Below are 115,343 nucleotides of genomic sequence, written 5' to 3'. Positions count from 1 at the left end.
CAGCCACCGCGATGGTCGGCGCGCCCGCCGCGAGCGCGGTCTCGTGCGCCACCGTGTCGATGCCGATCGCCCCGCCAGAGACAACGGTGTAGCGCTGCTTGGCCACCGAGCCCACGAGGTCTTGCGTGGCTTGATGCCCATAGCTACTCGACGCTCGCGTGCCCACAAAGGCCACCGACTGCGCGACCAGCGCCGCCAGGTCGGTCGCACCGCGCACCCACAGAGCGTGCGGGGCCGACCCGTCTGCGATGGCGAAGTCCATGTTTTCCCGGCTGTGCAATGCCCCCGCGACAAAGGACTCCTCGATGCGCTCGCTCGGCCACCCCGCGTGTTCCGGGGTGAGCAAGCGGTAGCCGTGCTCGTGCGCTGTCTCCAGGTCCGCGACCGGGCGGTCCCAGTCGTACCGGCGCTCCGTCGTGCCAGCCAGTGGGCCGAGCCAGCTCGCCCGGGTGCGGATGCCGCGGGCGATCTCGTCGGCATCGCGGCCGGCGCGCAGCATCTCCTGGAGGTGGCGGGAGGGGCCCTCAATTACTCGGGAGAGGTAGGCCCAGGACTCAAGGTTGCTGGGTGTCATGCTGCCTCCTCCTCTGGCGCGGGCGCGTGCATCTCCGCCGCCCGCGCGACGTGGTCGATGTCAGGGGTGTCGGCAGCCTCGAGGTCGGCGAGCGTCCACGCCAGCTTGAGCACCTTGTCCACGCCACGCTGCGTCAGCTCGCCGTGCCCGAGTTTGTTGGAGAGGAAGATCATGCCGGTCTCATCGGCCGGGTAGTGCCTCCGGATCAGTGTCGACGCCACCGCGCCATTGGTCGCGGCCTCCTCCCCACCGACCCCAGCCTGAGCCCAGCGGCTGGCTGCGCGTTCCCGCGCCGCGGCGACGCGGTCGGCGATAACGGCGGACGGCTCGGCGTCCTCCGGGCTGAGCACCGCCGATTGCGCTGTCGTGCGCACGTACAGGTCCAGCCTGTCGCGCAGCGGGCCGGAGATGTTGGCGAGGTGCCGCGCCCGCTCCCCCGGTGTGCAGCGGCACTGCGTTGCCTCCCCGCCGCAGGGGCACGGGTTCGCAGCCAGGATCAGCTGGAAAGCGGCCGGGTACCGCACGGTCCGGCGCCCGCGCTGGAGCTGCACCTCCCGCTGCTCCAGCGGAATGCGCAGCGCGTCCAGAACGCGGGCGGGGATCTCGGAGGCTTCGTCGAGGAAAAGCACGCCGCGGTGAGCCTGGCTCACCGCTCCCGGCAGCGGGATGTGCGCCCCGCCGCCCAGCAACGCCGCCTTGGTCAACGACGGGTGCGGCGCGATAAACGGCCGCTCCTGCACAAGCGCGCCTTTGGCGATACCCGCGGCCTGGTGCAGCGCCGTGCATTCGATCCGTTCGGCGTCGGTGAGCGGGGGCATAATCGACGGCAGCCGCTCCGCCAGCATCGACTTCCCGGACCCGGGCGGGCCCACCATCATCAGGTGGTGGCCACCGGCGGCGGCGACTTCCATCGCCCGCCGCTCAAGGACCTGGCCGGCGATGTCCGCGAAGTCGAGCGCAGCCGCCCCGCTCCCCGAGCGCGCTGAGGTGCCGGGGGCAACGGGGTGGAGCGGCGTGGCGTCGAGAAGCCAGCTCCACACGTGCGTGAGCGAATCGGCGGTGAACGTGCGGGGATCGGCGATGAGTGCCGCCTCATCGGCGTTGGCCGTGGGGACGACGATCGTGTCGATGTCGGTGCGGCTGCGTGCTTGCAGGAGCATCGGCAGGATCGCTTCGACCCGGCGCAAGGTGCCGTCGAGGGCGAGCTCACCGAGGAAGAGGGTGCGTCCGATGGTGCGCTGGGTGCGCGGGTCCATACTGCCCAGTACCGCCAGGGCGACGGGCAGGTCGAAATGCGATCCGGCTTTGGGCAGGTGCGCGGGCGAGAGCGAGACCATGATCTTGGTGCGCGGCCACGGCAGCGAGGCGTTGGCTACAGCGGTGCGGATGCGCTCGCGGGATTCTTTCACGGCGGCGTCGCCAAGTCCGACCATGTGGACGCCGGGTAGACCGGGGCCGACGTTGGCCTCCACGGTGACAGGGTGGGCGACGACGCCCTCAACCGTCGCGGTTTGGGTGCTAGCAAGCGCCATCTTCGACCCCCTCGAAGCGGTGGAAGTGCAGCTGGGTGCCGTCAAAGACCGCCTCAACCACGTCGAAGCGCGCCCACCGTGCCTCGGGCAGGTGGTGCTGGCTCAGCCACTGCCCGGCGCAGCCCCGCATCGTGGCGAGCTTGCGGGGTGTGACCGACTCCGCCGCGCCGAACGCTGTGCCGCGGCGCGTTTTGACCTCAAGGAACACGATGGTCCCGTCCTGCGCGCGAAGCACCGCGTCAATCTCACCTGCCTTCACGCGGGCGCGGTGCGCGAGCAGCTGGTAGCCCAGCTCCTCGTACCACGCGATCGCGCCCGCCTCCCCCGCATATCCCAGCTCGTACTGGTCATTCAGGCCGATCGGCGGCCCGGATCGCTGGTGCGGGTCGTGGTGTGATGTGTGATGGTGCATGGCCCCTCCTGAGAGTCCGTGTCTTACTGTGTCTGAACGTTCGTTGCTTTCAGTGCGGGTGTAAAACCCCGTACTTAGTTAGACTCCGGAAAAGGGGCCGCGGTTCCATCACAAACGAAAAAAGTGGCGCAGGATACTGCGCCACAGGTGTTGCTTCGCGGTCGTCGCGCCCCGATGAGGGAAGCGAGCAACGGTGGTGTTTAGCGGTCTGGGAAGGTCAGGTCGGGCTTGTCCAGCTCCTCAATGTTGACGTCCTTGTAGGTGATGACGCGGACGTAGCGCACGAAACGCACGGCACGGTACATGTCCCACACCCAGCAGTCGGACATGCGGACCTCGTAGTACACGTCTTTGCCCTCGGTGTGTGGGATCAGCTCGACCGCGTTGGCCAGGTAGAAACGGCGGTCCGTTTCCACCACGTAGGAGAACTGGCTGGCTACGTCGCGGTACTCCCGGTACAGCGACAGCTCCACCTCAGACTCGTAGTTGTCCAGTTCCTCAGCGCTCATGCAAGCACCCCTTTTTCGTAACACTCGATCGCCTGCTTGACGTTTGCATAACTATAGCGGTGTTCCGGGGTCGCGCCGTGGCGGCGCACCGCATCCATGTGCGCCTTCGTGCCGTAGCCCTTGTGTCCCTCCAGCCCGTAGCCGGGGTACTGCTGCGCCATTTGCGTAATGAGCCGATCGCGACTCACCTTGGCCAGGATGCTCGCCGCCGCAATGCACCGCGCCGCGGCGTCCCCTCCGATCACGGGAAGTTGCGCGGCCGGCATACCGGGCACGCGGAAGCCGTCCATGAGCACGTAGCCAGGCTGGATCTCTAGTTGGGCTACGGCGCGGCGCGCGCCGTCCAGGTTGGCGGCCTGGATGCCGCGGTGGTCAATCTCCTTAGCCGAGATATGCACGATCCCGTACGCCAAGCTGCACTCTCGAATGGGGTCGAAGAGCAACTCGCGGCGGCGCGCCGTGAGCTGCTTCGAGTCGGTCAGGCCCTCGAGCTCCTTTACCGGGCGCGTCGGGAGCACGCACGCGGCGATCGTAATCGGGCCAAAGCAGGCACCCCGCCCTGCTTCGTCCACGCCGGCTACCGGGCCGAGCCCGGCGTTGTCCAGCGCTACCTCGTAGGTGCGCAGCTGTTTGAGCCTGCGGACACGAGCCATCGACAGCGGACCAGCCTACTGCTGGATGTCCGGGCTCTCCACGCCGCCGAAACGGTTCAGCGGGAAGACGATGCCGAGGACCTTGCCGCGGATGTTCTCACGCGGAATCGTCCCCTCTTCGCCGTCGCCCATGTGGTAGCGGGAGTCGGAGGAGTTCGTGCGGTTGTCGCCCATCATGAAGTAGTGGTCTTCCGGCACTTCGAGCGGGCCAAAGTACTGTCCCCCGCACGCGTCGGAGCCGGTCGACGGGTCCACCGGGTAGTACGAGGGTGTCATAATGTAGTCCTGCTGAATCGGCTGGCCATCCACCATGACGGCCGGGTCGCCCTCCTGGCAGGACACGGTCTGCCCGCCCTCGGCGATGATTCGCTTGACCAGAGTGTTCTCGTCCTTAGGCACGAGGCCCACCCACGAGCCAACTTCCTGCACGCCGCGGATCACCGGGTTGTCGGAGCGGTTGGTCTCAAACCCGGTGTTCCACGAGTCCGTGCCCTTGAAGACGATCACGTCGCCGGGCTCCGGGTCATCAAAGGCGTAGGTGAGCTTCTCCACGAAGATGCGGTCCCCCGACCCGTTCTCGCCGTGCAGGGTGGGCTCCATCGACCCGGACGGGATCACGTACAGGCGCCCGATGAAGGTCTGGATGAGGAAGATGAACACGAGCGTCAGCACGATGACCATGGGGATTTCCACGTACCACGGCATCTCCTTGGACTCCGAAGATTCCGAGGATTCCGACGAGCCAGACTTCCCCGGCTTGCCCGCCTTCCCCTGAGCGACACGGTCTTCCGCCCCGGCGCGCGCGCCGGAACCGGCCGGTACAGAGGGCACCGTCGTGTCACGCGGGTACTCCGACTCTCCCCTGCCTGGGTTTGAGCCGCTTACTGGTCCATTCACGTTCGTCACCTCGCATACTCTAGCAGCGCCGGTCCCCCGGACATACAAAAACGCCCCGCCCACCGAATCGAGTCAGTGAGCGGGGCGCCGGTGCCGCAGACTAGCGACGCTCCTTAATGCGGGCTGCCTTACCGCGCAGATCGCGCATGTAGTACAGCTTCGCGCGACGGACGTCACCCTTGCGAACAACCTCGATCTTCTCGATGTTCGGGGAGTGCACCGGGAAGGTACGCTCAACGCCGATACCGAAGGAGACCTTACGCACGGTGAAGGTCTCGCGGATGCCGCCACCCTGGCGACGCACAACGAAGCCAGTGAAGACCTGGGTACGGGTCACCGAACCCTCGATCACCTTCACGTGCACGTCAAGCGTGTCGCCGGCGCGGAAGTCCGGGATGTCATCGCGCAGCTGACCTGCGTCTACAAGATCAATAATGCCGTTGCTCATATGAAGCAATCCTTTACGTTTAAGGACAGAGGACCCTAGCGGCTTCTCCCAAACGGGCGCTCGGCTGGTTCATGTCGCCTACAACAACTCGAGAAAGCTTACATAAGCCCGGGTCATTTACCAAATCCCGCTCGCTTCAGCGCGTCCGCCATCGACCCGCCTTGGGCCCGCTTATCGACGCCACCGCGCCCCCTCCCACCGCGACGCTGCTTCCCGCCCCGCTGCTGCTTGCCGCCGGGCTTTCCGGCGGGCTTGCCGCCGCCGCGCTTGGGGTCCTGCCCGGGTTCGTCGTCAAGCCTCAAGCTCAGGCCGATGCGCTGACGCTCAACGTCGACCTCCATGACCTTCACCTTGACCACCTCGCCGGAGCGCACCACGTCGTGCGGGTCCGAGACGAACTGCTTGCTCATCGCGGAGACGTGGACCAGGCCGTCCTGGTGCACCCCGACGTCAACGAACGCGCCAAACGCGGCGACGTTGGTCACGGTGCCCTCGAGGATCATGCCCGGGGTCAAGTCGCTGACCTTGTTCACGCCTTCCTTAAACGTGGCCGTCTTGAACTCCGGGCGCGGGTCGCGGCCCGGCTTATCCAGCTCGGCGATGATGTCGGTCACGGTGGGCACGCCGAAGGTCTCGTCGGCGAAGTCGGCGGGCTTGAGCTTGGTCAGCACGGCACTGTTGCCGATGAGCCCCTTGGTGTCCAGCCCAGTCGCCGCGGCAATCCGCTCGACCACCGGGTACGCCTCGGGGTGCACCGCCGACGCGTCGAGGGGGTTCGCGGCGCCCTGCACGCGCAAAAAGCCAGCGGACTGCTCGAACGCCTTCGGGCCCAGGCGCGGCACCTTGCCGAGCTCCTTGCGCGAGGTGAAGGAGCCGTGCTCGTCGCGGTAGGCCACGATGTTCTTCGCAATGGTGGCGCTCACCCCCGCCACGCGCTCGAGCAGCGGTGCGGATGCCGTGTTGAGATCCACGCCGACCGAGTTCACCGCGTCCTCGACCACCGCGTCCAGCGTGCGGGCGAGCGCAGCCTGGTTCACGTCGTGCTGGTACTGGCCCACGCCGATGGACTTCGGGTCGACCTTCACCAGCTCCGCGAGCGGGTCCTGCAGGCGCCGCGCGATGGAGACGGCAGAGCGCAGGGAAACGTCCGTGTCCGGGAACTCCTCGGCCGCAATCGGGCTCGCAGAGTAGACGGACGCGCCGGACTCGGAGACCACGACCGGGGTCGGGCGCTGCCCGCCTGCCTGGGCGATAAGATCCGCGACCTCGCCGGCGAGCTTTTCGGACTCGCGGCTCGCGGTACCGTTGCCCACCGCGATGAGCTCCACACCGTGTTGCGCACACAGCGTGGACAGGGTCTGCACCGCCTGCTGCCACTGGTTCTGCGGCTGGTGCGGGTAGACGATCGTCGTGTCGAGGACCTTGCCGGTGCCGTCGATGACCGCGCACTTCACGCCGTTGCGATACCCCGGGTCCAGGGCGAGGGTGGACCGCTGGCCCGCCGGGGCGGCCAGCAGCACGTCGCGCAGGTTCGTCTTGAAGATCTCGAGGGCACCCTCTTCCGCTTTCTCCTTCAAACGCACGCGGGTATCCAGGTTTGCGGAGACCTGCAGTTTCGTGCGCCACCCCCACTTCACTGCCTTGGCCAGCCACTCGCTGTCTTTCACCGGCAGGTCGAAGCGCTCGGCGATCATGCCCTCGTAGACGGACTCGTCGCCCGCATCCAGATCCAGTGTGAGCACGCCTTCGTTCTCGCCGCGCAGCAGCGCCAGGATGCGGTGCGACGGCAGGGATTCGAACGGCTCGTTGAAGTCGAAGTAGTCCTTAAACTTAGCGCCTTCGGCTTCTTTGCCTTCCACGACGCCAGAGCGCATCGTGCCTGTGGTGTAGAGGCGCTCGCGGACCTCGCCGACCAGGTCGGCGTCGGTAGCAAACCTGTCCACCAGGATGGCGCGGGCCCCGTCGAGCGCCGACTTGGTGTCCTCGAAGCCCTCGCAGAGGAACTTTTCGGCCAGGATTGCGGGGTCGGACGTGGGAGCGTCGATAAGCAACTGCTCGAGCTCCTCAAGGCCTGCCTCGCGCGCAATATCCGCCTTGGTCTTGCGGCGCTTCTTGTACGGGAGGTAGAGGTCCTCCACGCGGGCCTTCGTATCGGCGTCGAGGATCGCGCGCTTGAGCTCGTCGGTGAGCTTGCCCTGCTCCTCGATCGCCTCGATGACCGCCTGCTTGCGCTCCTCGAGCTCCACGAGGTAGGTGTGGCGCTCCTCGATGTGGCGCAGCTGCGCGTCGTCGAGGCCGCCCGTGGCCTCCTTGCGGTAGCGGGCAATGAACGGGACCGTGTTGCCCTCGGCGAGCAGCTTCAGCGCCGCCTCGACCTGGGATGGTTGTACGTTGAGTTCTGTCGCGATGGTCGCTGCGAGAGATGTCATTCGTGTGAGTCTAGCGACCGCGTCGTGCCCACCCACTGGGTACCCCGCGGCAGCGCGGCTACCACAGCCTTGGTCGCCTCGGCGTTGCTCAGCGTGGTGCGGCCGGTGATCTCGAGCTGGCACAGCGGCTCTGCGGGCGCGCGCCCGTGCTCCTGCTCGTAGACCTGCTCGAGCATCGACGGCTCGAAGCAGGCGGGGCCCGAGCGCTCGGTGAGCGTGGCGTCGTCAATGCGGTAACCGGCTTTGGCGAGCTCGCGGCGCAAACGCTTTCGCACCTTGGACCAGCTGCGGGGGTCGAGGAGGACATCGAGGCCGGTGATCACTGGGCGGGAATCGAGGTAAAAGGTGTCCTCGTCGGTGAGCTCGTCGCGCGCGCGGGCTTGGGCGACAAGGTCCGGGCGTATCGCCTGCGTGCGGGCGAGCGATGCTTGCCGACGCCACCGCTCCACCTTGCCGTGATCGCCGGAAAAGAGCACCTCTGGGGCATCGATCCCGCGCCAGCTGCGCGGCTTGGTATAGCTGGGGGCCTCGAGCAGCCCGTCGGAGAAGCTGTCGTCCTCGTGGCTCTGGGTGTTGCCCAGCACGCCCGGGATGAGCCGGGTGACCGCTTCCGCGATCACAAGCGTGGCGACCTCGCCACCGATGAGCACGTAGTCTCCGATGGACACCTCTCGCACGCGGTAGCGCTGCGCCGCGTCCTCAAAGACGCGCTGGTCTATCCCCTCGTAGCGCCCGCACGCGACAACGATGTGGCGCTCGCGCGACCACGCCTGCGCGTCCGCTTGTGTAAAGGGCGCACCCGCCGGGGTGGGCACGAGCAGCAGCGGGGCGTCCGGGTCCTCGCCGTCGCGGACGTCGCGCGCGTCGTACGGCCGCGGGGCGACGTCGTTTCGCTGGTCGTGGCGCACCTTATCGTTCCTGTGCGCCGCCGCGGTCGTGAGCTCATCCGTATTGGAGGTGCCCGCGGCGACCGCGTCTAGCGCCGGGCCCCACACGTCCGGCTTCATCACCATGCCGGGGCCACCGCCAAGTGGCGGGGCGTCCACGGACTTGTGATTTCCCTGCCCCCAGTCGCGCAGATTGTGCACGCCGACCTGCAGGATTCCTTGCTCGATGGCCTTGCCCAACAGCGCGTGGCGCAGCGGTTCCAGGTATTCGGGGAAGATGGTGACGACGTCGAGGCGGAGCTGGGGTGTGCTAAACATCGAGCAGCCCCTCCGGCGGGGTGATAGTCAGGTAGCCCTGCTCCAGGTCCACCTCCGGGACGATGTCCATGACGAAGGGAATGAGCACTTCCCTGCCCTGGTAGTCCACTTCGAGGATCTTGCGGTTCGGGGTGTCCATGACACCGGTGACCTCGCCAATGCGTGCCTTATCCATGCGCACTTCGAGGCCTATGAGCTCGTAGTCGTAGTAGCCGTCCTCCTCCGCGTCGTGCTCGAGTGGTTCGGCGTAAAACTTCATGCCGCGAAGGCTGTCGGCGGCAGTGCGGTCGGGGACCTCCTCAAAGCTAACCAAGAGGCGCTTTTGATGTGGACGCACCGTCTTCACTGTCAGCCGCTGCTCTTTACCAGCTTGGCGGCCTGTGAGCACTGCCCCGGCAACAATGTGGTCTTCGGATTCCTCCGTCAATAACTCCACGGCAACCTCACCCCGAATACCGTGGGATTTCACTACGCGACCGATAAGCATTTCCATGAAGCACAAGGCTACCAGCGGCGAATGGGGCGACTCCGCCGAGATCAAGCAACGTGGGCTGCCTCTTGTGGCTCCAGGATGTGCGACATAGCGAAGCCATTGAAGGTATACGTAATCTGTGTCACGATGCCGGGCAAGAAGCTGCCGCCGCACCAACCTCGACCGCTTAAGGACGCAACGTGAACTACTTTGAGCAACTCTCCAAAGAGCAAGCCGACAAAGATCATTGGATGACCGTCAAGTGGTGGTGCCCCGGCATGACCTTGGAAGAAGCCTACGAGACGATTCGCACCCTTCCGATCGACCCTAATTATCTCATCGAGAACCCAACGCAGCCCGAGCAAGAGGGGTGGAACCAATTCAGAGGTGACACATTCATCCAGATTCGCCTGCGCGAGCTGTTTGAGGGCTACACGATCGAGCACGGCGACCCATACTTTATTGGGTTGATGGGGCAGGCCGGCTTCGAGCGCGACTTTCTCCTCTGGCACGACGCCGAGCTCCGGGAAGCACTCATTTGGCCCCTCTTTTCCCTCGGCGGCACCCAGGAAGTCAGCTTCACCACCATGGAGAAGAAATACTGGCCCGGCTGGGCAAAATCGCTTGCTGCGCTGGTAAGCGAAGGAATGCTGGACCGCGACCGGTTGCTCGATGAGATGCTCAAAGCACTGAACCGAGGGTTTCCCGCCCACCGCGTTCGCTGGTTTACCCAGCATTACGAGGATTTCGCACCGAGCGAGGAGGAAACCACGAAGCGCCAACACCTGCTGATCGCTGCGATGGGTTCGGGCGTGGGCTCTACAACTACGTTTGCAGTCAAACAGCTCTCTCACCTATCGGAGTTGGATGCAGACGGGTTTGTTGCCGCCGCTGCCCACGCCCTGAGTGGTTCAAAGGCGACTGCCATCACGGCGCTGAAAATGCTGGAGAAGATCTCGGCCGAGCGTGAAGACCTGGCCGCGGGGATCGCCATCGCTGCGCAAACCGGCCTCTACCATGCGAAGGACGAGGTCGTACGCCGCAGCGCCGCACTCCTTCGCACGCTGAACAGGGCCGAGCTTATCGACGCCGCCCGTGACACCCTGTCCCCAGTTATGGCACTCGAATTGTTCGGGCCCCAAGATCTCAGCAGCACAACAGCCCCCGAAGTGCCTTCCGCATCGTTAGCGCAGCGCGTTGAGGCACAGCCTGTCACCCCGTGGACGGACGAGGACGCCCTGTTTCGCACCCGCGAGTTGCTCGCCACGCCCGACGCGGTGGGCTTTGCGCTACTCCTTGCCTGGCTGGCTGAAACCGGGCCGCGGGCGTTGGAGATTCTCAAACCGGTGCTGCCGAACGACGGCCCCGCGTCTTTTGTCACCGATGCGCGATGGCTGTTGGCACAATGCCGCTGCTCTCCTGCCGAGGTGAAAGAAGCCAACGCGTTTAGGCTGAAAACTGATCTGAGTAGGGAATCGCTGTTGCGAGTCGTTGCCATCGTGCATGGGCTCCAGCCCACGCGCACGTTGCTCTCGACGCCGACGGACACTTTCGGTCGCGTAGACAACACGGAATTCGCCCGCCGACTTGCCACATACCCAAACCGCGATGACATCTGGCACGACGATGCGCTCCTCGCTCACTTGCGGTTGGTGGACTACCAGGACGACAACATCGGTTACGTGCCTGTGCAGGGAGTGCGAGCTGGCTGTGACTGCATCCTGTGGACTCCGCCTGAAGACCGATGCACCCAGTGCGGCGCAAGCCGCGTGTGGGTACGCACCGAACAAGGGTGGAAAGACCGGAGCGCAAAGCGCGAGGAGGCGCTGCCGTTTCTGGTTTCCAGCCCGTACAGCGCAACCCACTTACCGGCCGAACGCGCAATCGTCGCCCCGAGCTGTGTGGATGCCTACACCCACGACATGGAGGAAGACCTTGATGGAGGGTTGTCGAGCCACCCAGAGAAGCAAGACCCCGGCATCGTTGACGTACTGACCTGGCACCCAGGCACATGGTCTCGGCACACCGCCAGGTTCCTGGGCAAGGCCATGGCGAATGTTGATCCCGAAATGCGCGCAATCGCTGCGGAGCTTGTGGCAACGAGGCTCCCGGAAGCCATCGAGGCGGACACCACTGCGCGCGAATGGGCACAGATAGACAACGTCATCCTTGGCCGTTGGGCGGCCTCGCTTGCCGACGCTGCAACGCTCAACCCAACCTACGTCCGTGGCGTCCTTGCACACCTCCTGCCCCAGCTGGACCATAAGACACGCGACCTCAGCAAGCTCATCGAGCTTTTCCGTAACGTGCGACTCGACACCGGCCCGCGAGAACTCGACGCTGCGCTGTGCGAATGGCTTGACGCCTTCAGCGGCAAATCAAAGGCAGCGCAGGCAGCGGCGGCGCTGCGCAAGGAGGCATAGATGCACTACACGTACACCCGCCCATCCGCCATGACTGACCAGGGCCTCGAGCTTGCCACCAGTGGCGGCACGCGTTTCCACGCAGACGAGCCGCACTTCTTCAGCGGGTTCGTGGAAAACCCGCATATCGTCGCCCGCGGGGTGCTTACCGTCGCAGACTACGCCGCAAAACGCTTCTACACGCCCGTGAATACCGCGGCGGTCGCCGCACTTGACCCGGTGGTCACCTCCACCCCAGAAGGTCTGCGGTTCGAATCTTTCTCCGGCTGCTGCAGCGCTTATGCCCGCTTGGATGTCACAGATCTTGACGCACAGTCCCACCAGTCGGGCGTGACCAACGTGGACATCAACACCCCGCTGCGCGAAGCGCTTGCGACTGTCACACCGGGCTCGCCACTCCACCTCACCATTGCCGATGACGCGCTGCACGTCACGACGATGGACAACGCCCTGGAGGAGAAAAAGGTCAACCTACCGTTGCGGTGGGTGAAAGGGCTTGCAGAATCGCAGCGTCTGAGCTCCACCATGACGTTGCAGCAGGAGCTTACGGGACCGGAGGCAACAAAGTTCATCGCCTCACTGCCGGGGACATCTACACCGAAGTCCGTGCCGTGGGCTACACCAGCCTTACGGGGCTTGCGCCTGGCATCGAGGCCGTCGAAGGGTGCGGTGTGTTTGCCCGGACCGGAACGTTTGAAACCACTCGTCCCCATTCTGCCGTATGTGACCAAACTGTCGGCATACAGCACGGAGCGTGACGGCTCTTCGCAGCCGAGGTCTTCCGCATGGGTTGTTGAGCTGCCCGGTGCGCGGTTCACAGTCGTGCTCAGCCCGATGAAGACCCGCGGCTTTTCCGGTGAGGGCTCATTACTGATGTCCCTGAGCAGCCGACGCGCAGCCGATGATGCTGACCTTATTTCCGCGGTTCTGGCGTTCGATCCCCACATTGACATCTCCCACCTCGCGGCGGAAACCGGACTCACCCCAGACCGAATTGAAGACGCACTCCAAGTCCTTGCATCAACCGGTCAGGTTGGCTACGACCTCAGCCTGGGCGCATATTTTCACCGCCCGCTGCCGCTTGACCCGAATGTGGTAGGTAAGCTCAACACTCGCCTTAGCCATGCCGAGGAGCTCTTGGCCGGCAACGCAGTTACCCCTCTCGGCGGGCACAACGACGAATTCGCGGTGTGCTCCGGACCCAATACATACACGGTGAGGCTCGATGACGACGCCTCTGCGTTTGCGTGCACCTGTTTCTGGTTTGCGAAGCACAAAGACAGCCGCGGCCCGTGCAAACACGTGCTGGCCGCGCGGGCGTTTCGTGATAGTGCTCGTGAGTAACCATAGATAAGCAAGTTGTCCTGGAGCACCGCAGCTGTCAGTGTGATTTCGGCTGCGATTTCGTGCCCCTTGTCAAACACCCGAGAGTAGAGGCGCATACTGCGACGCAGTTGGTTGGAAAAGAGTGTTGCCCCGCATCTGTTGCGACCGGCTATTTGGTAGCAGTGTCGTGACTATCCGGTAGCGCTTCAGTGAGTATCCGGTAGCAGCTCAGCGCGCTCGGGATGATACTTCCGGTAGCCGCACCACTCGGGTGCGGCGCGTACTGGAAGGAGTCCGCTAATGACGGATTACCGTGCGGTGATGACGCTGCTTTTAGGGAAGCGTTCTTACCGCCAGATTGAAGACCAGCTCGGGTGCTCGCACCGCGCGATTTCCCGAGCAAACCAAGCGCTGCGAACCCTTGGCCTGACCACTGCCCAGCAGGTCGCGGCGCTGACGAATGACGAGCTGGACGAGATATTCGTTGATAAACGCACCAGCGGGCAAGGCGAATTCGTCCCGATTGACTTTGACGCGGTCGTCAAAGCCCGCACAGGGCGTACGAAGCAAACACTGCAAGTATTGTGGGCTCGCTACACCACCACCCCCGCCCAGCCGGGCCAGCGGCACTACAGCTACGACCGGTTCCGCCAGCTGGTTGCCTCCCATGTCGATGCGGCCGGGCTTACCGCCCGGATCACCCATGCGCCAGGGCATACGATGCAGGTGGATTGGGCAGGGACCAAGATGCGCCTGTACGACCCTGCGGGCACACAGGGTGAAAAAATCAGCATTTTCGTCGCCTCGCTGCCGTATTCAGGGATGCTGTTTGCCTGTGCATGTGTTGACCAGCGGCAACAGTCCTGGCTTGATGCCCACCGTCAAGCGTTTGACTACTTCGGCGGGGTCTGCCAGGTTGTTGTCCCCGATAACGCGTCGACGGCGTCGAACGCGATCAGCACTGCAGATAGGAACCGGAACGTCAACGACACCTACCAGCAGTTCTTAGAGCACTACAACACAGCAGCACTTCCCACACGCGCGCGTCGGCCGAAGGACAAAGCGAATGTAGAAGCTGCGGTAAAAATCGTCACGCACAAAATCATCCACGCACTCGAAGGCCACCAGTGTGTTGACTTAGACGAGCTCAACGGAAAGATTGTGGGCGTAGTCGACGCGATCAACACCTCCGTGCCGTTTCGCAGTCAGCAGTCAAGCCGCAGAGACCTCTTTGAAACACACGAACAGCATCTCCTTGCTGACCTGCCGACAACCCCGTGGCAACACACCGAGTGGAAGCGCGCGAAAGTGGCCCCAGATTTCCATATCACGGTTGCAACCGTGCGCTACTCCGTCCCACACCAGCTTGTTGGCCGCACTGTCGATGTACGCATCACCGGGCAAGTCTTAACCGTCTTTGACCAGGGGACAACCGTGGCAACCCACCAGGTTTCGCATAAGCGTGGGGCCTATGTCACCGACTGCGAGCACATTCCATCTGGAATGGACTCAACCCGTGGACTGTGGACAAGCGACTACTTTTATCGCGAAGCCAGCAAAACCGGCCCGGCAACACGCAAGGTCATCGGAAGAAGAGAGTGTCTGATGCAGCGGCTGAAGAAGTGGTTGCATTCTCTAGCCACTCGCAGACGACCAGCCGAAGAGAAACATGCTTCACTTAGTTCCTCGATCGGTGGTCAGCGATGTACTTGTGGTGAAGGAACTTCCAAAGGGAGTAAAAGAGCCCGAACAGGATGAAAGATAAATAGAGTGCCCCGGCTAATAATAGCGAGACCATCATTGACAGCCCGGCGATTGCAAATTTTATCGACGAACCAAGAACTATCACATGAATGATCGAGCTGACCAGTGCGAATATAGCTGCAATTCCGAGGCTGACGCACATAAACAGAAATGGTAGACCTGCGAATCTGACAAGATAGATCACCGAGACAGGAAACCCAACTTTATTAAGTCGGTCAGTTGTAATCGTGACCTGATCTACAGCCATCAGAAATGATGCGATCGACAATATTCCTACAAAGAACAGGGGCAAACCAAGCATGACAAGAAAATCCCAGTTCTGGATTCCCCCACCCACTTGATTCAATGCGTCAGCCTCTGTGTGTGAAACTGAAAGGACAATAGCTGGAATGCCCAGTACGTAGGACAACGGCAAGACGATAGACTTCGTCATATTATGAAGCTCTGCAGAGAATGCGCCCAGTACAGCTATCCCGGGAATGACACCAGCCAATCGGGTTGTACCTTTCTCTATCGCTCTGACGATGTGCAGAATAAAACGGTTACATAGCCAAAACAAGGCAGATACCATAGCTAGAATGACAAAAAGTCCTGCTTGAGCACCAGCCTGGACCGCTATTACAAGAAAGACGACGGGCAGCGTGGCGGCCAAGTCTCCCCATCGCAGCCTATTGAGCCCGTCAATTGAAACACGTACAGGCTTCGCTCCCGATGCCTGAGTCTTCTGCTTCAAGGCGTAACCAATGAACGTGATAATGCCGACAATGATAACGCTAACAGTGATTATGAGCGTAGCCATCAAAATTGAATTCAGCGATATCGGCTCAAAAAGCTGACCAGGGTACAACAAATCGTCAGAGTCCCGACGGGAAATCAGCATCACTAACCGCTGAAAGAGTACAGCTACAGGATAAGAAAGTAAGATAGCCAAGACTTCGATGAATAGGAGCTGTGCGATGAGCATGACAAGGTACCGTCGAGCCGGCCATCCCACAATTTGTAGACAACCGATGAAATAGTCAAGTTTGGTAAACGCTCGACTCACTATCTGCGGAATGCAGAAAATCGAAGCAATCGTCCAGGAGATAGCAACATTTGTCGCCACATTCACCGTGACAGCCTCACCCACTGCCGTACCTTCAGTCGCGGCTCGGGTATTAAGAACAGCTGCAAGTACGCCGATTGAAAAACCGATAGCTACCGCAGCTGCAACATTGGGACCTAACGACGCTCGAAAATACGATTTTGTAACTTTAAGCGAGATTGCTTGATCGCGATTGGGATTATCCATTGATTGTCCCGCCGTCCAAACGAACAATACGATCACATAGCTTTGCAATGACCGGATCATGGGTAACGATTAGACCGTGTCCCCCCTGTGAACCGCACCAATTTTTGATTTCACCAAAAGCCCGATGTGCGTTCTTTTCGTCCAAGCTCCCTGTCGGCTCATCGGCGAATAACAACTTTGGGCCACTAGCCAAGGCCCGCGCGATTGCTGCCCGCTGTGCTTGTCCACCTGAGACTTCTTCAGGCAGAGAGTTCCTTTCTGTTCCAATAGCCAAGCTGTCTAAAACTGTTTTGGGGGAGATCCCCTTCGGCTTACCCGACAAGGCCCAAGACAACTCCGCGTTCTCAAGCAGGTTTAATCCCGGAATCAATAGGTGGTCTTGGAAAACTATTGATACAGAATCCCTTAGATGTTTGCGCACCTTTCGTTTTGGCAGGCCCGATATCTGGATTCCATCAAGCACGCTCTTACCTTCGGATAACCGCCCAATGCCAGCGAGTCCATTAAGCAAAGTGGTCTTGCCTGACCCAGATGGCCCCATGAGGGCTACCACTTCGCCATTCGCAATCGAGAAGTTCACATTCCGGAATAGCCAATCCTTCCTGTTCTGCACCGTGAATTGAAATCCAGCGTCAATAACCTCAAACATCTACCGGTCCTTTATTTTAGGAATAAAATTTATCAAGAATGCCATGCCAATGATTCTCTTAAACCGATCAACATCTGAAGCGTCCTGGGGTTAATTCCGCTTCCTTTACGGCCCCGTACTGACGGGCTGCGTGAGATAGTACTCGGTTTCTACTTCCTGTGGGGTGGCGTAGCCCAATGCTTCGTGAAGTCGCTTAGTGTTCCACCAATGCACCCACCGCAAGGTGGCCAGTTCAACTTCCCCGACCGACGTCCACGGACCTTGAGCATGAATCAGTTCCGCCTTGTAGAGACCGTTGACGGTCTCCGCCAATGCGTTGTCATAGGAGTCGCCGACTGTTCCGACACTCGGGCGGATTCCGGATTCAGCTAGTGCGGTGGAATACTTCAGTGACACATACTGGCTGCCCCGATCGCTGTGGTGAATGAGCTGGTTTCCATGAATTCGCCCTGCAGTCGTTAACGCATGCTCCAAAGCCTCCATCGTCAGCGCGTCGGTGCGCATTGTCGAGCGTGTAGCGACACCAACAATTTTTTCGGCTGAAGACATCCACGACAAACGCGGTGTAGGCGAATCCTGACAGGGTGCGAACGTAGGTAATGTCGGCAACCCAAAGCCTGCCTGGCGCTTGTGCACGAAAGTCTCGCTGCACTAGGTCCGGGCGATGATCCGGTGTCTTCGGGCTAATCGTTGTCACAGGGGTTCGTCCACGTCGGCGGCCGGAAACACCTGCGAGTTTCATCAACCGGGCAGTCTTATCGCGGCCAATATGAAAGCCTTCACGGTTCATCGCGTGCCACATTTTGCGGATGCCGTAGACCGAGAAATTCTCCGCATGCACACGCTGTATCTCTTCGGATGAGCAGGCTATCGCTTAAGGCCCTTGCACTGGGAACACGTGTGGTGGCTTTCCGGTAGCCGCGTGAAGTAATGAATCCACGATCTGCTTGTTTAAGGACTCGGCAGATGGCCCAGGCCCCAAATTGATCTTTGTACGCGTCGATGTAGGAGATCATTTGGTCGTGGGTCGGTCGAGTTCCGCTGCGAAAAAAGCCGAAGCAGTCTTGAGGATTCCGTTTGCTCGTTTCAGCTCACGGTTTTCGCGGCGCAGACGCCCCAAGCTCTTCTTCCATTGTTTCGCCGCCTGAAGCGTCAGAATTATCGCGTACTGAAGCGCTGTCACGGTACCAAGCCCGCAACGTGTGGTGGGATACTCCAAGCAGCTCACCGACCTCCGTGTAGGCGCGTTGCAGTGAGCAAGACTCCAGGCGGACCATTCCGATGATCTGATGGACCGCCTTCTCCTTGAACTCGACGGAATACTTTCTGGGCATAGTGCCAATCCTTCCTTAGCAGAGGTAGGAACTAAACCCAGGACGCTTCAATCCCATGGCGTATTGGCATGTCCCCCGGAAACATGTAGTTGGATAGGGTCTTCGCGCAGATTCAAGCCGAAGCGGAGCTGGTCCCTGTTACTAATACGTGAATCGTACATAGATGAAAATGGCAAGATTGGTAGGTCTTTTTGAGCGACTTCGAAGCCTTTTCTGAGCAAACGTCGGGAAGAGAATGGCAACCTTTGTAAAATATGTTGATTATCAAGGTCTGACAAATATGAGGAACCCTTTGCTGAGATGCATCGATCAAATATCAGGCCCGAATAGGCGGTTCGCTCCTTAGCGATCGACAGAATAAGGGGCACCGAACCAGCAGAGTCGGTGCTAGCAACCACCCGACCTTTGGTCGCAAAATGTTTTGAAATGCAGCTCAAATCATCGGCATAGTCTGCGAGACAGTCTCGTGGCTGAGGCAAAAGCAGCTCCCGAACCCTAAGTAGATTCGAGCCTTCAAACGTAGTTGTGGCGTCTGCAACTCGTTGGCCATAAACCCCATACGAGTGCACTAAGTACGTGTCACAATCATTGTTGACAGAATCTGCTGTGAAAATCTCAACATCACAGATGCTAGATGAGTGTGCCGCATCCCCTGAGGCGGGGCAACGTCGGGCTCATGATGAGCCCCTAGTTAGGCCGCAAGGATTGGCTTACTTCTTTTCAGAGGAGCCTTCCTGCTGCTTCGAGGAGCTGTCCCCCTTCGAGGAACCAGCCTTATCCTGCTCCTTGTTCGAAGAACCAGCGTAGGTATTACCAGAAGATCCTTTCAGCTCCAAATCCTTGACAGAGCTACCACCATCAGGCGAGCAGTTGTCGTAAATCAGCGTACCGGCCAGGATGCCAGCGGCAATCAGCGCCAGACCACCAGCAACAGTAGCCAGATCAGCACCAAACTTACCCAGCTGCTGATTGACAGCATCAACCTGCGCAGCCAACTGCGGGTTGAACAGACCAGCTTGCTGCTGGATCTGCGTATTGGCAGCCTGGATCTGGGCATTCGCCTGAGCAATAAGGTCAGACAAGCCCGGGATCTGCATCTGAGTAGCCCAACAAATTGGGATCAGCGCCAGCAGCGGCAGGCTAAAGCCACAGCCGTCGCAGCACGCCTACCAGCATTAATACCAATCTTCGCGGTCGCCTCGTTACCAGCACCATCAGTTGCAGTCACCGCATCACCCGGATACATCACATACAGCGCATGAGAAACCCCGCTGCATCAGCATTTATGCCAGTACAGCGGGGTTTGCTCGCGGTAGAGGAAAGTTTAGTTCTCCTCGGACTCCTCAGCCTTCTCCTCGGAGGACTCGGAAGCTTCCTCGGACTCAGCCTTCTCGGCAGCCTCGGCGGCGGCAGCGGCCTCAGCCTCGGCAGCAGCCTTGGCTTCCTCCTCTTCCTTCGCCTTCTTGCGCTTCTCTGTGATGGCCTCGGCGGTCGGGCCGTTGTTGGCTTCCTCGAGCGCTTCGTTGAACAGCTCGAGCTTGGACTTCTTCTCCGGAGCGACCTTCAGGGTGCCCTCGGCGCCCTCTTCACCCTTGTGCTTCTGCCAGTCACCGGTGACCTTCAGCAGAGCGAGGACCGGCTCGGTCGGCTGCGCGCCAACGCCCAGCCAGTACTGAGCGCGCTCGGAGTCGATGCGGATGAGCGACGGCTCTTCCTTCGGGTGGTAGATGCCAATGTTCTCGATGACGCGCCCGTCACGACGGGTGCGGGAGTCAGCGATGACAACACGGTACTGTGCGTTGCGGATCTTACCCACACGCTGCAGCTTGATCTTGACAGCCATGAAAAACTTCCTTTTCGGTCACTGGGCAGTGCAGACACCCGCCACTTGTCGGCGAGCCGGTTCAACCCTTCTTCTTTACCCTGCGCGTGACTGGCCGGCCGACCGCCGCGCTCCCGACCTTCCGGGGCGCGGACCAGACGGGTCCGGCGCGTACGCAGATTGTGCTGTCCCCTGGGGCGGCAAACCACCAGGCAACCCCACTTACATTACCCGGTTGAGTCACATACACCAAAACGAAGTACCACGCCCAACGGGGCCAAGTTTTTTCAAATCGGGCAGTTGAGCCGGTAATGTCTTCAGCGAATTGAACCGAATAGTACCAAAATTTTCATGATGTTGTAGGGGTTTTACGGGCTTATGGGCGAAGGAACGGCGCAGCAGTCACTTACGGCGCGGCAGGCGCAGCAGTCTCCTGGCGCGCACCCCCGCCCGCGCCCCTCGTCCTACCGCGTGGACATCGACGGCCTTCGCGGATACGCAATTGCGCTCGTCGTGCTCTTCCACGTCTTCGTCGGCCGCGTATCCGGCGGCGTGGACGTGTTCCTCCTGCTCTCCGGCTACTTCTTCTTGGGCGGCCAGCTGCGCTACGCGCTGCGTCCGAACCCCAACCTCAATCCTTGGTGGCCGCTCTGGCGCACCATTCGTAGGTTGATCCCCGCGCTCGTCGTCGTCATCCTGGCGGTTCTCATCGCGGTGCATTACCTCACCCCGGAGCTCATGAGCGACGAGCTCGCGGCCCAGTTCACCGCGTCGATGCTCTACTACCAGAACTGGGAGCTTATGGCGCAGGACGCGGACTACGCGGCCGCCAGCCAGGACACGTCGCCGCTGCAGCATTTGTGGTCAATGGCAGTCCAGGGGCAGTTCTATCTCTTTGGCATCCTGTTCGGCACGCTCATCGCTGTCTTGATTACCAAGTGCAAGCTGCCACGCACGCTCGCCCGCCGCGGCGCAGTGATCGTACTCGCACTCATCACCGTCGCCTCCTTCGCGTGGGCGTCCCGCTTCGGGTTTATCGGCACCGGCGCGAACTACTACTCCACGTTCTCCCGCGCCTGGGAGCTCTCGCTCGGCGCGCTCCTCGCGTTCGTCCCGCGCTCGCGCTTCTTCCCGCAGCGCTTTGCCTGGTTGACGTCGGCGCTTGGCGTCGTGTGCATCACGATTACGGGCGCCGTGGTTGCCAATTCGCTCGCGTTCCCGGGCCCAGTCGCGCTGCTCCCCCTCGTGGGCGCCGCGCTGGTGATCCTCAGCGGCAATGACAACCCGATTTCCGCGGTCCTCGCGTCCAAGCCGATGACCTGGCTGGGCGGCATCGCCTACTCGCTGTATCTCTGGCACTGGCCGCTGCTCATCATCGTCACCGTCATCGGCGGCTTTGGCACCCCGCCGGCCTGGGTGGGCACGATTGTCATCATCGTCTCTCTCGCCCTCGCACACGTCACCCACGAGCTGCTTGAGGAGCCCCTCCGTCAGCACCGGAAGCGCCCGACCGCCACGGACACGCCGCTTCTCGACGCCCGCAGGTCACTCCGCACCCCCGCCGGTGCAGCCCGCGCCGTCGGTGGCGTGATTGTCACCTGCTTGGTCGCCGCTACCTTTACGATTCAACCGCTGTGGAACCAGAAGGTCCAGGAGGCGGAAAAGCCGCTCAATGACACCTTCTACCCCGGCGCCTTGGCGCTGGCGGGGGCGAACGTTCCTGACGTGCCCCCACAGCCGGACCCGAACCTCATCTCCGGTGTCTACCCGCCCGCCGGTACCGACGGCTGCATGGTGTTCCAGAACCAGGACGCCGACACCATGCCGCGCCCCGACTGCGTGTACGGCAACCCAGAGGCGAACACGACGGTAGTCATGGTGGGCGGCTCCCACATCGAGCCGTACGTGATCCCCTTTGACCGCCTGGGCAAGGAACACGGATTCAAGGTGATCCCGTACGTCCGTCAGACGTGCCCGCTCATCCTGGACGCCGCGGAGAGCGGCGAGCTCGTCTCCCAGGTCTGCCAGGAGTGGAGCGTCAACGCGTTCAACGAGATCGTCAACCTGGACCCGGATCTGGTGGTCTCCACCTCCACGCGCCCGGAAGGCCACGCGGGAGACGTGACGGTGTCCGTGGACCATGTCCCGGACTCGTACCTCAACCTGTGGGACGAGCTCGCCGCCAATGACCTGCCCTTCTTGGGATTCCGCGACAACCCGTGGATCTTTGACATCTTCGGGGAGATCATGGACCCGAACATCTGCGTCGTCGGCGGCCACACCGAGGAGGAGTGCTCCATGGCCACCAAGGACGTCTACGCCCACGTCGACCCGGCCGCCGAGTACCTCGACGGCTCGCGTAACCAGTTCAGCGTGGACACCGCCGGGTGGTTCTGCGACGCCGAACTGTGCCGCCCCCAGATCGGCAACGTGTACGTCTACCGCGACCAGAACCATATCTCGAACGCGTACATGGCCACGCTGACGCCGCTGGTGTGGCAGGAGCTGCGCCGGGTCTTTGACACGCTGGACATCGCCTACACGCAACCCGAGCCGGGGCAAGACGGCGAGGGCGCAGCAGGCGCGCCACCCACGGAGTACGTCATCCCGCCGCTGTTCCCCGACCCAAACGCGCACGTCCCCGTCGGCGACGGGGAGGCACCGGAGGTGCCGATGGTGGGGCGCGAGTAGGCGTCGATAAGCAGCCCGCTCGGGGCGTTAGCGCGCTTTACGACGCTTCCACCCCAGCGCCACAAACGCCTGGCGATCGCCCGCAACGTAGTGCTCGGCGAGCGCGAGGGCCTCGGCGAGGCTGCTCGTCTTGCGCTGGAAATTCTCAATCTGCCCGAAGTCGTGGCCCCACCCGACCACGAACCGGCTGCGAAGCGCGCCGCTGTCATTGATCACCAAGACGTAGTCGCCCTCCACAACGGAATCCATCACTTGGATGAAGTCGCCCTTTGTGGGCAACTCCACCCGGCGCAGCGCGTCCAGGTTCTCCGGGTCGAGCGGCACGGGTTCGAAGAGGTTTGACTGCATCTGGAAGCGGGAAGGCGCACCCGGCGCCCGCGTGGCGCTGTGCCACTGGGCCGCTTCGACCACCGCAGCCGGCGACCGCGCCATTGTGGCGTAGAGGTGCAGCACATCCGGTTCAGCGAGTCCCTCGACCGAGTACACAATGCTGCCTGGGATTTCGTACGTGGCGGAATAGCCGCCCGGGGCCTCACGGATGGTGAGCCAGTAGTACTGCAGGTCCGGCTCCGAACGGCCCGAGTCGAGCGTAATGCTGGCCGCGACCACGAGCTCGTCCGCGCGGGACAAAAGCTGCAACCCCTGCGCGAACGCGGGAACGGTGGCGTCGACCCAGAACTGGACGATCGTGTTGTTCGCACCGAGCGTCAATCCGCTGAGCGGCGTCTCCTCGCCTCCGGTGGCGTTGTAGAAGACGTGCGCCCCGTTGAGCACGACCGAGACCGCGTACTGGGGCGCAAGGCGCACGATGTCCGCGAGGACTCCGTCGAGCGCGGCCTTGGGCACCCACGCACGCGTCATCGCGCGAAGCCCGACCTCGTTGCCGGCGCGCCCGCGGATCGCACCGGGTGCCGGCTGCGCTTGCAGCAGCTCGGTGAAGAAGGCCTTGAGCTCGGCGGGTGCGTCCTCGGCGGTGTCCGCGTGCATCCGGTGGAAGTGCCGGACCGATGCATCGGTCCATGCCTGGGCTCGCTGCGGGAGGATCATGGCAGAGATCTCCGTGAGCTCGTTGTCCCACAGCGACCGTGTTCGAACCGGGGCGTCCTGGCCGAAGAGCGCTTCTGCCTGCGCGTCGTCCGCCGTCAGGTAGGTGTGGACGAACGCCACCAGGTCGGCGCCGCTGGAAAACTCACGGGTCACAGTTGAAAACGGTGCGGTTTCCAGCGTGGCTACCCATCGGCCGTTGCCGGCGCGCCCGTATTCCAGGGCGCCACCTGGGCCGTCGTGGAGCCGCACGAGTGTGCCTTCCGGCAGATTGAGCACCGCGTCGAGCCGACGCAGAGGGAGCTCGCTGCGCTCCCCAGCGCTCGTGGCAAAGTGGGCGTCTGTCGGCGCGGCCTCGCTCCATTTAAGGCGGCCGAGCAGCGGACTCCGGTCCGCAAACGCCAGGAGCAGCTCGCGCGCCTGGGCGTAGCCTGCCACCTGGCGGGTGAGGAAGCGGTACTCGCCGGAGTCTCCTCCGTTCACGTGGCGCCAGCGGAGGGTCCACGTGCCGTCGGCGTCGAGGCGTGCGGCCATCGCTTCCGGGCCCTCGGCGTACACCTCGACCCACGCGCCGATGGGGTCGGGCACGCGCAGCGCGTCCTCAAAGGCCACATCAATAGTGCGCTCGCACACCTGCTGCCACAGGGTGCCGATGCTATTGCGAAGCCCCGCGAAGCCGACCTCGTGCATTTCCACCCCGGTTCCGTTGACCAGCAACCCGGAGTCTGCCTGAAACACCAGGGCGCGGAGCTGAAATGCAAGGTCGACGACACGGTTAAACACCTGGGGATCGTCCATCTGCGCATCGATGGTGAGCACGCGCTGCGCCTTCACGTCGTGCCCCAGCAGGTGCGCAAGCGCACCCGCGAGACCCTCCATCGATGCGTCCTGTTCCTCGAACTGCTCCTGGTCCGCGAAAAACTCCTGCACGTGCCGATGGTGGTGTGCGAGCACGCTGGTCGATGGACGGAGCACGTACAGGCGCTCCGGCGCCCCGTACCGTTGCCCGCCTGGCGCCCCTTCGTCCCCCACGATCCAGTCAAGTGCGCGCATGAGCTCCCGGTTATCCTCCACGTACATCCGGAAGACTTCGTACGCTCGGTTGATGTCGCGGGTGAGCACGTGCCCGCGCTCGACGGCGCCATTGTTATACCCCCACTCCACTCGGTACCATCCATGGGCATCGTGGCGGAACACGCGGCAATAGTCTTCGGGGCTACGGTTGTCAGTCACTCCGATCCAGTCGCCGACGCCCGCTGTGGCAAACGCCTCCTGGTAGGTGGCCAACGCCTCGTCGCTGTACAACGTCGTCGAGTCACCGGAGTTGGAGCCGAGCATGTACGGACGCCGCGGCAAGGCCAGGTCCGCGGTCCGCACCGATTCCCAGTGCACTGAGTCAATAATGTCGTGTGGAGACTCCGCGGCGTTCAAGAACACGACCGCGACTTCGTATTGCGAAAGCCCTGCGACGGCCCGCATGCTCCAACCGGGCCCGTAGGCCTTCAGCAGAAACGAGCCATGATCCGCGTCCTGAGGGATCGCGAGGAGCACCAGCCGCTGGTCGGGACGCTCGAGCGACTCGACGGTCAGTCGCAGCTGCCAATGGCTGAAGTGCACCATCGACGCTTCCATGAAGGCAGCCGGTGACACCGATACCCACCGATGCACGCACTTGTCGCCGTCAAACAGCTCAAGGGTGCACCGCACGTCGCCTCCAGCTGCGGCGCCTGAGGGGTTGACCAACACTTGTACACCGTCAAGCACCAGCGACACCCCGTAGCGCTGCGCGAGGTTGCCCAGCCGGTCGAGGGTCCGCACCGAGCCACGCCGGCGGACAGAAATCGTCGATACGGCATGCGCTTCCACGCTGTTTTGCTCAAGCGCGAGCGTATGCGGTGCCTGCTGATTCACCTGCGCAATGAATGCCGCCATCGCCCCCTCTGCCACACCGTTGTGTGTGTCCCGCACGCGGTGCATCTCGCGTATCGACGAATTCGCCCACCTCGCCGCGCGTTCCGGAAGCACCATCGCCGTCACAGTGAGAGCGGCGGGCAATGCCATTTCAGACGACTCCGGGAAGTACTCGAGCAACGCCCCGAGCTCGTTGTTGACATAGGCTTCCGCAACCTCGAGGAGCTCGCCGGCGGTGTCGAAGGTGCGGCTCATACCGCCGTTCAAGGCGTGGCGCATCGTCGCGCGCCACTGCCCGTCGTGGTCCCGCCCAAATTCCAAAGAGAAATTGAGCCGGTCGTGCAGGCGCACCATGACGCCCGCCGGCAGGTCGCGGATCGCCCCGAACCGGCGCAACCTGTACTGGGAGCGTTGCACGAGGTCGCAGGTAGAGAGACGCGGGACGAAGTCGACGTTGGTCCACTCGTACTCACTGAGGGTCGGGCAATGATCCGCAAACGCGAGCAGGACGGCGCGGGCTTCCTCGTAAGTCGCAACCGTCAGGGTCCGTAGGTCGGAGTTGTCCTCGCGAACGGTCCACACGATTGTGAAACGGCCGTCGTCCAGGAGGTGCATGCGCATCCGGATACCAAACTCGGCAGTGCTATCGCCGAAGTTGTGCACTTGCACCCAGGTGTCCATGTCGGACGGCGCTCGAAGTGCATCCTCAAAAGCGCGGTCCAGAGTGCGCTCGCTCACCTGGCACCAGACTGTTGCGAGCGAGTTTGTCACCGCCGAAAATTCGGCGGTCGCACCATCGACGCCAGTGGCGTCGATGTACAGATCCGATTCCCCGATAAACGCCGAGACGCGATGCTTCAAGCACACGACAAAGAGGAAATTCAGCGAGTGGGCATCGAGACCGTTCACCGAGGCCGTTATGAGACGAGTCGGCGCGAACTCCTGCCGCAGCCCACGCGAAAGATCACGCGCAAACGCCTCCATCTCTGGATCGGGGAGCCGGCGCAGCGCGTCAACATCCGCACCCCTGAGAACCTTCGCCAATTGGTCGAAGCGAGACGTGACGACGCTATTTGTTCGCAGGAAGTGGAATGGGAACTCCATACCGCACAACCTACAGTGATATAGCGCACACCGCAGGGGGCGAGTGTTACTTCTTCTTCCCCATGCGCTTCATCGCTTCGCCGAAGTCGAGGTTGTCCAGGTCCATGCCGTCCATCCCCGGAGGAAGCTGCTCCTGCAGCTTCTTCAGCTCCTTCATGTCCGGCATGCCGCCGCCCATACCTGGCATCCCGGGCATGCCCGGCATCCCTGGCATCCCGCCGCCACCACCGCGTCGCTTCGGCGGCTTACGCTTGCCGTTCTTGCCCTTGCGGCCCTTCGGCTTCTTCTTGGTTGCCGAGCGGCCACCCGGCATCCCCGGCATACCCGGCATGCCACCGCCCATGCCGAACTGACCGGCCATTTTGCCCATCATCTTCTTCGCTTCAAAGAAGCGCTCCACCAGCTGGTTCACGTCGGAGACCTCGACGCCGGAGCCCTTGGCGATGCGCTTGCGTCGTGAAGCATTGAGGATCTTCGGATCCTCTCGCTCCGCCGGAGTCATGCCGCGGATGATGGCCTGGATGCGGTCGAGCTGCTTCTCGTCCACCATGTCGGCCATCTGGTTCATCTGCTTGCCGCCCGGCATCATCTTCAGCAGGTTGCCAATCGGCCCCATGCGCCGGATCATGAGCAGCTGGTTGAGGAAGTCCTCGAGTGTGAGCTCGCCGGAAGCCAACTTGGACGCCGCTTCCTCGGCGTCTTGCTCGTTATAGGTCTGCTCGGCCTGCTCGATCAGCGAGAGCAGGTCACCCATGCCGAGGATCCGGCTGGACATGCGGTCCGGGTGGAATACGTCAAAGTCGTCGAGCTTTTCGCCTGTCGACGCGAACAGGATCGGCTTGCCAGTCACCTCGCGGATCGAGAGCGCGGCACCGCCACGCGCGTCGCCGTCCAGCTTGGTCAGGACTACGCCGGTGAAATCGACGCCGTCGGCGAAGGCCTGCGCGGTGCTCACCGCGTCCTGGCCGATCATCGCGTCGATGACGAAAAGGACTTCGTCCGGGTTCACGGCGTCGCGAATGTTGCGCGCCTGCGTCATCAAGGTCTCGTCGATACCCAGGCGACCCGCGGTATCGATGATGACTACGTCGTGCTTCGTCTGCTTCGCGTGCTCGATACCCTGCTGCGCCACCGCGACCGGGTCGCCGTGGGAGGAACCCATCTCGTGCTCGTAGGAGTCGATGGACGTACCCGGGTCCGGCGCGAAGGTCTGCACGCCGGCGCGCTCGCCGACGATCTGCAGCTGCTGGACAGCGCCCGGGCGCTGCAGGTCACACGCCACCAGCATTGGGGTGTGCCCCTGCTTCGAAAGGTGGTTGGCCAGCTTACCGGCGAGCGTGGTCTTACCAGCGCCCTGCAGGCCCGCGAGCATGATGACGGTCGGCGGGTTCTTCGCCAGGTTCAGGCGACGGGTCTCCCCGCCCAGGATCGAGGTGAGCTCCTCGTCAACGATCTTGACAACCTGCTGCGCGGGGTTGAGCGCCTCGGACACGTCCGCACCGAGCGCGCGCTCCTTCACCCGCTTGATAAAGGCCTTGACGACGGTCAGGGAGACGTCCGCCTCGAGCAGGGCGAGGCGAATCTCACGCGTAGTCGCCTTGATGTCGTCCTCGGTGAGCTTGCCTTTTCCGCGCAAGCCACCGAGGGCATCTTGGAGGCGGTCGGACAGTGACTCGAACACGTCAGTACTCCTGTTCGCTTCGTCGATAAGCGTGCTAAAAGCGCTTGCTAAAAATGAACTCGTTCTAGCCTAGTGCCTGGGCGCGAAAGCCCAGAACTCAGCCGGTCTAGCCCAGCAGCGCGTCGACGAAGCTTTCCACCTCGAACGGCGCGAGGTCGTCCGCGCCCTCGCCCAGGCCGACGAGTTTGACGGGCACGCCGAGCTCCTCCTGGACCTGGAAGACGATGCCGCCCTTCGCCGTGCCGTCGAGCTTGGTCAAGACGACGCCGGTGATGTCGACGACCTCACGGAACACGCGCGCCTGTGCGATACCGTTTTGGCCGACGGTGGCGTCGAGCACGAGCAGCACCTCGTCGACGTTGCTCTTCTTCTCCACCACGCGCTTGACCTTGCCCAGCTGGTCCATGAGGTCGGTGGAGGTGTGCAGGCGTCCGGCGGTGTCAATGAGCACCACGTCCGCGCCCTCCTGCACGCCGGTCGCGACCGCGTCGAAGGCGACGGACGCTGGATCCGCGCCCTCCTTGCCGCGCACGGTGGAGGCGCCGACGCGGCGGCCCCAGGTTTCCAGCTGGTCGGCTGCGGCGGCGCGGAAGGTATCGGCGGCACCGAGGACCACGGAGTGGCCCATGGACACGAGCACGCGCGCGAGCTTGCCGGTGGTGGTGGTCTTGCCGGTGCCGTTCACGCCCGCAACCAGGATGACGGCGGGCTTGCCCTCGTTCGGCATCGCCTTGATGGAGCGGTCCATGTCCGGACGCGCGGCCTCGATGAGCGTCTCGCGCAGCATCGCGCGGGCCTCGGCCTCCGTGGACACGCCACGCTCCGCGATCTTTTCGCGCAGGTTCTCGGTGACCTTCATGGTCAGGTTCGCGCCGAGGTCCGCCATGATCAGCGTGTCCTCGATCTCCTCCCATGCGTCCTCGTCCAGGTCGCCCGCGGTGAGAATTCCCAGCAGACCCTGGCCGATCGCGTTCTGCGAACGCGACAGGCGCCCGCGCAGCTTGCCAATGCGCCCGGTCGCCGGCTCGATCTCGTCGAGCTCTTCCGCGGGGGCATCATGCTTCTCGACGACCACGTCATCACTCGGCTCAGCGCCCGCTTCACGAGCAGCGTCGGCGCTCTCGGCGGTCACAGCAGCGGCTTCGGCTGCCTCGGTGGCTTCGGTTTCTTGCTCGGTGGGTTCAGTCGGCTCGGTCGGCGCGACGTCCTCCGGGGCCACGACGGTCTCGGAGGTCTCCGGCTCGTCAGTATTCAGCACGACCGTCTCGTCGGTGTCGCTGGAGTCGCTGGGGTCGCTGGGATTGCTGGTGTCGCGGTCGGCGGCTTCCACCGGCGCCTCATTCTGTGCGGGCTCCTCCACCGGCTCCGCAACCGGCTCCTCCACCGGCTCCGCGACAGGCTCCGGGGTGGGAGCCGCTGCAGCCTTCGGCTCTTCCTTGGCTACTGGGGCCGCGGGTTCGTCGCGAAGCACTGGCTCCTTGACCGGCTCCTTCGCGGGCGCGTCGGGGGCGGCGGCGGGGGCAAAATTGAAACCACCCTTGGCCTGGTAATTGCCGGATTTCTCCTGCTGGGTGAGCTCCTTCGGCTCCTCCGTCTTTTCAAAGGAGACAGTCTTTTCTTCTTTCCTGCGGCGCCCGACCACGACGATGCCCACGATGATGAGGACAACGACGATGATCGCGACGATGATCCACAGTAGTGGCGAGTTCATTGCTAGTTCCATATCCATGGCACCCATAGTGCCAGGCGCGGCGGAGCTAGTCAGCCGCAGGCTGCATTCGCTGCGACAGGACGCGCGTCACGCCGTCGCCGCGCATGGTCACGCCGTAGAGCACGTTCGCCACATCCATGGTCGGCTTCTGGTGCGTGATCACGATCAGCTGCGAGTCCTCCCGCAGCTCCTTGAGCAGGGCGATGAGGCGGCGAAGGTTGACGTCATCAAGCGCTGCCTCGACCTCATCCAGCACGTAGAACGGGCTGGGGCGGGCGCGGAAGATGGCCACCAAGAACGCGAGCGCGGTGAGCGACTTCTCGCCGCCGGAGAGCAAGGACAGGCGCTTAACCTTCTTGCCCGGCGGGCGCGCCTCGATCTCAATTCCGGTGGCGAGCATGTCGTCAGGCTCGGTGAGCACGAGCCGCGCCTCGCCGCCCGGGAACAGGGTGTGGAAGACGCGCGGGAACTCGTCCTCGACGTCTTTCCACGCATCGGTGAAAAGTTGCAGGATCTGCGCGTCGACGTCGTTGATCACGCCGGTGAGATCCTCGCGCGCCTTGATCACGTCATCCAGCTGCGTGGACAGGAACGAGTAGCGCTCCTCGAGCGCCTTGAACTCCTCGAGCGCCAACGGGTTCACCTTGCCCAGCGCGCGCAGATCCTTCTCGGCTTGCTTCAGCCGCGCCTGTTCGGCGGCCTCATCGAAATCCTCTCCCGGGGTGTAATCGCGCAGGAGGTCCGGGATGGCAACGCCGAGGGACTCGGTGATCTTCTTCTCGGCTTCGTCGATACGCACCTGCGCCTGCGACTGCGCAATCTCCGAATTGTGCGCGCTGTCGGTGAGCCGCTTGAGCTGCTGCCGGGCCGCCGAGACCTGGCTGCGGGCCTGCTGCAGTCGCGCCTGCAGCTTGACGACGCTCCCCTGCCACCGGTCGCGCTCCTCCGCCGCACGGGACAACGCGTCCTGGATCCGGGCGATCAGGTCGCGGCCCTGCTCGGAGACGGTGCGGGCGAGCTCCGCCTGCGCGCGACGCTTCTGCATCGCCGCGTCGTGGCGTGCCTTCGCCTGCTTCTCGTGCTCCGCCTGCCGGCGCAGGGCGTCGCCGCGCCCCGCGCGCTGCTCCGCCGCGGCCTGCGCGGACCGGGAGGCGAGCGTGGCCTCCATCTCCATCGCCTTGACCTGGTTCAGTTCCTGCTGCGCCGCGTCGCGCTGGGCGGACGACGGCTCCTCGCTGGGCGTGTCCTCATCGTTGACGCGGGCAAGTCGGTCACGAGTCTGCGCCAAGTCCTCGCGGCGGGCGGCGAGCCGGGCCTCTGCCTCCGTGGCGCGCTGCGCAGCACGCTCATGTTCGTGTTTGTTGGCCTGCCACTGCTTTTCCAGCCGCTCGTGGTCGCGCTGCTGGCGCTCAGACTCCGCGTCGTATTCGCGCAGCGCCGCCTTCGCGCTCGCGGCGGTCACGCGCGCGTCCTCCGCGGCCAGCTTCGCGCCCTCCAGCGTGCCCGAGAGCTCCTCGAGTTGGGCCTGGGCCACGTCGAGTTCCTCGCGGGCGCGTTCGATCTGGGCGCTCACTTCCACCGAGGTGGTGGCACCGGTGCCGGCCGCGACCCAGCCCTCGCCCACGACGACGCCGTCGCGCGTAACGGCGCGAAGCCGGGGGTCGTCGTCCACCAGCTGGCGGGCGGTGGGGAGGTCGTCGGTGAGCGCGACGTCGACAAGCAAACGCGTCACCGGCCCCAGCACCGACACGTCGATGCGCAGGTGGTCAAGCAGCCAGTCCACCGGGGATTCCGCGTCGAGGCGCCACGCGCTGCCGCCGCTGCGGTCGATCACCACGGTGCGGGCCGCATCCGCGAGGAGCTCGACCGTTTCCGCGGTGACGTCTCCGGCCAATGCCTCCGCGTACTGGCCGAGCGCGGCGGACAGTGCCCGGTCCACGCCCGGTTCCGCGGCGACCAGCTCCGCGAGCGGGGCCGCCTCGCTGATGACCTCCGCCGCCGGTTGCTTCGGCGCCTGTTCCTGCAGCGTGGAGATGCGCGACTCCAGGGTGAACACGGCCCGCTCGCGCTCGCGCTGCTGGGCGCGCAGTTGCTCGAGGCGCTTGTCGGCGGCGTCCGACTCCGTGTAGGCGCGCACATGGGCCTCGTCCAGGGGCGCGCGCTGCGTATCCACGTTGGCCACCTGCTCGGCGGCCTCGCGTGCCTCCTTCTCCGCCGCGCGGGCGCGGGTGCGCGTCTCGTCGAGCAGCTCGGTCAGGCGCGCCACGTCCTCCTCGGCCGCGGTGATCGCGCTCTGCTGCGATTCCTCCTGCGCGAGGAGCCGCACCACACCTTCGCGCCGGTCAGCGAGCGCGCGCACCTGCGCCATGTGCTCGCGCTCGGCGGCGTCGAACGCTTCCTGTTTCTCCGCGACCTCCTCGCGCAGCGTCTCGAGCCTCTCGGCGGCCTCTTCTGCAGCTTCAAGCGCCTCGGCGTAGTCCTCGTCGGCGAATGCTGCGCGGCGCAGCAGCTCCTCCGGGTCTTGGCCCGCGTAGGGCACCTGCGCGCCCGCGTTCTGTGCGCGCTCGGTGGCGATGCGGACTGTCGCATTGGCACGCTCCGCCAGGGTGGACAGCGTGAACCACACCTGCTGGGCCTGCTCCGCCTGCGGCTGCGCCTCCTCCTGCTCGAACTCGATCTCCGCCTGCGTCTGCTCCGCTTCTTCCAGTGCGGCAGTCGCGGTCTCGACCTGCTCGGCGAGGAGTTCGGCGGCGCGGGTGGCGTCGAGAAGTGTGCTGCGCAGCGTCACCACCTGGTGGCCAGCGAGCGACATGCGGGCCTCGCGCAACGTGGACTGCACGGTGGCGGCACGCTTCGCGGCCTCAGCCTGGCGGGCCAGCGGCTTGAGCTGTTTGCCCAGCTCCTCGGTCAGGTCGGTGAGGCGGTCGAGGTTCGCCTGCATGCCGGTGAGCTTGCGCTGCGCCTTCTCCTTGCGGCGCCGGTGCTTGAGCACCCCCGCCGCTTCCTCGATATAGGCGCGGCGCTCCTCGGGGCGCGACTCCAGGATTTCGGAGAGCTTGCCCTGGCCGACGATGATGTGCATCTCGCGGCCGATGCCGGAATCCGACAGCAGCTCCTGGATGTCCATCAGCCGGGCCTTGGACCCGTTGATCTCGTACTCGGACGCGCCGTCGCGGAACATGCGGCGCGTAATCGCCACCTCGGTGTACTCGATGGGCAGGTGCTTGTCCGAGTTATCAAAGGTGAGGGTGACTTCCGCGCGGCCGAGCGGCTTGCGGTCACCGGCGCCGGCGAAGATCACATCCTGCATCTTCCCGCCACGCAGGTTCTTCGCGCCCTGCTCCCCCATCACCCACGCGAGCGCGTCCACGACGTTCGACTTGCCGGAGCCGTTCGGCCCCACCACGGCGCAAATTCCGGGCTCGAACTTCATCGTGGTCGCTGAAGCGAAGGACTTGAATCCTTTGAGCGTCAGCGATTTCAGGTGCATTGGCGTCAGTGTACCTGCCCGGGCCGCAGCCCGTCCTTAGCGTTCCTCAAAGCCGGAAAGCCCCTTCGGCTCGCCGTACTGCACGCCGACAAACTCCACGCGCCCCGGGCGCTTCGCCGTCGACGATTCCTCGTTCAGCAGCGCAAAAAGCTTCTCGACGCTCCCTCGCTCCCCCTCCGCAACAACCTCGACACGCCCGTCGGCGAGGTTCTTCGCGTACCCGCGCAGCCCCAGCTCCAGGGCGCGGGACCGGGTCCACCAACGAAAACCCACGCCCTGGACGTGTCCATGGACGTGGGCTGTCATTCTCACAAGCTGTTCAGTCATGCCACCACACTAGCCGCGGCTACTGATCCGGATGATCCGCCACCTTCAGGTCCTCCGCGCTGCGGCGGGTGACCGGGTCGGAGCCGTCCCAGTACTCCACGTTTTTCAGCCCCGGGACCATGTCCCGGTGGAAGACCGGGTCGACGCCCTTGGCGCGCTGCTCGTTGTAGTTCTTCAGCAGCTTGAAGGCCACCCCGCCGAGCGGGACGATGGCGATGATGTTGATGATTGCCATGGTGCCCGCCATGGTGTCGCCCAGCGCCCACACGAGCGGCAGCGAGCCGAAGGCACCGAAGATGACAAAGCCGATCACGCCGAGGCGGAAGAGCAGCATGACGAGCTTCGAGTCGGTGAGGTACTCCACGTTGGCCTGCGCCAAGTAGTAATTGCCAATCACGGAGGAGAAGGCGAGGAAGAACAGGATGAAGGTGACGGCGTGGGTGCCCCACGCGCCGACGCTGTCCGCCAGCGCGGACTGGGTCAGCGACGCGCCCTGGATGTCATCGTTGCCGTAGGAAACAGCTGGGCCGAGCAGCACGATAAAGGCGGTGATGGTGCAGACCACGAGGGTGTCAAAGTACACGCCGAGGGTTTGCACCAGGCCCTGCTTGACCGGGTGCGACACCGTCGCGGTCGCCGCCGCGTTCGGCGCGGAGCCCTGGCCGGCCTCGTTGGAGAACAAACCGCGGCGCATGCCCTGGGCGAACGCGACGCCCAGCCCGGCGCCGGCGACCTGCTTGAGGCCGAGGGCGTGTCCGACGATGAGGGCGAACATCCCGGGCACCTCGGTGATATTCATGATGATCACGAGCAGGCCGATCAGGATGTACGCGATGGCCATGAACGGCACGATGATCTGCGTCACGCTCGCGATGCGGGTCACGCCACCGAAGATGATCATCGCCGTCAGCGCCGCAACCGCCGCGGCGACGATGCACTTCATGGCGACGGAGTCGGTGTTGAACGAGCCGCCGACTGCCTCCACGATTGAGTTTGTCTGAATGGCGTTGTACACAAAACCGTAGGTCAGCGACAGCGCGACGGCGAAGATGACGGCCAGCGGCTTCCAGTTCAGCCCGCGCGTCATGTAGTAGGCCGGGCCGCCGTGGTAGTTCCCGTCCTCGTCCTTGGTCTTCCACAGCTGCGCGAGCGTGGACTCGACGAACGCGGTAGCGCCGCCGACCAGGGCGATGATCCACATCCAGAACACGGCGCCCGGGCCGCCGACGGAGATGGCCAGCGCAACGCCGGCGATGTTGCCGGTGCCCACGCGGGACGCTGCGGAGATAGTGAAGGCCTTGAACGCGGAGATGCCACCGTATTCCTCATCAAGGTCGCGGCCCTCGCGGTCCTTGCCCTTTGGTGTCTCGGTGACCGCCTTGAGCATTTCAGGCAGGAGCCGGATCTGCACAAAGATGGTGCGGAGGCCGAAGTAGATACCGGCTGCCAGGAGCAGCCAAGGAACGACGTTCCAGATGATGCCATTGAGCGAGTCGTTCACAAACGACGTTGCGGATTCCATGGCGGGAATCTTAATGGGTGATATGAGGAAACTCGCAACGACGATGTACGCTTCCCCAAATTCGTGGGCGGGCAGTTAGCCGCGTTGGCACTGGGGGCAGTAGAAGCTGGAGCGCCCGCCCACCACCATCCGTTCGATGGGGGTCCCGCAACGGGCGCACGGTGCGCCCGCTTGCCCGTATGCGTTTAACGAGCGCGAGAAGTACCCCGAGGCGCCGTTGACGTTGACGTAGAGGGAATCGAAACTGGTGCCGCCCTGCTCGAGGGCGCGTGCCATCACGTCCCGCGCGTGGTCCAACAGCGCGATGGTGTCGCGTTGGCGCAGCGAGCGGGCGCTTTTCGACGGCCTCACGCCCGCCGCCCACATCGCCTCATCGGCATAAATCGACCCGATCCCGCTCACCACCTCTTGGTTGAGCAACACCGTCTTAATCGCCGAGCGTTTCGTGCGAATCAGGCGCGCCGTTGCGACCGCGTCAAAGTCGTCCTCGAACGGGTCCGGGGCAATGTGCGCGACTGGTTCGGGCACATCGCCGGAAAACGGGGCGTACTGCCACAGCCCGAAGGTGCGCTGGTCCACGAAGTCCAGCTCGAGCGGCTCCCCTGCCACTGCGCTATCGCGGCCGGAACCGCCAAGCAGGGCCCGAATGCGCAGGTGCGGGCTGTCAACGCTGCCCGGAGCGCCGACGAGCATCTGCCCGCTCATACGGAGGTGGATGACAAGGGCGTCGGCGCAATCCAGCGTGAACCACATGAACTTGCCGCGCCGCCCGGTGCCGGTAATGGTTGTTCCGGGCAGGACAGCTGCGAGGTCGTGGGTGTTCCCGCGGACCGCGCGGGGGTGCAGCACCGCGACCGCGGTGAACGTGCGGCCGACCACGTGGCGATCGAGCCCGCGGCGGACCACCTCCACCTCTGGCAGTTCGGGCACTTAGTGCTCCTTGGCGGTGCCCGCCACGGCCTCGGGGTGGTCGCGGAGGAACCGGACCGCGTTGCGCGCCGCTTCTTGCTCCGCCAGCTTCTTGCTCGGGCCGACACCGCGGCCACGGGACTCCTCGCCGACGAAGACGTCGGAAGTAAAGGTCTTGTCGTGGTCGGGGCCCACCGAGGTGGCGCGGTACTCCGCCAACGGGGCCTTCAGCTCTGCGAGGCGCTCCTGCAGTTCGGTCTTCCAGTCCTTGTGCTTGCCGGAGACGGTGGCGTGCTGCAGCTTGTCGTCGAACAACCGGAGCACGACGTCCCGTGCCGCGGTGAAGCCGTGCTGCCGGTAGATCGCGCCAAACAGGGCCTCGGTCGTATCGGCCAAGATCGAGTCCTTCTTCCGGCCGCCCGTGGCCTCTTCGCCTTTGCCCAACAGGATGTGCGGGCCCAGGTCAATCTCGCGGGCGATGTCCGCCAGCCCGTAGCGCGACACGATGGCCGCACGCATCGGAGACAGATCGGACTCCGGCCGTGACGGATAGAGCTCGAACAGTTTCGTGGCCACCGACAGCCCCAGCACGGCGTCGCCGAGGAACTCAAGGCGCTCGTTGTTTGGGAGGTGACCGTGCTCGTTGGCAAAGGAGCGGTGCGTCAGGGCGAGGCGCAGGTAATCGTCGTCAAGCTGCACGCCGATGCGCTCGAGCAGCGGCGAGTGGTCCACTGCGGCGAAGGCTTGCGCAAGGGCTTCCTCGCCGGAGAGTTTGTGTTTGCGGGAACGGCTCACAGGAACTTCTCCAAACCGGCCCAACGCGGGTCGACCAGGTTGTTTTCCTCCCCTGACACGCCGTCCGGGTCGGGGACCTCGGTGTCGCCGTCGCACTCTGGCTCGCAAACCGGGTTGAACGGCAGGGTCAGGCCCGCCTCGTCCACAAACGCCTGCTCAAGGTCAACCGTTTCGTCCTCAATCCGGCGGATCTCATCGCCCGAGCCCTGGTCCTCCTCGGCCTCAGCATCGCCGACGATGAAGCCGTCGTCGCCTTCAAACACCTGCGAGATCTGCAGTGTCTTCGTGGGCGTCAGCGTCTTCAAGCAGCGGACGCACTCGCCCTTGAACTGAGCGGTCAGGCTGGCGTCCACAAGCACGCCCGAGCCGAGCGGGGTGATGGTCGCATCCACGTCCACTTCCTGGCCCTCCGGGAGGGCAATCATCTCCGGCCCCACCCTCGACGGGCTCGGGCCGGACAGGTGGACGGTGACTGGCATTCCGTCGCCGTGGAGTGCGTCGGCGACATCAACAATGAAAGGATTCTTAGCCATAACAGCCAGTATCCTACTCACGGTTTCCGCGGTCAGCTCGCTGGCTCCGGCCGCTGCGCGGGTAGCCGCGAGGCTCGTAATGGTCCGTCCTTACGTCTCCCCTGCTGTCACCGCGGTCGCGCGACGTACCGGCTGCACCGGCGCCACGGCGCAGCGCGGAACGGTCCGAGGACACAGTGCGCAGGACGGAGGACAACGACTCCTCGAACTCCGCCAGCTTGGAATCCACGTAGTCGTCGCACTCGCCGCGCAGTCGGGACGACTCGGAGTGCGCCTGCTCGACCAAGCGGTGCGCCTCCTCGTCGGCGCGGCGCATGACCTCGGACTCGGAGATGAGGTGCTCCTGCTGCGCAAGGCCCTCGTCGATGGAGCGCTGGTACTGCTGCTTCCCGTCCTCAACGAGGCGCTCGGCCTCGGTGTGGGCGCTGTCGAGCGCGTAGTCCGCTTCCTCCTGAGCGCGCGAGGTGATGCTCTCCGCGTCCTGCTCGGCACGGGCGACCAGCGAGGTGGCCTGCGCCTGCGCGTCGCTCAACATGGATTCGGACTGGGACTGTGCGTCCCCGAGGATGTGGTCTGCCTCCGCCTTCGCGTCGCCCACGAGCTGGTCCGCGCGGTTTTCGGCACCAATAAGGATCTCGTCCTGCTTATCCAGGACGTCCTGCGCATCATCGATCTCCTTGGGGAGGGACTCACGGATGTCGTCGAGAAGCGTGAGCATCTCGTTGCGCGGAACCATGCAGTTGGCGGTCATTGGCACGCCGTATGCACCCTCAACAGTCTTGACAAGCTCGTCCAGTGCTTCAAATACGCGATACATAGCTCAATAGCCTACTGGAATCCGCCCCGCGCGAAGCGAAGGCGGAACCAGTGTCCAACAACAACTACAACGACTGCGGCGGTTAGATGACGCCCTGCGCCAGCATCGCGTCTGCGACCTTCTTAAAGCCCGCGATGTTCGCACCGATGACGTAGTCGCCAGCATGGTCGTACTCCTCCGCGGTGTTCGCCGTGACGTTGAAGATGCCGGACATGATCTGGTGCAGGCGGCCGTCGGTGTAGTCGAAGGTCCAGGAGTCACGCGACGCGTTCTGCTGCATCTCCAGTGCCGAGGTCGCCACGCCACCGGCGTTGGCGGCCTTGCCCGGGCCGAAAGAGAGCTTCTTTGCGCGGAAGACCTCCACTGCCTCTGCGGTGGACGGCATGTTTGCGCCCTCCGCCACGTACTTCACGCCGTTGGAGATGAGCTTCTTCGCGTGCTCACCGTCCAGCTCGTTCTGGGTCGCGCACGGCAGGGCAACATCCGCCTTGAGGTCCCAGATGGAGCCGTCCTCGTGGTAGGTCGCGCCCTCCGTCTCCTTTGCGTAGTCACTGATGCGTGCGCGGCGAACCTCCTTGACATCACGCAGCAGCTCAACGTCGACGCCGTTCGGGGTCTCGACCCAGCCGGAGGAGTCGGACATACCGACGACCGTGGCGCCGAGCTCCTGCGCCTTCTGCGCTGCGTAGATGGCCACGTTGCCGGAGCCGGAGACGATGACCTTCGCGCCGTCGAGGGACTCGCCCTTTGCCTTCATCATCTCCTGCGTGAAGTACACGCAGCCGTAACCGGTTGCCTCGGTGCGGACGAGGGAGCCGCCCCAGGTCAGACCCTTGCCGGTCAGGACACCAGACTCGTGCTGGTTTGCCAGGCGGCGGTATTGGCCGAAGAGGAATCCGATCTCGCGGCCGCCCACGCCAATGTCGCCGGCGGGGACGTCGCGGTACTCGCCGATGTGGCGCCACAGCTCAGTCATAAAGGACTGGCAGAAGCGCATGACCTCGCCCTCTGACTTGCCCTTCGGGTCAAAGTCGGAGCCGCCCTTGCCGCCGCCGATGGGCAGGCCAGTCAGGGAGTTCTTGAAGATCTGCTCGAAGCCAAGGAACTTGATGATGCCCAGGTTCACGGACGGGTGGAAGCGCAGGCCGCCCTTGTAGGGGCCAAGTGCCGAGTTGAACTGGACGCGGAAGCCGCGGTTGACGCGGATTTCATTGTTGTCGTCCATCCAGGGGACACGGAAGATGATCTGGCGCTCCGGCTCACACAGACGCTCAATGAGCCCGTAGTCCGCGTAGTGCGGGTCCTTGCCCAGGACGATCTTCAGCGAGTCGAGCACCTCGGCGACGGCCTGGTGGAATTCCGGCTCACCGGCGTTGCGCTGGAGCAGCTTGTCGTAGTAGCCAGCGACCTCTTGTTCGATCGAGCTCATGAGCTTTCCTTTCAATACCTGTTAGGCAGTAGGTTTCAGGATCGCGGTTCAGCCTACAGCAGGTTTCGGTCTCGCGATAGAAAACTGCCGAATTTTCATTCTTGGCAGCCAGCTACAATGCCCTCAACACCCCAGCACGCACGGAAAAAGGGAAATTATGAGCTTGATCACAAATGACGTCGACGGTGTTGAAGCACCCTCCGCGCGCATCGTTATTGCACCAGACTCGTTCAAGGGCACCGCCACTGCGGAACAAGCCGCACAGTGGCTCGGCGAGGGCGTCCGCAGCGTCATCCGCGACGCCGACATCACCCTCGCACCCATGGCCGATGGCGGCGAGGGCACCTCCTCCCTTTTTGCTGGTGAGCGCATCACTCTCCCCACCACGGACGCCGCCGGGCGTCTCACCGAGGCGACCTACACCTACGACGCGGCCACCGAGACCGCCTACATCGACGTCGCCGCAGCCTCCGGCCTCCCCGCCGTCGCTGACCACCCGGTACCGCTCACCGGCGACACCTATGGCACCGGCGTGCTCATCGCGGATGCGGAAACGCGCGGCGCGAAGTGTATCGTCCTGGGCCTCGGCGGCACCGCCACGATCGACGGCGGCACCGGCATCCTCGTCGCGCTCGGCGCGAACCCCATCGACCAGGCCGGCTACCAGCTCAAACCGGGCGGTGGCTCCCTCACACAGCTCGCCGACCTGGACACCGCCAAAGTCAATGTCCCCGCCGGCGCGCTCGAGTGGCTGTTGCTTACCGACGTCACCTCGCCGGCCACCGGCCCCTCCGGTGCAGCCGCAGTGTTCGGCCCGCAGAAGGGCGCGTCTGCCGAGGACGTCGAGCTCCTCGACGCGGGCCTGACCCGTCTGTGCGAGGTGGCTGGGATCGACCCCGCCACGCCGGGGATGGGCGCCGCGGGCGGCCTGGGCATCGGCATCACGTGGCTCTCCACGCTGCTGCACGGCGACGCCAGCCACGTCCACATCACGCCCGGCGCGCGAGCCGTCGCCGACGCGAACGGCGTAGCGGACCTGATCGGAGCTGCCTCCCTTGTGATCACCGGAGAGGGCCGCTTCGACTCGCAGACCGCGAGCGGCAAGGTCGTCGGCGCGATCTGTGAGATGGCTCGCGAGGCAGGAGCAGGCTCCCCCACCGTCGCAGTGGCGGCGGGAAGCTTTGAGGGCGAGCCCGACGGGGGCGTGCTGGCTGTGCAGCTGGAGGATATTGCCGATATCCACGAGCAGCTCGTCCGCGCGGGCGCGCAGATCGCGGTCGCGTACCTCAACGACGGCGCTACTGGCGCCGAGTAGCCGAGGCATCAGCGAGGGGGCGGCGAAGGGTCAGCGCAGGATCGTGACCATCCACGGGAAGAGCGCGGGCACCTCGAAGCGGTCCTGCTGCTCAAGCGCGACCGGGTCGCGCGGCAGGTCCGCCTTCGGGGTAAGGATGCGCGAGAGGCCCATGGCCAGGCGGTTGTAGCTGTCCACGCCCTCGGCGCTGATGAGGTACCGGTGCACCTCGGCCCCGTCGGCGGCGGGGTCGGTGCCGCGCTCTTCTTCGTAGGCGCGCGTGAAAACGGCGAGCACGGGGGCGTCGAGAAGCACTAGGCCCTGGGCCTCGAGCGAGGCGGCGCTGAGCTTGCCGCGACGAACGAGAATGTCCAGCGCGCGCTGGAACGCATCGCCGATTTCGCCAGCGTGGGCGGACGGGACAAGGACATCGAACTGGATGTGAGGCATGCGACAAGCCTAACCAAGGGGTTACGCTGGGTCGCATGAGCTTTCCGCTGCCCTTGCACCGCGACGCACTGTCCACCATGGCCGACGGGACGATCAAGCAGGTCAACCCGTTTTCCGGTACTCAAGTGTGGACCGTGCCGGGGCGCGGGAACCGGCCGCTATCCACACCCGCGGCCGACCCGAAGCCGCTCTCCGGGGACGACTTCACCCACGCGTGCAACTTCTGCGAGGCGAAGCAACTGGCCACGCCACCGGAGAAGTCCCGGATGGTGCGCAACGGCGAGGAGTGGCGCATCCTGCGTAACCAAATGCCGCACGAGCTGGAGCAAACACGTGCCGAATTCAGGCGCGTACCCAACCTCTTCGAAATCGTCTCCTACCAGTACTGGAAGGAGAACTACGGCTACGAGATCACCGAGGCCCAGCGCTCGCGTATGGATGGCTACCTGGCAGACCACGAGGGCCGCGAGCACATCTACAACATTGTCCGCACGCGGCTGAAGGCCTCCGGGCACCAGGGCGAGCCGGACGAGGCGACCCTCATGTCATACGTGCCCGCGTATTTTGCGGGCGGGCATGACGTGATCATCGGGCGCAGGCACTACGTTGACGGCGCGGAGAATGACTCACAGCTCGCTGGCTCGGGCACGCTCACGCCGGAGGAACACTTCGGCTTCATCACCTTCACCATCGACGCGCTCGCGGACCTGCTCGACCAGAACCGCTACGCGCCCTACGTGGTGGTGTTTCAAAACTGGCTTGCCCCCGCGGGCGCGTCGTTCAATCACCTGCACAAGCAGCTGGTGGCTATCGACGAGCGCGGGGTCCAAGCCGAGCTGGAGATCAGCAAGTTGCGCCAGAACGTGAACATGTACAACGAGTGGGGCGCGAACTACGCCAGCTACCACAACCTCGTCATCGCGGAGAACGAGCACGCCATTGTGCTCGTCGGCATCGGGCACCGCTACCCCACCGTGAGCGTCTACTCCAAGTCCCCGACTTGCGAGCCGTGGAAGCAGACCCCGGACGAGGTCCGCGGCATGTCCAACCTGCTGCACGCGGTCCACGCAGCGACGGGACCGGAGGTGTCGACGAACGAGGAGTGGCACTACAAGCCGGTGGACCTGGACCTGCCTATGCCGTGGCGGATCAACATCAAGTGGCGTATCTCCACGCTCGCGGGGTTCGAGGGCGGTACGAAGATCTACGTCAACACGCTCTCCCCGTTTGATATTCGCGACCGTGTGGTGACCAACATGTACCGGCTGCGCGAGGAAGGCGCGATCGACCCGGGCATCCGGATTGCGACGGAGTGCGCACCGGCGCGCAACGCGCTGCGCTACAACCCCGCGGTTGGGTGAACGCGGGGCGCACGCGATCGCTCGAGCGCCGCGCAAGGTGGTAAACAGGTAAATACACCCAAACCATCGAGCGTGTGGGTTGACCACACGGAGGAGCAACCTTGAGCGACACGAGCAATATCGCGTCCATAATTGAATCCTACGAGATCGATCCGGCCTGGCAGCGCAGGCTCTACGAGCTGCTGCACGCTAACCCGGAACTCTCGCTGCAGGAGGAGGAAACGCACCAGCGCCTCCTGTTGGAACTGAGCTTCCTTGACTGCGAGGTCATCGCGCCGATTGGCAAGTACGGCATCTGCGCTATCTTCCGCAACGGCGAAGGCAGCACGGTCTTGCACCGTGCGGACTTCGACGGCCTGCCCGTGACCGAGCAGACCGGCGTCCCCTACGCGTCGCACAAGCGCGTCACCACGAAGGACGGCGAAGTAGTAGGGACCATGCACGCCTGCGGCCACGACATTCATACCGCCGCACTGATGGGCATGTGCCACTTCCTGGACAACACGCGCGACAAGTGGTCGGGCACGTTTATCGCCCTGTTCCAGCCTGGTGAGGAGATCGGCGCAGGCGCGGAAGCGATGGTGGACGATGGATTGGTGGACCGTATCCCCTTCCCCGAAGTCTGCTTCGGCCAGCACGTCATGCCCGGGCGCGCGGGGCAGGTCATGTCCAAGTCCGGCCCGCAGTTTGCTGCCTGCGACTCCATCCGCATCCGCATCCCCGGCCGCAGCGCGCACGGCTCGATGCCGCACAACTCCATCGACCCCACCTACACTGCCGCGATGATCATCTCCCGCATGCAGGCACTGGTGGGCCGCGAGGTAGATCCGAACGACTTCGCCGTGGTCACCGTGGCCAGCATGCACGCGGGCACGACCAACAACATTATCCCGGGCCACGCGGAACTGGTGTTGAACTGCCGCTTCTACAGCGAGCGCACCAAGGCCCGCATCTACGCCTCGATCGAGCGCGTCGTCCACGCCGAGGTGCTCGCCTCCGGCTCCACCGAGGCGCCCACGATCGAGTACTTCGCGCACGGCGAGCTGATGAGCAACGACGCGGTGGTGTACAACAAGGTCCGCGCCACGTTTAATGATGTCTTTGGCACCGATTCCGTCAACGCCGCGCGCAAGACCGTTTCCGAGGACTTCCCGGTGCTGCCGCAGGCCTTCGGCGTGCCGTACTTCTTCTGGCTCATCGGCTGCACCCCGCGCGAGCAGTGGGACAAGGCCGTCGCGGCGGACCGCGTGGAACAAGACGTACCTGTCAACCACATGGCCACGTTCCTCCCCGAATACGAGCCCACGATCAAGGCGGCAACCAACGCCGGTTTGGCCGCGGTGCTGACCTATCTGGCCACTGACGCGCCCGCGAAGAGCCGGTAGGCTCGGGCAACGGAAACTCATTTTGCAAAATTCCTGGAAGGCAGAGCATGAATAACCCCGCACACGCCCCGTCGCTCGAGGCCGCGCTCGGCGGCCACGTCCGCGCGTTTTCCGGTAGCACGCCGGAAAACGCCACGAACAAGAAGTTCTGGACCGGCTTGTCCTCCGCCGTGATGGAGCAGCTGGCGGACAACTGGAATGCCACCCGTTCCAAGTACGCCGCGGGCCGCCAGGCCGCATACTTTTCCGCCGAGTTCCTGCAGGGCCGCGCACTGCTCAACAACCTGACCAACCTGGGTCTGGTCGACGAGGCACAGCGCGTGGCGCGTGAGTACGGCCACGAGCTGTCGGACGTGCTCGAGGCTGAGCACGACGCGGCACTGGGCAACGGCGGCCTTGGCCGCCTCGCCGCCTGCTTCCTCGACTCTGCAGTCACCCAGGACTACCCGCTGACCGGCTACGGCCTGCTCTACCGCTACGGTCTGTTCCGCCAGGAGTTCGTCGACGGGTTCCAGAAGGAGCACCCGGACGCTTGGAAGGAGTCCTTCTACCCGTTCATCGTGCGACGCGGCTCGGAGCAGCGCATCATCAAGTTTGAGGACATGCACGTGCGCGCCATCCCGTTCGACATGCCGATCACCGGATACGGCACCGACAACGTGGGCACCCTGCGTCTGTGGGACGCGTCGCCGATGCACGAGTTCGACTACGACGCCTTCAACCACCAGCGCTTCACCGACGCAATCATGGAGCGCGAGGCGGTCCACGACATCACCCGCGTGCTCTACCCCAACGACTCCAGCTACGCGGGCAAGGTGCTGCGCGTGCGTCAGCAGTACTTCTTCGTCTCCGCGTCCCTGCAGGAGCTGGTAGACAACTACGTCGAGCACCACGGCGAGGACCTCAGCGACTTCCACAAGTACAACTCCATTCAGCTGAATGACACCCACCCGGTCCTGGGCATCCCCGAGCTGATGCGCCTGCTTATGGACGAGCACGGCATGGGCTGGGAGGACGCATGGGAGGTCACCTCCAACACCTTCGCCTACACCAACCACACCGTGCTGCAAGAAGCGCTGGAAACCTGGGAAGAGTCCATCTTCAAGCAGCTGTTCTGGCGCATCTGGGAGATCGTGCAGGAGATTGACCGCCGCTACCGCATCGAGATGGAGCAGCGCGGCATCGGCCCGGAGGAAGCGCACCACTACTCCCCCGTGCACGACGGCTCCATCCACATGGCGTGGATCGCCTGCTACGCGTCGTACTCCGTCAACGGCGTGGCCGCGCTGCACACCGAGATTCTCAAGCGTGACACGCTCGCCTACTGGTACGACATGAACCCGGAGCGGTTCAACAACAAGACCAACGGTGTGACCCCGCGCCGCTGGCTGCGCATGTGCAACCCGCGCCTGTCCGCGCTGCTGGACCGCCTTGCAGGCAGCGACGCCTGGGTGACCGACCTGTCCAAGCTGCAGGAACTGAGCCGCTACGCCGACGACCCGGCCGTGCTCAAGGAGCTGCGCGAGATCAAGGTCGACAACAAGCGCGACTTCGCCGAGTGGATCGCGGAGCGCCAAGGCGCCGAGATCGACCCGGACTCCGTCTTTGATACCCAGATCAAGCGCCTCCACGAGTACAAGCGCCAGCTGATGAACGCGCTGTACATCCTGGACCTGTACTTCCGCATCACGCAGGACGGCGAGCGTGACATCCCGAAGCGCACCTTCATCTTCGGCGCCAAGGCGGCTCCGGGCTACACCATGGCCAAGGGCATTATCAAGCTCATCAACACCATTGCCGAGCTGGTGAACAATGACCCGGAGGCCTCGAAGTACATCACGGTCGTGTTCGTGGAGAACTACAACGTCTCCCCCGCCGAGCACATCATCCCGGCGACCGACGTGTCCGAGCAGATTTCCACGGCCGGCAAGGAGGCCTCGGGCACCTCGAACATGAAGTTCATGATGAATGGCGCGCTGACCCTGGGCACCATGGACGGCGCCAACGTGGAGATTGCCGAGGCAGTGGGCGAGGAGAACGCCTACATCTTCGGCGCCCGCGAGGAGCAGCTTCCCGAGCTGAAGCGCAACCACGACCCGAAGCAGGTCGCTGCCGACACCCCGGGGTTGATGCGCGTGCTCGATGCGCTTGTCGACGGCACCCTGGACGACAACGGCAGCGGAGCCTTCCACGACATTCGCACCTCCCTGCTCGACGGCTTCGGCTTCGACGACCCGGACGTCTACTACACGCTCGGCGACTTCGCGGACTACCGCGACACCCGCGACCGCATGGCCGCCGAGTACTACGCAGACCCGGATCACTGGGCGAAGATGTGCTGGATCAACATCTGCGCGTCCGGCCGCTTCTCCTCCGACCGCACCATCCGCGACTACGCGGAGGAAGTCTGGAAGATCGAGCCGTGCCCGGTCAACGCGGAGCACAACGCGTCCACCGCAAACTAGGAGGCGCACACCCCAGCGGTAAGATCATCCGCACCATGATCTTGCTGCTGGACAACCGCGATTCCTACACCTACAACCTCGCCCACCTCGTGGCGAAGGTGACCGGCAGCGAACCCCTGGTGGTCCGCTGCGACGCCCCAGAGGCACCGGAACTCCCCGCGCGCATCCGCGCCGGGGAGTTCTCCCATATCATCATCTCCCCCGGCCCCGGCACCCCGGAGAGCGACGAGGATTTCGGGGCCTCCCGGCGCGCCATCGAGGCCGCAGCGGAGGCCAAACTTCCGCTGCTCGGGGTGTGCCTCGGACACCAGGGACTCGGGCTTTTCGCCGGTGCGCCGATCCACCGCGCCGCACCTCAGCACGGCATGCTGTCCACCCTCACCCATTCCGGCGAGGGCATCTTCGCGGGCCTCCCGCAGGGCATGCACGTGGTGCGCTACCACTCGCTGTGCGTCGTTGATCCCGCAGCCAGCAACCCGCGTTTGGAAGTCCACGCCCGCGCTGAGGACGGCACGGTCCAAGCGCTCAAGGTCGCGGGCCTGAACCACTGGGGTGTGCAATTCCACCCCGAATCGATCCTCACCGAGCACGGCGAGGCGCTCATGCGTAACTTCCTTGGCCTGCCCGGTCCGTGGCGCGTAGCGCGCACACGGCTCGAGGGCGCGCTCGACACCGAGGCGCTCTTCCGCGCGCTGCGCTCCACCCTGCCTGCGACGGAGGCGTTTTGGCTCGACTCCGCTACCGGCGACGGCACCACCATCATGGGTACTTCGGCCGGGAGCCTCGCTGCGGTGTTTGGCGGTGCGGGAAGCGTCGATAAGCTCTCTGCCCAGCTGCAACGCGGGGCGGTCGGGCCGATCCCTGGCGGGCTCGTGGGCTACTGCGCCTACGCGCGCACGCCCGGCGAGGGATGGTGGCTGCGCCCGCACGCGTTTGTGGTCTACCACCACGATGGTGCCGTGGCGGAGTGCTGCGTGCTCGTTGACGAGCACGAGACACCCGAGACCGAGCGCTTGATGCAGCAGCTTATCCACGCCGTCCGCACCGCCCAGGCGACCGCCACCCCGCGCCCGCACGAGGCGGTGCCAATCGAACTTGGGACCGGGGCGTGGCGGATGGACAAAGACACGTACCTCGGGTGCATCGGGGACATCAAGGAGGCGCTCGCACGCGGCGACTCTTACGAGGTCTGCCTCACCGACACGTGGGAAACCACAATCACCGGGAGCGGTCTCGACGCGTACTGCCGGCTGCGCCGCGCCAACCCCGCGCCGTACGCTGCGTACCTGGACACGGGCACGGAGGAGATCCTCTGTTCCTCTCCCGAGCGGTTCCTCCGCGTCCGCGGGGGCATCGTGTCCTCCAAGCCGATCAAGGGCACGATCGCACGCGAGGAAGACCCGGCATTCCTGCGACAGGACGCGAAGACGCGGGCGGAAAACCTCATGATCGTGGACCTGCTGCGCAACGACCTGTCCCGGGTGTGCGAGCCCGGGTCGGTCGAGGTACCCAGCCTGATGGCCGTGGAGACGTACGCGACGGTCCACCAGTTGGTCTCTACGGTGACGGGGCGGCTGCGCCCCGGCGTCACCGCGGCGGAGCTATTGCGGGCCACGTTCCCCGGGGGATCGATGACGGGCGCGCCGAAGGAGCGCACCCTAGAGATCATCGACAGCCTGGAGGCCGGCGAGCGCGGCATCTATTCCGGCACGATCGGGTACTTTGCGTTCGACGGGACGGCGGACCTGAACATTGTGATCCGCACCGCGGTCAAGCGTGGCGAGCAGCTCACTGTGGGCGCCGGAGGGGCAATCGTCTGGGATTCTGATCCCGTGGCAGAGTGGGATGAAAAGCAGTTGAAGGCCGATGCAGTAGTGGAGGCGTTGCAGTGCCCGAAAAGTTCGCGGAGTTCCCGTTAACGGAATACGTCTGGGAGGACGGTTTCCGCCCTCGCCGCTGGCACCCCGGCTCCTACGTGGACAGGTACACCGTCGCTGACTCGTGGCGCCATTCTCGTGGCCGTGCGAACCGCCTTGACCTCCACCTCAGCCGATTCGAGGAGACCGCGGGACCGCTCCCGGAAGGGTTCGTGGAGGAGATGGTCGCCATGGCCTCCGAGGGCGAGCTGTTCCCCCGCATCGCCTTGTACAAGGGTGAACTCATTTTGCAGCTCCGGTTCGCGCCGCTGCCGCGCGACACCACGAGTCTCACCTACGCAGCCGCGCCGGACCCGCGGAAGCACCCGCTAGTGAAGGGCCCCGACTTCATCCCGCTTCGCTTGCACCGGCGCGAGTACATGGATACACAAACCGATGACATCGCTATCACCGACAGCTCCGGCGCGATGGTTGAAGCGTCAAACGGCGCGCTCGTCGCGTGGGACGGTGAAACGCTTGTCACCCCAGAGGGTGTCTACCTCCCCAGCATCACGCTGCGGCAGGTGACGGAGCGCGCCCGCTGGTTGGGCGTTCCCGTGCGGAGGGAGGCGCTCACCGTGGAGTCGTGCTGCGACCGCCCGCTGTGGTACCTCAATTCACTCCACGGGATTAGCCCGGTGAGCGAGATCCGGACAGCGCAGGGCACGATCATCCCGCCCGCGCACGCGGCGACTGAGCAATGGCGGGAGTGGTGGTGGTCCGGCTTTACGCCCGCGACCGCAGTGCTTCACCGGTAGGCGTATCCAGGCCTGCGAGCTTAGCGGGCGTTGCATCCGCGACGATTTGGCCGCCCTCGGCACCTGCGCCCGGCCCCATCTCCACGATGCGGTCCACCTGGGCCATCATCGCCAGATCGTGCTCGACCACCACGACGGTCTGCCCGGCGTCAACCAGCTTGTGCAGCTCCGCGTTGAGCAGTGCGATGTCGGCCGGGTGCAGGCCGGTAGTCGGCTCGTCCAGGATGTAAACCGTGTGGCCGCGGCGCGAATTGCGGGATCGCTGCAGCTCGGTGGCGAGCTTAATGCGCTGGGCCTCGCCGCCGGAGAGCTCCGGCGCGCCCTGCCCCAGCCGCAGGTAGCCAAGGCCGACGGCCTGGAGCGTTTCCACCGCGCGCAGGATCTTCGGCTCGTCGGCGAAGACCGTGGCGGCGTCGTCGACAGTCAGCTCCAGCACCTCTGCGATCGTGCGGCCCTCCCACTGGACCTCGAGCGTCTCGTCGTTGTAGCGGGCACCGCCGCAGTCCGGGCAGGTGGTGTACGAACCCGGCAGGAACACGAGCTCCACCTCGATCTTGCCAGCGCCGCCGCAGGTCGGGCACTGGCCTTGCTTCACGTTGTAGGAGAAGCGGGAGACGGTCCACTTGCGGTGCTTCGCCTCGTCGGTGGAGGCGTAGAGCTTGCGCACGTTGTCGAAGAGGCCGGTGTAGGTGGCCAGCGTGGAGCGCGGTGTGCGCCCGATCGGCTTCTGCGTAATTTGCACGACGCGGCTGACGCGCTCGAGGCCTTCCGCATGGTCGACGGACCACCCACGCTCCTCGGCAGGGCTGTCCTCGTCGGCCACCATCGTCGCGTTGCGGCGCAGCAACCCCGCGAGCACGGTGCTGATCAGCGTGGATTTGCCGGATCCGGAGACGCCAGCCACCGCGGTGAACTGGCCAAGGTGCAAGGTGAAGTCCAACGCGTCGATGCTGCGGGCGCGAACACCGGAGAGCACGAGGTCGCCGGCAGGCTCGGTCGGCTCCACCTTCAGCTCAAGTGTCCTATTGCGCAGGGCGCGCGCGGTGGGGGTGTCAGCGTCGTAGTCCGCAACCGGGCCAGAGTAGACCACGTCGCCGCCGCGCTGTCCGGCGAGCGGGCCGACGTCTACAAGCCAATCGGCCTGCGCAACCAGGTCCATGTCGTGCTCGACCAGGAGGACGGAGTTGCCAGCGTCGATGAAGCGACGGCAGATGTCCAACACCGCTCCCCGCTCGGCCGGGTGGAGGCCGGCGGACGGCTCGTCGAGCACGTACGCCACGCCGAACAGGCCGGAGCGCAGTTGCGCCGCCAGGCGGATACGCTGCAGCTCGCCGCCGGAAAGCGTCTGCGCCGGTCGGTCCAAGCTGAGGTGCCCCAGCCCGAGCTCCAGGGCGGAGGTCAGCGAGGGCAGAATCTGCTTGAGCAGGAGCGCCTCTGCGGAGCTGGGGTCCTCCGGATGCTGCTGCGCCAACAGCTCGTGGGCGCGGTCGAGCGGGAGGGCGCCGAGCTCGTCGATAGGCAACCCTGCGTAGGTGACCTCGAGGGCGCGCTGGTTCAGTCGGCGGCCGTTGCAGGTTCCGCACGTCCGCGACTCCATGAAGGACAGGGTGCGCTTGCGCAGCGAGTCGGACTGCGTCTCCGCGAGCGTCTTGCGCAGGTAGCTCGCCACCGAGCGCCAGGTGCCCTCGTAGTTGCGCTGGATCTGGTCCTTGCCGCGCAGGGGTTTGACGGTGACCACCGGGCGCTCGTCCGTAAACAGGATCCACTCGCGGTCCTCCTGTGGCAGGTCCTCCCACGGTGAGTCCAGGTCGTAGCCGAGTGCCTGGAGGATGTCGTGGAAGTTCTTGCCTGCCCACGCGCCGGGCCACGCCTTGATCGCGCCGTCCTCAATGGACAGCGACGGGTCTGGGACCATCGTTGCCTCCGTCGGCTCGTGGACCACGCCCGTGCCGTGACAGGTGGGGCACATGCCCTCCGGCGTATTCGGGGAGAAAGAGTCGGAGTACAGGCCGTGCGGGTTGTCGCCCGCGCGGGAGTACAGGAGGCGGATGCTGTTGGACAGCGCGGAGATCGTGCCCACGGTCGAGCGCGTGCCGCCGGAGGTGGTGGACTGCTGCAGTGCGACAGTGGGCGGCAGGCCCTCGACCTGGCTCACTTGGGGGTCCACGGCGGAGCCGATGAGGCGGCGCGCGAAGGGTGCGACTGACTCGAGGTAGCGGCGCTGGCCCTCGCCGTGGATGGTGCCGAATGCGAGCGAGGACTTGCCCGACCCGGACACGCCCGTGACCGCCACGAGCTTTCCCCGCGGCATGTCGACGTCGACATTGTTGAGGTTGTGCAGGTGGGCGTCGCGGACAGAGATACTAGACATGCTGCCACCATACGTCCGTCCCCGGAAACGCGACATCGCCCCCGGCTAAACGCACGTTTAGGTGCGTCAGCCGGGGGCGATGTGGCAGCAGTTCGCGCGGAAGTCTTAGCGCGGGCTGCGGGTATCCTCGCCCAGCTGGTGGACGTGGATGGTGTTAGTGTTGCCGGAGATTCCCGGCGGGGTACCAGCGACAACCACCATGGTGTCGCCTTCGTCGTAGCGGTCCATGCCCAGCAGGATCTCGTCGACGACCTCGATCATCTCGTCCGTGGAGTGGACGTCGCGGCAGAGGAAGGTCTCCGCGCCCCAGGACACGGCGAGCTGCGAGCGCACCTGCGGGTGCGGCGTGAACACCAGAATGGGCAGGTCCGGGCGCAGGCGGGCCACGCGGCGGGCGGTGTCGCCGGAGGTGGTGAAGGTGACAATCGCGCGGGCGTGCAGGTTCTGAGCAATGTCCTTGGCCGAGTACGCCACCACGCCGCGCTTGGTGCGCGGGACGTGCTGGAGCTTCGGCACCTCGCCGGTGCCCTCTGCGGAGCGGACGATGCGGCTCATGGTGCGGACCACGTTGTGTGGGTCGACGCCGACGGAGGTCTCGCCGGAGAGCATGACCGCATCCGCGCCGTCCAGCACGGCGTTTGCAACGTCGGAAGCCTCTGCACGGGTCGGGCGGGAGTTCTCAATCATGGAGTCCAGCATCTGGGTTGCCACGATGACCGGCTTCGCGTTCTCGCGGGCGATCTGGACCACGCGCTTCTGCACGGCCGGGACCTCCTCGAGCGGGATCTCCACGCCGAGGTCGCCACGGGCAACCATGACGGCGTCGAATGCGAGGATGATCGACTCAATGGCGTCAACCGCTTCCGGCTTCTCCAGCTTTGCAATCACCGGGACGCGGCGGCCGACCTCGTCCATGATCTCGTGGACCAGGTCGACGTCCGCCGGGGAGCGAACGAAGGACAGGGCGATCATGTCCACGCCCATGTTCAGGGCGAAGCGCAGGTCGGCCTTGTCCTTCTCGCTCAGGGCCGGCACGGAGATGTTCATACCGGGCAGCGACACACCCTTGTTGTTGGACACCGGGCCACCCTCTGTCACGCGGCACACGACGTCGTTGCCGTCGACCTCGACGCACACCAGGCCGACCTTGCCGTCGTCCACAAGCAGGCGGTCGCCCGGCTGCGCGTCGTTGGCCAGGCCCTTGTAGGTGGTAGAGACGCGGTCGTGCGTACCCTGCACATCATCGATCGTGATGCGGACGGTCTCGCCGGTCTCCCAGTAGGTCTTTTCGTCCTTGAAGCGGCCCAGGCGGATCTTCGGGCCCTGCAGGTCGGCCAGGATGCCGACGGCGTGACCGGTCTCGTCGGTCGCCTCGCGGACCCAGTCGTAGTTCTTCTGGTGATCAGGGTAATCACCGTGCGAGAAATTCAGGCGGGCGACGTCCATGCCGTCCTTGACCAGCCCGAGGATGCCCTCCTTGGAAGCCACAGCCGGACCCAGCGTACAAACGATCTTTGTTCTTCTATCCACGATCTCCAACCTATCTGGATGTTGACGAACTCTTCAGGGCGACGACCCCGCCTCAGCCTTCATGACCGGGGCGATTGCCGGGCCCTGCTTCCGGTTTCCAACGGTACTCCTTTTCGCCTTCCGATGACCGTTCGGACACAATCGGACATTCCGCCATATCTTCCTGCGGTTCCCCACCGACCGGGCCAGACCCCCCGAGCGACCGCACCTGAGCTGCGGTTTCACGCCCCTTGGGCAAGCGTAGGAACAGGATAACCGCGATCAAAAACACAATTGCAGAAACCCAGGTGTTGACTCTCTGCCCGAAAATCATGGTCGCCTCGTCGCTTCGCATGAGCTCTACAAAGAAGCGACCGAACGTGTACCCCGCCACGTAGAGCCAGAACACGCGGCCGTGCCCGAGGCGGAACCGGCGGTCCGCCCACAGCAGCAGCGCGCAGACGAGCAGGTTCCAGACCAGCTCGTAGAGGAACGTCGGGTGCACACTGGTCAAGACCTCGCCGGTCGAATGCCCGGTCAGTGGCGCGAACTTCCCGGACTCGTCGACCCGGTAGTAGATGTCCAGCGCCCACGGCACATCCGTTTCCGCGCCGTAGAGCTCCTGGTTGAACCAGTTCCCCAGTCGTCCGATGCCCTGTGCGAGCACAACGCCGGGTGCGAGGGCGTCGGCAAGCGGTGCAAACGGCACCTTGCGGTACCGCATGAGGGCCCACACCGCGAGCGTGCCGAGCGCGACCGCGCCCCAAATACCCAGGCCACCGGCGGTAATGTTGAGCGCCTGCAGAGGGTCCTTGCCGGGGCCGAAGTATTTCTCATGGTCCGTAATGACGTGGTAGAGACGGCCGCCGACGATACCCGCCGGGATCGCCACGATGGCCGCGTCCCACACCACGTCCGGGTCGCCGCCGCGCGCCTTGTAGCGCCGCACGCCGAGCCACATTGCTGCGAGGATGCCGGTGATGATGCACAGGGCGTAGGCGCGGATCGGCACCGGCCCGAGGTGCCACACGCCTTGCGGCGGCGACGGAATATTTGCCAAATAAAAGGTTTCCACGACACACAGTGTGCCTGAGAGTGCCCCGAATCTCGAACAGGGCCTCGTGCTTATCGACGCTACCTCCGCGACGGGCAGGCCGGGTGCTGCCCAGCTGCCGCAAGCTTCCTGGTTGCCGCCAAGATGTCTCCCCCGTTCATGATCGCCTCGGCGGCCAGCACCGCGTCCGCCCCGCACGCGGCAGCCGCCATCAAGTCCTTCGCGGTCGCGACGCCGCCGAGGCTGATCTTGATCACCTCGCTGGGCAGACCCGGCGCGATTTCCGCAAACGCGTCGCGGTTGAGCGAGTTGGTCTCAAACGACCACGAGTTCACCGCGATGACGCTCGCCCCGGCCTGAAGCGCGCGGTCCGCTTCCTCTGGGGTGCGCACCTCCGCCATGACCACCATGCCGAGCGACTCCGCGCGGTCCAGCAGCGCGGCGAGCCTCGCCTGCTCCAGGATCTCCACCTGGAGGGGAAGCACGTCCGCGCCGTAGCAGCGCGCCTCGTGGATCTGGTAGGGGTCAACTATCACGTCCCTGCACACCATGGGCAGCTCCACCGCTTCCCTGGCGGCCGCCATGTCCGCCAGGGAACCGTCGAAACGCAGGCGCTCCGTCTGGCACGCGATGAGGTGCGCCCCGCCCTGCTCGATGGCGTGCGCCACCTCCTCGATGGACTGGTAGGTGGCGGCGGTCGGTCCGAACACCGGAGAGTTGCGCTTAATCTCCGCAACCACCCCGCACCCGTGGCGCAGCAGCGCGGCTTTGGCGTCCCGAGTTGGCGCCATTGCGCGGGAGCGGGCCTTAATGTCCTGGAAGGAAACGACAGATTCGCGCTTGGCAACGTCGCGCAGGACGCTGGCGACAACGGTGTTGACCTTGTCGGGCGCGTCAGCCGTGTGCGGTGCCAACATGACTACCTCCAGGAGTCTTGACTGTTGTCCATAGAATAGACGGGTTGGCCGCTGCGCACGAAATCTCCCCTGGTTACTGGTCCCGTCGGCGCACGGAGTGCTCCGGGCGCTCCGGGCGCTCCGGGTGCTCCGGCTGGCCCAACTGCTCAGTCGGATCGATGTCTGCGTCCAGCGCGTCCCACAGGACGCGACCCGAGTCCGGACGTGCTTCGAGGTCCTCATGGATCTTCTCGCGGCGCACCGTCTCCTGCTCGTACTTGTTCAGCTTCGCAGAGTCCTGTCCCGGCTTGGCCGCCAGCAGCACGCCGCCGACCACCGCAACGAGGCAACCGAGCAGCGCGCCGATCGGCCCGAGCGGTGCCACCGTCGTGGCAGTAATGTCGGCCCATTCCGCAATCACAGCTCCTGATGACTGGGATTGTTGCGCGGTCTGCGCGGTGTCGGACCCCACGCTGAGCAGCGTGTGCACCCGCTCGGGGTCGATCGTGCCGAGCAGCGTCGTCGCCGGCGAAATCGCGCCGCCGACGCCCGCGAGCGCGCCAACGATGCCCACCGCGCGCCGACCCCAGCGCCGCAGGGCAACGCCTGCGATCATGCCGACGATGAGCAGCAACGCGACCGCCGTCGTCTCCGTGGACCACTCCGCCCCGCGGATGGCCACGCTGCCTCCGCCGGAGAGGTCGTCCTGGTAGTCCACCTGGATCCATTCCATGCGTGCGAAGGCCCACAGCGCGGCGCCGCCCACGCCGAGCGCGATCGCGCCCGCGCGGGACCAGCCCTTCGACGGTTGGCTCATGTTGTGCTCCTTTGTAGTCGTGCGCGTCAGAGTAGCTGGTCCGCGTCAAAGCAAGTGCGATCGCCCGTGTGGCAGGCCCCACCGGTCTGTTCCACCGAGACAAGGAGGGTGTCGCCGTCGCAGTCCAGACGCACCCCCGTCACGCGCTGCACGTTCCCACTGGTCAGTCCCTTAATCCAGTAGTCTTGGCGGGAGCGCGAGTAGTAGGTCCCGCGCCGCGTGGCCAGCGTGTAGGCCAGCGCGTGGTCATCCATCCACGCCATCATAAGCACCTCGCGGGTGTCCGCCGCCTGCACCACTGCCGGAACGAGCCCCGCATCGTTGCGCTTCAAGCGCTGCGCGATCTCCGGATCGAGCGCATAGTTGGCGGGATTATCGCTGTGCTGGGTGTCCACTTACCGGACCTCCTTGCCGGCATCCCGCAGCGCGTCCTTCACCGCGGCGATGGAGACCTCGCCAAAGTGGAAGATCGATGCGGCAAGCACCGCGTCGGCACCTGCATCGACCGCGGGCGGGAAGTGCTCCGCTTTACCGGCGCCGCCGGAGGCGATCACCGGGATCGTCACGGACTCTCGCACCGCGCGCAGCAGGTCCAGGTCGAACCCCTCCTTCGTGCCGTCACCGTCCATGGAGTTCAAGAGGATTTCACCCACGCCCAGGTCCTGGCCGGTGCGGGCCCACTCCACGGCGTCGATACCTGCTGAGCGCGTGCCGCCATGGGTGGTGACCTCGAACCCGGACGGCTGTTCCGCGCCGCCTTCGGGGACGCGCCGCGCATCGACGGACAGCACGATGCACTGGGCGCCGAACTCCTCGCTGAGTTCACGCAGCAGCGACGGGTTCGCGATGGCTGCGGTATTCACGCTCACCTTGTCCGCTCCCGCGCGGAGGAGCTCGCGGACGTCGTCAGCAGAGCGCACTCCCCCGCCGACGGTGAGGGGAATGAACACCTGCTCCGCGGTGCGGCGCACGACATCCAACATGGTGCCGCGGCCCTCCTTCGACGCGGAGACGTCGAGGAACGTCAGCTCGTCGGCGCCTGCCTCCCCGTACTTCTTGGCCAGTTCGACCGGATCGCCGGCGTCGCGGAGGTTGGCAAAGTTGACCCCCTTGACCACCCGACCCTCGTCCACGTCGAGGCACGGGATCACACGAATTGCAACGGGCATGGGCGGGCACGTCCTTTCGGGCAGGGCTACAGGGCTACAGGGCTATCTACACAACGGACTTCATCGTACTCAGGGTCCGAGCGTGCGCCTCTGGGGTGCCGAGCAGGGCGCCGACGGAACGCATGTGCCAGGGCTTGCCCACGGCGTCGGTCACGCGCGCGCCGGCGCAGCGCGCTAGGCACACGCCCGCCGCGTTGTCCCAGATGTGCGGCGAGAAGCTCACGGCCGCCTGGTAGATGCCCTGCGCCACGAACGCCAGGTCCACCCCGACGGAGCCGGAAATGCGGGGGCGCAGCTCCGTTTCCGCAAGCGCCCCGACAAGTCCCAGGCGCATCCGGGCGGGGAACCGCTGCCGGTCGTCCGAGCCGACGGAGCCCACGCCGACCTGCCACGCGGAGGCCGTCCGGCTGTTCACCGGTGGCAACGCGTCCCCGTTGAGCATGACCGGGCCGCCCGCGACGGCGCTCAGCTGCATGTCCATCAGCGGGATGTCTGTCAGCGCGAGGACCGGCTCGCCGCGCACCACCAGCGAGACCAGAATCGCGCAGTTGGGGTTGCCGGTCGAGTAGTTCGACGTGCCGTCGATGGGGTCCACGACCCAGCACGCGTGCTCGTTGAGCTCCCCGCCCTGCTCCTCCCCAAAGACGGGCACGCCGGTTTCTGACTCGAGGCGGCGCCGCAGGAGCGCCTCGATGGCTAGGTCCGCTTCGGTGGCGAAGTCCCCCTTCCCCTTATCCAACGCCGGCGCCGCCCCGAGGTGCGCGGTGAAGAGCTCGCGAGCTTGCGCTACCACGTCGCGCGCGGCGTCCATGCACCCGGGAAGGTCGACGCCTGTCCCCGCCGCATCGGTGTTGGAATCGGGCTGGTGCAACTCGCTCACGTGCGGTGCCCCTTCTCCTTCGTCTCGCAATTAGTCCTGGGCCGCGGGCGTGGCGAGTGCCACCGCGTCGAGCGCTTCGGTCAGCGTGAACTTCCGCTCGTAGAGCGCCTTGCCAATGATGGCCGAGTCGATGCCTTCCTCCGCGTAGCTGGCCAGCTCCCGCACGTGGTCGAGTGTGGCGATACCACCGGAGGCGGTCACCGCAGCGTCGCTCGCCGCCGAGACCTCCCGCAGCAGTTCGATGTTCGGACCGGTCAGGGTGCCGTCCTTGCTGACGTCGGTAAGCACAACGCGCGCGCACCCCGCCGCATCGAAGTACTCCAGGACCTCCCAGAGATCGCCCCCGTCCGAGGTCCAGCCGTTGCCCTTCGTGCGCCACTCGCCGGCTTCCTCGCGCACCGCCAGATCCACCGCGATCTTGTCACCAAAACGCGCGATGACATCGGCCGCCCACTGCGGGTTCTCCAGCGCTGCGGTACCGATGTTCACGCGACGCGCACCGGTGGCCAGGGCGCGCTCAAGCGAAGCGTCGTCCCGAATCCCCCCGGTCAGCTCCACCTGCACATCAAGCTTGCCGACGATGTCCGCCATCATCTCGTGATTCGACCCCCGCCCAAAGGCGGCGTCCAGGTCAACGAAGTGGAGCCACTGCGCCCCCTGCTCCTGCCAGCGAAGGGCAGCCTCCAACGGGTCGCCGTAGCTCTTCTCCGTCCCGGCCTCGCCCTGCTCGAGGCGGACGGCCTGGCCATCAACAACGTCTACGGCGGGCAGCAGTGTGAAATCCATGCACACATGGTAGCAGCGCCGCAAAGCGTTTATCGCAGCGTGTTCACCCAGTTCTCCAGCAGCGCCAGGCCCGCGTCTCCGGACTTCTCGGGGTGGAACTGCGTGGCCCACAGCGGGCCGTTCTCCATCGCAGCGACGAACCGGCAGTCGCCGTGCGTTGCCCAGGTGACCTTGGGGTACGCGATGTAGTCGTCGGCGGACAGCGCGAAGTCGCGCACCCCGTAGGAGTGCACGAAGTAGAAGCGCGTCTGCGGGTCCAGGCCGGCGAACATCTCACTGTTGTCCGCGATCTCGACGGTGTTCCAGCCCATGTGCGGCAGCACCGGCGCCTCGAGCTTCTCCACCACCCCGGGCCACTCGCCGAGCCCCTTGGTGTCCACGCCGTGCTCCACGCCGCGGTCAAACAGCACCTGCAGGCCGACGCAGATCCCCAACACCGGGCGCGAACCGGCGAGGCGCTGACCAATGACGCGGCCGCCGTTGACCCGGTTGATGCCGCGCATGCACGCATCGAACGCGCCCACCCCGGGAACGAGCAGGCCGTCAGCCTCCACCGCCACGTGCGGGTCTTGCGTGACGGTCACCTGCGCGCCGACGTGCTCGAGGGCGCGCTGCGCGGAGCGGATATTGCCCGCCCCGTAATCAAGCAGGGCGACGCTGGGGGCACTGCGCGGCGTCGTCGCGTGGTCCGGGCGCTCAGGGGTGGCGTTCATGGTGGCTCATCTTACCGGTCGCGGCGGCGGTGGCGGCGCGGTGCCTGCACCGACTGGAGCCGGGCGGCGAGGTTGTTCACCTCAACCACGCGGTGGCGGCCCAGCTGGCGGTCCAGCAACGTCACCACCAGGCCGATCATGATGACCGCCGCGGAAATACCGAACATGGGCGAAAACGCCATCGTGGTCAGCAGCATGCCGTAGAAGGTTGAGCCGAGCCCGGTGCCGCCGTCGTAGGCCACGTTCCAAATCGCCGCGGCTTCTGAGGTCTTGGACCGGGGCAGCCGGTAGAACATCATGGTCAGCGCCTCGTTCTGCACGGCGCCGAAGCCGAGTCCGTACAGCAGCGCCGCGAGCACCATCCACCACACAGACAGCTGGAACACCAGAATCGCGGCGATGAGGAAGACGCCGAGGGCGGCGGTGATCTGGAAACGAATCATCACGGTACCCGGATAGCCCACGCGGTCCATGACGCGGCCCGCGTAGTAGCGCGAAAGCATGGAGGCGAAGTTCATGAACCCCAGCATGAGCCCGCCCAGGGTTGCGCCGGCGACGGGGTCGAGCTCGCGCATCGACGCCGGCAGGAAGTTCGTAATCGCACCGTATGCGGTGGTGACGAACATGAGCGCGAGCGCAGGGACGAGCACCAACCGCCAGATCGGCACGTAAATGTGGTCCGTCTCTGACGTTTCCTTCTCTGGCGGCGGGATGGGCGGGATGCCCTGGCAGGCCACGAGCGCGAGCAGGCCGACGCCGCCCGCGATCAGGTAGACAGCGTCGTACCCGATGCGCTGGACCAGGGCCATGCCAGTGGGCAGCGCGATCATCTGTGCCAGGCCAATCATGATGCCCACCACGCCGGTCGCGCGGCCCAGCAGGCTGATGGGTACCAGCTCCGCGACGATCGCCGCCTCCGCCACCGTCAGCGCACCGAATCCCACGCCGCGGATCGCGGAAATGGTGAGCACCTCGGGCGCCCCCATCCCGAGAAGGTACCCCACCGCGGGGAAGCCCAGGAGGAACGCGGAGACCGACATCACGGTGGTGTAGCCGAACTTTCGCAGCAGCCGCGGAGTAAATACCTGCGTGGTGACGGTAAAGAGCATGAACACACCGGTCGTGGTGCCGGCGAGTGTCTCGCCCCCGCCAGCGTCAAGGACGGCGGTGGGAACGACGGGCAGGAGCAGGGCCCACGCGCCGAACGCGCACGCCATGGCTACGAAGACCGCTTTGAGACCGCGTGCCTGCCACACGCTTGTTAGGGAATTGATCTCTTCCGTAGTCACAGGACGACGGGAAAAGAAGGACACCTCACACCACCTTTGCCATGTTGAACAGCGCGAACACGAATGCCAGCGCAGCGAGTAGAGCTAATACAATTGTGACGGCCTTTGAGCCGTGTTGATACGCCGACCACACTCCCCCGGCGAGCAGCCCGGCAAGCAGGAAGAGGACGACAACCCACATTCCGGCAGCGACGTTAAACACCTACAGCGCCCCTTTCGTCGACGGTACCCCCGAGATACGGGGGTCGCGTTCCACCGCCTGGCGCAGGCTGCGGGCCACCGCCTTGTACTCCGCCTCCGTGATGTGGTGCGGGTCGCGCCCGTAGCGCACGTTGAGGTGGAGCGTGAGGCGCGCGTTGTACGCCAGCGTCTCGAAGAAGTGGCGGTTGATCACGGTGGCGTAGTGCCCGCCGATGACCTGCCAGTCCATGTGCTCGGGCTCGCCGTGCATGACAAAGTAGGGCCGCCCGGAAAGGTCGACGACACCTTCCACCAAGGTCTCGTCCATGGGCAGCAGCATCGATCCGAACCGGCGGATGCCGCGCTTGTCACCGATGGCGTCGATAAGCGCCCAGCCCAGTGTGATGGCGGTGTCCTCGACGGTGTGGTGGGCGTCGATGTGCGTATCGCCCTGGGCACGCACGGAGAGGTCGAACGCGCCGTGGGTGCCAAACGCGGTGAGCATGTGGTCAAAAAACGGCAGGCCGGTGTCAACCTCGACCTGGCCCGTGCCGTCAAGGTTGATCTGCACCGTAATGTCGGACTCGCTGGTCGTGCGGGTCGCGGTGCCGATGCGCTGCGTGGCTGGAACCGGGGACTCAGCCATGGGAAACCTCCTTCGCTGCGGTGAGAAATGCGTCGTTTTCGTGCGGTAGGCCGATGGTCGCGCGGAGGTGGCCGGCCACCCCGACGTCGCGAATCAGCACGCCGCAATCGAGGAACTCCTGCCACGCGGCGGGCGCGTTGGCAAACGGCCCGAAGAAGACGAAGTTCGACTCGCTCGGCACGACATCGTAGCCCATCTCCTCCAGCCCCGCCTGGACTCGGTCGCGCTCCTGCGCGAGCTTCTCCACGGTTTCCAGGGTCTGCCCCGCGTACCGAAGCGCCACGCGCGCGGCCGCCTGCGCAAGCACCGAGAGGTGGTACGGCAGCCGCACGAGCATCACTGCCTGGATAAACGCCGGCGCCGCCACGAAGTAGCCGAGCCGCCCGCCCGCAAAATCGAAGGCCTTGGACATGGTCCGCGACACCACGAGCTTCTCCGGGTACCGCTCCAGCAGCGTCACCGCCGAAGCGCTCGGCGAGAACTCGGCGTACGCCTCGTCCACGATCACGATGCCCGGCGCAGCTTGGATGAGCCGCTCGATGTCGTCCAGGCTCGTTACGTCGCCAGTCGGGTTGTTCGGCGTGGTCACAAAGATGACGTCGGGCGCATGCTTATCGACGCCCATCAGCGCCGCCTGAAGATCAATCCGGAAGTCCTCCCCGCGCGGGACCGCAATGAACTCCGTTTGCGTGCCCGCAGACAGAATCGGGTGCATGGAGTAGCTGGGGATAAACCCCATCGCGCTGCGGCCGGGGCCGGCGAAGGCCTGCAGCAGCTGCTGGAGGATTTCGTTCGAGCCGTTGGCCGCCCAGACGTTGTCGCGGGTGACGCGGACGCCGGTTTGGCCGCTGACGTAGGCGGCGAGGTCGTCGCGAAGCGCTAGCGCGTCGCGGTCCGGGTAGCGGTTGAGGTTGCCGGCGACGGCGGCAACTTCCTGCACGAGGGCGTCGATAAGCTCCTGCGATGGCGGGTACGGGTTCTCATTGGTATTCAGCGCGACCGGGACCTTGAGCTGCGGCGCGCCGTACGCGGACTTGCCGCGCAGTTCATCGCGCAGCGGCAGCCCGGCGAGCTCGGTGGACGCGGCGAGTGTGCCGTCCTGAAACTGCATGGTTAGCGGCCTCCTTCGAGTCGTGCGCGGATGGATTCGCCGTGGGCGGGCAGCTGCTCCTCGGCGGCCAGGGTGATGATCGCCTCGCCGATCTCCGCCAGCGCGGCCTGGTCGTACTCGATGAGGTTGACCGGCTTGAGAAAGGTGTGGGTGGACAGTCCTGCGGAGAAGCGCGCGGTGCCGGACGTGGGCAGGACGTGGTTGGATCCGGCGGCGTAGTCGCCAAGCGGCACCGGCGAGTACGGGCCGACGAAAATCGCGCCGGCGTTGGTCACGCGCTCCGCGAGTTCCCGGGCGTTGGCGGTGTGGACCTCGAGGTGCTCCGGGGCGTAGGCGTCGGCCACGGCGACCGCGGCGTCCAGGTCGCCCACCAGCACGATGCCGGATTGCGCCCCGCCCAGCGCGCTGCGGGCACGCTCGGCATTGAGCGTGGACGTGGAGTGCTGCTCCACCAGCTCGTCGACGCGGCGCGCGAACGCTTCCGAGTCAGTGATGAGGACACTGGCCGCCTGCTCGTCGTGCTCCGCCTGGGAAATAAGGTCCAGCGCGACGTACTCGGCGTTGGCGTGCTCGTCCGCGATCACCGCGATCTCGCTGGGGCCCGCCTCTGCGTCGATGCCAACCACGCCGTTGACCAGGCGTTTGGCGGCGGCGACGAAAATGTTGCCGGGCCCGGTGACCATGTCCACCGGCTCGAGCTCGACTGCGTCGTCGCCGAACGCCATGAGCGCCACGGCCTGTGCGCCACCGACCGCCCAGACCTCGGTGATGCCGAGCAAGGAGCAGGCGGCGAGCGTGGTCGGGTGCGGCCAGCCGCCGAACTCCTCCTGGGGCGGTGTGCACACCACCATGGAGGTGGCACCCGCCTCCTGCGCCGGGATGACGTTCATGAGCACGCTCGACGGGTAGACCGCCTTGCCCCCGGGGACGTAGAGGCCCACGCGGTTGATGGGAACGAACTTTTCGGTGACGTGCGCCGACGCCGCCAGGCGCGTCGTGTGCGCCGCTGGCTTCTGCTCCGCGTGGACGCGGCGGATGCGCTGGATGGCCAGCTCAAGCGCGTCACGCACCGCGGGGTCAAGGTCGGCGACGGCCCGCTCAATGACCTCGGCGGGCACGCGCACCGACGCGGGGCGGATCCGGTCGAACTGTTCGCCGTATTCCAGGGCTTTCGCAGCTCCTCCGGTGCGCACGGCCTCCACCATCGGCGCCACGGTGGGCAGGACCGCGTTCACGTCCGTCCCGCCGCGCGGTAGTGCGCGACGGAGCTCGGATGTCGTCGGCGTGGTGTCCCGGAGGTCGGTGACGTGCAGCATGGAAACTCCCAACATCGCTCGCGTTGCTTTGAGGTACGGGGCGCGGCCTTAGCGTGGCTGCGCCCCAGGACGTTTCCAGTGTAGGGGCCGGGACCGCTGCGCGCGGCAAGTTCATCAGTCAGTTGGCAGCTCGTCCCGCTCCACCACGAGGGACATCGCATTGAAGGCCCAATAGATCAGGGAGGAGACAAACGGGCCGACCAACCATGCAGCGCCGAGTTTGGCGGGAGGCACCATCTCGACCTGCTGGCCGTCGGCCAGGTTCGCGTGGTCCAGCGGGTGCAGCGCCGCGGCGAGCACGTCGCCGGTAACGGCCACCGTCAGGACCGCGGAGACCGCGCAGGCGATGAGCCAACATAGCGAGCCGAGGCCTCCACGGGTGCGTCGAGTAGCGAACTGGCGCAACGCGACGACGGCCAGGACGACGCCGATGGCCAGAGTGATCAGGCTGAACCAGCCGGTCGCGGCGAACTCCACGTTTTCCGGACTGGCCACCTGGTCGATGGCGAGCCTCCCGTCATCCGCCGTGCCCACGTACGCCGGGCGCAGCCAGCCCCACACGAGGCCGCCGCCGATACCGAGCAGCAGCGCGCACACTACAAGGCCCGCGTCCGCCCCGATCCGGGCTGGGAACCTCGGGATGCGGGGCCGCGACGCGGGCTGGGTTGTTTCTAATGCGGTACTCAACGAGGGGCGCTGACTAGTTGCAGAGCTTCCAGCGGCCATCCTCGCGCTGGAAGAGCTGGGTCTGGGTATCCTCGCCGGAATCATTCTTGGCCGTCACGGACGCGGAGGCGCGGTCGCCGTCAACGCGCACGTCCGCCAGGGAGATCTCGGACTTCGGCAGGTCCATGGTCATGCCGGCATCTTCCTGCATTCGCGCCGCTTCCTCGACGGAGTCCAGGGTCATGCCCTGACGCTCAAGCTCCTCCATGGCAGGGTCGCGCACGGCCTTGCAGGAGTTATCCAGGATGGTGCGGGTCCAGGTGGCGAGCGACTCCGGGTTGGAGACGGCCTCGACGACCTTGGTCATCTCATCGATGTCGCCCTGCGACGCATCCTGGCCACCGGCGATCGGCTCGTGGGTGACCTGCTCGTACTCACCGTCCGCAAACGGGTTAGCAATGGTGGGCACATCGCCGTTCTCGCCCTGGTTGTCGGAGCCAGAACCCTTCTCGCCGGAGTCCTTGGCGTCCTTCTCCGAGGTCTTCTTCGCGGCATCCCCGCCCTTGGAGTCCTGGTCCTTCTGTCCGTCCTTCTGGTCCTTGTCGTCCCCGGACTTCTTTTCCGATTCCTTCGCGGCGCCGTCGACGGACTCGGTGTTGTCGGCCCCGTTGCCCCCGGCGGCCTCAGCTGCCGTGGACAGACCGCCGCCGTTGGTTTCCTCCCCTGAGCCACACGCAGACAGTGTCAAGGTCAGGGCGATTGCCGTGACGCCTGCTGCAGCAGCTTTCGTCGTCTTGGTGGAAAACCTCACGAATTACCTCTCTTCATCTCCCGGGAAGTCGGACCGCCCGGGTTCGTATCACTCTTGGACGCGCGAACGCACGCTCGAGATACTTGTAAGTTGTCTCGACCATCCTAACAACACCCAGCTGGGGCAATCGTCGAGTTGAGGTGACAACATTCTGGGCGCTTCCTGTGAGCAATCGGGGCAATGAACCTCCCGTGCCCTGACTGCACCACAGTTACGATGGAGCATTATGCAGTTGACCCGGGACACCATTACCGCATCCGCGCTGCGCATTTTGGCAGAGTACGGGCTGGCGGACGTCTCAATGCGCCGCGTGGCCACCTCACTCGGCGTTGCCCCGGGGGCATTGTATTGGCACATCGAGAACAAACAGGAGCTCATCTCCTGCATTGCCGCGGAGATTGTGCGACCAGTTGCAGCCGACGCCGCGGGGGAGGCGACCGCGCCGGAACAGCTCGCGCGCGCCCTCCGGGAGGCCGTCCTGGGCATCCGCGATGGCGCCGAGGTCGTGCTCGCGGCAATGAGCCAGCCGGGAGCGCGCATCCGCGGGGAGCTTTCCACCGTCTTTGAGGAGGCAGTGCGGGAAGTCGCGAACGAGGGCGCTCCGGCAAGTGTCCTTCGCTCAGCGGCGGCGGGCCTGGTCACCATGACGCTTGGCGCGGCGACGGTGTACCAATCGGGCGCGCAGCTGGCGGAAGCCACCGGGGAGCGGCCGGTGGTGGGCGCCGAGGAAGCGACGCGCGAGCACGAGGAAGGCGTCGCGCTCCTCATGGCGGGGTTGCGCGCGGGAGGCACGGCGGGCGAGGCGGGCGCGTAGCCGGGACCGGGCGCGCAAATTTGGCTAGGATCGGGCGACATGACTGAACCTTCTGCACCTTCTGATGCACCCACCACCTCCGAGGCACCGATCGTGTGGCCAGGATCCGCATACCCGCTTGGCTCCACCTACGACGGAGCCGGCACGAACTTCGCGCTGTTCTCCGGTGTCGCCGATGCCGTCGAGCTGTGCCTGATCGACGACGACGGAGCCGAAACGCGCGTCCCACTGGAAGAGATGGACAACCACATCTGGCACGGCTACCTCCCCGGCATCGCCCCCGGCCAGCGCTATGGCTACCGCGTCCACGGGCCGTGGGACCCGGCTGACGGCAAGCGCTGCGACCCGAGCAAGCTGCTCATCGACCCCTACGCGCGCGCATTCGACGGCTCCTTTGACACCCACTCCGCGCTGTTTTCCTACGACCCGGACGCTGAGGAACCCGGCACCGGCCGCAATGAGGAAGACTCCTTGGGTCACACCATGCTTTCGGTCGTGATCAACCCGTTCTTCGATTGGGGCGACGACCGCAGCCCGCGCATCCCCGACGAGGAAACGGTGATTTACGAGTGCCACGTCAAGGGCATGACGCAGTCGCACCCGGACATCCCGGAAAACCTGCGCGGCACCTACGCCGGTATGGCACACCCCGCAATGGTGGAATACCTCAAGGACCTCGGCGTCACCTCCGTCGAGCTGCTGCCGATCCACCAGTTCTTCCAGGACGACCGCCTGAAAGAAATGGGGCTGCGCAACTACTGGGGCTACAACACCTTCGGCTTCTTCGCCCCGGAGCACGACTACGCCTCCACCTCCAACCCCGGCGACGCCGTGGCCGAGTTCAAGCACCTGGTGCGCGCCTACCACGAGGCGGGCATGGAGATCATCCTGGACGTGGTGTACAACCACACCGCGGAGGGCAACCACATGGGCCCGACGATTGCGTTCCGCGGCATTGATAATGAGGCGTACTACCGCCTGGTGGACGATGACAAGTACCACTACATGGACTACACGGGGACGGGCAACTCCTTTAACGTGCGCGACCCGCACTCGCTGCAGCTGATTATGGACAGCCTCCGCTACTGGGTCACTGAGATGCACGTCGACGGTTTCCGCTTCGACCTCGCCTCCACCCTTGCCCGCGAGTTCTCCGATGTGGACCGCCTGGCCACCTTCTTCGACCTCGTGCAGCAGGACCCGGTTGTCAGCCAGGTCAAGCTCATCGCGGAGCCGTGGGACGTCGGCGAGGGCGGCTACCAGGTGGGCAACTTCCCGTCGCTGTGGAGCGAGTGGAACGGCAAGTACCGCGACACCATGCGCGACTTCTGGCGCGGCGAGGGCTCCACCCTGGGCGAGTTCGCGTCCCGCCTCACCGGCTCCTCGGACCTGTACCAACACAACGATCGCCGCCCGACCGCGTCGATCAACTTCATCACCGCGCACGACGGCTTCACGCTCAATGACCTGGTGAGCTACAACGAGAAGCACAACGACGCGAACGGCGAGGACAACCGCGACGGCGAGAGCCACAACCGCTCCTGGAACTGTGGCGTGGAGGGCCCGACGGACGATCCGGAGGTGCGCCAGCTCCGCGCCCAGCAGCGCCGCAACTTCCTCACCACGCTCCTGTTGTCCCAGGGCACGCCCATGATCGCCCACGGCGACGAGTTTGCGCGCACCCAAGGCGGCAACAACAACGTCTACTGCCAGGACAACGAGATCGCCTGGATGAACTGGGACCACCTGGACGAGGCGAACGAGCTCCACGACTTCACCAAACGCCTCATTGCCATCCGCAAGGCCCACCCCGTCTTCCGCCGCCGTCGCTTCCTCTCCGGTGGTGCGTTGGGTGAGGACGTGCTGGACCGCGAGATCGCCTGGCTCGTCCCGGACGGGCAGCAAATGGAGCAGAAGGACTGGGACTTCGCCTTTGGCAAGGCGCTGATGGTCTACCTCAACGGCGACGCGATCTCCGAACCCGATTCGCGCGGCCGCCGCATCACGGACGATTCTTTCGTGCTCATGTTCAACGCCCACTACGAGGACATCGAGTTCCGCATCCCGCCGCAGAAGTTCGGCGCGAAGTGGGAGGTGCTCATCGACACGACCGAGCCCCTGGGCTACCCCGTCGGCTTCGATCCCGCCGACGCTGAGGGCACCCTGACCGTGCCTGCCCGCTCCACCATGGTGCTCAAGCAGATCGAGCCGCCGGTGATGCCGGAGGACTAAGGGGCAGGTGCTTATCGACGCCCCACCGCCCCGGTAGACTAGTGCGAACCCGCATTTGCCTGTGATTGGAGAGTAGTTCACGTGATTTCCGCCCACGGCGCCCTGGTAACGGTGACCAACTCGAAGGTGGTGTGGCGCCCCTCGCCGCTCGCCGCCGCCCTCGCGGGCAAGTCCGACGAGCACAGCGTGGACGTCGCGGACATCACCGAGGTGACCACCGAGCCCGGGGACGGGTGGCAAGAAGGCCGCCTCTCCATCACGCTCGGGGCCGGGGACACCAAGGTGGTGCGCTTCGCGCCCGGCGAGGCGTCGCAGGTAGAAGCGCTCGCGTCGCTCGTGGCTGCGGCGCGCCGGGGCGAAGCCCCGGACGTCGATAATGCGGAAGCCTCTGGCGCGATCCCCGGCTTCGATTTCGTGGGGTTCGACGTGGAGACCGCCAACCCCAACTGGGGCTCCATCTGCCAGATTGGGCTGGTCAAGTTTGTGGACGGCGAAGAGGTCGACCGCGTGTCGTGGCTGTGCCAGCCCCCGGAGAGCTGCAACCAGTTCGAGCCGGGCAACGTGGCCATCCACGGGATTACCGCCGATGATGTGGCTGACGCGCCCGGCGTGGCTGATCGCATCGACGCGATGATTGACTTCGTCGGCGAGCTGCCGTTGGTCGCGCACAACGCGCAGTTTGACGCCTCGGCGCTGCACAGCGCGTGCGTGGCTACGGGGCACCCGGTTCCGCCCATGCTGTTCGCGTGCACGCTCGCGCAGTCGCGCGCGGAGCGCCTTGACGTGCGCAACCACCGCCTGCCCACGCTTTCGGAGTATTTCGGTGTGGGCCTGGACAACCACCACGACGCGTGCGCCGACGCTGCCGCGTGCGCCGGCATCATGCTCGGCCTGGCGCGCCGGGCGCACCACACAGGCTCCCTGGCCAGCTTCGTGCACAGCAGCAGCTTTGTGCTGGGCACCATCGAGCAGGCGAAGGTCACGCCGGTGACGCGGGACCGCTCGGGGACGCGGAGCGCCGCACAGGCGGAGCTGCTCGCCGCTGGCGGCGTGCAGGCCGTCGTGGAGGCTGCCGCCGCGCCGCGCGGCAGTAACCAGGCCGGGCCGAAGCGCGGTGGGCAATCCGGCTCGGGCAAGGGGGCGGGGGTCTCGAGCGGCGGCCAGCGCAGCCCGGCTCCCTGGCAGTCTGTGGCCACGCCCGACAAGGTCCCCGAGCCGAACCTGGACGCCAGCCCGGATTCGCCGCTGTACGGCCAGCACGTCACGCTTACCGGCGAATTCGAGCCCTTTGACAAGGGCACGCTCTGGAACGGCATCGCCGAGCACGGCGGCCAGGTGGGCAAGAACGTGACCAAGAAGACGACGATCCTGGTGGTCGGCGCCTGGAACAGCGTCACCTCGAAGGAAAAGCGCGCCAAGGAACTGCAGGAAAAGGGCCAGGAGATCCAGATCTGGCAGGCGGATCGCCTGCTTTCGGTGCTCGAGCTTGACGACGAACCACCGTTCTGACCTGCCAACTCCCCCCTCCGTCAAAAAACTTTCAGCTTTTTTGGCAACGCATGGAACCGGGGCGGCACTTTTTGCGTCTAATAGTGCATGACGCATTTTTCTGACACCCTAGCTCCCCGCGCCCCGGAGCTGCCCGCCTTGCTCATCCCCCGCCTCGCCCGGCGCGACGAGCGTTATTCCACCGGCCCGTACGCGTGGCTCACGCCCGGGCTGAGCTCATCAACTGCGTACATCGGCCTGTCGCCCGGCCTGGCGTGCGTGTTTGACACCCCGGCAACGGCAGCGCTCACGCACCAGCAAGTGGGCATGTTGGGCTTTTCTGAGCACCAAGCGTGGAAGCACGCTGCCGCGCGCCTGCTCCGCTTCGCCGAGGAGCGCGGCCCGGAGGAGGCCTTTTGGGTCCGGGACGCGTCCATCGCGCTCGGTGGTGCCCCGGGCTCGCTCCCGCGCGGCGTTGAGGTCCAAGCGCTTGGGTGGACGGCCGCGGGGTGGGTGACGCACCCGACAACCTTCGACGCGCTGCACTCGCATTTCACGGAAGTGCTGCGCCCGGAGCACGAATTGCTGTACTACGTTGCTGATGACAACAAGTTGTTCGTCTTCGACGCACCACCGAGGGACGTCGCCGGTGTCGTCGGTTGGGAGCGCCTGATGCGGTACTCGCTCGGCTTCCCGCTCCTCCTGTGCCGTCCGCGCAAGATTCGCCGCTTTTACTAGCCACCTCGCTATGGTGAATGGGGTGTCCCTGTGTCCCCGTTCATTCCAGCTCAAGGAGCAGCACGACCATGCGTCGACCCATCACTTCCACCTACCGCCTCCAGCTGCGCGGCCCGGGGGCCGACCCGGCGGGGCGGGCGTTCGGATTTGCTGAGGCGCAGGCGCAGATCCCCTACCTGCGCGACCTAGGGGTATCGCACCTCTATCTCTCCCCCATCTTCACCGCCATGCCGGAGTCCAATCACGGCTACGACGTCCTCGATCCGACCGAGGTCAACCCCGAGCTGGGTGGCATCGAGGGTCTGCGCGAGCTCGCCCGGGCAGCACACGACGCCGGACTCGGCATCGTGCTGGACATCGTGCCAAACCACGTGGGCGTGGAGGTCCCGCATCGCAACCGCTGGTGGTGGGACGTGCTCAAGCTTGGCGCGGACTCCGAGTTTGCCACCTACTTTGATATTGATTGGCACGAGGACAACGGCGCCGGCGGTAAGCTCGGGCTCCCGGTGCTTGGCAAGGAGGGCGACGAGGAGCAGCTCCGCCTCACTCACCTGGCCGAGGATGAATTCCCCGCAGGCACTGCCCCGGGCGGGGAGGATGTCCTGGCCTACTACGACAACTACTTTCCCCTCGCGCCGGGGTCGTACGGCGGTCTCGACGACGACCCGCTCGAGGTCTACCAGCGCCAGCCGTACAAGCTGATGTACTGGCGCGACGGCGTAATCTCGTACCGCCGCTTCTTCTCCGTCGATGGGCTCGCAGGGGTGCGCCAGGAAGATCCACTCGTCTTCGAGCACACGCACCGGCTCCTTCGCCAGTTGATCGCAGAAGAGCTTATCGACGGCGTACGCGTCGACCACCCCGACGGGTTGACCAACCCCTTCGCGTACCTCTCCCGCCTGCGGGACCTCGTCGGGCACGACCGGTGGCTCGTGGTGGAAAAGATCCTTGGCGTCAACGAGCCGCTCGACCCGCGCCTGCATGTGGACGGCACCACCGGGTACGACGCGCTGCGGGAACTCGACGGCATCTTTCTCAACCGCTCGGCCGAGGACACGTTGAGCATGCTCGCCCTGCAGCAATCCGGCTCGACCTGGGACGAGGAAGCCATCGCGGCGAGCGAGCAGCAGCTCAAGCACGACGTCGCCTCCTCCGAGCTGGGCGCCGAGGTACGCAGGCTCGTCCGCGCCATCCGCCGCGACAACTTCTCCGCGGTGACCGCGGAAGTCTCGGATGAGCAATTGGCGTCGACAGTGATCGAGCTGGTCGCGGCGATGCCCGTCTACCGCGCCGACTACCGGTCGCTCTCGCGCATCACGTCCAGCGTCATCTCGGACATGGCCAAGCGCTTCCCCTCTCGTCGCAACGCGCTCGACCTCATCGCGGCTGCCTTCCTCGCGTCCGGCGAGGCGAAGAACCGCTTCGCCCAAGTCTGCGGTGCCGTCATGGCCAAGGGCGTCGAGGACACGCTGTTCTACCGCGCGAGCAGGCTCGTGGCGCTGCAGGAAGTCGGCGGAGCGCCGGGGCGCTTCGGCGTCGGGGCGGCGGAGTTCCACTTGCTGCAGGACGAGCGCGCCGGGCTGTGGCCGCACGCGATGACATCGCTGTCCACGCACGACACAAAACGCAGCGAGGACACCCGTGCACGGATCATCGAGCTCACCGAGGTGCCGAACGACTTCGCCGAGCTGGTGCGGCAGGTTGTTGCGCTGGTGCCGCCGCCGGACAGCGCGACCGGCCACTTCCTCCTGCAGAACATCATCGGCGTCTGGCCGGAGGACGGAGCAGTGACGGACGCACTGCGGGAGCGCCTGCACGGTTATGCCACGAAGGCGGTGCGCGAGGCAGCACTCCACACCACCTGGGTGGACCCGGATGCGCGCTACGAACAGCGGGTGCTGGACTGGGTGGACGCTGTCCTGTACGGACCGGCCGCCGCGCGGGTGAGCGCGTTCGTCCGGCAGCTGCACATCGGGGCGGTCCAGGTGTCGCTGGGCCGCAAGCTGCTCCAGCTGGTCGGGCCGGGCATTCCGGATACGTACCAAGGGCAGGAGTTCGTAGAACTTGCGCTCGTGGACCCGGACAACAGGGCGTTCGTAGACTACACTGCGCGCGCGCAAACGCTCGCGCAGTACGACGCCGCCCGCGACGGCGAGTCGTTCGACATTGCTTCGTTCCTGTATGACGAGGTCCCGCCGACCCCCGAGGCGCTGGCGGAGCGCGGCAACCGCGCGAAGCAGGCGGTTACGGCGGAGGCGCTGCGGCTGCGCCGCCAGCGGCCGGAGGTGTTTACGGAGGGCTCGTACCGGGCCGTGTTCGCGCTGGGTCCCGCGCAGCACCACCTCGTCGGCATGGCGCGCGGTATGCAGGGCGAGGACGCGCAGGTGATTGGGCTCGCCACCCGGGAGCCGCTCAAGCTGGCCAGGACCGGCGGCTGGGGCGAAACGACGGTGGACCTGCCGGAGGGTACGTGGGTCGAGCGCCTGAGCGGACGGGAGTTTCACGGGACTGTGCAGGTCGCCGACGTGTTCTCCGCGCTGCCGGTGGCGCTGTTCGTGCGTGCGGGGGCGTGAGGATGGGACTGTGGGGGCGTCGATAAGCGTGCAGCGGGGTATGCTGTAGCTCCTGATGAGCAACGAGCAGGAGAAGCGCGCCCGGGCGGGCAAGGGGGCGCGGAAGGCTGAGGCGAGGGTTCCCGACGCGACCATCGCCCGGCTCGGCTCTACCTATTTCAACTGGCTCAATGCGCACGAGGACCCGGCGACGGCGTTCCGCCACGCGCTGCACGAGCTGATGCGCGATGCCGCCGTGAACTTCGACCGGGTGGACGTGCGGATCAAGACGTGGCCCTCGCTGAAGGAAAAGGCGCGCAAGATGCGCGACGGCGAACCCGTCTACCCGGAACCGTGGACGGACATTAAGGACATCATCGGGGCGCGCATTACGGTGCTGCACTCCACTGAGATCCCCGCTGTGCAGACGCTGCTTGCGGAGGAGTTTGAGGTCCTGCGCAGCGTGGATAAGGCGGAGGAGACGCGCGTGGCCGGCGGATTCGGCTACGGCTCGCACCACCTGGTGCTGCGGGTGCAGGAGAGGTCCGAGGGGCTCGAGGAGTATGTGGGGACGGCCTTCGAGGTGCAGATCCGCACGGTGCTCCAGCACGCTTGGGCCGAGTTCGAGCACGATGTGCGCTACAAGCGGGCCGTTGAGGACGTCGACCCGCAGGTGGACCGTGCGTTCACGCTCGCGGCCGGGCTCATCGAGTTGGCCGATCAGCAGTTTGACCAGATCGCCGGAATCACGGATGTGAAACCTGCGGAGGGGGCGGACGTGGAGGCGCAGATCGCGCCGGAGACCCTGCCGGGCATCCTCACGGTGCTGCTCGGTTCGCGCTACCCACTCTCGCGGGCGGCGGACTACCGGTTCCTCAACGAGTTGCTGCGCGCGCACGGCCTCGAGCGGGTCTCGCAGGTCGCGGAGCTACTCAACCCGGCGGACCTTGAGGCGGTAACCAACGGCCTGCGCTACTCATTCGTGCCCGGGCAAGTCAGGCTTGTCGACGACCTCCTGCTCAATCGCTACGGCACCGACCACATCGAGCGCACGTGGGACGCCGGCAACCGGCCAAAGGTGCGCCGGGCGCGGCTGACCAAGCGTCTGGCGCAGCTCCGGGCGGCGAACTAACGGCGCCGACCCAGCAGGCGGTCGGTCTCGCGCCGCTCCTTCTTCGTCGGACGCCCCGCCCCCCGCTCGCGCTTGGGCATCGTGGCGAAAATGTCCATCGGAGGCGGTGGCGGCGAGTGGTCGAGGTAGCACTGCTTGGCCACGGGCGCCCCGACGCGCTTGCGCACGGTTGCCGTGACCTCCAGGTCGCGGTAGCGGTGGTCCTTCCACACGCGCACCGCGTCGCCGGGTACGACCTGCGCGGCGGGTTTTACCGATTGCTCGTTCAGTTTGACGTGCCCGGCGCGCACGGCCTCCGCGGCCTGGGTGCGGGTCTTGAAGATGCGGACGGCCCACAGCCAGGCGTCGATCCGCACTGCCTTTCCGTCGGGTTGGGTCATTCGCCCGCGCCTTTAGTACTCGTCTTTATGGTTCACGATCTTCTGCACCTTCATCCAGTTGGCCACGCCGCCGACCACGGCGACGACGAAACCGAGGATAAGCAGCGACCATGAGCCCGCGATGAGGCCGAGGGCGACACCGCCGACCACTCCGCCGCCGGCCCAGAGGACGGCGTTCCGGCTGTACTTGCGCACAGCTTCCTTGCGGCGCGCGATGGGGTTATTGAGGCGAGGCTTCATCGTCATGCTGCACAGTCTATCGCGGGATCACGCGCAGCCGGCGTTTGCCGCGGATCAGTCGGTCGTTTCCACCCACCGGTGCCCGGCTTCCTTCGACTCGACGGTGCCTTGGGTGGACGCTGCCAGGTGGGCGTCGACAAGCTCACGCTCCCCCGGGGCGAACCCGAGCGTGTACGTGGCCAGTGACCCGTAGGCAATGTCGACGACCTCGATGCCCGCGTTGCGCAGTTCCGACTCGATCCGGCCGGCCTCGGCGTGCGGCAGGTTGACGGTGATGAGCTCGCGGAGGTTGCGGGTGGCGCGCGGCAGGTTCTCGAGCGCGCCGGTCACCGCGTGCGTGTACGCGCTGACGAGCCCGCCGGTGCCCAGCTTGGTGCCGCCGAAGTAGCGGATGACCACTGCGCATACGTTGACCAGGCCTGAGCCTTTGAGCACTTCGAGCATGGGTGTGCCCGCAGTGCCGGACGGCTCGCCGTCGTCGGACGAGCGCTCGATGGGCTGCGCGCCGTCGACGTGGACGATGAACGCCGAGCAGTGGTGGCGCGCATCCGGGAACGCCTCTCGCGCTGCGTGGATGAACTCGCGCGCCTCGTCCTCCGATTCGACGCGACCCACCCAGGTGATGAACCGGGAACGTTTAATTTCAAGTTCGTGGGTGGTCGGCGCGCCCGGGGCGGGCAGCTCGTAGGTGGTCAGCATAGGGGTGCAGTCTACCGGGGGACGACGTCATTGCGGTGCTCGAGCCGCCTCCTTAGGCTGGGGACATGAGCGAATCGCACAGCACAAACGCTGCCAATAATGCTGCGTCCCACACCGCCCCGGCCCAGTTTGAGGTATGGGCCCCGAAGGGCCAGCAGGTGCGCGTGACCGTCGACGGCGAAGACCACGACATGCAGCTCGACGCGGAGCGCGCAGGCTGGTGGGCGCTCGACCCCGCCACCGTCGCCCCGCAGCCGGGTCAGCACTACACCTTCTCGCTCTTCGACGGCACCCAGTGGTCCATCCCCATGCCGGATCCGCGCACGCGCCTCCAGCCCGAGGGCGTGCACGGCCCGTCCGAGGTCGTGAGCACCGACTTCGCGTGGAACGATGACAACTGGTCCGGCATCCCCACCAAGGACATGGTGATTTACGAGCTCCACGTGGGCACCTTCTCCCCCTCCGGCACCTTCGCCGGCGTGATTGAAAAGCTGGACTACCTCGCCGAGCTGGGCGTCAACACCATCGAACTTATGCCGCTGCAGCCCTTCGCCGGAACCCGAAACTGGGGCTACGACGGCGTCGACTGGTTTGCCATCCATGAGACGTACGGCGGCCCGCAGGGGCTCAAGGAGCTTATCGACGCCGCGCATACCCGCGGCATCGCCGTCCTCCTCGACGTCGTGTACAACCACTTCGGCCCGGAGGGCAACTACAACGACGAGTTCGGTCCGTACCTGACGGACGGGCTCACCGCCTGGGGCGAGGTCATCAACATCTCCGGCCCCGGCTCCGACGAGGTCCGCGCCTACATCCTGGATGCGGTGCGCCAGTGGCTCGGCGAGTTCCACGCTGACGGGCTGCGCCTGGACGCGGTGCAGACCTACGACGACCGCCTCGCCTTCTCCATCATGGAAGAAATCGCCCGCATCGGCGACGACCTCGCTGCGGACACCGGCGTGCCTCGCACCGTGATCGGCGAGTCCGACCAGAACGACCCGCGCCTGATCAGCGCCCCCGAGCGCGGCGGCTACGGGCTCGAGGGGCACTGGCTCGACGACCTCCACCACGGGATCCACACGCTGCTGACCGGAGAGAAGCAGGGCTACTACGCGGACTACGGCACCACCGAGATCCTCGCGGATACGCTGCGAAACGGCTACCGGTTCCGCAACTCCTTCTCGCAGTACCGCGCCCGCACGCACGGCCGCGAGCTGGACCTCTCCCACGTCGCTCCGTGGCACCTGGTGTCCTACACCACCAACCACGACCAGACCGGCAACCGCGCTGCGGGCGACCGCCCGAGCCAAAACCTCACCCCGACCCAGCAGGTGCTCAAGGCTGCGGTGCTGCTGCACTCCCCGTTTACCCCGATGCTGTTCATGGGCGAAGAGTTCAGCGCGGACACCCCGTTCCCCTTCTTCGTCTCCCACTCCAATGAGCAGATTTTGGAGGGCACCCGCCAGGGTCGCCTCCACGAGTTCTCCCGCCAGGGCTGGGACCACGACGAAGTGCCGGACCCGGGCAACGAGGAGACCTACACGTCCGCGAAGCTGAACTGGACCTTTACCGACGAGCAGCAGCAGGTCCACGACGCCTACAAGCGCCTGATCCAGCTGCGCCGCGAGCACGGCTGCAACCGCGAGGACCTGCGCACGCTGCAGGTGGACAACGGCGAGAAGTGGCTGACCATGGCGGACGGTAGCGCTGACGGAACGGTCGTGCTGGCTGCGAACTTCAGCGACGAGCCGGTCACCGCGCCGGTCGGCGGTACCCTGCTGTACTCGTTCACCCACCCGCAGGTCGGCGATGACGAGACGGTGCTGGACCCCTGGGGCATCGCCTACATCCAGCGCTAGGCAGCGCCCGCTTGGCCCGCTGGGCTAGCTCGGCCCACTGGGCTTGCTCGGCTAGCTGGAGACGATGAACTCGTACTCAGGCGTGCCGGGCGTGAGCTGGCGGCACTCGATGACGGAGTCATCCATGCGCTCCAGCAGCGACTCCAGGTCGCTCGCGCGGGTGAGCTCCAGGCCGACCAGCGCCGCGCCGGTCTCGCGGTTGTTCTTCTTCAGGTACTCGAACAGGACGATGTCATCGTCCGGGCCGAGGATGTCGGTGAGGAAGGTACGCAGCTGTCCCGGCTCCTGCGGGAAGTTCACCAGGAAGTAGTGCTTGAGCCCGCGGTGCACCAGGGAGCGCTCCATGACCTCCGCGTAACGCAGCACGTCGTTGTTGCCGCCGGAGATGACGCATACGACGGTGGACCCCGGCTGGACCTTCATCCCGGCCAGTCCCGCCACCGACAGCGCGCCCGCGGGCTCGGCGATGATGCCCTCGTTTTGATACAGCGCCAGCATCTCGGTGCACACCGCGCCCTCGTCCGCGCGCAAAAGGTGCGTGCGCCCTTGGTTGTGCTCGATCACCTCGAACGGGAACGCGCCGATGCGCTTGACCGCCGCACCGTCGACGAACGGGTCAATGTCCGTCAGCGTCACCGGACCCCCGTGCTCGAGCGCTGCGGCGAGCGACGCCGCGCCGCGCGGTTCCACCCCCACCACGGCCGTGCGCGGCGACATGTCTGCCACGTACGACACGATCCCGCCGAGCAGGCCGCCGCCGCCGACGGGCACCATGATGGTGTCCAGCTCCCGGCCAAGCCCCGTCAGCTGAGCGAGGATCTCGGCGGCAACCGTGCCCTGCCCGATGACGGTATCGCGGGCGTCGAAAGGCTCGATGATTGTTGCCCCGCGCTCGCGGGCGTCGGCACGAGCCGCCTCCGCCGCCTCGTCGAACGTATTGCCCGTCACGACGAGCTCGACGTTGTCGCCGCCGTGGACCATAATCCGATCGCGCTTCTGCTTCGGTGTGGGCTTGGGCACGAAGATCTTGCCCTGGATCCCTAGCGCACGGCAGGCGTACGCGACGCCCTGCGCATGATTGCCAGCCGACGCCGCGACCACCCCCGCTGCGCGCTGCTCAGCGGACAGGCGAGAGATGTTGTAGTAAGCGCCGCGAATCTTGTAGGAGCGCACGTCCTGCAAATCCTCACGCTTGAGGTACACATCTGCGCCGTACTGCTGCGACAGCCGCGGGCAGTACTGCAGCGGGGTCGGCTCAATCACCGAGGAAATTTTCGCCTGAGCAGCTTGAATGTCGGCAGCGTGGACCGGTTGGTAGTTGCTCGTTGACTGTTCATTGTGCTCGGTGGCTGCGTTCATGGTGGACAAGTCTATCCGTGAACAGGTATTCGCGCGGGCTATCGCCGCCAGTTTTCATTCACCCGCACGGTTCACCAAGTGTTCACCACGCGTTCTCCTTGGAACTACCTGCCCACTTTAGGATGCCCATTACGTTGTTAGCAGTTCCACCCCAGGGCACCGAAGATTCATAACCTGTCCGCCCGATTGGGCGGGCTATGTTTACTTCCGTTCCCTCCGTCTGAAAGGACAGGGGAACTAGTCACTGGCTTCGGTATGGCTTATTCCTGTCCCTGTCTGAAAATGATCCGGGGGGTGATGTCGCCGAAGACAGTGACATACTCAAACTGCTAATAGGAACCTGACCCAGCCCAGGTGGTATGAGGTCTCACAGTAATGTGGGTGCCAGTCCAAGTATGTCCGACCAACCCCAGTGATGAAGCTTAAATAGTCCAACTTCTCATTCATCGCTAGGAGGCACACACCCATGGCCTATGACTTCGTCATTGGCGTAGACGTCGGCAAATACTTCCACCACGCCTGCGTCCTCGATCCCCAAGGCAGGCAAGTCCTATCCAAACGCATCAACCAGCATGAAGGCTCACTACGCAAGCTCTTCGGCAAATTCCTCACCGACAACGCCTCGGTCCTGGTCATTGTCGATCAACCCAACAACATCGGCCGATTAACCGTCGCAGTCGCCCAAGACATGGGGGCAGATGTTCGCTATCTACCAGGGCTTGCGATGCGACAGCTCTCTCGCATCCACGTCGGCAACTCCAAAACCGATGTACGCGACGCCTACGTCATCGCCCATGCCGGTCTTAACCTTCCAGATTCCTTGCGCAGTGTCGACCGCGTTGAGGAAGTCTTTATCCAGCTGAAAGTACTCAACGGTATTGACGAAGATCTCGCCCGGGCCTACACACGCCTGATTAACCAGATGCGATCCGCGCTCGTAGGAACCTATCCTGCATTCGAACATGTTCTGCGCGGACAGATGATTCACCGAAAATGGATCCTCCACCTACTTGCGAAATACGGTGACCCCACCAAGATTCGACGCATCGGTAAAACACGCCTAGCAGCCTTTGCGCGCAGTCACAAAGCGCGCAATCCCGAGCCTGTCATCGATGCCATGCTTGCTGCCATCCACGGACAGACCGTGTCCATTGCCGGCGCAGAATACGCCGAACTTGGCGTAGCAATGTCCGCCAAAGACGCACTGGCCAAACTAGAGCATCGCAAGGAAATAGAAGCACAGGTACTCAAGCTCATTCAAGACATTCCTCAAACCGAGATTCTTTTATCCATGCCCGACATCGGCCCACGTAGCGCAGCACAGATCCTCATGACCGTTGGCGATATGTCCGACTTCCCCGATGCAGCGCACCTAGCGTCCTATGCAGGCCTATCACCACGGACAAATCAATCAGGAACGTCCATTATGTCGAATTCGCCCAACCGCGCTGGCAACAAAAATTAAAGAACGCCCTATGGCAATCGTCTTTTGCATCGATCAGATTCCACGAGCGTTCCCGGCAATTCTATGAACGAAAACGCAAAGAAGGCAAAAGACACAACGCCGCAGTCGTCGCACTCGCACGCCGACGCCTCAACGTCCTCTTCGCCATGATGCGAAACGGCGAGCTCTACCGAGACATCCCCACAATCCAGGAGGCCGCAGCAGCCTAAAGCCACCAGACCCCCATCCAAGCCGATTGCACAGCAAGCCCAATCGGCTCCTCAAGGTACCCAAAACAACATCTACGAGACGAAGCAGAAGCCGTTCACACCCCCAACAAGCCCACCCGCGGAGTTGACAACCTATATAGGAACACCCCCCAACCGCAGACCACGCTTTTGACAGGCGAACCCAAAGCCGGTCCGAAGCCAGCTCCAAGAAAGGCCTACGCATGTTCCCTTCGCTCCGCCGTCCCCGCTCCCGCGCCCTGCTCGCGTTGCCGGCTACTGCCGCGCTCTCCGCATCGCTGATTGCTGTTGCCCCGGCGGGCGCGGTGGTCGTCGATAAGCCTGTGTACGACCAGGCCAAGGATGCTTCCGCTAAGATCGCTCCGATCGGCTCGTACGACGCTGGCGTCTTCGACGAGTCCGGCGCGGAGATCGTGGCCTACCACAAAGCCTCGAAGCGCGTGCTCACCGTGAATGCGAACTCGGGCAAAATCGACGTGCTCGACGTCTCCGACCCGACGGCACCGACCAAGGTGGGCGAAGTTCACGGCGGCGACGACACCACGATCAACTCCGTCGCCGTGCGCGAGGACGGCCTGGCGGTCGCGACCGTGGAGCCGGACGAGGACAAGACGAAGCCCGGCGAAGTCATCTTCTTCGACGCCGGCGCGGACACGCCGGGCGAAGTGCTCGGCCGCGTGGGCGTGGGCTCCCTGCCGGATATGGTGACCCTGACCCCCAACGGCCGCTACGCCCTGGTGGCAAACGAAGGCGAGCCGGCCGAGGACTACTCGGTTGACCCGGAGGGTTCCATCTCCCTCATCCGCCTCGAGCACGACGTTGCCGCACCAACGCAGGACAAGGTCCGTACCGCCGACTTTTCGGCGTTCGAGGGCACGTTGGCGGACAAGGGCGTGCGCATCTTTGGCCAGGTCGGCGCCTCTCAGACTGAGGCGCAGAACCTGGAGCCGGAGTACATCGCCGTCGACGGCAACAAGGCGTACGTGACCCTGCAGGAGAACAACGCGATCGCTGTCGTGGACATCACCTCCGGCAAGGTCGAGGACATCTGGCCGCTCGGTGTCACCGACCGCCGCGAGGTGCCTTTCGACGCCTCCGACAAGGACGGCACGACCAACACCTCCAAGTGGCCGGTGAAGTCCCTCCTGCAGCCAGACTCCATTGCCGCCTACAACGTCGACGGCGAAACTTACCTGGTCCTGGCCAACGAGGGCGACTCGCGCGACTGGGACGGCTACTCCGAAGAGGCGCGCCTGAAGAAGTTTGGCAAAAAGGACGTCGCTCCGATCTGCGAGGGCTACGCCGGTCTCTCCGCGGACCAGCTCGAGGAGCTGCAGTCCGACGAGCAGCTGGGGCGCCTGAACATGACCACCTCCATGGGCCTCAACGAGGAGAAGGGCTGCTACGACGACCTGTACAACCTGGGCGGGCGCAGCTTCTCCATCTTCACCGCGGATGGCAAGCGCGTCTTCGACTCCGGCTCGCAGTTCGAGGAAATCACCTCCCGCATCCTGCCCGAGTACTTCAACTCGAACCACACCGAAACCTCCTTTGACACCCGCTCCGACGACAAGGGCCCGGAGCCGGAGGGCGTCACCGTCGGCGAGGTCAACGGCCGCACCTACGCGTTCATCGGCTTTGAGCGCCTCGGCGGCGTGATGGTTTACGACATCACCGACCCGAGCGCTCCGAAGTACCAGGCCTACGTGAACAACCGCGACTTCTCGATCAACATGGAGGCGCTTGCCGACGAGGGCGAAAAGCAGCTTCGCGACGGCCTGTCCAAGGTCGGCGACCTCGGCGCCGAGGGACTTACATTCATCCCGGCCGCGGACTCCCCGAACGGCGAAGCGCTCCTGGCCATGGGCAACGAGGTCTCCGGCACCACCACGCTCTTCCAGGTGGAATCCCTGCTGGACAAGGCGGAGGAGCCGGAGGAGACGCCGGGTGAGGAGCCTGGCGAGGCGCCGGAAAAGAAGCCGGAAGAAAAACCGGACTCCCCGGATCAGCAGACTGGTGACGAGCAGGAGGGCTCCTCCACCGCGGGCAAGGTTGTCGCTGCGGTCACAGGCGTGCTCGCCGCTCTGGTGGCACTCGTTGCCGGAGGCGTTTCCCTGGGCCTGATCCAGAACCCGGTTGACCAGCTGCTCGGCCAGATTCCGGGCGCACCCAAGCTTCCCTTCTAATGGGATTCCGCGAACGTTTGCCCGCGACCAAGTAGTTTTGCGAAGCAAACCCAGCTAAGCTGGAGCTCGTTTTGAACAAATGGATGGTGTGGCACCCTGCACTATCCATTTCGTAAGAAACCTGATACTTTCTCTAACGACATCGCTGTAACCGAGCTGTAATCTTTCAGCCCGATTTCGGCGCAGGACCAAAACTCTCACGAGGAGCTAGAAACTAATGAAGCGTATTTCCACCGCTGCCGTCGCAGCTGCAACCGCACTGGCCATCACTGCAGGACCGGCACTGGCTGAGGACGCAACCACCACCCAGACCGCTACGGTTACCACTACCCCGACCGAGAAGCCCACCACCGAGGACACCGCGGCTACCGAGACCTCCGAGCCGACCGCCGAGGCTCCCGCAGGCACCGAGGGCACTGAGACCACTCAGCCGACCACCCCGAACAAGCCGGCTCCGCAGCCGAACAACGGTGGCTCGAAGTCTTCCGGCTCCTCCAACGGCCACATCGTCGGCTTCGTGTCCGGCACCCTGGCTGCAGTCCTGACCACCACCCTGATCGTTGCTTCCGACCCGACCGGCGCAAACAAGATCATCGACATGGTCAACGCGCAGTTCCACCTCGGCATCCCGCACCTGAACATTCCGAAGGTATTCTAAGACGCGGCACTTCGGCGGGGCTTTCACTCGAAGGCCCCGCCGATTTTTTTCTCTCTACTCCCACTGGAAGGACACAAAGTGAAGGCGACCTACCCCGTTGCTGCTGCCACCGTCGTTGCACTCGCCGTAGCAGGTCTGAGCCCCGTTTCTGCGAAGAGCACTGACTCAAGCACGACCGAAGCTTCCGCGACCACCAGTGCGGCTCCGGCCCGCACAACTGCCACGCCCAGCCCGTCTGCAACCGCGGCACCGAGCCCCTCTGCGTCAGCAACCGGAACCGCCACTCCGTCGTCCTCCCAGGACGGTCCTACGCCGGTGACGGTGACGGTGACTGCACCGGCTGTGACCGCAACCCCCACCCCGTTCCGCGCAACGGGTCCGAGCTCGGAGTGGATCAACAAGGGCATTCTTGATGAGCGCGGCAAGGAGATCTTTACCTACATCAACTTCGCCATCACGATGCTTGCCGGCCTGATCCAGGCGCTTTCCCTGGTCGTGGCGTCGAACCCACGGATGCAGGAGCAGCTTAAGGCAATGCTCGCCCAGGCGGGTATCAAGTCCTAGACGCTGGACGGCCGCGCGTTTTCGGGGGGCGCTGCGGTTGTCGGCGTGGTGGTTACCGGCGTGGTGGTTCTGAGCGCGGTGGGTCGGTGCCAAACGGAGCTAGCTCCATTTGCAGCTGGCTGCTCCGCGCGACCAGGCGATTTACCACCCCGCCACCACCAAACGGAGCTAGCTCCATCTACAACCAACTGCGCCGCGCGACCAGGCAATTCACCACCCCGCCACCACCAAACGGAGCTAGCTCCATCTACAGCCGACAACGTCGCGCGACCAGGCAATTCACCACCCTGCCACCACCAAACAGCGCTAGCTCCATCTGCAACCGACAACGTCGCCCGACCAGGCAATTCACCACCCCGCCACCGCCAAACGGAGCTAGCTCCATCTACACCGGACCAACCGGTCCCGGCCGGCGGAGCACAGCTACCCCAAAATTCCCATTCCCATCGTAGCCTTGAGGTCCCCCATGAGGTTTGCTGAGCGCTCCACGCGCAGGTGATCGCCCAGGACCATCATCTGGCTGTGGTCCCCGTTCACTAGGTTGAGAAACACGTCGGAATCGCCAGGGTTGTTCAGCAGCACGTCTTTGAGTCGCGCGATATTCTCCACCGTGCACTGGTCCGTGCGCAGCGTCAGACGCAGCGGCAGGCCGGCGCCGTGGCCGGGCCCAAGCTCGGGGACCTTGACGTCGTCGCCGAAGAGGCTCATGCGCTCGTCGCGAATGGTCACGCGGGCCTTGACAAGGATGATGTTGTCCTCGACGATTTGGGGCGCAACGAGGGAGTACACCTTGTTGAACAGGAGAACGTCGACCTGGGCGCCGTGATGATCCTCAATGGTCACAATCGCCCACGGGGAACCGTCCTTCTTGGAGAAGCGGCGGTCCACGCTAGAGATCAGGCCGCCGAGAGTGACCTCCGTGCCGTGGCGCAACTCGCCCGACAAGACCGTGGTCAGCTCGGTGTCGGTCTGCGCGGCAATCGCCTCCTCGAACCCGTCGAGTGGGTGGCCAGAGACGTACAGGCCGAGCATCTCGCGTTCCAGCGCGAGCTTGTGCTTCTTGTCCCACTCGTCGTCCGGAATGTCCATGGTGAACACGGCCGAGCCACTCTCCTGCCCGTCGTCTCCGCCGAAGCCGGCGAATAGGTCGAACTGACCCTTGTCCGCCGCCTTCTTCGTGGTCAGCACGGAATCGACCATGTCCTCCTGCACGAGCATGAGCCCCTTGCGAGGGTGCCCGAGCGAGTCGAACGCGCCGGATTTGATCAGCGATTCCGTGATTCGCTTGTTGCAGGCCAACAGATCGATCTTGTCCAGGTAGTCGGAGAAGCTCGTGAAGTGGCCCTTCGTGCGGCGGGTTTCCTTGATCGACTCCACCACCTCGGCGCCGACGTTGCGCACCGCGGCGAGGCCGTAGCGGATGTCCTCGCCGACAGCCATGAAGTTCTCTTCCGACTCATTAATATCCGGCTGCAACACCGAAATGCCAAGGTGACGGCAGTCCGACAGGTAGATCGCGGACTTGTCTTTCTTGTCGCCAACCGACGTCAGCAGCGCCGCCATGTACTCAGCGGTGTAATTCGCCTTCATATAGGCCGTCCAGTACGACACCAGCGCGTAGCCAGCGGCGTGCGACTTGTTAAACGCGTAGGACGCGAACGGCTCGATCGTGCCCCACAGCGCGTCCATCGCTGCCTTGGAGTACCCGTTCTCCTGCATGCCGCCCCAGAACTTGTCGTACTGTTGGGCGAGCACCTCGGGTTTCTTCTTACCCATCGCTTTACGGAAGCCGTCTGCCTCACCGGCCGTGTAATTTGCCACCTTTTGAGAGATACGCATGATCTGCTCCTGGTACACGATGAGGCCATAGGTCTCGTCAAGAATTTCGCGCAGCGGCTCGTCCAGCTCCGGGTGGATCGGAGTGATGGGTTTACGCCCGTTCTTGCGGTCCGCGTAGTCCCAGTGCGCGTTCACACCCATCGGACCCGGGCGGTAGAGCGCCAACGACGCCACGATGTCCTTAAAGCCGGTCGGCTTCATGCGTTTGAGCAGCTCCTGCATGCCGCCGGAGTCCAGCTGGAACACGCCGAGGGTCTCGCCGCGGGAGAGCAGCTCGTAGACAGCTGTGTCGTCTGTATCCAGCGTTTCCAGGTCGAGCGTTTCGCCGCGGTTCTTCTTTACGTTCTCCAGGGCGTCGCCAAGCACCGTAAGGTTGCGCAGGCCCAGGAAGTCCATCTTCAGCAGGCCGATGGCCTCGCAGGCCGGGTAGTCCCAGCCGGTGATGATCGCGCCGTCCGCCGGGCGCTTCCACATCGGGATGTGGTCCATGAGCGGCACGGACGCCATGATCACCGCGCAGGCGTGCACGCCGGCCTGGCGCACGACGCCCTCGAGGCCACGGGCCGTCTCGTAGATCTTGGCCACATCCGGGTCCGTCTCGATCAGTGAGCGCACCTCGGCTGCCTCGGTGTAGCGGGCGTGCTCCGGATCCGTGATGCCGACGAGCGGGATGTCTTTCGCCATGATCGCTGGGGGCAGGGCCGCGTTGATGCGGTCAGCCATCTGGAAGCCGGGCTGGCCGAAGTTCACCTTCGCCGAGTCCTTGATCGCCTGCTTCGTCTTCACGGTGCCGAACGTGATCACCTGGGCAATCTTGTCCTCACCCCAGCGCTCGGCGGCGTAGGTGATCATCTCGCCGCGGCGGCGGTCGTCAAAGTCAATATCAATATCGGGCGCGGACGGACGCTCCGGGTTGAGGAATCGCTCGAAGAGCAGGCCGTGTTCCATCGGGTCAATGTTGGTGATGGTCAGCGCGTAGGCCACAAGTGCACCAGCCGCCGAGCCACGGCCCGGCCCGACGCGGATGCCCACCTCACGCGCGTGCTTAATCAGCTCCGCGACGATGAGGAAGTAGGACGGGTAGCCCTTCATGTCGATGACGTCGATCTCGTATTCCGCGCGCTTGAGGTACTCCTCTGGGACCTCGCTGCCGTCGAAACGCGCCTCGAGCCCGCGCTGAACCTCCTTGCGCAGCCAGCTCGTCGGCGTCTCGCCCTCCGGCACGTCCGCGATTGGCATGCGATCGTGCGGGTGGTCCTCCCAGAGCTCGCCGTAATCGCCGACGCGCTCGGCAATCCACAGCGTGTTGTCGCAGCCGTCCGGCACGGTGGAGTCCCAAATCTCGCGCATCTGCTCCGCGGACTTGATGTAGTAGCCCGTGCCGTCGAACTTGAAGCGATCCGGGTCCATCATCGTCTTACCGGTCTGCACGCACAGCATCGCCTCGTGCGCGGGCGCCTGGGATTCCAGGACGTAGTGGCAGTCGTTGGTCACCAGCGGAGGCAGGTCCAGTGCTTTGCCGATGCGCAGCAGGTCATCGCGGACACGGCGCTCGATGTGGAGCCCGTGGTCCATAAGCTCAAGGAAGAAGTTGTCCCGCCCGTAGATGTCCTGCCACATCGCGGCAGCCTCCAAGGCCTCGTCGTATTGGCCCAAGCGCAGGCGCGTCTGCACGTCGCCGGACGGACAGCCAGTGGTGGCGATAATGCCGTCCGCGTGCTCGGCGATGAGCTCGGCGTCCATGCGGGGCCACTTGCCCAGCTGTCCTTCGTAGGAGGCGAGGGACGACAGCTTGAACAGGTTGTGCAGTCCCGTGGCATTTTCCGCCAGCATGGTCTGGTGGAGGTAGGCGCCGGACGCGGAGACGTCGTCGCGCTTCTGATCCGGGGTCCCCCACAGCTGGCGCTTCTTGTTAAAGCGAGAGGCCGGGGCCATGTAGGCCTCGATGCCGATGATCGGCTTCACGCCAGCGTCGACCATGCGCCGGTAGAAGGCGTTGGAGCCGAACATGTTGCCGTGGTCCGTCATGCCCACAGCAGGCATGCCCTGGCGCACCACTTCATCGGCCAGCAGGTCCACCTTGGCCATGCCGTCCAGCATGGAAAACTCGGTGTGGTTGTGGAGGTGGACGAAGGAGGAGTTTTTGGCCATGCGGGTCATCTTAACCCGACTCAAGAAACGGCAAAACCCCCGTGATTACGGGGGTGTGATTCGCCGCGACGGCGGCGCTTACTCGTAGCGGAGCGCCTCAATAGGCTGCATCTTTGCCGCCTTCGACGCCGGGTAGGCGCCGAAGAACACGCCGGTGGCAAGTGAGAACAACAGCGAAAGCAACACTGCACCGACCGGGGGCCACACGAATGCGTCGAACGCCGCGGTGGCGATCATGCCGATTGCCCCGCCGAGGATGACGCCGATGACGCCGCCGACCAAGCAGACCAGCATCGCCTCGACGATGAACTGCGTGCGGATGTCGCCGTGGGTCGCGCCGAGCGCCTTGCGCACGCCGATCTCGCGGGTGCGCTCCGTGACCGTAATCAGCATGATGTTCATCACGCCGATGCCGCCGACCAGCAGGGAGATGCCGCCGATTGCGGAAAGCACCGAGGACATGATGCGGAACACGCTGGTCAGTTCCTGCAGCGACGAGGACAGGTCGATGACCTCGGCCTCGTAGGTTTCATTGCCGCGGTACTGGCGGTCCAGGTAGTCCTGCAGATCCTTCTGGAACGTGGCCGCCTCCTCCTCGCCGGAGCTGCGCACCGAGATGGACGTGAACCAATCCCCGTTCAGACCGATTCGGTCGGCCGCGGTGACGGGAATGTACGCCTCGGCGTAGGACTGCATCCCGCCGAACGCTCCGCCGCCGCCGGCGCCATCCGTCTTGCCGCCGAGCACGCCGATGATGGTGAAGACAGCCGGTTGGCCTTCTTGCACCAGATCGATGCGTTCGCCCAAGGCGGAGGCGGGGTCACCGTCAAACATGGCGTCGACAAGCTCTGGGCTCACCACGGCCACCGGACGCTGGCCCTGCATGTCCTTATCGGAGATGCCGCGGCCGAACTCGACTTCGCCGCCGCGCATGTCAATGGAGTCCATGAGCGCCGGGTTGATCGTGGTGCTCACTGGGTCCTTGTCGCCGTTTTCAATCTCGCCCATGCCGGAGAGGTCGACGTCGATGCCGGTGATGCGGTCGCCGAACGCGTCGCGCATATCCTGCAGGTCCTGCAGCGTCAGCGAGTCTCGCTCGTCCGTCGGCTGCGCCTGCGACATGGCCGCAAACGGGTCGTCGGACTGTTCCTCTTCGTCGGGGCGCTCGTGCACCACGACCGGGTGCGTCGTCGTGCCCACGCCCTGCAATCCGGACATGACCTGGTTCTCCAGGCCGCGACCGAGGGTCATAATGATCACCACGGCCATGATGCCGATGATGATGCCCAGCAGCGTCAGCAGCGAGCGCAGTTTGTTCTTGTTCAGGCTGGAGACGGCCAGCCGGAGCGATTCTTGGATATTCACGGTGTGTCGTCTCCTTCCTTACATTCCCAGCCCGGCGGGCGTGCGCACGTTGGCAACGCGCCCATCCATCATTTCCACGACGCGCTCCGTTTCTTCCGCGAGCTCCGGGTTGTGCGTAATAAACACCACTGACTTGCCCAGGTCCTTGTGCAGCTTGTGGAACAGGTCCATCACCATGCGGCCGGTCTTTGAATCGAGTGCGCCGGTTGGCTCGTCGGCAAGCAGGAGATCCGGGTCGTTGGCCAGGCTGCGTGCAATAGCCACGCGCTGCTTCTGGCCACCGGACAGCTCGTTCGGGTTGTGGTGAATGCGGTCACCCATCCCCATCATCTCCAGCAGCTCCGCGGCGCGCTCCTCGCGCTCCTTCCGTTCCACGCCCGCATACATCATGGGCATGGCCACGTTTTGCAGCGCGTCGATGCGGCCGATGAGGTTGAAGTTTTGGAAGATGAAGCCGATGTTCTTGCTGCGGTACGACGCGAGCTCCTTGTCCTCCTTGGCGTAGACCGGCTCGCCGTTGAACGCGTACGCGCCCTTGGACGGCCGGTCCAGCATGCCAATCAGGTTCATCAGCGTCGACTTACCGCAGCCGGATGGACCAACGATGGACACGAACTCGCTCGGTTTTGCGTGAAAGTCAATGCCGTGCAGCACGGTCAGCTCGCTCGGCTCACCCTCGTTGTACGTCTTCACCACCCCGCGCATGTCAATGAGTAGGCCCGAGTTTGCCATCGGGTTCGCAGGAGCAGGACGCTTATCGACGCCCCCACGTTCCCCACCAACGATCACCGAGCTCCCGCCCCGCTGTTCCCTGGGCTGCGCTTTCGGCGGCTCCTTCGTGGTGGAAACGGCCGGCTGTTCGCCGGTGGCCTCCTCCGCGCCGAAGAAAAACGGGTCGTCGTCCTCTCCGGCCCCGGCCGGTTGGCCGGGCGCTGCTTGCGCAGTGTCGAGTGCGTTGTCGTCGTCTCTGCGGGCGTGTTTTCCTTTTCGGGAGAACTTCTTCAACGGCGCGCTCCCCTACTTTTCCTCGCCGCCCTCGGCGGCGTCCTTCTGCTCAGACTTCGGCGCTTCAGAGGACTTTGTCCCGTCCTTGTCATTCGCACTGTCATTCGCGCTGTCCTTGGCGCCGTCTTTGGCATCGCGTACCTGCTGCGGGTCGAACTTCGGATCGGAGATGTCCACGGTCTCGCCGATTTTGTCGGAGTACTCGTCTGGCCAGTTGATGACGATGTCGCCGGGCTTGAGGTCGCCCCCGGTAATGGCGATGTCCACGTCGTTGGTGGCGCCCGTCTTCACGCTGCGCTCTTCAACCTTGCCGGACTTCGCGTCGTCGCCATCGGTGGCGAGCACCAGGACCTTCTTGTCATTATCGTCGCCGTACACGGCGTCGACAGGCACGTTGAGGGCGTCCGGGGACTCTTCGGTGATGATCTCCGCGCGCACCGTGCCGCCGAGCAGGAGTCCCCTCTTGTCGCCGGTGACCTCGATCTCCACGGGGAAGGTCACGCTTCTGGACTGGTCGTTGGCTCCGCCGGCCGCGTTCACGCCTCCGGCCATGCCACCTGCCATGCCGCTGCTCATGCTGCCCGACGCGCTCGGATCAGCGGCCGGGGCGATGCGCTTTACGCGCCCCTTGAATTTCTTGTCACCGGTTGCAGTCGACGTGAACTCGACGCGGTTGCCTTGCGCGATGTTCGGCACGTCGGCCTCGCGAACTTCGGACTTGATGATCAGGCTGGAATCATCTGCCAAGCTGAGCAGCTTGCCCTGCGGGATGTCGCCTTCCTGCACGTCCACCGCGGTCACGATGCCGGCGAGCGGCGAGTACAGCGTCGCCTCCTGCAGCTGGTACTCCAGCGTGCCGTCGCTCTCAGAGATGCCGGCGCTTTCCGCCTGTCGACGCGCACTGTCCACCTGCCCCTGCAGCTGCTCCCGCTCCTGCTGCGCCTGGGTCTGCGCGGCCGCGAGCGCCGCCTGGGCATCCTGCAGCGCTGCGTACGCTTCATCGACGCTCATCGGCGCACTCGCCGCGGCGTCGGCCCCAGCCGCGCCTGTAGCACCCGCGCCCTGGGCGCCTGCCATGCTGGCGAGGTCCTCCGGGGAGACCGCACCGGCGCCTGCCGCGCCGTCTGCGCCGGCAGCGCCCGGTACGGCCACCGCGCCCGCGCCAGGTGCAGCTGGCGCAACGGGGGCTGCGGGTGCTGCCGGTGCAGCGGGTGCCGGAGCCTCCGGGGCGCCGCCGCTCGAGCTACCCGGCAGGTGCGAGGAGAGGTTGCCCGCCATCTGGGAAAATACGTCGGCCACTCGGGTTGCGGAACGACCGCCGTTTGCGGCGAGCGCCGCGTTGTATGCAGCCTGCGCCTGATCCACCTGAGCCTGTGCCTGGCGGATGGCCTGGTTCGTGCCGTCGTTAATGGACTGGTCGTGGGCGTTGAGCTGGGATTCTGCCTGCTGCAGCGCCTGGGTGGCGTCGGCCTGAGCGTTCGCCTGCTGGCGCTCCTGCGCGGCAAGCTGCCGGTCCAGCTGCTCGGTGTCCATAGAGACCAAGAACTGGTCCTTTTGCACGCGGTCACCGGGCTGGACGGCGATCTTTTGCACCTCGGACTGCACCGACGTGGTGATGTTCATTGCCCGAACCGGAGCAATGCTGCCGTTGACCACAACGCTGTCGGAGACGTCTTCCGCCGACGCCACGGTGTAGTCGCCCGGCTGCAAGCCGTCCGCGTCCTTGCTGTTGTCTCCTCCACCGAAGCCGCAGGCAGATGCAAACAGCGACACGGTGGTGATCACCGCGACGGAGCGCAGCTTCAGCGACCGGCGGCGGTTGGTGGTGGCGTGCGGGGTGGCAATTCCGGATTCGGAAACCAAAACTTCTCCTCACAAACGGGCGCGCCAACGGCGTCTTCGGCAAAGCCAACTGAAGAGTCCGGGCGCTTAGGCGTGCAACTTCGTTGAACTATACACGGGCCCGGACCACTTCGGGTCAGCGCATTCCCCCGCTTGGGACCCGAACGACGAGCCTGGATTCTGCCTACGAACCCGCTGAATACACACCCGGGTTCCGCACAGCGATTGCGCCCCACACCGCGTCGGCGGGCAATACCTCGACTGAGCGCACGTGCGACGATTCCGCGAGGCGCGACAGCGTTGCAACGTCCGCGGTCACCACCGCGCCAGCGAGGAGCACAGAAGCCTGCGCCCAGTCCGGCCCAGCGCCTGACTCGCGCTGAACGGCCCGGCGCGCCTCGCGCTCGCACACCTCGCCCCTTCCTGCGCTCGTCTCCCCGACTGGCTCCGGGGTGTCCTTCGGCGGCAGGCCCTCCGGCACGATCGCGTTGACGCGCGGCACGTCTCGGTACGCAGCTGCCGCCGCGTCGCAGGACTGCGGCGCGTCGAACGCGACCAGGGCGAGGTGGGAGTCGCCCGGCGCGCTCTTCCTCCGCGCGGAGTCAAGCGTCGCCGCGGCGCGTTGCGAGTACTCCTCCGCTGACTCTCCCGAATCGGGGCCGAGCGCGTCCCCTTGCAGCGTCGGTGTGGCGGGCGCGTGAGACATCCCGACGGCGTACAACGCGACGATGAGCAGCGCACACGCCCCGAACACGGCGGCTGCCGCGGCAAGCGGATGGCGCATGCTAGCCCGCCCTCAGCACATCCAGCGCGTGTTGGAGGTCGGCTGGGTACGAGGACTCGACCGTCATGTACTCACCGGTGCGCGGGTGCGTGAACCCGAGCGATTTGGCGTGCAGCCATTGGCGGATCAGCCCGAGGCGCTTGGACAGGTTAGGGTCAGAGCCGTACATGGGGTCGCCCACGCACGGGTGGCCCAGCGCGGACATGTGCACGCGGATTTGGTGGGTGCGCCCCGTCTCCAGGTGCACCTCGAGCAGACTTGCACGGCGGAAGGCCTCGATGACGGAGTAGTGCGTCACGCTCGGTCGGCCGTCGTCAGTCACGGCGAACTTCCAGCCCGACGACGGGTGCCGGCCAATGGGCGCGTCGACGGTGCCCACGATGGGGTCTGGCAAGCCCTGGACGACGGCGTGGTAGGTCTTGTCCACCGTACGTTCCTTGAAGGCACGCTTGAGCACCGAGTAGCCCTGGACGCTCGCGGCGACCACCATCACCCCGGAGGTGCCAACATCCAGGCGCTGCACGATGCCCTTGCGCTCCGGGGGACCCGCGTCCGGCAGCGTGAAGCCCATGGCCTGCAGGCCGCCGAGGACGGTGGGGCCGTCCCACCCCAGGGTCGGGTGCGCGGCAACGCCGACTGGCTTGTCCACCGCGATGACGTCGGCGTCGTGGTAGAGGATCTCCAGGCCCTCGACGTGCTCCGCCACCGGTTCCGGCGCTCGCTTGGGTTCCGGGAGGGTGGCCTCGATGAGGGCGCCTGGGATGACGCGGTCGGATTTTTGGGGCGGTGTGGCGTCGATAAGCACCTGCTCCTGCGCGATCATCTCGGCGGCAACGCTGCGGGAGATGCCGAAGAGTTTGGCCAGCGCGGCGTCAACGCGCATGCCGGCCAGGCCTTCGGGGACGGGGAGGCTGCGGAAGTCACCCGGCATGCGGCGCCTCCTTGTGGTCAGAGGTCAACACCGCCAACGCGAACAGGGCGGTGCCGACGGTGATGCAGGCGTCCGCGAGGTTGAAGACCGCGAACGAGCCCACGGAGATGTAGTCCACGACGTGGCCGAACCAGAAGCCGGGGTCACGGAACAGGCGGTCAATGAGGTTGCCCAGGGCGCCGCCCGCGATCATGGCCAGACCGATGGCCTCGAAACGCGAGGTCAAGCGCGGGGCGTAGAGCAGCGCACCGACGACGAAGGCGAGCTGGATCGTGGTGAACAGCCAGGTCGAGTTCTGGCCCATGGAGAAGGCCGCGCCCGGGTTGAACAGCAGGTAGAACCGGAACCAGTCACCAATCAGCGGGACCTGATCCCCCGGCTCGAGCCACGAGACCATCAGCTGTTTGATGGCCTGATCCGCCACCGCGATGACCAGCATGACGGCGGCGACGAGCGGCAGGTACCTCCCCCGGCGCGGGCCGCGAGGCGCGGACGCCGGGTCCTGCGTATTGGTGTGACTGTTGTTGTGTTGCATCGCCTGTCAACTGTAGCGGGTCCGGCTCCGCGCGGGCGCACTGTCGCCCGGTCTGGGCACGCAGCCGTGGTTGCTTCCGGGTCGTCGCGGTGCGGTAGTTTCAAAGTGTGATGTTTCTGCCTCCCCGAGCGCGCTCGGCGCGTCCTGCTCGCCCAGCTCACCGACCCCGTTTCGCCGCCGCCTGCCTGGTGCTCAGCGCAACGCTGCTCCCGCTGACTGCTTGCGGCACCGCGGACGAGGACCCGCTCAAGGGGATTCCGGCGTTTGCCATGGACACCCCGGCCGTGGAGGTCGTTGCCGCGGGCGAGTCCCCGCAGCAGCTCTCCTACCGGCTGGGTGGCGAAGACGGCGAGAACACCGACGAGACCGACGCATGGGACACCACCGTCGCGGTGTCCTCCGGCATCAGCCAGGACGTGCTGCCCGCGGACCAAGCGCACGAGGACCCCGGCCTGCCGGACGTGAGCAGCGTCGACGTCTCCACCACCACGCTCCCGCTCGCCGTCACGGCGGGCAGCGCCCCGGAGCCGGGCGAGGACGAGTCCCCGGCGGACGCCGCGGTGGAGTGCACCGTGGGCAAAGGCAAGCACTCCGACCTGCCGCTGAGCCAGGAGGTCGCGTCCGCGGAGGGGTTCCTCATGCGCTGGCGGGCGCAGTCGACCGGCGCCATCTCTACGCTGAAGCTCATGGCACCGAACGAGTCCCAGGAGCGGGGGCGCCAAGCGGTGGAGCAGTCGCTGCTGGCCGTGGCGTCGATGAACGTGGTGCTGCCTGACGAACCGGTCGGCGTGGGCGGCTCGTGGACCGTGCGCAACCGCGTCACCGGGACCTCGAACATGCTGCGCACCGCAACCTATACGGTAACCCGGCTCGAGGGGCGATGCGGTCGACCTTGACATCCACGTGGAGGAACGCCCGACCCAGCAGTCGCTGCAGATTGACAATTCTGTCGCCGGGGACCTGGACGGGCAGACGCTTGACGTGGAGAGCACGTCCACGACATCAAAGGGCAGTATTACGCTGGACTTGAAGCACCCGCTGCCCACGTCCGGGCAGGTCGCGTCCACCACCCGCCTGGTCTACTCGGGCGAGGACGCCGCCTACCGCGTGGTGCAGGACGTCACGGAGGCCGTGACCTACGGGTCCGACGACGCGTAGCGCTCACCCCAGAGTTTTCAAGGAGTTTCCCATGGTCGCACCGCTGCACATCGGCCTCGATGGCATCTCATTTACCTACCCCGGCGGCAAGCGAGTACTCACCGACATCTCCTTCGCCGTCCCCTCCGGCTCCGTCACGGGCCTGATCGGCGAGAACGGCGCCGGCAAATCCACCCTGCTCGGCGTCATCTCCGGCGAGCTCACCGCCGATACCGGCCAGCTCATCACCCCGCCAACCACCGGCTTCATCGCCCAAGAAACGTCCCTGCCGTTCACCGAGCCTGCAAGCAAGCTTATCGACGCCGCCGTGGCCGAACTCCGCGACGTCGAAGCCGACATCACCCGCCTGGGGGAGGCCATGGCCACGGAGCAGGACGACGCCGCGTCCGCCGCACTCGCCGCCGACTTCGACCGCGCACTCGCGCGCGCCGAGCAGTCCGGCGTGTGGGAGTTGGATGCGCGCATCGCCACCGTGCTCGCCGGCCTCGGCCTGGCCAACGTTCCCCTTTCCACCCCGCTGGGCGAGATGAGCGGCGGGCAGCGGCGCCGCTTCGCGCTCGCCGCCCTCCTGTTGCGCCCGGTCGAGGCCATGGTGCTCGACGAGCCAACAAACCACCTCGACGACGAGGCCGTGGACTTCCTCATCGGCGAGCTCGAGGCGTTTAAGGGCCCCGTGCTCGTGGCCTCCCACAGCCGCTACTTCCTCGACCGCGCCTGTGACGGGATCGTCGACCTGGATCCCGGCCTTGGCGCGGAAGGCGGGTTCGGCGAGGAGACCCGCCAGGGCGCCCGCTTTTCCGGCGCGTTTTCGGACTACCTGAAGGCCCGCGAGGACCGCCGGCGACGCTGGGAGACCGACTACGCCGCCCAGGAGCACGAGCGCACGCGCCTGGAGAAGGCCGCCGAGCAGGGCGAGGACGACGTCTTCCACTCCCACGAGAACAAGACCGAGACGCGCGCGGCGGCGAAGTTCTACGCCGATAAGGCAGCGAAGACGGTGGGCAACCGACGCCGCTCCGCGCGTCTTCGCCTGGAGGCGCTGCAGCGCGAAGCGATCCCGGCCCCGCCGGCGCGGCTGTCCTTCCGCGGGGTGCCGGATCACACGGCAACGTCGATAGGCGTGCCTGCCGTGGTGACCCGGGGCCTCGCGGTGCCGGATCGCCTCGCCCCGCTGGACCTGAAGCTGCAGCCCGGCCAGCAACTCCTGGTGGAGGGGCCGAACGGGTCGGGCAAGTCGACGCTGCTGAAGATCCTGGACGGCACGCTCACCGAGTATTCCGGCGAGTGCCTCATCCCGGAGGAGTACAGCGTGGGCCGCCTTGAGCAGGACGACTCGTGGCGCGACCTGACGGTCACCGCGGCCGAGGCATTTGCCATCCGCACGGGTGGCGACTCCCCGGACCTCGTGGAGATGGGGCTGATGACCGAGGCGCAGGCCGCCACGAAGCTGGAGGACCTCTCGCTGGGCCAACGCCGCAGGGTTTCCCTCGGCGTGATCCTTTCCACTCCCCCGGACCTGCTGCTGTTGGACGAGCCCACCAACCACCTCTCGCTCGCCCTGGCGGAAGAGCTCGAGCACGCCCTGCTGGACTTTGCGGGCACCGTGATCATCACCAGCCACGACCGGTGGGTGCGCCGCCAGTGGCGCGAGCGGATCCGCACAAACGACGAACGCGCCAGGATCCTCACCCTGTCCACGATGTGGACCGGCGAGGTCTGGCGCGACGAGATGGACTAGCGGGCTACAGGGCCGGGGCCTCCTGGTAATCGCCCTCCGGTGCCTGCTCAGCCGGGGCATCCGCGGCCGGCGCGTCGGCGGGGACCTGGTCCCCGGGCGCGGCCGGCGCGTCGGCGGGGGCCTGGTCCCCGGGCACGGTCGGCGCGGCGCCGGCGGTGCACATTGGCGGCACCTGCTCCGGCGGCAGCGTATTCGTCACCAGGGTGCAGGCCCACTCCTGGGACAGCTTCCACTGCCCGTCCTCGAAGACGAACTCCACGTCCTCCGCCTGCTGCGCGGACTGCTGCTCCGGCTGGGTGAAGTTCACGGTAGCCAGGACCGTGTTCGGCCCGTAGCCCGGCAGGATGGGGTCCACGACCTGGAAGTTTGCCCCGGACTGCTGTTGGGACTGCGCCATGACATCGAAAAGCTCGGGCACGGTGTCGCCGCCCTGGACGGTGTTGACGCGCTCGCCGATCGGCAGGGCGGAGTCGGTCGCGCGGGTCAGCACGGCGTTGAGCTCCTCGGCGGTCGGCAGCTCGGCCACCGGGGCGGCCTGCTGGGCGGAGGTCTGCTCGTTGCTGGCGGACCCGCTGGTGTCCGCGCCGGACTCGCCATCATCGGAGCAGGCGGCGAGGCCCGCAGTCAGCCCGAGTGCGGCAACGGCGACGATGAGTTTGTGTGCGTTCACTGATTCTCCTTGCGGCAGCATTTGCTTCGTAGGTTCTCGTTTGCACTTTATTCCACTCAGCGTATCGCCCCGGTATCACCACACCAACAACAACATCTGGCACGCTAGGACTCATGGAACACTTCGTCCTCGTCATCTCCACCGGCGGCACCATCGCCTCCACCACCGACGCCACCGGCGCGCGCGTCCCCACCCTGACCTGCGAGGAGCTCGTCTCCCGCAGCGGCACCACCGAGCCAGTGCGCACCTACGACGCCGCGAGCCTGGATTCCTCCTCAGTCACCCTCGCCGAAGTCGATACCTTGAGGTCGCTCGTGCGCAAAGCGCTTGACGACGCCTCCGTCACCGGAATCGTCATCACCCACGGCACCGACTCCATGGCCGATACCGCGCTCGCGCTCGACCTCGTCCACGACGACCCCCGCCCCGTCGTGCTCACCGGCGCGCAGCGCCCCGCCGACGCCGACGCGCCCGACGGGCCCGAGAACCTGCGCCGCGCGATCGACACCGCCGCCGACCCGCTGCGCCGCGGCCAGGGCGTGCTCGTCCACTTCGGCGGCGACACCCTACCGGCCCGTGGCCTGTACAAGGCCCACACCGGCGAGCTGCGCGCTTTCGCGCTCGCCGCCGACCGGCCGCTGCCCCGGCCCGCTGCCGCTCCCCTGGCCCAACTGGACGGGTGCAACATCCCCGTCATCGCGGCGTGGCCCGGCGCGGACGACGCGCTCGTAGACGCCGTCGCCGCCTCCCGCCCGGACGGCATCGTCGTCGCCGCACTGGGTGCGGGCAACGTCTCCGAGCAGATGGGCACCGGCCTTGCCCGCGCCCTGGACGCCGGGATCCCGGTGGTCATTTCCACCTCCGTACCGCGCGGCGAGGTGGCGTTTGCCTACGGCGGCGCCGGCGGCGGCAGCACGCTCGGCGCGAAGGGCGCGCTGCCGGCGGGCTTCCTGCGCCCGGGCCAGGCACGCATGGCGCTCGCGACGGCGCTGGCCGCGGGCGTCGACCCGGCGCCGCTGCTCGGCGCGCGCTAGCTAGCCGTCGCGTTCCTCGGCGTCGCGCTCCTCCTCGAACCAGTCGTCCCAGTCCAGCGAGTCGAGCGGGTCCGCGGTCTGCAGCTGTTCGTCCGTCTCGCGCAGGCTCTTGATGCGCCCCGGCCCCGTCGAGCGGGTTTCAAAGCGGACGGTCACCCACCCCTTGCCCGCGCCCTGCACCCATCCGTGGCCGTACTCTGGGTGGAACACGTCCTGCGTGGCCTGCCAGATTCCCTGCTGGTGCCCGGCCTGCGTGTCCACCTCGATCTGCTCCTGAGTCACGTGGTCGCTCACCCCGGTCTCGTAGTCTGTCTCCGCCGAGGCGGGCTTCACAATCGCCTGGTCGAGCTCCGGGAAGAGCACGTCCTGGAGCGAGTGCTCGAGGCCCGAGTAGGAGACGCCGACGAGCCGTATCGGCCCGACCTCGTCCGGGTAGCGCACCAGCTTGAAGGCCGTGGCGAGCAAGGTGCCAGCGTCATCGGTGGCGTACGGAAGCGTGGCTGAGCGCGACTCGATGCGGAAATCCGCCATGCGCAGCTTGACCGTGACGGTGCGCGCCCCGCGACCGGCGCGGACCAGGCGTCGGTGCGAGCCCGCTGCCGCCCGCTCGAGCGCAGCGTCCACCTCCGCCTGCGTGGTGAGGTCCTGCGGGTAGGTGTGCTCCGACGAAATCTGCTTGGATTTCGCCCGCTGCGCGACCGGCCGGTCATCGATGCCGCGCGCCAGCGTCCACAGCTGCTTCGCCACGACGCCGCCGAGTGAGATGTCCACTTCCTTCTCGCTCAACGCGGCGAAGTCTCCGATCGTCTCGATGCCGGCCGCCGCGAGTTTCCCCTCCGTGACCGGGCCGACGCCCCACAGCTGGCTCACCGGGAGCGGGTGCAAGATGTCCAACTGCTCGTCGTGCGGGATGACAAAAACGCCGTCCGGTTTGGCCAAGCCGGAACCGATCTTGGCGTACTGCTTCCCGCTGCCGGCCCCGATAGAGCTGGGCAAACCGGTCTCTTGCTTGATCGCGTCGCGCAGGTCGTTGGCCCAAGCGCGGACGTGGTCCGGCGTGGCGTCGACAAGCTCCTCTGGCTCTAAGAACGCCTCGTCGATCGAGAGCTGCTCCATCACGTCCACGCGGCGGCGGATGATGTCAAAGACGCGTCGCGACGCCGCGCTATAGACCGGGCGACGCGGCGTAACCAGCACCGCCTGCGGGCCAATGAGGCGGGCGGCACGGTGCGTGGGCATGGCCGAGCGCGCGCCGAACTTGCGCGCCTCGTAGCTGGCGCCGGCGACCACGCCGCGCCCGGTGACCCCGGCGACCAGGACCGGGCGGCCTTTGAGGGTGGGCCGGGTGAGCTGCTCGCAGGACGCGAAGAAGGCGTCCATGTCGATGTGCAGCACCCAGCGAGTCATGCCCCCAAGTCTGCCAATCATCGCTCACAAGTTCCAACTGGCAGGTTGGGGGCCACGGCGGTGAGGGCAGGCGAGGGCAGGCGAGGGCTACGCGTTCTTGCGCACCTGCGCCGTCACGCCGTCGATCACCTCGTGCACCGTCTGCTCGCCGGACAGCGCGTCGGTGGTGACGGAGAAGTCGGTGGCCAGGGTCTCGCCGGCGATGTGCTCCGCGTAGCGCTTGGCCCACCCCTCCTTCTCCGCCGGCACGGAGAGCACCACGGCGATGCGGTCGGAGACCTCGAAGCCCTCGCGCTTACGCGCGTCCTGCAGACCGCGGATCACATCGGCGGCCCAGCCCTCGGCCTCCAATTCCTCGGTGACCTCGGTGTCCAGGACGACCAGGCCGGCGACACCGTCGTTCGCGTCCACGCGCGCGGTGCTCTCCGGGTTCTCGGCCACGAGGCGCTCCGTGTAGAGCTCCGGGGTAAGCACGATGTCGCCGTCGACCACCACGTCGTCGCCGCGACGCTCGTAGTTGCCCGCCTTCACATTCTTGATGGCACGCTGCACGTCCTTGCCCAGCTTCGGACCAGCGACCTTCGCGTTCACGACGACCTCGAAGGAACCCGCCGAATCTACGTCCTCGGTCAGCTCGACGGCCTTGACGTTGACCTCGTCGCGGATGACCGGGGCGAAGTCGGCCAGGTCATTCGCGTTCGGCAGCGCCACGGTGAGCTTGGGCAGCGGCAGACGGTTGCGCAGCTTGCGGGACTTGCGCACCGAGGAAGCCGCGGAGCACACCGCACGGGTGGCGTCCATCGTCGCCACGAGTGCGTCGTCAGACGGGATGGTGTCCGCCTGCGGGTAGTCCGTGAGGTGCACGGAGCGCCCGCCGGTCAGGCCACGCCAGATGACCTCGGAGATGTACGGCAGCAGCGGCGCCGTGACGCGGGTGAGGATCTCCAGCACCGTGTACAGGGTGTTGAAGGCCTCCGGGTGCGCCTCCTGGCCCTCCCAGAACCGGTCGCGGGAGCGGCGCACGTACCAGTTGGTCAGGGTGTCGGCGAAGCGGCGAACCTCGTCGCAGGCATCGGCGATGCGGGTGTCTGCAAGCGCGGCATCGACAGCTGCGACCATGTCGTGCGTCTTGGCCAGGATGTAGCGGTCGAGCACGTCGGTGGAGTCCAGCGACCAGGTCGCCTCGTGCGAGCTGTAGAGCTGCAGGAACGAGTACGCGTTCCAGATTGGCAGGAGCGCCTGGCGCACGCCGTCGCGGATGCCTTGCTCGGTGACGATGAGGTTGCCGCCGCGCAGGATGGCGCTGGACATGAGGAACCAGCGCATCGCGTCCGAGCCGTCACGGTCAAAGACCTCGTTGACGTCCGGGTAGTTGCCCTTGGACTTAGACATCTTCAGGCCGTCGTCGCCGAGCACGATGCCGTGGGCGACGACCTTCTTAAACGCCGGGCGGTCGAACAGCGCGGTGGACATCACGTGCTGGAGGTAGAACCAGCCGCGAGTCTGGCCGGAGTACTCCACGATGAAGTCGGCCGGCTGGCGGGTTTCAAACTCCTCCACGTTCTCAAACGGGTAGTGGTACTGGGCGAACGGCATCGAGCCGGACTCGAACCAGCAGTCCAGCACGTCCGGCACGCGGCGCATCATGGACTTGCCGGTCGGATCGTCCGGGTTGGGGCGCACCAGCTCGTCGATGTGCGGACGGTGCAGCGATTCGGGGCGCCGGCCGAAGTCGCGCTCGAGCTCCTCGAGGGAGCCGTACACGTCGACGCGCGGGAACTCCGGGTTATCCGACACCCACGCCGGCACCGGGGAGCCCCAGTAGCGGGTACGCGAGATGTTCCAGTCGCGCGCGCCCTCCAGCCACTTGCCAAACTGGCCGTCGCGGATGTGCGACGGGATCCAGTCGATCTGCTGGTTCAGTTCAACCATGCGGTCGCGGAACTCGGTGACCTTGACAAACCATGCCGGCAGCGCCATGTAGATGAGCGGCTCGCCGGAGCGCCAGGAGTGCGGGTAGGAGTGGACGATAGTCTGGTCGCGCACCACGCGGCCCGCGGCCTTGAGCTCGCGGATGATGTCGCGGTTCGCGTCAAACACCAGCTTGCCCTCGTACTCGGGGACGAGGCTGGTGAACTTGCCGTCGGCGTCGACCGGGATGACCAAGTCGATGTCGTACTTTTCGGTGGTGAGCATATCGTCCTCACCAAAGGCGGGCGCCTGGTGGACCACACCGGTACCGTCTTCGGTGGTGACGTAGTCCGCCAGCAGGATCATGAACGCGTTCTTCGTGCCCTTGAAGTAATCGAAGACCGGCTCGTACTCCAGCCCCTCCAGCTGCGCGCCACGGAAGGTGGCAACGACCTCCGGGTCCGTGCCCAGCTCCTTGGCGTAGGCGCCCATGAGGTCGGTGGCCAGCAGCAGCTTCGCTCCGGCGAAGCCCTCGACACCGTCCTCGGCAACGCGGACCAGCGAGTACTCCACCTCCGGGTGGACCGCCAGGGCCAGGTTGGACGGGAGGGTCCAGGGGGTGGTGGTCCAGGCGATCGCGGCGGCGTCGTGAAGCTCCGGGTGCTCCTCCCACGTGGTTGCGGCAGCAAAGCCCTCGCGGCCACCGGTGAACGGCATGGTCACCGTCACCGTTGGGTCCTGGCGCTCGCGGTAGGAATCGTCCAGGCGGGTCTCCTGGTTGGACAGCGGCGTGTGCTCCGCCCACGAGTACGGCAGGACGCGGAAGCCCTGGTAGATCAAGCCCTTGTCGTAGAGCTTCTTGAACGCCCACATGACAGACTCCATGAACTCCGGATCCATCGTCTTGTAGCCGTTTTCAAAGTCCACCCAGCGCGCCTGGCGCGTGACGTAGTTTTCCCACTCGTCCGCGTAGTGCATGACGGACTTTGCGCAGTACTCGTTGAAGCGCTCGAGGCCCATGTCCTCGATCTCCGCTTTGTCCTTGATGCCCAGCTGCTTCTCTGCCTCCAGCTCGGCGGGCAGGCCGTGGCAGTCCCAGCCGAACACGCGCGGCACGTGGTAGCCGGACATCGTGCGGTAGCGCGGGACGATGTCCTTGACGTAGCCGGTGAGCAGGTGGCCGTAGTGCGGCAGGCCGTTGGCAAAGGGCGGGCCGTCATTGAACACGTACTCTTCGGCGACTTCACGGTTTTTCAGCGAGGCCTGAAAGGTCCCGTCGCTGTTCCAGTAGTCCAGCACGACCCGTTCCATGTCCGGGAACCGGCTGCTGCCACCAGTCATGTCTACCTTGGGGTAGACGCCACCTACCTCGGTCATCATTCCTCCACGCACGTTGCGGTTCTCGTGCAGGGACGCGGCAAGCCGCGCGGTACCACCCTGCTTGAAGCCAACCGCAGGGCCGGCTCCCGCTTCATTTGTGGTGAAGGAAGTGACGTCTCCCCTTGTTCACGTCCGGTTCTACTTGCCGCGGCCCTGGAGCCGCGGGGTTCTTCCGAAAACGCTCCCCGGTGATGGCCGGATCAGCACGTGCGCTGTTGAAGTGCCTCGCCAGTATAACGCACTCCTGGCCGGTGCGGTGCGGAGCATGCTTATCGACGCCAACGCCCCGCCCACGAACCTCATCCCAGGTCCGTGCGCGGGGCGCTGTGAGCGCGTGCTCTGCTACTTCGCGCCGGCGTCGCCGCTCGGTGCGGAGGTGCCGCGGGTCTCCAGCTCTTCAAGCTGGGACTGCAGCAGGGTCTTCAGGCGAGTGCGGTACTCGCGCTCGAAGGTGCGGAGCTCGGCAATACGGTTCTCCAGCGCGTTCTGCTGCTGCTTGACCGTGTTCATGATCTCCGTGTGCTTGCGCTCAGCATCGGCCTGCAGCTTGTGCGCCTGCTCCTCGGCCTGACGGATCTGCGCTTCCGCACGGGAGTTCGCGTCGCTGATGGTCTCCTGCGCCTTCTTCTCGGCATCCGCCACGAGCTGCTTCGCGCGGGTCTCCGCGGTCGTGGTGGCCTCGGCCGCGCGATTCTTCGCGTCCTCGAGCTGTGCATGGGAGCGGGACTCCGCATCGGCCAGCTGCTTCTTCGCCTTGGTGTCCGCGTCCGAAAGCTGACGCGCGGCGGCACCGCGGGCCTCATCCAGCATGGAGCGGGCCTCAGCCTGCGCGTCGCTGGTCAGGCGGTCCGCCATCTCCTGTGCCAGGCCAAGGACCTTGGCGGCCTGGACGTGGGTATCGGCGGAGGCAGCCTCAGCGGATGCCCCGGCAGCCGCAGCTGCGGCAGGCGCGGCGATGGAGGAGCCCTGCGTGGTGCTCTTGGCTGCGGACTCTGCGGAGCGCTTCGCCTCAGCAACACGCTTGTCGGCGTCCTGCTTTGCAGCCTCGGCCTGCTTGCGGGCCTTTTCCGCCTCGCTCTTCGCGGTGCGGGCCTCGGCCTCTGCCTTGTCCGTGGCAGTATTCGCGTCACGCAGCTTCTTCTCGTACTCAGCGCGGAGCTCCTGCTCGACCTGCTTGCGCACAGCCGCCTCGTCGACTGCAGAGGACTGCGACGCGGACGCGGCGGCAGCGCCGCCGCCAGCGACAACCTCGTCCACGCGGGCGCGCAGATCATCGTTCTCGTCCTGCAGTTGGGCGAGCGTGTCCTCAACGAGGTCCAGGAACTGGTCGACCTCATCCTCGTTGTAGCCCCGCTTGCCAATCGGAGGCTTACTGAAAGCGACATTGTGCACGTCTGCTGGAGTCAGCGGCATGGGCGTTCCCTTCGAAGTCAGTGACGTACCCGGTTACCCGGGCACAGGATTTCCTCCCACGTTACGGGAAAGCAATCCGTGTTTCTAATAAATTGTAACGCTTTTACCCGACGATTCTAGCCGATACGGAGAGCTCCGCCACGTCGAGTCAATCTATTTATACACGTGAACACGCGGTCTGTGTCGAGTGAAGCGCAAAAAGCGGGGGAAATTCGCACTTATTCAAGGATCTCGACCTCCGGTTGAGCTGCAGGTTTCTGCTCTCAGACGAACGGAGTAATGAGGGTGGCGCGAATTACCATCTGCACCACGACGAGGACGACAAACAGCACGATCACGCTGAGGTCAAAACCGATGCCGTTGGACATCCGCAACGGCGGGATCATCCTCCGCAGTGCCTTCACCGGGGGGTCCGTCACCACAAAGATCGCCTCCCCAGCGACCATGAACCAGTGGGGCGGGTCGAAGTGCCGTGAAAAGCTTTCCACCATTTCAATGATGACGCGGAGGATCACCACGAACGAATAGAGGCCAACGAGGGCGTACAGTATTGCTCCGAAAATTGCCACGTGAGCCACCATACCTATAGCAAAACGCGCGGGGTGCAACCGCTACCCCGCGCGTGTCACCTCTTCCCGACTAGATGAGGTGCGCTCGACGCTGCAAGTCCTGCTCATCAACGGCGACCCCATCGGGCACGATGGCAAAGACGCGACGGTCGACGTCAAGACGCGACGTCAGGTTGTGCATCGTGCCCCGCAGCGCCATGCACAGTCCAGAGGAGAAGTCGATGAACGCCTTCGCTTGGACCTTGCTCAGGCTGGTCAGGTCCATGATCACAATGTTGCCATCGCGGAAGGGCTCGCCAACCTGCTTCGCGTCCTGGTACGAGTGCAGCATCGGGATCACGACCTGGGCGTCACGACGCACGCGCGGCTCGGCGTAATCGCGGTCGGCTGCGGAGGAGTAACGGTGCGCTCGCGATGGCTCAACATCGCGGACGTCCCGGACCTCATGCGCAGCGTGGGCGGACTGAGCCCGGCGGTCACCGCGATCGTCGCGCATGTCCGTGCCAACACGGTCATCACGGTCGTCACGGTCGTATGCGTCGTCATAGTAGGCGTCGTCCTCGCCGTAGGGGCCGAGGCCGAGGAATTCCTTCGCGCTGTCAAAAAAAGACATTGATCGTGCTCCTTGATTGCGGTGCTTGAAGTGCCCCTTGTACTGCCCAATGCTGCTCAGATCGAGGCCAGACCGGGACGAAGACCGGACAAATACCGGGCGTGTTATTTGTAAGGTTCGCGCTTAGCCTACGGGCCGCGGACCAACCACAGCTGTTCCGACACGCACCACGTCTGAGCCGTGCGCAATAGCGAGCTCGAAGTCGCCGGACATCCCGGCCGACATCCGCAGCGTGCGCCCCAGCTTGGCCGACCACTCGTCCGTCAGCTGGCGGACGAGCGCGAACACTTCGCCTGGTTCGGCGTCCAGCGGCGGCACGACCATGAAACCGTCAAAGACGAGGTGTTCCGCGTCCTCGACGGCCCCGACGACGTCCGAGACCGTCTCCTCCGCGGCGACGCCGCCGAATGATGCGTCATCCAGCGCGACGCCGCCGCGGCTGGTGTCGCCGTCGGCAGACACCTGCACCAAGCAGCGCAGCACGTCTCCGGCGCCGTCCCGCCGGTCGCCGCGTTCGATCGCGAGCGCCATCCCGCGGTCCAGTCCCCGGGCGAGCTTGACCGAGTCCACCGAGTGGACCTCGGAGGCCCACCGGGCCACGGCGTTGGCCTTCTTGGATTGGATTTGGCCGATCATGGCGATCCCACAGTCCATGCCGTCGGCGGAGAGCGTTTCCGCCTTCGCGCGCGCCTCCTGCTCACGGTTCTCCCCCACCAGGCGGACTCCAGCGGCGGCGAGCGCTTCGACTGTTCCAGCGCCGTGGAACTTTGTCACCGGCAGCAGGGCCACACTTCCCGGTTCGCGATGAGCGGCGCGCTCCGCAGCGCGGATCCGGTCCTGCACCGCCTCGAGGTTCTCGCGCAGCTGCGCCGCGCTGAGGTCGCCGTGCTGTTGCTCGGCATGTTGCTCGGCGTGTTGCTCAGTCATTTATCTCGCCCCCGTCAGCCAAATCACGCCGGCCTGACGCCCCGTCGTGCCCTCGCGGCGGTGAGAGAAGAAAGACTCGTCCGTAATGGTGTCGCGCGGGTCGGCGTCGATGTGCGTCACGCCCAGCGAGAGCAGTTGGCGCACGATACCGGCGCGGATGTCCAGGCCCGCCATCCCCTTGCTCGTTGCGCAGCGGGAGCCCGGCAGGTGCGCTTCCACGTCGTCCGCCATCTCCGCGGGGACCTCGTAGGACTCGCCCGCCGCGGCCGGTCCCAGCAGCGCTTGGATGTTGGCCGGCTTCGCCCCCAGCTCCACCATCTGCTGCACGGTGCGCGCCACGATGCCATTGCGCGCGCCCAACCGGCCCGCGTGGACGGCGGCGATGACGCCGGCGTCGTGGTCCGACAGCAGCACCGGAGTGCAGTCCGCGACCAGCACGCACAACGCCAGTCCGGTCTGGGTGGTGACGAGGGCGTCGGTCGCTTCGACGGGGTCGGCCTGGGGACCGTCGACCACGGTGACGGAGTTGGTGTGGAGCTGTTCCATCCACACGAAGTGCTCTTCGGGGAGGTCGAGGATGGTGGCGAGGCGGCGTCGATTAGCGTGCACCTGCGCTTCGTCGTCCCCGACGTGGAGCGCGAGGTTGAAGCTGTCGTACGGGGACGCAGAAGCCCCGCCGGCACGGGAGGTAAACACCATGCGGACGGGGCGGGTTGTCAGGCTTTCCATGCCAACAAGGCTACCCGGCTCACGCTGCCGGGCGAGCGCTGGTGGTTAGCGCAGGAAATCGGGGACGTCGAGATCGAAATCGTCGTCGCCGCGGTTGTCACGATCGTCGCGACGGGCCTCGCCGCGGTCGCCGTAGCTACGGTCGGAGCTGGTGAACAGGCCACCTCGCTGCGAATCGTAGCTGTGGCGCGGCTGGCGGTCCTCGTAGCCACGCTGGCTGGGCGCGGGCTGGTTGGTCTCCACCGCGCGGTCGTCGAATAGCGAGCCGCGGGACGGGGCCGGGGTGGCCGAGGACGCGCCGTCGATCTGTGCCGCGCTGGAGCCGGACTGCGCCTGGGCGGTCTGAATCTGCGGCTCGCCCTGGCGGGCGGCCTCTGCACGCACGTTGGCCTTCTCGTCAAAGCCGGTGGCGATGATGGTCACGCGGACCTCGTCGCCCAGGTTGTCGTCGATGATCGTGCCGAAGATGATGTTCGCGTCCTCATCGGCCTTGCCCTCGACGATGGAAGCCGCGTTGTTGACCTCCATCAGGCCGAGGTCCGAGCCGCCGGCGACGGAGATCAGCACGCCCTTAGCGCCCTCCATGGTGGCCTCGAGCAGCGGGGAGTTGATGGCCTGCTCGGTCGCGGTCATCACGCGGTTGTCTCCGCGCGCGGAGCCGACGCCCATGAGCGCGGAGCCGGCGTCGGCCATGACAGAGCGCACGTCGGCGAAGTCGACGTTGATCATGCCTGGGATGGTGATCAGGTTGGTAATACCCTGCACACCGTTGTAGAGCACCTCATCGGCGGCGCGGAACGCGTCCATCATGGACAGCTCCGCCTCTCCCAGCTGCAGCAGGCGATCGTTCGGGATGACGATGACGGTGTCGCAAACCTCCTTGAGCGCCTCGATGCCCTCGAGTGCCTGGCGGGTGCGGCGCTTGCCCTCAAAGGTGAACGGGCGGGTGACCACGCCGATGGTCAGGGCGCCCATCTTCTTGGCAATGCCGGCGACGACCGGCGCCGCACCGGTGCCGGTGCCGCCGCCCTCGCCGGCGGTCACGAACACCATGTCGGAGCCCTTCAGCGACTCCTCGATCTCCTGCTTGTGGTCCTCCGCGGAAGTACGGCCAACCTCCGGGTTCGCACCCGCGCCGAGGCCACGAGTGGCTTCGCGGCCGATGTCCAGCTTCGTATCGGCATCCGTAAACAGCAGCGCCTGCGAGTCGGTGTTAATGGCGACGAATTCGACGCCCTTCAGGCCTTCTTCGATCATGCGGTTGACGGCGTTGACGCCACCGCCGCCGACACCGACAACGCGGATCATGGCGAGGTAGTTCGCGGGAGAGGTCATGGTGTGGTGACTCGCCTTTCAAACAGTGAGGAGTGGTTTCTTTCTAACGCGTTCCATCATGAATGACACAACGGAGATTTTTGTTTTCTCCCCCGGCGTGTCACGACCCTCAACCTCTACTTTAGAGTTTTGACCTGGGGTTTTACCGCGACGTGACGAGTTCCGGGTTCGAGATATTGAACTCCGTGCCCTCCAGTTGCAGTACGGTCTCAAGCGCGAGCGCCTTATTTATGTTGTCCTCCGCAGCACCCCACGTCACTTGCCGCCCGCCGGCTACGTGCAGCACGTACTCGTACGGCCCGCGCGCCTCCAAAGACTCGACCTCGCCACGGGCTTTTTCGCTTATCGACGCCGCGATCTCCACCGCGTGCCGCTTCCCCTCCTCATCACCGATTCCGGGCCCAACCAGCTCCATCGCGCCCGCCGGGGGCTCGGCGACAATGAAGTCCTTGCCTTCGTCGTCGATCAAGTGCGCGCCGTCATCCTCGGTGACAAACGCGACCGGCTTGTGCTCGTCCACCACGACGTCGATGGCACTCGGCCAGTCGCGCTTGACCGTCACGGAGCTCACCCACGGGTTCCCGGCGACGCGCTGCGCGGCACCCTGCACGTCCACCCGGCCCATCGGCGTTTCCGGCTCGATCCCTGTGAGGTCCTGGACCTCGCCGACGCTGAGGTTCTGGGTGCCGTCCACGTTGATCCCGTGGACCGGCATCATCGGGGTAAACGGCATGATCGCGCCCACGACGCCGATGACCACAACGGCAAGGGCCACGGAGCCGACGGCGCGACGACGCCTCCGCATGCGCTTGGCGCGCGACGCCGCGTCGTCGACCGGTGTCGGCGGCTCCTCGGCTGCCGCTTCGGCGCGCGGCGCCGCGGTAGATTCATAGGCACGCACGCGTGCGGGACTGGTTTTCTCGCCCGGCTCGGGCTCGGGCTCCGGCTCGCTCTCGTCCCACTCCTCCGGGTCGAGCTCGCCCTCGTCCGCGGGGTCGACGGCTCCCTCGTCCGCGGGGTCAACGTCGCCGTCGACCTCCGGGATCTGCGGCTCCTCGCGCGAGTCGTCTGAATCTTGCGAGTCTTGCGGATCTTGGGCGTCTTGAGTGTCTTGGGGCTCCTCCGGGTCCGGGGTGCCGGAACTGCCGATCACGGTGGACATTTAGGCCTCCGCGCCCGGCGTCGCGTTTCCCGAGAGCTCGCGGAGGATCTCCGGCGCGAGCAGCGTCACGCTGCCCGCACCCATCGTCAGCACGAGGTCGCCCGGCTTCGTCAGGGACGCCACCGTCCGCGGCGCCGCAGAGAAGTCGGGCTCCAAGCGGACCTCGGTCCCGTCCGCGATGCGGTCGGTGATGATCCGCGAGGTTACACCCTCCACGGGGGTTTCTCGGGCTCCGTAGATGTCGAGGACGACGCAGGCGTCGGCAAGCGAAAGGGCCTGGGCGAACTCCTCGGCGAAGGCTTCGGTGCGGGAGTAGAGGTGCGGCTGGAAGCAGACGACGACGCGCGCGCCGTTGCCCTCGGTGGTCACCTTGTCGCGCGCGGCGGTGAGCACCGCGTTGACCTCGGTCGGGTGGTGGGCGTAGTCGTCGTAGACGCGCACGCCGTCGAAGTCGCCGCCCTCGACCTGGCCGCGGAACTCGAAGCGGCGGCGCACGCCGGAAAAGTCGGTGAGCCCCTCCCCCAGCTTCTCCGGGTCGGCGCCGGCAAGCACGCCAGCGAGCAGCGCGGCCGCGGAGTTGAGCACCATGTGGCGGCCCGGGACACTGAGCTGATAGCGCACCGTGGCGGTGTGTTCGGGCACGTTCAGCTCCACAGTCGTCGTGACGTAGGAGCCTTCCACCGTTTCCTCGGTGATCACGGCGCCGGCGGGGACGTCGGGGTGGGCCGCGACGGCCTCCGCGGTGCCGTAGCCAAGCACGTTCACGCCCCGGGCGGCGGCGCGCTCACCGCACTCGGCTGCGTGCGGGTCGTCCAGGCAGACCACGAGGTGGCCGCCGGGCTGGACGCGGTCGGCGAAGTCGTCGAAGACCTGGAAGTACGCCTCGTGGGTTTTGAAGAAGTCGAGGTGGTCGGGCTCGATGTTGGTAATCACCGCGACGTTCGGCTTGTAGCGAAGCAGCGACGCGTCCGACTCGTCCGCCTCGGCCACGAACACGTCGCCGGCTCCGTGGTGGGCGTTCGTGCCGGCGCGGTTGAGCTGACCGCCAATGGCGAAGGAGGGGTCCACCCCGGCCGCCTGCAGCGCCACCACCGCCATGGACGTGGTGGACGTCTTGCCGTGCGTCCCGGCGAGGAGCACCTGGGTGTAGCCCTCCATGAGCTCGCCAAGGAGGTCGGAGCGGCGGATCACCGGGATTCCCTCCTCCGCGGCGCGCACCAACTCCGGGTTGTCCTTGGGGATCGCGGCGAAGCTGGTCACCACGACGGTCGGGAGCTCAGCGGAAAGCTCGAGGTTTTCGCGCGCGTGGCCGATGGCCACCTCCGCGCCCTGCAGACGCAGCGCGCGGACCGGGCGCGACTCCTTCACGTCCGAACCGGTGACCACGGAGCCGCGGTCGAGCAGGATGTGGGCCACGCCGGACATGCCGGCGCCGCCGATGCCGATGAGGTGGACGCGGGAGAGGTCGATTGGGGTCTCGGCCGGGTCGGAAGCGCCCGGGGTAGTCGTCGGCGTCATTGGGGGTCTCCTTCTAATCGGGTGAGTCGGCGGGGCTATTGGTGCGCGCTGCGGGCGGCGGCCTTGGTGATGCGCCGCGCGAGTTCTTCAGCCACGTTGCCAGCGCCCGAGGTTTCGAGGGCGCTGCGCATCTCTTGGTAGCGGTCCGGGCTACCCAGGATGCCCAGGACCTCTTCGGCGAGGGCGTCGGGGGTGAGCGACGCGTCGTCGATACGCACTGCGGCCCCGGTGGCAACAAGGTGCGCGGAGTTGAGTCCCTGCTCGCCGTTGCCGTGCGGCAGCGGGATGTAGATCGCGGGCAGTCCTGCGGCGGAGTTTTCAGCCACGGTCATTGCGCCGGAACGGCAGACCACGAGGTCCGCGACAGCGTACGCGGCCTCCATATCGTCGATGTACGGCACGGCAGTGTAGCCATCCATGGTCGCGGGGGCGTCGTTCTTCCGGCCGTACGCGTGCAGGACCTGGAACCCAGCGCCGGTGATCCGCTCCACCGCGCCGGCAAGCGCGCGGTTAATGTTCACCGCGCCCTGGGAACCGCCGGTGACCAGGACCGTCTTCGTGTTGGGGTCCAGGTCCCACATCTTGTATCCGCGCCCGGCCTTCGCCCCGTCCGGGTCGTCTCCCACGCCCGGGCGCACGGGGATCCCGACGACGTCGCCGGCCATGCCCGAGTTCGGCACGGCGTTGAGCCCAATGCCGCCGAGTCGCACGCCGAGCTTGTTCGCCATACCGGCCAGCGCGTTGGTCTCCAGGACAAAGAACGGCAGACGCAGCTGGCGCGCGGCCAGGTACGCGGGACCGGCGACGTATCCGCCGGTGCCGAAGACCACGTCCGCGCCGCTCTCCTTCATGATGTCCGCGGTTTGACGCACTGCGCGGCGCAGCTTCAGCGGGATGCCCGCCCACTTCAGCGGCTGCTTGCGGGGCATCGGCACCGGGTCAATGAGCTCGAGCTCGAATCCTCGCGCGGGCACAATGGTCGTCTCCAACCCCTTCTCCGTGCCCAGAGCGACGACGCGCGCGCCATAGGTGTCGCGCAGGACCTCGCCGACCGCGAGGGCGGGCTCGATGTGGCCCGCAGTGCCGCCGCCGGCTACCACCACATTGAGCTGGGTGTTGAGCTGGGTACCGTCTCCGTCGTGCGTTTCAGCCATTGCCGTATTTCCGCCTTTCACGTCGCTGACCGACAGCGTTAGCCGGCCCGGCGCTCGCCCCTGCGAGCGCTGTTTCGTGGTTCATCGTAGCGCGCCTGCTCGCGGCGCCTGCTCGGGCGACCTCGTTCGTCGTCGGTGCGGCGACCGGACCCCGCCGCGCCGCGCGCCGTGACGGGTGTGCCGAAGCGCGCGTCGCGCTGGTTCGGTCGAACGACGCGCCCCGAACGCGACCCTTCGCGCTTGCGCGATGTGGTTTTCGGGCGCGGGGTGCCTTGCTTATCGACGGGCCGCGGCTCCCCAATCATCAACAGTTGGTCAAAGAGCGGACGCCCGTAGTTCTGCATCGCGGAAACCGCATCCGGCTCGTGGCGGGCCACCGAGGCGAGCACGCCCATGGCGCCGAACGTGATGACCGCGGACGTGCCACCCGCGGAGAGCATCGGCAGCTGGATGCCGGTCACGGGCAGGAGGCCGACGACGTAGCCGATGTTAATGAACGCTTGGGAAACCACAGCGGCCGCCAGCGAGGCAGCCATGAGCCGCTGCTCCTGCGTCTGCGCACGGCGTGCGGCCCGCAGGCCGAAGTAGCCGAGCATGGCGAACAGGCAGATCACCAGCGCGCCGCCCCACAGGCCGAGCTCCTCGCCGATGACGGCGAAAATGAAGTCGTTTTGCGCCTCCGGGAGGTAGAACCACTTGGCGCGAGATTGGCCGAGTCCGACGCCGAAGAGGGCACCGTCGGCAAGCGAAAGAAAGCCCTGGTGCGACTGGAACGCGATGCCGCGCGTGTCCTCGAAGTGACCGAGGAGCGCGTCGAAGTAGACGTGGAAGCGGTTGGAACGGAAGCCGCCCGCCGCGAACTGACTGAAGAGGAAGATCGCGCCGATGCCGGCAAAGATGCCGATCGTGCGCCACGAGATGCCCGCGAAGAGCAGGATGAACGCGACAACGAGCGCGAACGAGACCGCCATGCCGAAGTCGCCCTGCGCCGCGATCAGCGCTAGGCAGGTGACCGAGACGACGGTGAAACGCAGCGTTCCGGTTCCGGCCTGCAGCGGGCGCGTCGCGTCCTTGTTGGCCACCTCTTGTGCGCCCCAGATTGCAATGGCGATGCGGGCGAGCTCCGAGGGCTGCAAGCGCAGCGGCCCGAGCTCGAGCCAGGACTGCGAGCCCACCGATTCCTTACCCGTGCCCAGCGGCGTAAGCACCGCGATGAGCAGGAGAACCGCCAACCACATGAGCACGACGCTGAGCTTGTGCAAACGGGACGGCGGGATCTTCAGCGCGGCCCAAAAAGCGATCAGGCCGCCGATGACCATGAGGAGCTGGCGCAGTGCGATGCTCCACGGCGCCTGGTTGTTCGCCACCGACATGGCCATGGATGAGCTGAGCACCATCACGACGCCGAGGCCGGCGAGGACGAGCACCACAGTGCGGATCATGGTGTAATCCAGCAGGGGGCGCGAATCCATGAACTCGCCCAGGCGACGCGAGGCGTTGCCAAGTCGGGACTCCTGTCGGACCGCGGCGCTGGAGCGCTCGGCGGGGCGGCGCCCGCGAGTCGCCCCGGCCGGGCGCTCCGACCTCCTGTGATTGTCTGGTTTCAGCGTCATCGAATGCGTCCTGTGGCCTTTCGTCGTTTCAACCAGCGTGGTTCGTGTTACTCGTGTTAGCAGTGTCTCATTGCTGCGGCGCGAAATTCGTCGCCACGCGCTGACATTCCGGAATACATATCCAAACTTGCAGCAGCCGGGGCTAATAACACGGAATCCCCAGGCTGCGCTACGGAAGCTGCGAACTCAACCACGTTGTCCATCGCTTCGGCCGGGTCGGTGCTCTCCGTGACAAATATGGGCACCTGCGGGGCGAGCCGCTGCAGCGCGTCGCGCAGGATTTCGCGGTCTGTCCCCATGAGCGCCACAGCGCGGAACTGTGCGGAGTGCTCGTGGATGAGCTCGTCCACGCTTGCGCCCTTGAGCTGTCCGCCCGCGACCCACACGACGGTGCCCGCGCCCGACAGCGCGGAGTGGGCG

The 115,343-nt window shown here is 65.6% G+C and carries 92 protein-coding genes and 2 pseudogenes (2 of these 94 cut by a window edge); 25 read left to right on the top strand and 69 right to left on the bottom strand.

Features of this window, described 5'->3' with window-relative positions:
* The 10 genes from CKJ85_RS07875 to rimM form a co-directional block, all read right to left on the bottom strand.
* Positions 1 to 574: the beginning of a DNA-processing protein DprA gene (locus CKJ85_RS07875; protein WP_095553970.1), read on the bottom strand. Its footprint begins 620 nt before the window's first position; only the first 574 of its 1,194 coding nucleotides appear in the window; its start codon is at positions 572 to 574; its stop codon lies off the left edge, out of view.
* Positions 571 to 2,106, bottom strand: coding sequence for a YifB family Mg chelatase-like AAA ATPase (locus CKJ85_RS07870; RefSeq protein WP_095534814.1), 1,536 nt, complete (start codon positions 2,104 to 2,106; stop codon positions 571 to 573). Before CKJ85_RS07870 ends, CKJ85_RS07875 begins: the two co-directional genes overlap by 4 nt.
* Positions 2,093 to 2,518, bottom strand: coding sequence for a YraN family protein (locus tag CKJ85_RS07865; RefSeq protein ID WP_095553969.1), 426 nt, complete (start codon positions 2,516 to 2,518; stop codon positions 2,093 to 2,095). Before CKJ85_RS07865 ends, CKJ85_RS07870 begins: the two co-directional genes overlap by 14 nt.
* Before the next feature lie 200 nt (positions 2,519 to 2,718).
* Positions 2,719 to 3,027: a DUF2469 domain-containing protein gene (locus tag CKJ85_RS07860; RefSeq protein WP_095277469.1), complete on the bottom strand. Its 309-nt coding sequence runs from the start codon at positions 3,025 to 3,027 to the stop codon at positions 2,719 to 2,721.
* Positions 3,024 to 3,680: a ribonuclease HII gene (locus CKJ85_RS07855; RefSeq protein ID WP_095553968.1), complete on the bottom strand. Its 657-nt coding sequence runs from the start codon at positions 3,678 to 3,680 to the stop codon at positions 3,024 to 3,026. Before CKJ85_RS07855 ends, CKJ85_RS07860 begins: the two co-directional genes overlap by 4 nt.
* Before the next feature lie 15 nt (positions 3,681 to 3,695).
* On the bottom strand, positions 3,696 to 4,385 hold the full coding sequence (lepB, locus tag CKJ85_RS07850; RefSeq protein WP_095277473.1) for a signal peptidase I: 690 nt from the start codon (positions 4,383 to 4,385) through the stop codon (positions 3,696 to 3,698).
* Between the two features lie 292 nt (positions 4,386 to 4,677).
* Positions 4,678 to 5,025 (bottom strand): 50S ribosomal protein L19, encoded by a 348-nt coding sequence (rplS, locus tag CKJ85_RS07845; RefSeq protein WP_095277476.1) that lies wholly within the window; start codon positions 5,023 to 5,025, stop codon positions 4,678 to 4,680.
* A gap of 113 nt (positions 5,026 to 5,138) precedes the next feature.
* Positions 5,139 to 7,454 carry a Tex family protein gene (locus tag CKJ85_RS07840; protein ID WP_095553967.1) on the bottom strand — a complete coding sequence of 772 codons (2,316 nt, stop codon included), beginning with the start codon at positions 7,452 to 7,454 and terminating at the stop codon, positions 5,139 to 5,141.
* Positions 7,451 to 8,659, bottom strand: coding sequence for a tRNA (guanosine(37)-N1)-methyltransferase TrmD (gene trmD / locus CKJ85_RS07835; RefSeq protein ID WP_095553966.1), 1,209 nt, complete (start codon positions 8,657 to 8,659; stop codon positions 7,451 to 7,453). Before trmD ends, CKJ85_RS07840 begins: the two co-directional genes overlap by 4 nt.
* Entirely contained in the window at positions 8,652 to 9,152 is a 501-nt protein-coding gene (gene rimM / locus CKJ85_RS07830; protein ID WP_095553993.1) for a ribosome maturation factor RimM, read from the bottom strand. Before rimM ends, trmD begins: the two co-directional genes overlap by 8 nt.
* A 179-nt stretch (positions 9,153 to 9,331) precedes the next feature.
* Between rimM and CKJ85_RS07820 the strand changes: the two genes are divergently transcribed.
* The 3 genes from CKJ85_RS07820 to istA all read left to right on the top strand — a co-directional run bounded on the left by CKJ85_RS07820 (position 9,332) and on the right by istA (position 14,638).
* Positions 9,332 to 11,554 (top strand): DUF6493 family protein, encoded by a 2,223-nt coding sequence (locus CKJ85_RS07820; RefSeq protein WP_143340183.1) that lies wholly within the window; start codon positions 9,332 to 9,334, stop codon positions 11,552 to 11,554.
* Positions 11,555 to 12,898, top strand: a complete 1,344-nt coding sequence (locus CKJ85_RS07815; protein ID WP_095553963.1) for an SWIM zinc finger family protein — start codon at positions 11,555 to 11,557, stop codon at positions 12,896 to 12,898. It abuts the gene before it with no gap.
* Positions 12,899 to 13,180: 282 nt separating this feature from the next.
* Positions 13,181 to 14,638: an IS21 family transposase gene (gene istA, locus CKJ85_RS07810; RefSeq protein ID WP_233126999.1), complete on the top strand. Its 1,458-nt coding sequence runs from the start codon at positions 13,181 to 13,183 to the stop codon at positions 14,636 to 14,638.
* Here the strand turns inward: istA and CKJ85_RS07805 are convergent.
* The 5 genes and pseudogenes from CKJ85_RS07805 to rpsP all read right to left on the bottom strand — a co-directional run bounded on the left by CKJ85_RS07805 (position 14,559) and on the right by rpsP (position 19,761).
* On the bottom strand, positions 14,559 to 15,995 hold the full coding sequence (locus CKJ85_RS07805) for a hypothetical protein (RefSeq protein ID WP_143340182.1): 1,437 nt from the start codon (positions 15,993 to 15,995) through the stop codon (positions 14,559 to 14,561). The two genes, istA and CKJ85_RS07805, sit on opposite strands and share 80 nt — an antisense overlap.
* Positions 15,928 to 16,584, bottom strand: coding sequence for an ABC transporter ATP-binding protein (locus tag CKJ85_RS07800; RefSeq protein WP_049157198.1), 657 nt, complete (start codon positions 16,582 to 16,584; stop codon positions 15,928 to 15,930). The genes CKJ85_RS07805 and CKJ85_RS07800 overlap by 68 nt, the downstream gene beginning before the upstream one ends.
* Positions 16,585 to 16,689: 105 nt before the next feature.
* Positions 16,690 to 17,918: pseudogene (locus CKJ85_RS11885) on the bottom strand (IS3 family transposase).
* Positions 17,919 to 18,628: 710 nt separating this feature from the next.
* A complete protein-coding gene (locus CKJ85_RS07780; protein ID WP_095553959.1) occupies positions 18,629 to 19,015 on the bottom strand; it encodes a hypothetical protein in 387 nt (128 codons plus the stop codon).
* A gap of 227 nt (positions 19,016 to 19,242) precedes the next feature.
* Entirely contained in the window at positions 19,243 to 19,761 is a 519-nt protein-coding gene (rpsP, locus tag CKJ85_RS07775; RefSeq protein ID WP_095277491.1) for a 30S ribosomal protein S16, read from the bottom strand.
* Between the two features lie 357 nt (positions 19,762 to 20,118).
* Between rpsP and CKJ85_RS07770 the strand changes: the two genes are divergently transcribed.
* Positions 20,119 to 22,431, top strand: coding sequence for an acyltransferase family protein (locus tag CKJ85_RS07770; protein ID WP_095553958.1), 2,313 nt, complete (start codon positions 20,119 to 20,121; stop codon positions 22,429 to 22,431).
* Between the two features lie 27 nt (positions 22,432 to 22,458).
* Here CKJ85_RS07770 and CKJ85_RS07765 read toward each other — a convergent pair whose 3' ends face one another.
* The 11 genes from CKJ85_RS07765 to gdhA all read right to left on the bottom strand — a co-directional run bounded on the left by CKJ85_RS07765 (position 22,459) and on the right by gdhA (position 39,704).
* On the bottom strand, positions 22,459 to 26,490 hold the full coding sequence (locus CKJ85_RS07765; protein WP_143340181.1) for a hypothetical protein: 4,032 nt from the start codon (positions 26,488 to 26,490) through the stop codon (positions 22,459 to 22,461).
* A 46-nt stretch (positions 26,491 to 26,536) separates the two neighbouring features.
* Positions 26,537 to 28,171 (bottom strand): signal recognition particle protein, encoded by a 1,635-nt coding sequence (gene ffh / locus CKJ85_RS07760; RefSeq protein WP_095553956.1) that lies wholly within the window; start codon positions 28,169 to 28,171, stop codon positions 26,537 to 26,539.
* 106 nt (positions 28,172 to 28,277) lie between these two features.
* Positions 28,278 to 29,882 carry a signal recognition particle-docking protein FtsY gene (gene ftsY, locus CKJ85_RS07755; protein WP_095553955.1) on the bottom strand — a complete coding sequence of 535 codons (1,605 nt, stop codon included), beginning with the start codon at positions 29,880 to 29,882 and terminating at the stop codon, positions 28,278 to 28,280.
* Between the two features lie 46 nt (positions 29,883 to 29,928).
* Entirely contained in the window at positions 29,929 to 33,372 is a 3,444-nt protein-coding gene (smc, locus tag CKJ85_RS07750; RefSeq protein ID WP_095553954.1) for a chromosome segregation protein SMC, read from the bottom strand.
* Between the two features lie 36 nt (positions 33,373 to 33,408).
* Positions 33,409 to 33,699 (bottom strand): acylphosphatase, encoded by a 291-nt coding sequence (locus CKJ85_RS07745; protein ID WP_095534828.1) that lies wholly within the window; start codon positions 33,697 to 33,699, stop codon positions 33,409 to 33,411.
* A 19-nt stretch (positions 33,700 to 33,718) separates the two neighbouring features.
* The gene (locus CKJ85_RS07740; RefSeq protein WP_095277505.1) at positions 33,719 to 35,221 is read right to left on the bottom strand and encodes a sodium:alanine symporter family protein; all 1,503 of its coding nucleotides are present in this window, start codon (positions 35,219 to 35,221) and stop codon (positions 33,719 to 33,721) included.
* Positions 35,222 to 35,296: 75 nt separating this feature from the next.
* On the bottom strand, positions 35,297 to 36,151 hold the full coding sequence (gene mutM / locus CKJ85_RS07735) for a bifunctional DNA-formamidopyrimidine glycosylase/DNA-(apurinic or apyrimidinic site) lyase (RefSeq protein ID WP_095553953.1): 855 nt from the start codon (positions 36,149 to 36,151) through the stop codon (positions 35,297 to 35,299).
* The gene (gene rnc, locus CKJ85_RS07730; RefSeq protein ID WP_095277509.1) at positions 36,152 to 36,925 is read right to left on the bottom strand and encodes a ribonuclease III; all 774 of its coding nucleotides are present in this window, start codon (positions 36,923 to 36,925) and stop codon (positions 36,152 to 36,154) included.
* The gene (locus tag CKJ85_RS07725; RefSeq protein WP_095553952.1) at positions 36,922 to 37,458 is read right to left on the bottom strand and encodes a DUF177 domain-containing protein; all 537 of its coding nucleotides are present in this window, start codon (positions 37,456 to 37,458) and stop codon (positions 36,922 to 36,924) included. The genes rnc and CKJ85_RS07725 overlap by 4 nt, the downstream gene beginning before the upstream one ends.
* 13 nt (positions 37,459 to 37,471) lie before the next feature.
* Positions 37,472 to 38,275, bottom strand: coding sequence for a DivIVA domain-containing protein (locus CKJ85_RS07720; protein ID WP_095534830.1), 804 nt, complete (start codon positions 38,273 to 38,275; stop codon positions 37,472 to 37,474).
* Positions 38,276 to 38,357: 82 nt separating this feature from the next.
* Positions 38,358 to 39,704 carry an NADP-specific glutamate dehydrogenase gene (gene gdhA / locus CKJ85_RS07715; RefSeq protein WP_095277512.1) on the bottom strand — a complete coding sequence of 449 codons (1,347 nt, stop codon included), beginning with the start codon at positions 39,702 to 39,704 and terminating at the stop codon, positions 38,358 to 38,360.
* Between the two features lie 157 nt (positions 39,705 to 39,861).
* Between gdhA and CKJ85_RS07710 the strand changes: the two genes are divergently transcribed.
* On the top strand, positions 39,862 to 41,019 hold the full coding sequence (locus CKJ85_RS07710; protein ID WP_095553951.1) for a glycerate kinase: 1,158 nt from the start codon (positions 39,862 to 39,864) through the stop codon (positions 41,017 to 41,019).
* Positions 41,020 to 41,049: 30 nt separating this feature from the next.
* On the opposite strand, the gene CKJ85_RS07705 is transcribed toward CKJ85_RS07710, so the two are convergent.
* Positions 41,050 to 41,448: a hypothetical protein gene (locus tag CKJ85_RS07705; protein WP_095553950.1), complete on the bottom strand. Its 399-nt coding sequence runs from the start codon at positions 41,446 to 41,448 to the stop codon at positions 41,050 to 41,052.
* Positions 41,449 to 41,483: 35 nt separating this feature from the next.
* Between CKJ85_RS07705 and CKJ85_RS07700 the strand changes: the two genes are divergently transcribed.
* The 5 genes from CKJ85_RS07700 (at position 41,484) to CKJ85_RS07680 (ending at position 49,333) form a co-directional block, all read left to right on the top strand.
* Positions 41,484 to 42,809, top strand: a complete 1,326-nt coding sequence (locus CKJ85_RS07700; RefSeq protein ID WP_186439372.1) for a DUF4921 family protein — start codon at positions 41,484 to 41,486, stop codon at positions 42,807 to 42,809.
* A gap of 101 nt (positions 42,810 to 42,910) precedes the next feature.
* Positions 42,911 to 44,194, top strand: a complete 1,284-nt coding sequence (locus CKJ85_RS07695) for an amidohydrolase (RefSeq protein WP_095553949.1) — start codon at positions 42,911 to 42,913, stop codon at positions 44,192 to 44,194.
* A gap of 47 nt (positions 44,195 to 44,241) precedes the next feature.
* A complete protein-coding gene (locus CKJ85_RS07690) occupies positions 44,242 to 46,659 on the top strand; it encodes a glycogen/starch/alpha-glucan phosphorylase (protein WP_095553948.1) in 2,418 nt (805 codons plus the stop codon).
* Positions 46,660 to 46,694: 35 nt separating this feature from the next.
* Complete coding sequence (gene pabB / locus CKJ85_RS07685) at positions 46,695 to 48,578, top strand: aminodeoxychorismate synthase component I (RefSeq protein ID WP_095553947.1); 1,884 nt, start codon at positions 46,695 to 46,697, stop codon at positions 48,576 to 48,578.
* Positions 48,548 to 49,333: an aminotransferase class IV gene (locus CKJ85_RS07680; RefSeq protein ID WP_095553946.1), complete on the top strand. Its 786-nt coding sequence runs from the start codon at positions 48,548 to 48,550 to the stop codon at positions 49,331 to 49,333. Before pabB ends, CKJ85_RS07680 begins: the two co-directional genes overlap by 31 nt.
* Here CKJ85_RS07680 and CKJ85_RS07675 read toward each other — a convergent pair.
* From CKJ85_RS07675 to CKJ85_RS07600, 17 genes are all read right to left on the bottom strand, one after another.
* A complete protein-coding gene (locus CKJ85_RS07675) occupies positions 49,302 to 51,704 on the bottom strand; it encodes an excinuclease ABC subunit UvrA (RefSeq protein WP_095553945.1) in 2,403 nt (800 codons plus the stop codon). The genes CKJ85_RS07680 and CKJ85_RS07675 overlap by 32 nt on opposite strands.
* Positions 51,705 to 51,809: 105 nt before the next feature.
* Complete coding sequence (gene pyk, locus CKJ85_RS07670; RefSeq protein WP_095534968.1) at positions 51,810 to 53,234, bottom strand: pyruvate kinase; 1,425 nt, start codon at positions 53,232 to 53,234, stop codon at positions 51,810 to 51,812.
* Positions 53,235 to 53,286: 52 nt separating this feature from the next.
* On the bottom strand, positions 53,287 to 54,288 hold the full coding sequence (gene lgt, locus CKJ85_RS07665) for a prolipoprotein diacylglyceryl transferase (protein ID WP_095553944.1): 1,002 nt from the start codon (positions 54,286 to 54,288) through the stop codon (positions 53,287 to 53,289).
* 59 nt (positions 54,289 to 54,347) lie between these two features.
* Complete coding sequence (locus CKJ85_RS07660) at positions 54,348 to 55,184, bottom strand: indole-3-glycerol-phosphate synthase (RefSeq protein WP_095277546.1); 837 nt, start codon at positions 55,182 to 55,184, stop codon at positions 54,348 to 54,350.
* A gap of 73 nt (positions 55,185 to 55,257) precedes the next feature.
* Entirely contained in the window at positions 55,258 to 55,980 is a 723-nt protein-coding gene (locus CKJ85_RS07655; protein ID WP_095553943.1) for a TIGR02234 family membrane protein, read from the bottom strand.
* Between the two features lie 26 nt (positions 55,981 to 56,006).
* Positions 56,007 to 56,375: a phosphoribosyl-AMP cyclohydrolase gene (gene hisI, locus CKJ85_RS07650; protein WP_095553942.1), complete on the bottom strand. Its 369-nt coding sequence runs from the start codon at positions 56,373 to 56,375 to the stop codon at positions 56,007 to 56,009.
* A complete protein-coding gene (hisF, locus tag CKJ85_RS07645) occupies positions 56,376 to 57,149 on the bottom strand; it encodes an imidazole glycerol phosphate synthase subunit HisF (protein ID WP_095534841.1) in 774 nt (257 codons plus the stop codon).
* A gap of 46 nt (positions 57,150 to 57,195) precedes the next feature.
* Entirely contained in the window at positions 57,196 to 58,029 is an 834-nt protein-coding gene (locus CKJ85_RS07640) for an inositol monophosphatase (RefSeq protein WP_369801150.1), read from the bottom strand.
* Between the two features lie 30 nt (positions 58,030 to 58,059).
* Positions 58,060 to 58,815: a bifunctional 1-(5-phosphoribosyl)-5-((5-phosphoribosylamino)methylideneamino)imidazole-4-carboxamide isomerase/phosphoribosylanthranilate isomerase PriA gene (priA, locus tag CKJ85_RS07635; RefSeq protein WP_095553941.1), complete on the bottom strand. Its 756-nt coding sequence runs from the start codon at positions 58,813 to 58,815 to the stop codon at positions 58,060 to 58,062.
* Positions 58,816 to 58,844: 29 nt separating this feature from the next.
* Complete coding sequence (hisH, locus tag CKJ85_RS07630; RefSeq protein WP_095553940.1) at positions 58,845 to 59,528, bottom strand: imidazole glycerol phosphate synthase subunit HisH; 684 nt, start codon at positions 59,526 to 59,528, stop codon at positions 58,845 to 58,847.
* An 11-nt stretch (positions 59,529 to 59,539) separates the two neighbouring features.
* Entirely contained in the window at positions 59,540 to 60,817 is a 1,278-nt protein-coding gene (locus tag CKJ85_RS07625; protein ID WP_233126997.1) for an MFS transporter, read from the bottom strand.
* Between the two features lie 25 nt (positions 60,818 to 60,842).
* Positions 60,843 to 61,019, bottom strand: a complete 177-nt coding sequence (locus tag CKJ85_RS12015) for a hypothetical protein (RefSeq protein WP_158221631.1) — start codon at positions 61,017 to 61,019, stop codon at positions 60,843 to 60,845.
* Positions 61,020 to 61,643, bottom strand: a complete 624-nt coding sequence (gene hisB / locus CKJ85_RS07620; protein ID WP_095277560.1) for an imidazoleglycerol-phosphate dehydratase HisB — start codon at positions 61,641 to 61,643, stop codon at positions 61,020 to 61,022.
* Positions 61,636 to 62,754, bottom strand: coding sequence for a histidinol-phosphate transaminase (locus CKJ85_RS07615; RefSeq protein WP_095553939.1), 1,119 nt, complete (start codon positions 62,752 to 62,754; stop codon positions 61,636 to 61,638). The genes hisB and CKJ85_RS07615 overlap by 8 nt, the downstream gene beginning before the upstream one ends.
* A 2-nt stretch (positions 62,755 to 62,756) precedes the next feature.
* Positions 62,757 to 64,070 (bottom strand): histidinol dehydrogenase, encoded by a 1,314-nt coding sequence (gene hisD / locus CKJ85_RS07610; protein WP_095553992.1) that lies wholly within the window; start codon positions 64,068 to 64,070, stop codon positions 62,757 to 62,759.
* A 114-nt stretch (positions 64,071 to 64,184) separates the two neighbouring features.
* Complete coding sequence (locus tag CKJ85_RS07605; RefSeq protein ID WP_143340180.1) at positions 64,185 to 64,757, bottom strand: hypothetical protein; 573 nt, start codon at positions 64,755 to 64,757, stop codon at positions 64,185 to 64,187.
* Between the two features lie 13 nt (positions 64,758 to 64,770).
* Entirely contained in the window at positions 64,771 to 65,547 is a 777-nt protein-coding gene (locus CKJ85_RS07600) for a nuclear transport factor 2 family protein (protein ID WP_095277568.1), read from the bottom strand.
* 226 nt (positions 65,548 to 65,773) lie between these two features.
* Here CKJ85_RS07600 and CKJ85_RS07595 point away from each other — a divergent pair, with 226 nt between their 5' ends.
* From CKJ85_RS07595 to CKJ85_RS07570, 6 genes are all read left to right on the top strand, one after another.
* Positions 65,774 to 66,361, top strand: a complete 588-nt coding sequence (locus CKJ85_RS07595) for a TetR/AcrR family transcriptional regulator (RefSeq protein ID WP_095553937.1) — start codon at positions 65,774 to 65,776, stop codon at positions 66,359 to 66,361.
* Between the two features lie 39 nt (positions 66,362 to 66,400).
* Positions 66,401 to 68,593 (top strand): glycogen debranching protein GlgX, encoded by a 2,193-nt coding sequence (gene glgX / locus CKJ85_RS07590; RefSeq protein ID WP_095547224.1) that lies wholly within the window; start codon positions 66,401 to 66,403, stop codon positions 68,591 to 68,593.
* A gap of 81 nt (positions 68,594 to 68,674) precedes the next feature.
* Positions 68,675 to 70,102: an exonuclease domain-containing protein gene (locus CKJ85_RS07585; protein WP_095553936.1), complete on the top strand. Its 1,428-nt coding sequence runs from the start codon at positions 68,675 to 68,677 to the stop codon at positions 70,100 to 70,102.
* Positions 70,103 to 70,189: 87 nt separating this feature from the next.
* The gene (locus tag CKJ85_RS07580; RefSeq protein WP_095553935.1) at positions 70,190 to 70,819 is read left to right on the top strand and encodes a hypothetical protein; all 630 of its coding nucleotides are present in this window, start codon (positions 70,190 to 70,192) and stop codon (positions 70,817 to 70,819) included.
* 68 nt (positions 70,820 to 70,887) lie between these two features.
* Complete coding sequence (gene treY / locus CKJ85_RS07575) at positions 70,888 to 73,392, top strand: malto-oligosyltrehalose synthase (protein ID WP_095553934.1); 2,505 nt, start codon at positions 70,888 to 70,890, stop codon at positions 73,390 to 73,392.
* Positions 73,393 to 73,447: 55 nt separating this feature from the next.
* Positions 73,448 to 74,503, top strand: a complete 1,056-nt coding sequence (locus CKJ85_RS07570; RefSeq protein ID WP_095277581.1) for a GTP pyrophosphokinase family protein — start codon at positions 73,448 to 73,450, stop codon at positions 74,501 to 74,503.
* On the opposite strand, the gene CKJ85_RS07565 is transcribed toward CKJ85_RS07570, so the two are convergent.
* The 3 genes from CKJ85_RS07565 to CKJ85_RS07555 are packed head-to-tail and all read right to left on the bottom strand — an operon-like array spanning position 74,500 to position 75,822.
* A complete protein-coding gene (locus tag CKJ85_RS07565) occupies positions 74,500 to 74,883 on the bottom strand; it encodes an RNA-binding S4 domain-containing protein (protein WP_095545932.1) in 384 nt (127 codons plus the stop codon). The genes CKJ85_RS07570 and CKJ85_RS07565 overlap by 4 nt on opposite strands.
* A gap of 12 nt (positions 74,884 to 74,895) precedes the next feature.
* Positions 74,896 to 75,129 (bottom strand): hypothetical protein, encoded by a 234-nt coding sequence (locus tag CKJ85_RS07560; RefSeq protein WP_095534855.1) that lies wholly within the window; start codon positions 75,127 to 75,129, stop codon positions 74,896 to 74,898.
* A 48-nt stretch (positions 75,130 to 75,177) separates the two neighbouring features.
* A complete protein-coding gene (locus CKJ85_RS07555; protein WP_095553933.1) occupies positions 75,178 to 75,822 on the bottom strand; it encodes a YigZ family protein in 645 nt (214 codons plus the stop codon).
* A 65-nt stretch (positions 75,823 to 75,887) separates the two neighbouring features.
* Here CKJ85_RS07555 and treZ point away from each other — a divergent pair, with 65 nt between their 5' ends.
* Complete coding sequence (treZ, locus tag CKJ85_RS07550; RefSeq protein WP_095553932.1) at positions 75,888 to 77,681, top strand: malto-oligosyltrehalose trehalohydrolase; 1,794 nt, start codon at positions 75,888 to 75,890, stop codon at positions 77,679 to 77,681.
* A gap of 51 nt (positions 77,682 to 77,732) precedes the next feature.
* Here treZ and ilvA read toward each other — a convergent pair whose 3' ends face one another.
* On the bottom strand, positions 77,733 to 79,040 hold the full coding sequence (gene ilvA / locus CKJ85_RS07545) for a threonine ammonia-lyase IlvA (RefSeq protein ID WP_095553991.1): 1,308 nt from the start codon (positions 79,038 to 79,040) through the stop codon (positions 77,733 to 77,735).
* 466 nt (positions 79,041 to 79,506) lie between these two features.
* Here ilvA and CKJ85_RS07540 point away from each other — a divergent pair.
* From CKJ85_RS07540 to CKJ85_RS11880, 4 genes and pseudogenes are all read left to right on the top strand, one after another.
* A pseudogene (locus CKJ85_RS07540) lies at positions 79,507 to 80,714 on the top strand (IS110 family transposase).
* A gap of 221 nt (positions 80,715 to 80,935) precedes the next feature.
* Positions 80,936 to 82,918: a choice-of-anchor I family protein gene (locus CKJ85_RS07535; protein ID WP_143340179.1), complete on the top strand. Its 1,983-nt coding sequence runs from the start codon at positions 80,936 to 80,938 to the stop codon at positions 82,916 to 82,918.
* A gap of 217 nt (positions 82,919 to 83,135) precedes the next feature.
* Positions 83,136 to 83,576, top strand: coding sequence for a hypothetical protein (locus CKJ85_RS07530; protein ID WP_095553931.1), 441 nt, complete (start codon positions 83,136 to 83,138; stop codon positions 83,574 to 83,576).
* Positions 83,577 to 83,654: 78 nt separating this feature from the next.
* The gene (locus tag CKJ85_RS11880; RefSeq protein ID WP_143340178.1) at positions 83,655 to 84,140 is read left to right on the top strand and encodes a hypothetical protein; all 486 of its coding nucleotides are present in this window, start codon (positions 83,655 to 83,657) and stop codon (positions 84,138 to 84,140) included.
* Positions 84,141 to 84,563: 423 nt separating this feature from the next.
* On the opposite strand, the gene dnaE is transcribed toward CKJ85_RS11880, so the two are convergent.
* From dnaE to lspA, 7 genes are all read right to left on the bottom strand, one after another.
* Positions 84,564 to 88,130 (bottom strand): DNA polymerase III subunit alpha, encoded by a 3,567-nt coding sequence (dnaE, locus tag CKJ85_RS07520; RefSeq protein WP_095546393.1) that lies wholly within the window; start codon positions 88,128 to 88,130, stop codon positions 84,564 to 84,566.
* 78 nt (positions 88,131 to 88,208) lie between these two features.
* Positions 88,209 to 89,495 carry an ABC transporter permease gene (locus tag CKJ85_RS07515; protein ID WP_095553930.1) on the bottom strand — a complete coding sequence of 429 codons (1,287 nt, stop codon included), beginning with the start codon at positions 89,493 to 89,495 and terminating at the stop codon, positions 88,209 to 88,211.
* A gap of 18 nt (positions 89,496 to 89,513) precedes the next feature.
* A complete protein-coding gene (locus CKJ85_RS07510; RefSeq protein WP_095534973.1) occupies positions 89,514 to 90,227 on the bottom strand; it encodes an ABC transporter ATP-binding protein in 714 nt (237 codons plus the stop codon).
* 285 nt (positions 90,228 to 90,512) lie between these two features.
* Positions 90,513 to 92,363 carry an efflux RND transporter periplasmic adaptor subunit gene (locus tag CKJ85_RS07505; protein ID WP_095553929.1) on the bottom strand — a complete coding sequence of 617 codons (1,851 nt, stop codon included), beginning with the start codon at positions 92,361 to 92,363 and terminating at the stop codon, positions 90,513 to 90,515.
* 163 nt (positions 92,364 to 92,526) lie between these two features.
* Complete coding sequence (locus tag CKJ85_RS07500; RefSeq protein WP_095553928.1) at positions 92,527 to 93,126, bottom strand: hypothetical protein; 600 nt, start codon at positions 93,124 to 93,126, stop codon at positions 92,527 to 92,529.
* 1 nt (position 93,127) lies between these two features.
* Complete coding sequence (locus tag CKJ85_RS07495; RefSeq protein ID WP_095534867.1) at positions 93,128 to 94,057, bottom strand: RluA family pseudouridine synthase; 930 nt, start codon at positions 94,055 to 94,057, stop codon at positions 93,128 to 93,130.
* A complete protein-coding gene (lspA, locus tag CKJ85_RS07490; RefSeq protein WP_095534868.1) occupies positions 94,047 to 94,592 on the bottom strand; it encodes a signal peptidase II in 546 nt (181 codons plus the stop codon). The genes CKJ85_RS07495 and lspA overlap by 11 nt, the downstream gene beginning before the upstream one ends.
* A 188-nt stretch (positions 94,593 to 94,780) precedes the next feature.
* Here lspA and CKJ85_RS07485 point away from each other — a divergent pair, with 188 nt between their 5' ends.
* From CKJ85_RS07485 to CKJ85_RS07475, 3 genes are read left to right on the top strand one after another with little or no spacing between them, the layout of a single operon-like run.
* Positions 94,781 to 95,488 carry a hypothetical protein gene (locus CKJ85_RS07485; protein ID WP_095553927.1) on the top strand — a complete coding sequence of 236 codons (708 nt, stop codon included), beginning with the start codon at positions 94,781 to 94,783 and terminating at the stop codon, positions 95,486 to 95,488.
* 7 nt (positions 95,489 to 95,495) lie between these two features.
* Entirely contained in the window at positions 95,496 to 95,750 is a 255-nt protein-coding gene (locus CKJ85_RS07480; protein WP_095553926.1) for a hypothetical protein, read from the top strand.
* Positions 95,751 to 95,781: 31 nt separating this feature from the next.
* Positions 95,782 to 97,488: an ABC-F family ATP-binding cassette domain-containing protein gene (locus tag CKJ85_RS07475; RefSeq protein WP_095553925.1), complete on the top strand. Its 1,707-nt coding sequence runs from the start codon at positions 95,782 to 95,784 to the stop codon at positions 97,486 to 97,488.
* A 4-nt stretch (positions 97,489 to 97,492) separates the two neighbouring features.
* Here CKJ85_RS07475 and CKJ85_RS07470 read toward each other — a convergent pair whose 3' ends face one another.
* Positions 97,493 to 98,158, bottom strand: coding sequence for a hypothetical protein (locus CKJ85_RS07470; protein ID WP_095553924.1), 666 nt, complete (start codon positions 98,156 to 98,158; stop codon positions 97,493 to 97,495).
* 113 nt (positions 98,159 to 98,271) lie between these two features.
* On the opposite strand from CKJ85_RS07470, the gene CKJ85_RS07465 reads away from it, so the two are divergent.
* A complete protein-coding gene (locus CKJ85_RS07465; RefSeq protein ID WP_095278035.1) occupies positions 98,272 to 99,192 on the top strand; it encodes an asparaginase in 921 nt (306 codons plus the stop codon).
* On the opposite strand, the gene CKJ85_RS07460 is transcribed toward CKJ85_RS07465, so the two are convergent.
* The 13 genes from CKJ85_RS07460 to murD form a co-directional block, all read right to left on the bottom strand.
* A complete protein-coding gene (locus tag CKJ85_RS07460) occupies positions 99,193 to 100,599 on the bottom strand; it encodes a DNA polymerase IV (RefSeq protein ID WP_095553923.1) in 1,407 nt (468 codons plus the stop codon).
* 87 nt (positions 100,600 to 100,686) lie between these two features.
* On the bottom strand, positions 100,687 to 103,890 hold the full coding sequence (gene ileS / locus CKJ85_RS07455; protein WP_095553922.1) for an isoleucine--tRNA ligase: 3,204 nt from the start codon (positions 103,888 to 103,890) through the stop codon (positions 100,687 to 100,689).
* A 342-nt stretch (positions 103,891 to 104,232) separates the two neighbouring features.
* Entirely contained in the window at positions 104,233 to 105,303 is a 1,071-nt protein-coding gene (locus CKJ85_RS07450; RefSeq protein ID WP_095553921.1) for a DivIVA domain-containing protein, read from the bottom strand.
* 263 nt (positions 105,304 to 105,566) lie between these two features.
* A complete protein-coding gene (locus CKJ85_RS07445; protein ID WP_095278043.1) occupies positions 105,567 to 105,872 on the bottom strand; it encodes a YggT family protein in 306 nt (101 codons plus the stop codon).
* A gap of 70 nt (positions 105,873 to 105,942) precedes the next feature.
* A complete protein-coding gene (gene sepF / locus CKJ85_RS07440; RefSeq protein WP_095534875.1) occupies positions 105,943 to 106,485 on the bottom strand; it encodes a cell division protein SepF in 543 nt (180 codons plus the stop codon).
* Between the two features lie 123 nt (positions 106,486 to 106,608).
* Positions 106,609 to 107,412 carry a YggS family pyridoxal phosphate-dependent enzyme gene (locus tag CKJ85_RS07435; protein WP_095553920.1) on the bottom strand — a complete coding sequence of 268 codons (804 nt, stop codon included), beginning with the start codon at positions 107,410 to 107,412 and terminating at the stop codon, positions 106,609 to 106,611.
* Positions 107,413 to 108,141 (bottom strand): peptidoglycan editing factor PgeF, encoded by a 729-nt coding sequence (pgeF, locus tag CKJ85_RS07430; RefSeq protein WP_233126996.1) that lies wholly within the window; start codon positions 108,139 to 108,141, stop codon positions 107,413 to 107,415.
* Between the two features lie 45 nt (positions 108,142 to 108,186).
* Positions 108,187 to 109,476, bottom strand: coding sequence for a cell division protein FtsZ (gene ftsZ, locus CKJ85_RS07425; RefSeq protein ID WP_095553918.1), 1,290 nt, complete (start codon positions 109,474 to 109,476; stop codon positions 108,187 to 108,189).
* A gap of 142 nt (positions 109,477 to 109,618) precedes the next feature.
* Positions 109,619 to 110,638 carry a cell division protein FtsQ/DivIB gene (locus tag CKJ85_RS07420; protein ID WP_095553917.1) on the bottom strand — a complete coding sequence of 340 codons (1,020 nt, stop codon included), beginning with the start codon at positions 110,636 to 110,638 and terminating at the stop codon, positions 109,619 to 109,621.
* Positions 110,639 to 112,156, bottom strand: coding sequence for a UDP-N-acetylmuramate--L-alanine ligase (gene murC / locus CKJ85_RS07415; RefSeq protein ID WP_095553916.1), 1,518 nt, complete (start codon positions 112,154 to 112,156; stop codon positions 110,639 to 110,641). It abuts the gene before it with no gap.
* A 35-nt stretch (positions 112,157 to 112,191) separates the two neighbouring features.
* Entirely contained in the window at positions 112,192 to 113,310 is a 1,119-nt protein-coding gene (locus CKJ85_RS07410) for a UDP-N-acetylglucosamine--N-acetylmuramyl-(pentapeptide) pyrophosphoryl-undecaprenol N-acetylglucosamine transferase (protein WP_095553915.1), read from the bottom strand.
* Between the two features lie 38 nt (positions 113,311 to 113,348).
* On the bottom strand, positions 113,349 to 114,923 hold the full coding sequence (locus tag CKJ85_RS07405) for a putative peptidoglycan glycosyltransferase FtsW (RefSeq protein ID WP_198947154.1): 1,575 nt from the start codon (positions 114,921 to 114,923) through the stop codon (positions 113,349 to 113,351).
* A 56-nt stretch (positions 114,924 to 114,979) separates the two neighbouring features.
* A protein-coding gene (gene murD / locus CKJ85_RS07400; RefSeq protein WP_095534883.1) for a UDP-N-acetylmuramoyl-L-alanine--D-glutamate ligase crosses the window boundary here: on the bottom strand, positions 114,980 to 115,343 show its 3' portion. The gene runs 1,046 nt beyond the window's last position; 364 of the gene's 1,410 nt are visible here — the last part of the coding sequence; its start codon lies off the right edge, out of view; the stop codon is at positions 114,980 to 114,982.

Source organism: Corynebacterium sp. NML 150383 (genome assembly GCF_002285085.1).
Taxonomy (GTDB): domain Bacteria; phylum Actinomycetota; class Actinomycetes; order Mycobacteriales; family Mycobacteriaceae; genus Corynebacterium; species Corynebacterium gottingense.
This window is presented reverse-complemented; position numbering and strand designations above follow the sequence as displayed.

Bases quoted from the DNA above. Each gene is read 5' to 3' on its own strand.
- CKJ85_RS07870 (WP_095534814.1), bottom strand. From the start codon at position 2,106: ATGGCGCTTGCTAGCACCCAAACCGCGACGGTTGAGGGCGTCGTCGCC.
- CKJ85_RS07865 (WP_095553969.1), bottom strand. From the start codon at position 2,518: ATGCACCATCACACATCACACCACGACCCGCACCAGCGATCCGGGCCG.
- CKJ85_RS07860 (WP_095277469.1), bottom strand. From the start codon at position 3,027: ATGAGCGCTGAGGAACTGGACAACTACGAGTCTGAGGTGGAGCTGTCG.
- CKJ85_RS07855 (WP_095553968.1), bottom strand. From the start codon at position 3,680: ATGGCTCGTGTCCGCAGGCTCAAACAGCTGCGCACCTACGAGGTAGCG.
- lepB (WP_095277473.1), bottom strand. From the start codon at position 4,385: ATGCCGTGGTACGTGGAAATCCCCATGGTCATCGTGCTGACGCTCGTG.
- rplS (WP_095277476.1), bottom strand. From the start codon at position 5,025: ATGAGCAACGGCATTATTGATCTTGTAGACGCAGGTCAGCTGCGCGAT.
- CKJ85_RS07840 (WP_095553967.1), bottom strand. From the start codon at position 7,454: ATGACATCTCTCGCAGCGACCATCGCGACAGAACTCAACGTACAACCA.
- trmD (WP_095553966.1), bottom strand. From the start codon at position 8,659: ATGTTTAGCACACCCCAGCTCCGCCTCGACGTCGTCACCATCTTCCCC.
- rimM (WP_095553993.1), bottom strand. From the start codon at position 9,152: ATGGAAATGCTTATCGGTCGCGTAGTGAAATCCCACGGTATTCGGGGT.
- CKJ85_RS07815 (WP_095553963.1), top strand. From the start codon at position 11,555: ATGCACTACACGTACACCCGCCCATCCGCCATGACTGACCAGGGCCTC.
- istA (WP_233126999.1), top strand. From the start codon at position 13,181: ATGACGGATTACCGTGCGGTGATGACGCTGCTTTTAGGGAAGCGTTCT.
- CKJ85_RS07805 (WP_143340182.1), bottom strand. From the start codon at position 15,995: ATGATCCGGTCATTGCAAAGCTATGTGATCGTATTGTTCGTTTGGACG.
- CKJ85_RS07800 (WP_049157198.1), bottom strand. From the start codon at position 16,584: ATGTTTGAGGTTATTGACGCTGGATTTCAATTCACGGTGCAGAACAGG.
- CKJ85_RS07780 (WP_095553959.1), bottom strand. From the start codon at position 19,015: ATGCAGATCCCGGGCTTGTCTGACCTTATTGCTCAGGCGAATGCCCAG.
- rpsP (WP_095277491.1), bottom strand. From the start codon at position 19,761: ATGGCTGTCAAGATCAAGCTGCAGCGTGTGGGTAAGATCCGCAACGCA.
- CKJ85_RS07770 (WP_095553958.1), top strand. From the start codon at position 20,119: ATGGGCGAAGGAACGGCGCAGCAGTCACTTACGGCGCGGCAGGCGCAG.
- CKJ85_RS07765 (WP_143340181.1), bottom strand. From the start codon at position 26,490: ATGGAGTTCCCATTCCACTTCCTGCGAACAAATAGCGTCGTCACGTCT.
- ftsY (WP_095553955.1), bottom strand. From the start codon at position 29,882: ATGAACTCGCCACTACTGTGGATCATCGTCGCGATCATCGTCGTTGTC.
- smc (WP_095553954.1), bottom strand. From the start codon at position 33,372: ATGCACCTGAAATCGCTGACGCTCAAAGGATTCAAGTCCTTCGCTTCA.
- CKJ85_RS07745 (WP_095534828.1), bottom strand. From the start codon at position 33,699: ATGACTGAACAGCTTGTGAGAATGACAGCCCACGTCCATGGACACGTC.
- CKJ85_RS07740 (WP_095277505.1), bottom strand. From the start codon at position 35,221: ATGGAATCCGCAACGTCGTTTGTGAACGACTCGCTCAATGGCATCATC.
- CKJ85_RS07725 (WP_095553952.1), bottom strand. From the start codon at position 37,458: ATGGCTAAGAATCCTTTCATTGTTGATGTCGCCGACGCACTCCACGGC.
- CKJ85_RS07720 (WP_095534830.1), bottom strand. From the start codon at position 38,275: ATGTATCGCGTATTTGAAGCACTGGACGAGCTTGTCAAGACTGTTGAG.
- gdhA (WP_095277512.1), bottom strand. From the start codon at position 39,704: ATGAGCTCGATCGAACAAGAGGTCGCTGGCTACTACGACAAGCTGCTC.
- CKJ85_RS07710 (WP_095553951.1), top strand. From the start codon at position 39,862: ATGAGCTTGATCACAAATGACGTCGACGGTGTTGAAGCACCCTCCGCG.
- CKJ85_RS07705 (WP_095553950.1), bottom strand. From the start codon at position 41,448: ATGCCTCACATCCAGTTCGATGTCCTTGTCCCGTCCGCCCACGCTGGC.
- CKJ85_RS07700 (WP_186439372.1), top strand. From the start codon at position 41,484: ATGAGCTTTCCGCTGCCCTTGCACCGCGACGCACTGTCCACCATGGCC.
- CKJ85_RS07690 (WP_095553948.1), top strand. From the start codon at position 44,242: ATGAATAACCCCGCACACGCCCCGTCGCTCGAGGCCGCGCTCGGCGGC.
- pabB (WP_095553947.1), top strand. From the start codon at position 46,695: ATGATCTTGCTGCTGGACAACCGCGATTCCTACACCTACAACCTCGCC.
- CKJ85_RS07675 (WP_095553945.1), bottom strand. From the start codon at position 51,704: ATGTCTAGTATCTCTGTCCGCGACGCCCACCTGCACAACCTCAACAAT.
- CKJ85_RS07660 (WP_095277546.1), bottom strand. From the start codon at position 55,184: ATGTTGGCACCGCACACGGCTGACGCGCCCGACAAGGTCAACACCGTT.
- CKJ85_RS07655 (WP_095553943.1), bottom strand. From the start codon at position 55,980: ATGAGCCAACCGTCGAAGGGCTGGTCCCGCGCGGGCGCGATCGCGCTC.
- hisF (WP_095534841.1), bottom strand. From the start codon at position 57,149: ATGCCCGTTGCAATTCGTGTGATCCCGTGCCTCGACGTGGACGAGGGT.
- priA (WP_095553941.1), bottom strand. From the start codon at position 58,815: ATGGATTTCACACTGCTGCCCGCCGTAGACGTTGTTGATGGCCAGGCC.
- hisH (WP_095553940.1), bottom strand. From the start codon at position 59,528: ATGAACGCCACCCCTGAGCGCCCGGACCACGCGACGACGCCGCGCAGT.
- hisB (WP_095277560.1), bottom strand. From the start codon at position 61,643: ATGGCTGAGTCCCCGGTTCCAGCCACGCAGCGCATCGGCACCGCGACC.
- CKJ85_RS07615 (WP_095553939.1), bottom strand. From the start codon at position 62,754: ATGCAGTTTCAGGACGGCACACTCGCCGCGTCCACCGAGCTCGCCGGG.
- hisD (WP_095553992.1), bottom strand. From the start codon at position 64,070: ATGCTGCACGTCACCGACCTCCGGGACACCACGCCGACGACATCCGAG.
- CKJ85_RS07595 (WP_095553937.1), top strand. From the start codon at position 65,774: ATGCAGTTGACCCGGGACACCATTACCGCATCCGCGCTGCGCATTTTG.
- glgX (WP_095547224.1), top strand. From the start codon at position 66,401: ATGACTGAACCTTCTGCACCTTCTGATGCACCCACCACCTCCGAGGCA.
- CKJ85_RS07580 (WP_095553935.1), top strand. From the start codon at position 70,190: ATGACGCATTTTTCTGACACCCTAGCTCCCCGCGCCCCGGAGCTGCCC.
- treY (WP_095553934.1), top strand. From the start codon at position 70,888: ATGCGTCGACCCATCACTTCCACCTACCGCCTCCAGCTGCGCGGCCCG.
- CKJ85_RS07570 (WP_095277581.1), top strand. From the start codon at position 73,448: ATGAGCAACGAGCAGGAGAAGCGCGCCCGGGCGGGCAAGGGGGCGCGG.
- CKJ85_RS07565 (WP_095545932.1), bottom strand. From the start codon at position 74,883: ATGACCCAACCCGACGGAAAGGCAGTGCGGATCGACGCCTGGCTGTGG.
- CKJ85_RS07560 (WP_095534855.1), bottom strand. From the start codon at position 75,129: ATGACGATGAAGCCTCGCCTCAATAACCCCATCGCGCGCCGCAAGGAA.
- CKJ85_RS07555 (WP_095553933.1), bottom strand. From the start codon at position 75,822: ATGCTGACCACCTACGAGCTGCCCGCCCCGGGCGCGCCGACCACCCAC.
- treZ (WP_095553932.1), top strand. From the start codon at position 75,888: ATGAGCGAATCGCACAGCACAAACGCTGCCAATAATGCTGCGTCCCAC.
- ilvA (WP_095553991.1), bottom strand. From the start codon at position 79,040: ATGAACGCAGCCACCGAGCACAATGAACAGTCAACGAGCAACTACCAA.
- CKJ85_RS07535 (WP_143340179.1), top strand. From the start codon at position 80,936: ATGTTCCCTTCGCTCCGCCGTCCCCGCTCCCGCGCCCTGCTCGCGTTG.
- CKJ85_RS07530 (WP_095553931.1), top strand. From the start codon at position 83,136: ATGAAGCGTATTTCCACCGCTGCCGTCGCAGCTGCAACCGCACTGGCC.
- dnaE (WP_095546393.1), bottom strand. From the start codon at position 88,130: ATGGCCAAAAACTCCTCCTTCGTCCACCTCCACAACCACACCGAGTTT.
- CKJ85_RS07510 (WP_095534973.1), bottom strand. From the start codon at position 90,227: ATGGCAAACTCGGGCCTACTCATTGACATGCGCGGGGTGGTGAAGACG.
- CKJ85_RS07500 (WP_095553928.1), bottom strand. From the start codon at position 93,126: ATGCGCCATCCGCTTGCCGCGGCAGCCGCCGTGTTCGGGGCGTGTGCG.
- CKJ85_RS07495 (WP_095534867.1), bottom strand. From the start codon at position 94,057: ATGCCGGGTGACTTCCGCAGCCTCCCCGTCCCCGAAGGCCTGGCCGGC.
- lspA (WP_095534868.1), bottom strand. From the start codon at position 94,592: ATGCAACACAACAACAGTCACACCAATACGCAGGACCCGGCGTCCGCG.
- CKJ85_RS07475 (WP_095553925.1), top strand. From the start codon at position 95,782: ATGGTCGCACCGCTGCACATCGGCCTCGATGGCATCTCATTTACCTAC.
- CKJ85_RS07465 (WP_095278035.1), top strand. From the start codon at position 98,272: ATGGAACACTTCGTCCTCGTCATCTCCACCGGCGGCACCATCGCCTCC.
- CKJ85_RS07460 (WP_095553923.1), bottom strand. From the start codon at position 100,599: ATGACTCGCTGGGTGCTGCACATCGACATGGACGCCTTCTTCGCGTCC.
- ileS (WP_095553922.1), bottom strand. From the start codon at position 103,890: ATGATGACCGAGGTAGGTGGCGTCTACCCCAAGGTAGACATGACTGGT.
- CKJ85_RS07450 (WP_095553921.1), bottom strand. From the start codon at position 105,303: ATGCCGCTGACTCCAGCAGACGTGCACAATGTCGCTTTCAGTAAGCCT.
- sepF (WP_095534875.1), bottom strand. From the start codon at position 106,485: ATGTCTTTTTTTGACAGCGCGAAGGAATTCCTCGGCCTCGGCCCCTAC.
- CKJ85_RS07435 (WP_095553920.1), bottom strand. From the start codon at position 107,412: ATGACTGAGCAACACGCCGAGCAACATGCCGAGCAACAGCACGGCGAC.
- pgeF (WP_233126996.1), bottom strand. From the start codon at position 108,141: ATGGAAAGCCTGACAACCCGCCCCGTCCGCATGGTGTTTACCTCCCGT.
- ftsZ (WP_095553918.1), bottom strand. From the start codon at position 109,476: ATGACCTCTCCCGCGAACTACCTCGCCATGATCCGCGTTGTCGGTGTC.
- CKJ85_RS07420 (WP_095553917.1), bottom strand. From the start codon at position 110,638: ATGTCCACCGTGATCGGCAGTTCCGGCACCCCGGACCCGGAGGAGCCC.
- murC (WP_095553916.1), bottom strand. From the start codon at position 112,156: ATGACGCCGACGACTACCCCGGGCGCTTCCGACCCGGCCGAGACCCCA.
- CKJ85_RS07410 (WP_095553915.1), bottom strand. From the start codon at position 113,310: ATGGCTGAAACGCACGACGGAGACGGTACCCAGCTCAACACCCAGCTC.
- CKJ85_RS07405 (WP_198947154.1), bottom strand. From the start codon at position 114,923: ATGACGCTGAAACCAGACAATCACAGGAGGTCGGAGCGCCCGGCCGGG.